General features: G+C 63.9%; 84 protein-coding genes, 4 tRNA genes, 9 rRNA genes and 1 pseudogene (1 of these 98 only partly in view). 40 read left to right on the forward strand and 58 right to left on the reverse strand.

Annotated elements, in window-relative coordinates; all coding sequences use genetic code 11:
* The first annotated feature begins 226 nt into the window (after nt 1-226).
* Entirely contained in the window at nt 227-436 is a 210-nt protein-coding gene (locus MasN3_RS24595) for a (2Fe-2S)-binding protein (RefSeq protein ID WP_281911012.1), read from the forward strand.
* A 222-nt stretch (nt 437-658) separates the two neighbouring features.
* Nucleotides 659-1,129 carry a bacterioferritin gene (bfr, locus tag MasN3_RS24600; RefSeq protein WP_027866505.1) on the forward strand — a complete coding sequence of 157 codons (471 nt, stop codon included), beginning with the start codon at nt 659-661 and terminating at the stop codon, nt 1,127-1,129.
* Nucleotides 1,130-1,337: 208 nt separating this feature from the next.
* Here the strand turns inward: bfr and MasN3_RS24605 are convergent, their stop codons facing one another.
* Nucleotides 1,338-2,270, reverse strand: coding sequence for a PfkB family carbohydrate kinase (locus MasN3_RS24605; protein ID WP_281911013.1), 933 nt, complete (start codon nt 2,268-2,270; stop codon nt 1,338-1,340).
* Entirely contained in the window at nt 2,267-2,881 is a 615-nt protein-coding gene (locus tag MasN3_RS24610; RefSeq protein ID WP_281911014.1) for a glutathione S-transferase C-terminal domain-containing protein, read from the reverse strand. Before MasN3_RS24610 ends, MasN3_RS24605 begins: the two co-directional genes overlap by 4 nt.
* Nucleotides 2,882-3,038: 157 nt before the next feature.
* Here MasN3_RS24610 and purB point away from each other — a divergent pair, with 157 nt between their 5' ends.
* Nucleotides 3,039-4,430 (forward strand): adenylosuccinate lyase, encoded by a 1,392-nt coding sequence (gene purB / locus MasN3_RS24615; protein WP_281911017.1) that lies wholly within the window; start codon nt 3,039-3,041, stop codon nt 4,428-4,430.
* A 57-nt stretch (nt 4,431-4,487) separates the two neighbouring features.
* Here the strand turns inward: purB and MasN3_RS24620 are convergent, their stop codons facing one another.
* A complete protein-coding gene (locus MasN3_RS24620) occupies nt 4,488-6,458 on the reverse strand; it encodes a TonB-dependent receptor plug domain-containing protein (protein WP_281911019.1) in 1,971 nt (656 codons plus the stop codon).
* 205 nt (nt 6,459-6,663) lie between these two features.
* Between MasN3_RS24620 and MasN3_RS24625 the strand changes: the two genes are divergently transcribed.
* The 3 genes from MasN3_RS24625 to MasN3_RS24635 are packed head-to-tail and all read left to right on the forward strand — an operon-like array spanning nt 6,664 to nt 8,375.
* Nucleotides 6,664-7,209, forward strand: coding sequence for a cytochrome b (locus tag MasN3_RS24625; RefSeq protein ID WP_281911021.1), 546 nt, complete (start codon nt 6,664-6,666; stop codon nt 7,207-7,209).
* Complete coding sequence (locus MasN3_RS24630) at nt 7,209-7,760, forward strand: YceI family protein (RefSeq protein ID WP_281911022.1); 552 nt, start codon at nt 7,209-7,211, stop codon at nt 7,758-7,760. The genes MasN3_RS24625 and MasN3_RS24630 overlap by 1 nt, the downstream gene beginning before the upstream one ends.
* 39 nt (nt 7,761-7,799) lie before the next feature.
* Nucleotides 7,800-8,375: a YceI family protein gene (locus tag MasN3_RS24635; RefSeq protein ID WP_209587091.1), complete on the forward strand. Its 576-nt coding sequence runs from the start codon at nt 7,800-7,802 to the stop codon at nt 8,373-8,375.
* A gap of 76 nt (nt 8,376-8,451) precedes the next feature.
* Here MasN3_RS24635 and MasN3_RS24640 read toward each other — a convergent pair whose 3' ends face one another.
* Nucleotides 8,452-9,960 (reverse strand): hypothetical protein, encoded by a 1,509-nt coding sequence (locus tag MasN3_RS24640; protein WP_281911024.1) that lies wholly within the window; start codon nt 9,958-9,960, stop codon nt 8,452-8,454.
* 281 nt (nt 9,961-10,241) lie between these two features.
* On the opposite strand from MasN3_RS24640, the gene MasN3_RS24645 reads away from it, so the two are divergent.
* The 4 genes from MasN3_RS24645 (at nt 10,242) to MasN3_RS24660 (ending at nt 15,433) form a co-directional block, all read left to right on the forward strand.
* A complete protein-coding gene (locus MasN3_RS24645; RefSeq protein ID WP_036212790.1) occupies nt 10,242-10,511 on the forward strand; it encodes a GlsB/YeaQ/YmgE family stress response membrane protein in 270 nt (89 codons plus the stop codon).
* 84 nt (nt 10,512-10,595) lie between these two features.
* Complete coding sequence (cls, locus tag MasN3_RS24650; RefSeq protein WP_281911028.1) at nt 10,596-11,882, forward strand: cardiolipin synthase; 1,287 nt, start codon at nt 10,596-10,598, stop codon at nt 11,880-11,882.
* Between the two features lie 130 nt (nt 11,883-12,012).
* Entirely contained in the window at nt 12,013-14,178 is a 2,166-nt protein-coding gene (locus MasN3_RS24655) for a S46 family peptidase (protein ID WP_281911030.1), read from the forward strand.
* Nucleotides 14,179-14,344: 166 nt separating this feature from the next.
* Nucleotides 14,345-15,433 carry an alpha/beta fold hydrolase gene (locus MasN3_RS24660; protein WP_281911031.1) on the forward strand — a complete coding sequence of 363 codons (1,089 nt, stop codon included), beginning with the start codon at nt 14,345-14,347 and terminating at the stop codon, nt 15,431-15,433.
* Here the strand turns inward: MasN3_RS24660 and MasN3_RS24665 are convergent.
* Both MasN3_RS24665 and MasN3_RS24670 read right to left on the reverse strand, forming a co-directional pair.
* Nucleotides 15,414-16,061, reverse strand: coding sequence for a CatA-like O-acetyltransferase (locus tag MasN3_RS24665; protein WP_281911033.1), 648 nt, complete (start codon nt 16,059-16,061; stop codon nt 15,414-15,416). The two genes, MasN3_RS24660 and MasN3_RS24665, sit on opposite strands and share 20 nt — an antisense overlap.
* A gap of 4 nt (nt 16,062-16,065) precedes the next feature.
* The gene (locus tag MasN3_RS24670; RefSeq protein ID WP_281911035.1) at nt 16,066-17,532 is read right to left on the reverse strand and encodes an APC family permease; all 1,467 of its coding nucleotides are present in this window, start codon (nt 17,530-17,532) and stop codon (nt 16,066-16,068) included.
* Between the two features lie 223 nt (nt 17,533-17,755).
* Between MasN3_RS24670 and hmpA the strand changes: the two genes are divergently transcribed.
* Entirely contained in the window at nt 17,756-18,943 is a 1,188-nt protein-coding gene (hmpA, locus tag MasN3_RS24675) for an NO-inducible flavohemoprotein (RefSeq protein WP_281911036.1), read from the forward strand.
* Nucleotides 18,944-19,038: 95 nt separating this feature from the next.
* Here the strand turns inward: hmpA and MasN3_RS24680 are convergent, their stop codons facing one another.
* The 10 genes from MasN3_RS24680 to MasN3_RS24725 all read right to left on the reverse strand — a co-directional run bounded on the left by MasN3_RS24680 (nt 19,039) and on the right by MasN3_RS24725 (nt 34,437).
* The gene (locus tag MasN3_RS24680) at nt 19,039-19,914 is read right to left on the reverse strand and encodes a head GIN domain-containing protein (RefSeq protein WP_281911038.1); all 876 of its coding nucleotides are present in this window, start codon (nt 19,912-19,914) and stop codon (nt 19,039-19,041) included.
* Nucleotides 19,915-20,055: 141 nt separating this feature from the next.
* Nucleotides 20,056-21,159 (reverse strand): NADH:flavin oxidoreductase/NADH oxidase, encoded by a 1,104-nt coding sequence (locus MasN3_RS24685; RefSeq protein WP_281911040.1) that lies wholly within the window; start codon nt 21,157-21,159, stop codon nt 20,056-20,058.
* Between the two features lie 109 nt (nt 21,160-21,268).
* Complete coding sequence (locus tag MasN3_RS24690) at nt 21,269-22,270, reverse strand: succinylglutamate desuccinylase (protein ID WP_281911042.1); 1,002 nt, start codon at nt 22,268-22,270, stop codon at nt 21,269-21,271.
* A 4-nt stretch (nt 22,271-22,274) separates the two neighbouring features.
* A complete protein-coding gene (locus MasN3_RS24695; protein WP_281911044.1) occupies nt 22,275-26,996 on the reverse strand; it encodes an NAD-glutamate dehydrogenase domain-containing protein in 4,722 nt (1,573 codons plus the stop codon).
* A 120-nt stretch (nt 26,997-27,116) separates the two neighbouring features.
* Nucleotides 27,117-28,460 (reverse strand): N-succinylarginine dihydrolase, encoded by a 1,344-nt coding sequence (gene astB / locus MasN3_RS24700; RefSeq protein ID WP_281911046.1) that lies wholly within the window; start codon nt 28,458-28,460, stop codon nt 27,117-27,119.
* 2 nt (nt 28,461-28,462) lie between these two features.
* A complete protein-coding gene (gene astD / locus MasN3_RS24705; RefSeq protein ID WP_281911047.1) occupies nt 28,463-29,944 on the reverse strand; it encodes a succinylglutamate-semialdehyde dehydrogenase in 1,482 nt (493 codons plus the stop codon).
* The gene (gene astA, locus MasN3_RS24710) at nt 29,937-30,971 is read right to left on the reverse strand and encodes an arginine N-succinyltransferase (protein ID WP_281911049.1); all 1,035 of its coding nucleotides are present in this window, start codon (nt 30,969-30,971) and stop codon (nt 29,937-29,939) included. The genes astD and astA overlap by 8 nt, the downstream gene beginning before the upstream one ends.
* 11 nt (nt 30,972-30,982) lie before the next feature.
* Nucleotides 30,983-32,023, reverse strand: a complete 1,041-nt coding sequence (locus tag MasN3_RS24715) for an arginine N-succinyltransferase (protein ID WP_281911051.1) — start codon at nt 32,021-32,023, stop codon at nt 30,983-30,985.
* Nucleotides 32,024-32,098: 75 nt separating this feature from the next.
* Nucleotides 32,099-33,340 carry an acetylornithine/succinyldiaminopimelate transaminase gene (locus tag MasN3_RS24720; protein ID WP_281911052.1) on the reverse strand — a complete coding sequence of 414 codons (1,242 nt, stop codon included), beginning with the start codon at nt 33,338-33,340 and terminating at the stop codon, nt 32,099-32,101.
* Nucleotides 33,341-33,498: 158 nt separating this feature from the next.
* The gene (locus MasN3_RS24725) at nt 33,499-34,437 is read right to left on the reverse strand and encodes a GlxA family transcriptional regulator (protein ID WP_281911054.1); all 939 of its coding nucleotides are present in this window, start codon (nt 34,435-34,437) and stop codon (nt 33,499-33,501) included.
* A gap of 197 nt (nt 34,438-34,634) precedes the next feature.
* Between MasN3_RS24725 and MasN3_RS24730 the strand changes: the two genes are divergently transcribed.
* From MasN3_RS24730 to MasN3_RS24745, 4 genes are all read left to right on the forward strand, one after another.
* Nucleotides 34,635-35,057 (forward strand): MarR family winged helix-turn-helix transcriptional regulator, encoded by a 423-nt coding sequence (locus MasN3_RS24730; RefSeq protein WP_281911057.1) that lies wholly within the window; start codon nt 34,635-34,637, stop codon nt 35,055-35,057.
* Nucleotides 35,054-35,335, forward strand: a complete 282-nt coding sequence (locus MasN3_RS24735) for a hypothetical protein (protein WP_281911060.1) — start codon at nt 35,054-35,056, stop codon at nt 35,333-35,335. The genes MasN3_RS24730 and MasN3_RS24735 overlap by 4 nt, the downstream gene beginning before the upstream one ends.
* Before the next feature lie 76 nt (nt 35,336-35,411).
* The gene (locus MasN3_RS24740; protein WP_281911062.1) at nt 35,412-36,257 is read left to right on the forward strand and encodes an HDOD domain-containing protein; all 846 of its coding nucleotides are present in this window, start codon (nt 35,412-35,414) and stop codon (nt 36,255-36,257) included.
* A gap of 417 nt (nt 36,258-36,674) precedes the next feature.
* Nucleotides 36,675-38,087 (forward strand): FAD-binding oxidoreductase, encoded by a 1,413-nt coding sequence (locus MasN3_RS24745; protein ID WP_281911064.1) that lies wholly within the window; start codon nt 36,675-36,677, stop codon nt 38,085-38,087.
* A gap of 212 nt (nt 38,088-38,299) precedes the next feature.
* On the opposite strand, the gene secF is transcribed toward MasN3_RS24745, so the two are convergent.
* The 5 genes from secF to queA form a co-directional block, all read right to left on the reverse strand.
* Nucleotides 38,300-39,322, reverse strand: a complete 1,023-nt coding sequence (gene secF, locus MasN3_RS24750; RefSeq protein WP_281911066.1) for a protein translocase subunit SecF — start codon at nt 39,320-39,322, stop codon at nt 38,300-38,302.
* Between the two features lie 3 nt (nt 39,323-39,325).
* A complete protein-coding gene (gene secD, locus MasN3_RS24755) occupies nt 39,326-41,224 on the reverse strand; it encodes a protein translocase subunit SecD (protein ID WP_281911068.1) in 1,899 nt (632 codons plus the stop codon).
* 67 nt (nt 41,225-41,291) lie between these two features.
* Complete coding sequence (yajC, locus tag MasN3_RS24760; protein WP_036213732.1) at nt 41,292-41,624, reverse strand: preprotein translocase subunit YajC; 333 nt, start codon at nt 41,622-41,624, stop codon at nt 41,292-41,294.
* Nucleotides 41,625-41,878: 254 nt separating this feature from the next.
* Nucleotides 41,879-43,018, reverse strand: coding sequence for a tRNA guanosine(34) transglycosylase Tgt (gene tgt / locus MasN3_RS24765; RefSeq protein WP_281911072.1), 1,140 nt, complete (start codon nt 43,016-43,018; stop codon nt 41,879-41,881).
* 9 nt (nt 43,019-43,027) lie between these two features.
* Nucleotides 43,028-44,050: a tRNA preQ1(34) S-adenosylmethionine ribosyltransferase-isomerase QueA gene (queA, locus tag MasN3_RS24770; RefSeq protein ID WP_281911073.1), complete on the reverse strand. Its 1,023-nt coding sequence runs from the start codon at nt 44,048-44,050 to the stop codon at nt 43,028-43,030.
* 117 nt (nt 44,051-44,167) lie between these two features.
* Between queA and recG the strand changes: the two genes are divergently transcribed.
* Nucleotides 44,168-46,231 carry an ATP-dependent DNA helicase RecG gene (recG, locus tag MasN3_RS24775; RefSeq protein ID WP_281911075.1) on the forward strand — a complete coding sequence of 688 codons (2,064 nt, stop codon included), beginning with the start codon at nt 44,168-44,170 and terminating at the stop codon, nt 46,229-46,231.
* An 85-nt stretch (nt 46,232-46,316) separates the two neighbouring features.
* Nucleotides 46,317-47,063, forward strand: a complete 747-nt coding sequence (locus MasN3_RS24780) for a tetratricopeptide repeat protein (protein ID WP_281911077.1) — start codon at nt 46,317-46,319, stop codon at nt 47,061-47,063.
* 1 nt (nt 47,064) lies between these two features.
* On the opposite strand, the gene MasN3_RS24785 is transcribed toward MasN3_RS24780, so the two are convergent.
* From MasN3_RS24785 to MasN3_RS24810, 6 genes are all read right to left on the reverse strand, one after another.
* Nucleotides 47,065-47,430, reverse strand: a complete 366-nt coding sequence (locus MasN3_RS24785) for a glyoxalase superfamily protein (RefSeq protein ID WP_281911080.1) — start codon at nt 47,428-47,430, stop codon at nt 47,065-47,067.
* Between the two features lies 1 nt (nt 47,431).
* Nucleotides 47,432-47,770 carry a hypothetical protein gene (locus tag MasN3_RS24790; protein WP_281911081.1) on the reverse strand — a complete coding sequence of 113 codons (339 nt, stop codon included), beginning with the start codon at nt 47,768-47,770 and terminating at the stop codon, nt 47,432-47,434.
* A gap of 66 nt (nt 47,771-47,836) precedes the next feature.
* Complete coding sequence (locus MasN3_RS24795) at nt 47,837-48,853, reverse strand: Gfo/Idh/MocA family protein (RefSeq protein WP_281911083.1); 1,017 nt, start codon at nt 48,851-48,853, stop codon at nt 47,837-47,839.
* Nucleotides 48,854-48,863: 10 nt separating this feature from the next.
* Nucleotides 48,864-49,667, reverse strand: coding sequence for a DUF3025 domain-containing protein (locus MasN3_RS24800; protein WP_281911084.1), 804 nt, complete (start codon nt 49,665-49,667; stop codon nt 48,864-48,866).
* A 6-nt stretch (nt 49,668-49,673) separates the two neighbouring features.
* Nucleotides 49,674-50,723, reverse strand: a complete 1,050-nt coding sequence (gene pyrC / locus MasN3_RS24805) for a dihydroorotase (protein WP_281911085.1) — start codon at nt 50,721-50,723, stop codon at nt 49,674-49,676.
* Between the two features lie 73 nt (nt 50,724-50,796).
* A complete protein-coding gene (locus MasN3_RS24810; protein WP_281911088.1) occupies nt 50,797-51,522 on the reverse strand; it encodes an amino acid ABC transporter ATP-binding protein in 726 nt (241 codons plus the stop codon).
* Nucleotides 51,523-51,700: 178 nt separating this feature from the next.
* On the opposite strand from MasN3_RS24810, the gene MasN3_RS24815 reads away from it, so the two are divergent.
* The 3 genes from MasN3_RS24815 (at nt 51,701) to MasN3_RS24825 (ending at nt 55,435) form a co-directional block, all read left to right on the forward strand.
* Nucleotides 51,701-52,963, forward strand: coding sequence for a dicarboxylate/amino acid:cation symporter (locus MasN3_RS24815; RefSeq protein WP_281911091.1), 1,263 nt, complete (start codon nt 51,701-51,703; stop codon nt 52,961-52,963).
* 82 nt (nt 52,964-53,045) lie between these two features.
* The gene (locus tag MasN3_RS24820) at nt 53,046-54,332 is read left to right on the forward strand and encodes a metal-dependent hydrolase family protein (protein ID WP_281911093.1); all 1,287 of its coding nucleotides are present in this window, start codon (nt 53,046-53,048) and stop codon (nt 54,330-54,332) included.
* A 23-nt stretch (nt 54,333-54,355) separates the two neighbouring features.
* Nucleotides 54,356-55,435: a type II asparaginase gene (locus MasN3_RS24825; RefSeq protein WP_281911094.1), complete on the forward strand. Its 1,080-nt coding sequence runs from the start codon at nt 54,356-54,358 to the stop codon at nt 55,433-55,435.
* 72 nt (nt 55,436-55,507) lie between these two features.
* On the opposite strand, the gene MasN3_RS24830 is transcribed toward MasN3_RS24825, so the two are convergent.
* A complete protein-coding gene (locus MasN3_RS24830) occupies nt 55,508-57,355 on the reverse strand; it encodes an ABCB family ABC transporter ATP-binding protein/permease (RefSeq protein WP_281911096.1) in 1,848 nt (615 codons plus the stop codon).
* Between the two features lie 62 nt (nt 57,356-57,417).
* Between MasN3_RS24830 and MasN3_RS24835 the strand changes: the two genes are divergently transcribed.
* Nucleotides 57,418-57,852, forward strand: coding sequence for an acyl-CoA thioesterase (locus MasN3_RS24835; protein ID WP_281911097.1), 435 nt, complete (start codon nt 57,418-57,420; stop codon nt 57,850-57,852).
* Nucleotides 57,852-59,432 (forward strand): annotated as a pseudogene (locus tag MasN3_RS24840) (alkaline phosphatase D family protein). Before MasN3_RS24835 ends, MasN3_RS24840 begins: the two are co-directional and overlap by 1 nt.
* 195 nt (nt 59,433-59,627) lie before the next feature.
* Here the strand turns inward: MasN3_RS24840 and MasN3_RS24845 are convergent.
* From MasN3_RS24845 to MasN3_RS24860, 4 genes are all read right to left on the reverse strand, one after another.
* Nucleotides 59,628-61,310 carry a long-chain-fatty-acid--CoA ligase gene (locus tag MasN3_RS24845; RefSeq protein ID WP_281911099.1) on the reverse strand — a complete coding sequence of 561 codons (1,683 nt, stop codon included), beginning with the start codon at nt 61,308-61,310 and terminating at the stop codon, nt 59,628-59,630.
* 119 nt (nt 61,311-61,429) lie between these two features.
* Nucleotides 61,430-63,115: a long-chain-fatty-acid--CoA ligase gene (locus MasN3_RS24850; RefSeq protein WP_281911100.1), complete on the reverse strand. Its 1,686-nt coding sequence runs from the start codon at nt 63,113-63,115 to the stop codon at nt 61,430-61,432.
* A gap of 151 nt (nt 63,116-63,266) precedes the next feature.
* Entirely contained in the window at nt 63,267-64,355 is a 1,089-nt protein-coding gene (locus MasN3_RS24855) for an aminopeptidase (RefSeq protein ID WP_281911102.1), read from the reverse strand.
* A gap of 25 nt (nt 64,356-64,380) precedes the next feature.
* On the reverse strand, nt 64,381-66,486 hold the full coding sequence (locus MasN3_RS24860) for a molybdopterin-containing oxidoreductase family protein (RefSeq protein WP_281911104.1): 2,106 nt from the start codon (nt 66,484-66,486) through the stop codon (nt 64,381-64,383).
* Nucleotides 66,487-66,634: 148 nt separating this feature from the next.
* On the opposite strand from MasN3_RS24860, the gene MasN3_RS24865 reads away from it, so the two are divergent.
* Nucleotides 66,635-67,828, forward strand: coding sequence for a M20 aminoacylase family protein (locus tag MasN3_RS24865; RefSeq protein ID WP_281911107.1), 1,194 nt, complete (start codon nt 66,635-66,637; stop codon nt 67,826-67,828).
* A 108-nt stretch (nt 67,829-67,936) separates the two neighbouring features.
* On the opposite strand, the gene MasN3_RS24870 is transcribed toward MasN3_RS24865, so the two are convergent.
* Both MasN3_RS24870 and MasN3_RS24875 read right to left on the reverse strand, forming a co-directional pair.
* On the reverse strand, nt 67,937-68,830 hold the full coding sequence (locus MasN3_RS24870) for an NAD(P)-dependent oxidoreductase (RefSeq protein WP_281911110.1): 894 nt from the start codon (nt 68,828-68,830) through the stop codon (nt 67,937-67,939).
* The gene (locus tag MasN3_RS24875) at nt 68,830-69,528 is read right to left on the reverse strand and encodes a suppressor of fused domain protein (protein ID WP_281911112.1); all 699 of its coding nucleotides are present in this window, start codon (nt 69,526-69,528) and stop codon (nt 68,830-68,832) included. Before MasN3_RS24875 ends, MasN3_RS24870 begins: the two co-directional genes overlap by 1 nt.
* A gap of 141 nt (nt 69,529-69,669) precedes the next feature.
* Between MasN3_RS24875 and MasN3_RS24880 the strand changes: the two genes are divergently transcribed.
* The gene (locus MasN3_RS24880) at nt 69,670-70,230 is read left to right on the forward strand and encodes an acyloxyacyl hydrolase (protein ID WP_281911114.1); all 561 of its coding nucleotides are present in this window, start codon (nt 69,670-69,672) and stop codon (nt 70,228-70,230) included.
* A gap of 88 nt (nt 70,231-70,318) precedes the next feature.
* Nucleotides 70,319-71,764, forward strand: coding sequence for a DHA2 family efflux MFS transporter permease subunit (locus tag MasN3_RS24885; protein ID WP_281911116.1), 1,446 nt, complete (start codon nt 70,319-70,321; stop codon nt 71,762-71,764).
* Nucleotides 71,765-71,768: 4 nt separating this feature from the next.
* Here the strand turns inward: MasN3_RS24885 and MasN3_RS24890 are convergent, their stop codons facing one another.
* The 8 genes from MasN3_RS24890 to MasN3_RS24925 all read right to left on the reverse strand — a co-directional run bounded on the left by MasN3_RS24890 (nt 71,769) and on the right by MasN3_RS24925 (nt 79,063).
* Complete coding sequence (locus MasN3_RS24890; protein WP_281911119.1) at nt 71,769-72,269, reverse strand: nuclear transport factor 2 family protein; 501 nt, start codon at nt 72,267-72,269, stop codon at nt 71,769-71,771.
* A gap of 83 nt (nt 72,270-72,352) precedes the next feature.
* The gene (locus MasN3_RS24895; protein WP_370662319.1) at nt 72,353-72,604 is read right to left on the reverse strand and encodes a hypothetical protein; all 252 of its coding nucleotides are present in this window, start codon (nt 72,602-72,604) and stop codon (nt 72,353-72,355) included.
* Nucleotides 72,605-72,759: 155 nt separating this feature from the next.
* Nucleotides 72,760-73,761, reverse strand: coding sequence for a pepsin/retropepsin-like aspartic protease family protein (locus MasN3_RS24900; RefSeq protein ID WP_281911124.1), 1,002 nt, complete (start codon nt 73,759-73,761; stop codon nt 72,760-72,762).
* A gap of 171 nt (nt 73,762-73,932) precedes the next feature.
* A 5S ribosomal RNA gene (rrf, locus tag MasN3_RS24905) occupies nt 73,933-74,045 on the reverse strand.
* Between the two features lie 137 nt (nt 74,046-74,182).
* Nucleotides 74,183-77,057: ribosomal RNA gene (locus tag MasN3_RS24910) — 23S ribosomal RNA — on the reverse strand.
* A gap of 223 nt (nt 77,058-77,280) precedes the next feature.
* Nucleotides 77,281-77,356, reverse strand: a tRNA-Ala gene (locus MasN3_RS24915).
* 16 nt (nt 77,357-77,372) lie between these two features.
* Nucleotides 77,373-77,449: transfer RNA gene (locus MasN3_RS24920), tRNA-Ile, on the reverse strand.
* A gap of 83 nt (nt 77,450-77,532) precedes the next feature.
* Nucleotides 77,533-79,063 (reverse strand): 16S ribosomal RNA (locus MasN3_RS24925).
* The 16S, 23S and 5S rRNA genes sit together here with 2 tRNA genes alongside, the layout of an rRNA operon.
* Before the next feature lie 599 nt (nt 79,064-79,662).
* On the opposite strand from MasN3_RS24925, the gene MasN3_RS24930 reads away from it, so the two are divergent.
* Nucleotides 79,663-81,732 carry a TonB-dependent receptor family protein gene (locus MasN3_RS24930; RefSeq protein ID WP_281911127.1) on the forward strand — a complete coding sequence of 690 codons (2,070 nt, stop codon included), beginning with the start codon at nt 79,663-79,665 and terminating at the stop codon, nt 81,730-81,732.
* Here MasN3_RS24930 and MasN3_RS24935 read toward each other — a convergent pair.
* The 3 genes from MasN3_RS24935 to MasN3_RS24945 form a co-directional block, all read right to left on the reverse strand.
* Entirely contained in the window at nt 81,729-83,222 is a 1,494-nt protein-coding gene (locus MasN3_RS24935) for a DUF3482 domain-containing protein (protein ID WP_281911129.1), read from the reverse strand. The genes MasN3_RS24930 and MasN3_RS24935 overlap by 4 nt on opposite strands.
* Nucleotides 83,219-84,712 (reverse strand): DUF2868 domain-containing protein, encoded by a 1,494-nt coding sequence (locus tag MasN3_RS24940; RefSeq protein ID WP_281911133.1) that lies wholly within the window; start codon nt 84,710-84,712, stop codon nt 83,219-83,221. Before MasN3_RS24940 ends, MasN3_RS24935 begins: the two co-directional genes overlap by 4 nt.
* Before the next feature lie 147 nt (nt 84,713-84,859).
* Nucleotides 84,860-85,303 (reverse strand): hypothetical protein, encoded by a 444-nt coding sequence (locus tag MasN3_RS24945; protein WP_281911135.1) that lies wholly within the window; start codon nt 85,301-85,303, stop codon nt 84,860-84,862.
* Nucleotides 85,304-85,481: 178 nt separating this feature from the next.
* On the opposite strand from MasN3_RS24945, the gene MasN3_RS24950 reads away from it, so the two are divergent.
* Nucleotides 85,482-86,687 (forward strand): M20/M25/M40 family metallo-hydrolase, encoded by a 1,206-nt coding sequence (locus tag MasN3_RS24950; protein ID WP_281911137.1) that lies wholly within the window; start codon nt 85,482-85,484, stop codon nt 86,685-86,687.
* Nucleotides 86,688-86,695: 8 nt separating this feature from the next.
* Here the strand turns inward: MasN3_RS24950 and aqpZ are convergent, their stop codons facing one another.
* From aqpZ to MasN3_RS24985, 7 genes are all read right to left on the reverse strand, one after another.
* A complete protein-coding gene (gene aqpZ / locus MasN3_RS24955; protein ID WP_281911139.1) occupies nt 86,696-87,445 on the reverse strand; it encodes an aquaporin Z in 750 nt (249 codons plus the stop codon).
* A 163-nt stretch (nt 87,446-87,608) separates the two neighbouring features.
* Nucleotides 87,609-87,721 (reverse strand): 5S ribosomal RNA (rrf, locus tag MasN3_RS24960).
* A gap of 137 nt (nt 87,722-87,858) precedes the next feature.
* Nucleotides 87,859-90,734, reverse strand: a 23S ribosomal RNA gene (locus MasN3_RS24965).
* Nucleotides 90,735-90,956: 222 nt separating this feature from the next.
* Nucleotides 90,957-91,032: transfer RNA gene (locus tag MasN3_RS24970), tRNA-Ala, on the reverse strand.
* A 3-nt stretch (nt 91,033-91,035) separates the two neighbouring features.
* Nucleotides 91,036-91,112: transfer RNA gene (locus tag MasN3_RS24975), tRNA-Ile, on the reverse strand.
* A gap of 82 nt (nt 91,113-91,194) precedes the next feature.
* Nucleotides 91,195-92,725, reverse strand: a 16S ribosomal RNA gene (locus MasN3_RS24980).
* A gap of 199 nt (nt 92,726-92,924) precedes the next feature.
* A complete protein-coding gene (locus tag MasN3_RS24985) occupies nt 92,925-93,152 on the reverse strand; it encodes a hypothetical protein (RefSeq protein WP_281911141.1) in 228 nt (75 codons plus the stop codon).
* Between the two features lie 130 nt (nt 93,153-93,282).
* Here MasN3_RS24985 and MasN3_RS24990 point away from each other — a divergent pair, with 130 nt between their 5' ends.
* The gene (locus MasN3_RS24990; RefSeq protein ID WP_281911143.1) at nt 93,283-93,708 is read left to right on the forward strand and encodes a DUF2061 domain-containing protein; all 426 of its coding nucleotides are present in this window, start codon (nt 93,283-93,285) and stop codon (nt 93,706-93,708) included.
* A gap of 36 nt (nt 93,709-93,744) precedes the next feature.
* On the opposite strand, the gene istB is transcribed toward MasN3_RS24990, so the two are convergent.
* The 6 genes from istB to MasN3_RS25020 form a co-directional block, all read right to left on the reverse strand.
* Complete coding sequence (gene istB / locus MasN3_RS24995; protein ID WP_281907820.1) at nt 93,745-94,530, reverse strand: IS21-like element helper ATPase IstB; 786 nt, start codon at nt 94,528-94,530, stop codon at nt 93,745-93,747.
* Nucleotides 94,527-95,606, reverse strand: a complete 1,080-nt coding sequence (istA, locus tag MasN3_RS25000) for an IS21 family transposase (protein WP_281907819.1) — start codon at nt 95,604-95,606, stop codon at nt 94,527-94,529. Before istA ends, istB begins: the two co-directional genes overlap by 4 nt.
* Nucleotides 95,607-96,053: 447 nt before the next feature.
* Nucleotides 96,054-96,166 (reverse strand): 5S ribosomal RNA (gene rrf / locus MasN3_RS25005).
* A 137-nt stretch (nt 96,167-96,303) separates the two neighbouring features.
* A 23S ribosomal RNA gene (locus tag MasN3_RS25010) occupies nt 96,304-99,179 on the reverse strand.
* A gap of 274 nt (nt 99,180-99,453) precedes the next feature.
* Nucleotides 99,454-100,984, reverse strand: a 16S ribosomal RNA gene (locus MasN3_RS25015).
* A 452-nt stretch (nt 100,985-101,436) separates the two neighbouring features.
* Nucleotides 101,437-103,815, reverse strand: a complete 2,379-nt coding sequence (locus MasN3_RS25020) for a penicillin acylase family protein (protein WP_281911146.1) — start codon at nt 103,813-103,815, stop codon at nt 101,437-101,439.
* Between the two features lie 328 nt (nt 103,816-104,143).
* Between MasN3_RS25020 and MasN3_RS25350 the strand changes: the two genes are divergently transcribed.
* The 12 genes from MasN3_RS25350 to MasN3_RS25085 all read left to right on the forward strand — a co-directional run.
* The gene (locus MasN3_RS25350; protein ID WP_370662320.1) at nt 104,144-105,319 is read left to right on the forward strand and encodes an OmpA family protein; all 1,176 of its coding nucleotides are present in this window, start codon (nt 104,144-104,146) and stop codon (nt 105,317-105,319) included.
* A gap of 104 nt (nt 105,320-105,423) precedes the next feature.
* The gene (locus MasN3_RS25035) at nt 105,424-106,908 is read left to right on the forward strand and encodes a B12-binding domain-containing radical SAM protein (RefSeq protein WP_281911148.1); all 1,485 of its coding nucleotides are present in this window, start codon (nt 105,424-105,426) and stop codon (nt 106,906-106,908) included.
* 56 nt (nt 106,909-106,964) lie between these two features.
* Entirely contained in the window at nt 106,965-108,113 is a 1,149-nt protein-coding gene (locus tag MasN3_RS25040) for an MlaE family ABC transporter permease (protein ID WP_370662321.1), read from the forward strand.
* The gene (locus MasN3_RS25045; protein WP_281911152.1) at nt 108,113-108,967 is read left to right on the forward strand and encodes an ABC transporter ATP-binding protein; all 855 of its coding nucleotides are present in this window, start codon (nt 108,113-108,115) and stop codon (nt 108,965-108,967) included. The genes MasN3_RS25040 and MasN3_RS25045 overlap by 1 nt, the downstream gene beginning before the upstream one ends.
* A 2-nt stretch (nt 108,968-108,969) precedes the next feature.
* Entirely contained in the window at nt 108,970-109,917 is a 948-nt protein-coding gene (locus MasN3_RS25050) for an MlaD family protein (RefSeq protein ID WP_281911154.1), read from the forward strand.
* A gap of 8 nt (nt 109,918-109,925) precedes the next feature.
* Nucleotides 109,926-110,564 carry an ABC-type transport auxiliary lipoprotein family protein gene (locus MasN3_RS25055; protein ID WP_307730392.1) on the forward strand — a complete coding sequence of 213 codons (639 nt, stop codon included), beginning with the start codon at nt 109,926-109,928 and terminating at the stop codon, nt 110,562-110,564.
* Complete coding sequence (locus MasN3_RS25060; RefSeq protein ID WP_281911159.1) at nt 110,561-111,742, forward strand: VanZ family protein; 1,182 nt, start codon at nt 110,561-110,563, stop codon at nt 111,740-111,742. The genes MasN3_RS25055 and MasN3_RS25060 overlap by 4 nt, the downstream gene beginning before the upstream one ends.
* A 48-nt stretch (nt 111,743-111,790) precedes the next feature.
* Nucleotides 111,791-112,123 (forward strand): (2Fe-2S) ferredoxin domain-containing protein, encoded by a 333-nt coding sequence (locus MasN3_RS25065; protein WP_027867055.1) that lies wholly within the window; start codon nt 111,791-111,793, stop codon nt 112,121-112,123.
* 25 nt (nt 112,124-112,148) lie between these two features.
* Nucleotides 112,149-112,781 carry an alpha/beta hydrolase gene (locus tag MasN3_RS25070; RefSeq protein WP_281911163.1) on the forward strand — a complete coding sequence of 211 codons (633 nt, stop codon included), beginning with the start codon at nt 112,149-112,151 and terminating at the stop codon, nt 112,779-112,781.
* Nucleotides 112,782-112,882: 101 nt separating this feature from the next.
* A complete protein-coding gene (locus MasN3_RS25075) occupies nt 112,883-114,028 on the forward strand; it encodes a D-alanyl-D-alanine carboxypeptidase family protein (RefSeq protein ID WP_027867057.1) in 1,146 nt (381 codons plus the stop codon).
* A 107-nt stretch (nt 114,029-114,135) separates the two neighbouring features.
* Nucleotides 114,136-115,062 (forward strand): aldo/keto reductase, encoded by a 927-nt coding sequence (locus MasN3_RS25080; RefSeq protein ID WP_281911164.1) that lies wholly within the window; start codon nt 114,136-114,138, stop codon nt 115,060-115,062.
* Nucleotides 115,063-115,079: 17 nt separating this feature from the next.
* Nucleotides 115,080-115,343, forward strand: partial view of a metal-sensitive transcriptional regulator gene (locus MasN3_RS25085; protein ID WP_027867059.1) — the 5' portion only. Its footprint extends 48 nt past the window's final position; 264 of the gene's 312 nt are visible here — the first part of the coding sequence; its start codon is at nt 115,080-115,082; its stop codon lies beyond the right edge, outside the window.

Raw genomic sequence — 115,343 nt, forward strand, 5'->3', positions numbered from 1 at the left:
TCCAGTAAGTGTAGCGCTGATGAGACAGATAGCTAGCATCATAAACCTAAATGCGAATTATTTCTATTTGCGGTTTGATCACAGTCTAAAAGAAAGACCACGTCAACACAAAATTCCTGTTGCAAACGACGCCGAGTTTACGGAGAATAGAACACGAATGAGATTGATTCTCATTTAAATGACAAGTGAATAATGTGGCTCGACCGAGTCTCAAGGAACCGAAACGATGATCGTCTGTGTCTGCAACAACATCTCCGACCGCGAAATCCGCCAGGCCGTCGACCTGGGGATCAGCTCGGTCGCCGAACTGCACAAGGAACTGGGCGTCGGCACCATGTGCGGCAAGTGCGTGAGCTATGCACGCGAAGTCCTGCACGAACATCTCGAGAGCAAAACCACGATCACCGAAGTGCGCCGCGTCCCGCAGGCGGCCTGAACAGCACCAACGTCTCTCTCCCTGCCCCGCCTGCGCGGGGCTTTTTTTCGCCCGCGCCGGGTGATTGAGAAGCGTTCGCACGGCGGAACGAGAACGCTTGTCATTCCCGCCGTTTTTTTCGATTTTCACTGCATTTTCCCGGGCTTTTTCAGCGTTTTCGGCCCAAAAGCGGGCGGCTTGTTTGTTATCATGGAGCCTATTCAACATCATCAAGGGCATCACATGAAAGGCGACCAGAACGTTCTTCGTCTGCTGAACGCGCAGCTGACCAACGAACTCACCGCGATCAACCAGTACTTCCTGCATGCGCGCATGTACCGCCACTGGGGCTTCGGCAAGCTGGCGAAGAAGGAGTACGACGAATCGATCGGCGAGATGAAGCACGCCGACAAGCTGATCGACCGCATCCTGATGCTCGACGGCCTGCCGAACCTGCAGGCGCTGCACAAGCTGCTCATCGGTGAATCGACCCAGGAAATGCTGGAATGCGACCTCAAGCTCGAGCGCGCGGCCCAGGTGACGGTCAAGGAAGGCATCGCGGCGGCGGAAGCGGCGGCCGACTACGTGACCCGCGACCTGTTCCTGATGATCCTCGAAGATACCGAGGAACACATCGAGTGGCTGGAAACGCAGCTGGACCTGATCGTCAAGGTCGGCATCCAGAACTACCTGCAGAGCCAGATCAGCGAATAAAAAACAAACCCCGCCTGCGCGGTAATACCGTTCAGTTAGCGTAAAAATGTAGGGTGGTCGGCTTCGCCGACCGCGCGTCCAAGTCACCAATGCACTGTGGCAGAGCAAAATGGAGTTGAACGCGTGGCCGGGAAACCCGGCCACCCTACGCTTAACTGAACGGCATTACCGCCTGCGCGGGGTTTTGTTTGTCAGGCCGGGCCGCGGTTCAGCGCCACTTCCTCATCCACCTGTCGTAGAAGCCCAGGTCGCGCGGCACCGCCCCCGGAATCGCGCAGATCGCCCCGGCGAACTCGTTGGCCCGCGCCAGGGAAACGTCGAGCGGCCAGCCGCGCATCTTCCCCAGCAGGAAAATCGCCGAGAAGGCATCCCCCGCCCCCACCGTGTCGATGACAAAAGGCGGCGCCGGGTTATCGCGGTGCATCAGCACCTGCCCGTCGGCGCCGAAGTACACCGAGCCGCGGTGTCCCAGCGTGACGATCAGTGCGTCGAGCGAGAACATCTGCAGCAGCGCCTGGCACGAGGCGTGCACCTCGTCGGCCGCCAGCGCCGGATCGTCCGGCTTGATCTGGAAATACCAGCCGAACATCGCCTGCAGCTCTTCCTCGTTGATCTTGGCGATGTTCGCCTCTTGCAGCGAGCGCGTGACGATGCGCTCTTCCACCTGGCCCTCGCGCAGGTTCAGGTCGAGGTAGCGCAGCGCCGGCGTGGCGCGCAGCAGCGCCATCAGGGTGGCGCGCGAGCGCTCGTGGCGCTGGGCCAGGGTGCCGAAATAGAAGATGCCCGGCTGCGCGTGTTCCAGCGCCGCCTCGGCCTGGCCGCGGTCGATGAAATCGTAGGCCTGGTTCGGCAGGATGGTGAAGCGGTGGCCGCCACGGGCGCCGCGCTCGACCAGGACGCGGCCGGTTTCCTCGATGGCGTCGCACTGCAGGCCGGCCTCGCTCATCGCGAAGCGCTCGAACTCGGCGCGCACCGCCTGGCCGGGCTTGTCCTGGCCAATGCGGGTAAGCATCAGCTGCGGCGCCATGAAGGCGGCCAGGTGGCGCGCCACATTGAAGGGCGCGCCGCCGACCACCTGCTCGGTGGTGAAGTCGTCGACCAGCGCTTCGCCGAAGACGACGGTGGTGGCCGGCGCGTTCACGCGACGACAGGCACGGTGTCGCGGAACGACGGACGCTCGGCGAGCTTGTCGGCCAGGCGCGCCAGGTTCGGGTAGTCGCCGCGCCAGTCGATGTCGGGGAAGCGGAACGCCAGCCAGCCCAGGGCGCAGCCGACGGCGACGTCGGCCAGCGTGTAGTGCGTGCCCATGCAGTAGCTCGCATCGCCCAGGCGGACCGACATTTCGCGCAGGCCGGCATGCACCTTGCCCATCTGGCGTTCGATCCACCTGGCGCTCTGCTGCTCCGGAGAGCGCTCGCGGCGCTCGAGGAAGACCAGGATCGCGGCATCGAGCACGCCGTCGGCCAGCGCTTCCCACACCTTGACTTCGGTGCGCTCGCGGCCATTCGGCGGCAGCAGCTTGCAGACCGGGGAGATGGTGTCGAGGTATTCGGCGATCACGCGCGAGTCGTACAGCGTGCTGCCGTCTTCCATCACCAGGCAGGGAATCTTGCCCAGCGGGTTGACCTGCTGGATGGTGGTCTCCGGGACCCACACGTTTTCTTGCACAAAGCTGACATCGAGCTTCTTGTCCGCCATCACGACGCGGACTTTACGCACATAGGGACTGGTGAAGGAACCGATGAGTTTCATACATGCCCGAATAAGAGGATTGGGTGCCAGTATAGCATCGCGATTTCGGCGCCTGTCTGTGCCAGACCGGCCTGTTTGCAGCCCGCCGCGACAGCCCGCGCAAGGCCGCGCGCGCCGCCCGGTGGTAAAATCCGCGTTTTTGCACGGACCGCCCGCCATGACCTCTACCGTCCCCTCCCCTGCCCAATCGGCTACCCTGTCGGCCCTGTCCCCGCTGGACGGCCGCTACGCGTCGAAAACCGACAAGCTGCGCCCGATCCTGTCCGAAGCCGGCTTCATGCACCACCGCGTGAAGGTGGAAATCGCCTGGCTGCAGGCGCTGTCGCAGGCAGGCTTCCCGGAGATCAAGCCGTTCTCGAGCGAAGCGAACGCTCACCTCGAGCGCATGGCGGCGAACTTCGGCGACCTCGAGGCGGCGCGCATCAAGGAGATCGAGGCGGTCACCAACCACGACGTCAAGGCGGTCGAGTACTGGCTCAAGGAGCAGGTGAAGGACGTGCCCGAGCTGGTGGCGGCGAGCGAATTCATCCACTTCGGCTGCACCTCGGAAGACATCAACAACACCTCGCACGGCATGATGCTCAAGGCCGCGCGCGATGGCGTGCTGCTGCCGGCCCTGCAGTCCATCATCGCCAAGCTGACCGAGATCGCGCACGCCAATGCATCCCTGCCGATGCTGTCGCGCACCCATGGCCAGACCGCCAGCCCGACCACCCTCGGCAAGGAATTCGCCAACGTGGTCGCGCGTCTGCAGCGCGCCGTCAAGCGTATCGCCGACGTCGAGATCCTCGGCAAGATGAACGGCGCGGTCGGCAACTATAACGCCCACCTGTCGGCCTACCCGGGCTTCGACTGGCCGGCGTTTTCCAAAGAAGTCATCGAGCAGCGCCTCGGCCTGGTCTTCAACCCCTACACCATCCAGATCGAGCCGCACGACTACATGGCCGAGATGTTCGACGCCATCGCGCGCGCCAACACCATCCTGCTCGACCTGAACCGCGACATCTGGACCTACGTCTCGCTCGGCTACTTCAAGCAGAAGCTGCGGGCCGGCGAGATCGGTTCGTCGACCATGCCGCACAAGGTCAACCCGATCGACTTCGAGAACTCGGAGGGCAACCTGGGCCTGGCCAACGCGGTGCTGCGCCACATGGCCGAGAAGCTGCCGGTCTCGCGCATGCAGCGCGACCTGACCGATTCGACCGTGCTGCGCAACATCGGCGTGGGCTTCGGCTACGCGCTGCTGGCCTATGACAGCTGCCTGCGCGGCCTGAACAAGCTGGAAGTGAATGCGGCCCGCCTGGAAGCCGACCTGGACGCGAGCTGGGAAGTGCTGGCCGAGCCGGTGCAGACCGTGATGCGCCGCTACGGCATCGAGAACCCGTACGAGCAGCTCAAGGAACTCACCCGCGGCAAGGGCATCACCCGCGAAGCGCTGCAGGAATTCATCGGCAAGCTGGCGATCCCGCAGGACGCCAAGGACCTGCTGCTGCAGATGACGCCGGCGAACTACACCGGCCTGGCGGCCGAGCTGGCGAAAGCCATCTGATCCACGCGGACGGGCGGCCGCGCCGCCCGTCCCATGCCGCGCATGTTCATGCGCGGTTCAATACTCCCACATCAGCTTCACCCCGAGCCGGCGCTCGATCTCGGCCCGGTACAAGATCGTCCCGTATTCCCCGTGCCCGCCGCTGAGGTTCTCGCCGGTCAGCGCCAGTTCCAGCCCCGGCCGGATGCGCCAGCCGAAGCGCGCGTCGAGCGCCGTGTAGGACGGCACGTCCGGGAAGGACTTGCCCGCCACCTTGCGCAGCGTGAACTCGACGTCGCGCCGGTCGTCGATGCCATAGATCGAGCGCAGCTGGAAGGTATGCGCCGGGTCGCGCTTGGCCACCAGGGTGGCGCTCTGGTCGCGGCTGCCCGGCTTCAGGCGCAGCTTCTGGTGCATGGCGGTCCAGCCGGCCGACAGGCGCCAGCGCTCGGCCGCCTGCCAGCTGCCCCAGGCCTCGACGCCGCTCGAGCGCCCTTCCATCAGGCTGTCGAAGGTGATGAAGCCGGCCGGGTTGGTCTCGGTGGTGCGCAGGTAGTCGTAATCGTGGTGGAACAGGGTCACCGAATAGGCGAGCGCCGGCACCGGGTTGCCGCGGTAGCCCAGTTCGAACACCCGGGCCACCTCGCCGCGCACCTGCGCCCCGCCGCGCAGCAGATAGGGCGGGCGGCCCGGCAGGAAGGCGTCGACATCGAGACGCGAAGGCGCGCGCACGGTACGCGAGGCCGCCGCCCATAGCGCATGCTGGGGCGACAGGCGCCACGACAGGCGCGCGCTCGGCAGCCATTCGGTCCCGGTGTATTCGTTGTACTCGAGGCGGCTGCCCAGGGTCAGGTACCAGTCCTGGCCCAGCGTGACCTCGTCCTGCGCGAACAGGCTGGCCCATTGCTGGGTCGTGCGCGCCGGCAGGAAGGCGACGGTGGCCGTGTTGTCGACGCGGTCGCGGCTGTGGCGGACATTCGCGCCCCAGACGACACGGTGGCGGCCGGCGGCGGCCAGGGTGTGCTGGAACTGCAGGTCGGTAGTATACAGACGTTCGCCGAACAGCGGCTCGGTGCGGCGCAGCGTGTGGTCGAAATACGCCTGCGCCATCAGGCTGGCGCCGTCGTCGAGCAGCCGCTCCCAGCGCACGCTCAGGTTGACGCCGTCCGAACGCACCCGCCCCAGGGTGGCGGGCACGCCGGGCGCGGCGATCTCGCCCGGCGCCGGCTGGTCGAAGCGTCCGCGGTAGGCATTGCCGATCAGGCTGAAGCGATCCGGACCGCGCTCCCAGTCGGCGCGCACGCCCACCAGGCTGCGACGGTAGGCGTCGTCGACCGGGGCGCCGCTGGCCAGTTCGCTGTCCTCGCGCCGGGTGGTCTTGCCGAACACGCGCCAGGCCACGCCATTGTCGAGCGTGCCGCCGTGGCGGTAGGAGACGGTGGCGCCGTCGGTCGCGGCCTGCAGCGCCGCCAGGCTGCCCTGGGTGTCGCCTGCGGAGCGGGTGGTGATGTTGATGACGCCGTTGACCGCGTTCAGGCCCCACAGCACCCCGCCCGGCCCGCTGACCACTTCGATGCGCTCGACGTCTTCGAGCAGAACTTCCTGGGCATCCCAGAACACGCCGGAAAACAGCGGCGTATACACCGAACGGCCGTCGATCAGCACCAGGAGCTTGTTCGAATAGCTGTTGCCGCTCTGGTTCATGCCGCGCGCACTGATCGAATAGCTGTAGCCGTTGATGCGCGCCACATGCAGGTTCGGGGCCAGGCGCAGCACTTCCGGCAGGGTGGCGGCGCCGGAGCGGCGGATGTCCTCGGCGGTAATGACAAACACGGCGGCGGCGGCATCCTGCAGGCGCTCGGGACGCTTGGACACCGACATCACCGGGATGTTGGCCAGCTCTTCGATCGACAGGTCGACCAGGTTGTCGGCGCGGCGGACAGGCTCTTCTTCCGCATGCGCACCGAGCGCGACCGCCAGGCCGAGGCAGACCGCGGCCACGCGTTTGAGCGGTCCCGGGGTGCAGGTCAGCGGTGAAAGGGCATTCATATTTTGCTCCCTGGCATTCAAACCGATTGCCAGTTATCTCTGATAAACAATGCGTCGGTCGAATTTTACATTCCGGACACTCCGGCTGTGCAGCTCTTGCAAACCGTGCTAGTGTACTTGGCGGAAAAATGCCCCTTTCAGCAGCATGCGATAAAGACTGGTATAGTTAGTTCTAACACGTACGACTTTCCGAAATGTAATCTTCATGCACCGCTATACCCTTCCGGCCATCGTCCTGCACTGGCTGCTTGCCCTCCTGATCATCGGGACCTTCACGCTCGGGCTGGTCATGACCGACATCCCGGGCATCACCCCGACCAAGCTGAAGTATTTCAACTGGCACAAATGGGCCGGCGTGACGGTGCTGCTGCTGGCCGCCCTGCGCCTGCTGTGGCGCCTGTTCCGCCATCCGCCGGCCTACGCCGACGCCATGCCGGCCTGGCAGCGCGGCGTTTCCCACGGCCTGCACTGGCTGCTGTACGTCCTGATGTTCGCGGTGCCCCTGTCCGGCTATTTCTACAGCCTGGCCACCGGCTATCCAATCGTCTGGTTCGGCGTGCTGGAACTGCCGGTGCTGATGGGGCCGGATCCGGCCCTGAAAGTCATCCTGAAGGATGTCCACTACTGGCTCAACATGCTGCTGGCGCTGCTCGTCGGCCTGCACGTGGCGGCCGCGTTCAAGCATCTGCTGGTCGACCGCGACGGCGTGATGGCGCGCATGCTGCCTTTTTCTATACGTAAGGAGTCTTGATGAAACCCATGAAAAGCCTGCTGCTGGCCTCGGTGCTGGCCAGCGCCGTCGCCATCGCCGCGCCCCTGAAAACCGATCCTGCGAAAAGCAGCGTGACGGCCACCTTCAAACAGATGGGCGTGCCGGTCGAGGCGAAGTTCAAGCAGTTCAGCGCGCAGATCGACTACGACGCCGCCAAGCCGGCCGCGTCGAAAGCCAGCGTCGATATCCAGACCGCCAGCCTCGACCTGGGCGACCCGGACTACAACAAGGAAGTCGCCAAGAAGGAATGGTTCAACACGGCCCAGTTCCCGAAGGCGAGCTTCGTGTCGACCGCGATCGCGCCGGCCGGCGCGGGCAAGCTGAACGTGAGCGGCAAGCTCACCATCAAGGGCCGCAGCGCCAACGTCAGCTTCCCGCTGAGCGTCAGGGCGGAAGGCGGCAAACAGGTATTCGAAGGGCAGCTGCCGATCAAGCGGCTGGCCTTCAACATCGGCGAAGGCGAGTGGAAGGACACGAGCATGGTCGCCGATGAAGTTGTCATCAAGTTCCGCGTCACAGCGGGCCAGTAATCACCCCATCAACACCTCACCAACCGCAAGGAATCGTTCATGAAAATCAAGCACCTGATCGCGGCCCTGGCCGCCTCGAGCACCCTCGGCGCCGGCATCGCCTTCGCGGCCGACACCTACAAGATCGAACCGAACCACACCTATCCGAGCTTCGAAGCCGACCACATGGGCATCTCGGTCTGGCGCGGCAAGTTCAACAAGACCGACGGCACCGTGACCCTGGACCGCGCAAAGAAAACCGGCACCCTCGACATCACCGTGTACATCGACAGCATCGACTTCGGCCACGACAAGATGAACGAGCACGCCAAGAAGCCGGACATCTTCGACGCCGCCCAATTCCCGACCGCGACCTTCAAGTCGAAGTCGATCAAGTTCACCGGCGACGTCCCGACCTCGGCCGAAGGCGAGCTGACCCTGCACGGCGTGACCAAGCCGCTGACCCTGACCATCAACAAGTTCAAGTGCATCGATCACCCGATGCTCAAGCGCGAAGTGTGCGGCGCCGACGTGACCGGCAGCTTCCAGCGCAGCGACTTCGGCATCAACTTCGGCCTGCCAAAGTTCTCGCCGGAAGTGAAGCTGGCGATCCAGGTGGAAGCGGTCAAGCAGTAATCGCCTTACCCAAAGGAAAAAGCCTCGGTGCCGAAGGGCACCGAGGCTTTTTGTATGCCGATTGCGCCGTCAGCGATCAGCGGCCGTCGCGGTCGGCGTCACCCGGGATGGCGCGCTCGACCTTGTGCCATGCGGCGCGCGAAGCGTGCTTGGCCTGCTCCCAGCTCAGGCGCGAGTTGCCCTTGGTGCGTTCCCATTCGGTCGACAGCTCGTTCTCGTGCATGTCGTAGCCGCCCGGGTAGCGGCCTGCCGAGTTGTAGCCCAGCGCATAGGCCGGTGCGTAGTCGTCGTAGGTGTAGCCCGGGGTGTAGTACGGCTGGGTCTGGTAAGCATTGCGCCAGTGGGCGTCTTCCGCCTGCGGGTTGACCATCTTGGCCACGCCCTTGCCGGCCATGCCGCCGACGGCCGCGCCGATGCCGGCGCCGGCCACCGCGCCCACCGGGCCGCCGACCGCACCGCCCAGCACCGCACCGCCAACCGCAGCGCCGCCCGCAGCGCCGACGCCGGTGCCCAGGTGATGGTCATGCAGTTCGTCGCCCGCTTTCGGGTTGACGACTTCGCCGGTGCCCTTGCCTGCCGCGCCGCCGGCCAGGCCGCCGATCACGGCGCCCGCTGCGGCGCCGACCGGGCCGGCCACCGACCCTGCCACCGCACCGGCCGCAGCGCCGCCGGCGCCGCCGACACCCTGCGCCAGGTTATGGTCGTGCAGTTCGTCGCCCGCTTTCGGGTTCACCACTTCGCCCGCGCCCTTGCCGGCTGCGCCGCCGGCCAGGCCGCCGACCACCGCACCGGCAGCCATGCCGATCGGGCCGCCGGCCGCGCCGGCCATCGCGCCCACGGCCGCGCCGCTGCTGGCGCCGACGCCCTTGGCCAGGTAGTGTTCGGACAGGTCGTCGCCCGCTTTCGGGTTGACGACTTCGCCCACGCCCTTGCCGGCGATGCCGCCGGTGACCGCGCCGATGGCGGCGCCCGCCACGGTGCCGACCGGGCCGGCCGCCGAACCGATGGCGGCGCCTGCCGCCGCGCCACCCAGGGCGCCGACGCCGGTGCCGATGATGTGGGTGCCGCCGCTGTCGGTCCAGGATTGCTGGATGTGGCGCGCGTCTTCGTCCGAGCGGGCGTTCACGCCCATCACGATGCCGCCGCGCTTGATGCCTTCTTCGTAGTGGACGGCACGGTCTTCAGGGATGCCCGCGCCGATCAGCGCGCCGATCAGGCCACCGGTGATGCCGCCGGCGCCGGCGCCGGCCAGGGCCGCTGCCAGCGGGCCGGCGACGACCACGCCCAGGCCCGGCAGCACCAGGGTGGTGCCGACGGCGGCGATGCCGGCCAGGACGGCGCCGATGGTGCCGCCAATGCCGGCGCCGATGCCGGCGCCTTCGGCAGCCTTGCTGCCCAGTTCAGTATCGGTGTCGCCGAAGTGGGTCTTGCGCGCTTCGTCCGACATCATCAGGTTGACGTCGTCTTTGGTGTAACCGCGGGTCGAGATCGAGGAATAAGCACGTTCTGCGCTGGCACGGTCGGGGAACAGGCCAGTGACCATGCGGGAATTCTGGTTGGTGTTATTCGAATCGTAGTTGCTCATGGCGAATCCTTTCAGAAGGTTCAGGTGCTGGGTCCTGCAAACAAATCGATCTTGCAAGTGTTGAAACCTTATTCCCGGGACAAGAGCGCTTCTGTTCGCTGACGCACCCTAGCGCTTCTTTTCGCTCAACAGTTCGCGTCGCCAGAACAGGCATGCAGATTCGCCGTCTAACGTTCGTTGCCGCACCGACCTGAAGGGGACTGGTCTCTAGACTTTTCTCCATGGCCACGGCAATTCAAGGGCCTGGGGGTATGTTTTCTTACACTTGAAGGAGGTACACCATGTTATTCATCATTTGGATCGTTGTCGGTGGCATTCTGGGCTGGCTGGCCAGCATGGTCATGAAAACCGACGCAGAACAAGGCATGATTCTCAACGTCGTGGTTGGTATCGTCGGCGCCTTCCTGGGCGGCTGGCTGCTGTCGCCGCTGTTCGGCACCGGCACCATCAACTCCGATGACTTCAGCGTCTCGTCGCTGCTGGTTTCGTTCCTGGGTGCTGTCATCCTGCTGGCGATCGTGAACCTGCTGCGTCGCGGCCGTGTTCGCTAATCAGCGATCGGGTAGCCCTACCTAAAAAAACCAACGCTTCATGCGTTGGTTTTTTTACGCCCACCGTTCCACCGGTCTTTCCATATGACCCTACTATCACCCAAACGATTCTGGACCATCCTCGTCACGGCCGCGCTCACGCTGGTCGGCGGCATACTCGCGCTCAATTTCATGCCGAGCGAAACGCAGATCGAGACCCGCCTGACCCGCCAGTACGACACCAACGACCCGCAGTTCCGCCGCTCGCTCGGGGTCCTGCTCGGCCCACCCATCCTCGAAGGGAATAAAGTCGAGGTCCTGCTCAATGGCGACCAGATCTTCCCGGCCATGCTGGACGCGATCCGCGCGGCCGAAAAAACCATCACCTTCGAAACCTATATCTACTGGTCGGGCTCGATCGGCAAGGAATTCACCGATGCCCTGATCGAGCGCGCCCGCGCCGGCGTGAAAGTCCACGTGATGCTGGATTTCATGGGCAGCCTGAAGCTCGACCTGGCGCAGATCGACGCCATGAAACAGGCGGGCGTACAGGTACAGCGCTACCACAAGCCGGTGTGGTGGAAGCTGGCGCGCCTGAACAACCGTACCCACCGGAAACTGTTGGTCATCGACGGCAAGGTCGGCTTCACCGGCGGGGTCGGGATCGCCGACCAGTGGCGCGGCAATGCCCAGGATAAGGACCACTGGCGCGACACCCATTTCCGCATTGAAGGACCGGTGGTCGGCCAGGTGCAGGCCGTGTTCAACGACAACTGGACCAAGGCCACCGGCACCGTGCTCGACGGCCCCGATTACTTCCCGGCCCTGCCGCAGGCCGGCGACATGCCGGCCCAGATGTTTTCCAGTTCGCCGACCGGCGGCGCCGAGTCGATGCACCTGATGTACCTGATGGCGATCACCTCGGCGCGCAAGACCATCGACCTGTCGGCCGCCTATTTCGTGCCCGACGAGCTCACCATCCGCACCCTGATCGAGGCGGCAAAACGCGGCGTGCGCGTGCGCATCCTGATGCCGGGCGAGATCATCGATTCGGACCTGGTCAAGGCGGCCTCGCGCGAGCGCTGGGGCGAGTTGCTGGCCGCGGGCGTGAAACTGGCCGAATACCAGCCCACCATGTACCACGTGAAGGCGCTGATCGTTGACAATCTGCTGGTGTCGGTCGGCTCGACCAACTTCGACAACCGCTCGTTCAGCATCAACGATGAAGCCAACCTCAACGTTCTGCACGAAGGCTTCGCACGCGAGCAGACCGCCATCTTCGAGGACGACTGGCGACACGCCAGCCCGGTGACCAAGGCGGAACACCGCGAACGGCCATGGTGGCAGCGCCTGAGCACCGGCTTCGCCTCGCTGTTCAGCGCCCAGTTGTAGGACAAGTCTCTAACGAAAAACGATGCGTTTGTCTGTACGAAATACTGGTTGACGACGTGTATGGTGATTACGGATACTCTTGGATGCTCCGCGGAGCCCAAGAGTTCCCACTTCCTATACATAGACGCGAATGAAAAAGACCCTCCTCTCGCTGGCCATCCTGACCAGCTTCGCCGCACATGCGGACGAAGGCATGTGGATGCCGCAGCAGCTGCCACAAGTAGCCAAGCAACTGAAAGCCGCCGGCCTCAAGCTGGATCCGTCCACCCTGACCAAGCTGACCGAGTTCCCGATGGGCGCGATCGTGAGCCTGGGCGGCTGCTCGGCCTCGTTCGTCTCGCCGCAGGGCCTGGTCGTCACCAACCACCACTGCGTGTACAACAGCATCGCGGTCAACTCGACCCCGGAACGCGACCTGCTGGCCAACGGCTTCCTGGCCAAGACCCTGGGCGAAGAGCTGCCGGCCGCGCCGGGCAGCCGCGTCTACGTGACCGAGGAAGTGGCGAACGTCACCAACCAGATCATCACCCCGGAAGTCGCCAAGCTGAACGGCAAGGCACGCATCGACGCCATCGAACAGAACCAGAAGAAGCTGGTGGCTGAGTGCGAAAAGGAAGCCGGTTACCGCTGCACCGTGGCCAGCTACTACGGCGGCCTGGAGTTCTACCGCCTGAAGCAGCTGGAAATCCGTGACGTGCGCCTGGTGCACGCACCGCCGGCCGGCGTCGGCAAGTTCGGCGGCGACACCGACAACTGGATGTGGCCGCGCCACACCGGCGACTACGGCTTCTACCGCGCCTACGTGAGCAAGGACGGCAAGGCCGCCGAGTTCTCGCAGGACAACGTGCCGTACAAGCCGAAGCACGTGCTGAAGATCGCCGATCCGAGCGCCAGCGCCAAGGAAGGCGACTTCGTGATGGTGCTGGGCTACCCGGGCCGCACCAACCGCCACCGCCTGCCGTCGGAAGTCGAGTCGACTTTCACCTGGAACTACCCGGCGTTTGTTGCGGCATCCGGCGAGACCCTGGCGATCATCGAGCGCGAGACCAAGAACGACCCGGCCGCCAAGCTCAAGTACGCAGGCCAGATCGCCGGCGTCAACAACTACTACAAGAACCGCAAGGGCATGCTGACCTCGTACGCGAACAGCGACTTCCTGCAGCGTAAGACGGCCGAGCACAACGCCCTGAAGGCCTGGGTCAACGCCAACCCGGCGCGCAAGGCGCAGTACGCCGCCGACATCGAGCAGGCCGAGAAGCTGATCGCCGAGCGCGACGCCAACGCCAAGAAGGGCTTCTACCTGTCCTACGCCCAGCCGAAGTTCCTGTCCTCGGCACGTTCGCTGTACCGCCTGGCCAACGAGCGCACCAAGCCCGACGCCGAGCGCAAGACCGGCTTCCAGGAACGCGACCTGGCACGCTGGAATTCGGTCATCGCCGGCCAGGACCGCACCTACGACGAAAAGGTCGACAAGGCGCTGGTGCTGAACTTCCTGAGCAAGTACAACGCCCAGCCGGCCGCCGAGCACGACGCCGCCTTCGACGCCGCCCTCGGCATCAAGCCGGGCATGAGCGACGCCGAGCTGAAGGCCGCGCTGGACCGCATCTACGCCGGCTCCAAGCTGGCCAACAAGGAAGAGCGCAGCGCATGGCTGAAGAAGTCGCCGGCCGAGTTCCAGGCCTCGAACGACAGCTTCATCAAGGCCGCCGTCGCGATGTACGACGCGTCGATGCGCGATGAAGCCAAGGAAGAGGAAATGGCGGGCAAGATCCAGCAAGCCTACGCCAACTACATGCGGGCCAAGATCGCCTACATGAACAGCAAGGGCCAGGCCGTCTATCCGGACGCCAACGGCACCCTGCGCGTCACCTTCGGCAAGGTGATGGGCCGTGACGTCGGCGCCGACGGCACCGGTTCCTGGACCGCGTTCACGACCCCGAAAGGCATCGTGGCCAAGCACACCGGCGAAGGCGAGTTCAACGCGCCGGCAGCCCAACTGGCGGCGATCCAGTCCAAGGACTTCGGCAAGTACGCCGATCCGAAGCTGAAGACCGTGCCGGTCAACTTCCTGGCGACGCTGGACATCACCGGCGGCAACTCGGGTTCGGCCGCGCTGAACTCGAAGGGCGAGCTGATCGGCCTGGCTTTCGACGGCACCCTGGATTCGATCATCTCGGACTGGGACTTCAACAAGGCCATGACCCGCTCGATCCAGGTCGACAGCCGCTACATGCTGTGGAACATGAAGCATGTGGACAAGGCCGACAACCTGTTGAAGGAAATGGGCGTGCAATAAGCTTGCCGGCGTCCCCCTTGGGGCGCCATGCATGAGGAAGCCACGCGGCCCGCAAGGCCGCGTGGCTTTTTTCGTTTCAGGCCACCGTTCGTGCAGTTCGTCGCACATCGGGCGCAGGGGGGCGGATCTGACGCTATGCTTCCTTCATCCAAGTGAAAGGACCGACATGACCACGCCCCGGCTACTCTGCGGCGCGCTGCTGGCGCTGGCCTGCTCTGGCGCAGCGGCGCAGGAAACGCCCAATCCCTACGCGAAGGCGCGTGCCATCGTCGAGGACCTGAACCGCATCAGCGCCCCGTCCGGCGTGCAGGAATCCTACAAGGTCCGCATCGGCGGCGTCGACCAGTGGCTCAGCGTGCGCGGCCAGGACCGCGCCAACCCGATGATCCTGTTCGTGCACGGCGGCCCCGCCTCCCCCATCACGCCGACCATGTGGCAATTCCAGCGCCCGGTCGAGGAATACTTCACGGTGGTGAACTGGGACCAGCGCGGCGCCGGCAAGAGCTATGCCGAAGCCGATCCGGAAAAGGTCGGCGCAACGATCCGCATCGAGCGCTACGTCGATGACGCCATCGAAGTGGCCGAGCACCTGAAGGCGACATACGGCAAGCGCAAGCTCATCCTGATGGGGCACAGCTGGGGCACCATCGTCGGCATGCGGGCGGCCCTCAAGCGCCCCGACCTGTTTCACGCCTATGTCGGCATCGGGCAGGTGCTGAACGTGCGCGAGAACGAGCGTATCAGCTTCGACTACGCCTACGAACGCGCCAGGCGCGAGAACAATGCCGAAGCGGTCAAGGAAATGGCATCGATCGCGCCCTACCCCGGCGACCGGCCGATCACGCGCGAACGCATCGTCATCGCGCGCAAGTGGCCGCAGCACTACGGCGGCCTGTCCGCGTTCCGCAGCGAATCCGGCTACTTCTTCCGCGGCCCCCTGCTCTCGCCCGAATACACCCCGAGCCAGGTGAAGGACATCGACAAGGGCAGCCTGCTGACCCTGGGCCGCGTGCTGCCCGAATTCCTCGAGGTCGATTTCTCGAACCTGAAGCGCTTCCCGATCCCGGTCGTGATGTTCCTGGGCCGCCACGACTACACCACACCGGCCGCGCCGACCGTCGCCTGGATGAAAGCGGTGAACGCGCCCTACAAGCGCATCGTCTGGTTCGAGCGCTCGGCACACATGGTGCCTTGGGAAGAACCGGGCAAGCTTCTCGTCAGCCTGCTGGAGGTCGTCAAGCCCCTGGTGAAATGATCGCGTCCAGCTCGGCCGCGATCTGCCGGGCCAGCTGGTGGATGTGGAAGCCGTCGACGAAGCCATGGTGGGCCTGCACCGAGAACGGCAGCTCGAGGCGGCCGCCCGGCGCGGCGCGGAACTTGCCCCAGACTAGCGAAGGGATGTCCGGATGCGCCAGCGAGGCGCTGGGGTGCTGGATGGAGGTGAAGGCCAGCCAGGGAATGCAGGTGATGAACACCTGCTCCTTTGCTTCGCGCGGGCCGAGGCTGCGGTAGGCGCCGTTCAGCTCCGTCATCGCCGCGGCCTGTTCGCGCGCCGCGATGCCGCGCGCGACGAATTCGCGCAGGTCGTCGCTCCAGTCGAACAGGGCGAAATTCAGGTCCTGGTGCTGGTTGAGCACGGTGAAGGACGGCCGCAGGCGATCGATCCGGAACACCTCGCCGTCCAGCAGGCGGTAGCGGAAGTTGTCCACCTTGAGCACCGCGCGCAGCACCGCGCACAGCAGCACGTGGAACGGCGCCAGGCCCGCTTCCCGGCACCAGGGCCGGAAGTCCGGCAGCTCGAGCGGAAAGCAGAGGTTGACCGCGGCGCTGTCCATCGCGTCGAACAGCGCGAAGCGGTCGCGCCGCCGTTCGAACGCCTCCATGTCCCTAGCGCTTGTTCAGGCGGCTGTGGCGCACGCTGTACAGGAAGTAGGTGGCCACCGCGACGCCCATCCAGATGAAGAACACGCGGAAGGTGGCCGGCGACAGGTCCTTCATGATGTACAGGCAGGCGCACACCGACAGGCCCGGGATCACATAGGGGCCGAAAGGCACGCGGAAGTGGCCCGGCTCGCCGGGGCCCTGCTTGGCGCGGATCACCGGCACCGCGATCGACACCACGATGAAGGCGGTCAGGGTGCCCATGCTCACCATGTCCCACAGGAAGGTGGCGTCGACCAGGCCGGCCACCGCGCCCACCACCAGGCAGACGATGATGGTGTTGCTGACCGGCGCCTGGGTGCGCTTGTTCACCTTCTGGAAAGTCTTCGGAATCAGGCCGTCGCGGCTGATGGCGTACAGGATGCGGGTCTGGCCATAGATCGTCACCAGGGTCACCGAGAACACCGACACCACGGCGCCCGCCGACAGCACCAGCGCCGGCCAGGCCTGGCCGGTGACGTTCTGCAGGATCACCGACAGGCCGGCTTCCTGGCCCGCGAACATGCGGGCAGGCTGGGCGCCCGTCGCGGCTACCGCCACCAGCAGGTAGAAGACGGTCACGATCAGGAGCGCGGACAGGATCCCGATCGGCACGTTGCGGCGCGGGTTGTTCACTTCCTCGCCGGCGGTGGCGATGGTGTCCAGGCCGATGAAGGAGAAGAACACGGTGCCGGCGGCGGCGGTCACGCCGGCCATGCCCACGTAGCCGCTGTCGGGGTCGGGGCTGAAGAAGGGCGTGAAGTTGGCCGAATCGAAGCCGGTAAAGGCGATCACGACGAAGAAGATCAGGATGGCCAGCTTGACCAGCACCATGATGGCGTTGGTGGTCGCCGATTCCCTGGTGCCGCGGATCAGGAGGATGCAGCACATCGCCACCAGGATCACCGGCGGCAGGTTGAAGTTGCCGGGGCTGAAGTGGACGTTGTGGTGGTCGGACACGAACATCGGCGAGCGCAGGTGCGACGGAATCTCCCATCCGAAGGCATTCGACAGGAAGTTGCTCAGGTAGTCCGACCAGCCGATCGCCACCGCGCTTCCCGCCAGGCCGTATTCGAGCAGCAGGCAGGCCGCCACGATGAAGGCGGCGAACTCGCCCACGGTCGCATAGGCGAAGGAATACGAGGAACCGGCGGCGGGCACGCGGCCGGCCAGTTCGGCATAGCACAGCGCGGTCAGGCCGGCGGTGACGGCGGCCAGCAGGAAGGACAGGATCACGGCCGGCCCCGCCTTCGGCACCGCCTCGACCATCGTGAAGAAGATGCCGGTGCCGACGGTGGCGCCGACGCCGATCATGGTCAGCGGGAACAGGCCGAGTGAACGCTGGAGGCCGCCGCTGCCGCTGCCGCTGTCTTCGTCATGGTGTCGTTCAGCTGTTTTGGTGCGGATCAGCTTTTGGCCAAGGGTCAGATTCACTGCGTGTCCTTTGTGTGGAAGCTTTGGGCGCTTCGGTCGAGCGCGCTCTAAAACCTGCGATTATAGGGGCAGATGTGTTCTCTCAATAAAATAGTTTTCGCAAAGATGCATTTACTCAGCATCTTTTGCTAGAATGCTCCCGTCCGCACCGATTCGCCATCGTGTCCGGACCATTTTTTGGCCATAAACATGCATGCCTAATACATCATTAGAGGAAATCACCATGATCTCGAGCGCTTCCCGTCCGTACATCGACGCTTCCGTCCCCGTCCTGCGCGAGCACGGCCTGGCGATCACCACCACCTTCTACCGCAACATGTTCGCGGCCCACCCCGAGCTGAAGAACCTGTTCAACATGGGCAACCAGGCCAGCGGCGCGCAGCAGCAATCGCTGGCGTCGGCGGTGTTCGCGTATGCCGCCAACATCGGCAATGCCGCGGCGCTCGGCCCGGTGGTGAGCCGCATCGTGCACAAGCACGCCGCGGTGGGCATCCGTGCCGACCACTACCCGATCGTCGGCCACCACCTGCTCGGCGCCATCAAGACCGTGCTGGGCGACGCCGCCACCGAGCCGCTGCTCAAGGCCTGGGAAGAAGCGTACACCTCGCTGGCGCGCCTCCTGATCGATGCGGAAGCGAAGATGTACGAGGAAGCCGGCGTGCAGCCCGGCGAGACGCGCGCGATGCGCGTGACGGAAGTGGTGCGCGAGAGCGACAACGTGGTATCGATCCGCTTCGTGCCGCTGGACGGCGGCGCCCTGCCGCCCTTCCGGGCCGGCCAGTACCTGAGCGTGGCGGTCGATTTCAGCGACGGCCACCGCCAGCTGCGCCAGTACAGCCTGTCGGACGCGCCCGGCAAGGACAGCCTGCGCATCTCGGTCAAGCGCGAGGAAGGCGGCGTGCATCCGGCCGGCGAAGTGTCGACCTGGCTGCACGACAACGTGAACGTGGGCGACCTGCTGCACGTGATCCATCCGTTCGGCGACTTCCTGCCGGATACCGAATCGAACGAGCCCGTGGTGCTGCTCTCGGCCGGCGTCGGCATCACGCCGATGATCGCGGCGCTGAACCGCATCGCGCAGGTGAACCCGGAGCGCCGCGTGATCTTCGCCCACGCCGCCCGCAACGCCGCGCACCATGCGCACCAGCGCGACATCGCCGCGGCAAAAGCGCGCATGCCGCACCTGCACGTGGTGACTTTCTATGAAGAGGAAGAGGCGAGCGGCGCCCTCAAGGGCCGGATGGAGCTGGCGCGCCTGCCCTCGTGGCCGCGTGGCGAGACCGACGTCTACCTGTGCGGCCCGCTGCCCTTCATGCAGGCGCAGTGGAACGCCCTGCTGGCGGCCGGCGCCCCGGCCAGCCGCCTGCACCGCGAGGTGTTCGGGCCGGACCTGCTCGATAATCTGCTGTAACGCGTAGGGTGGTCGGCTTCGCCGACCGCGCGTTCAGCCATCGCATGCATGACCGCAGCGCATCCGGGAGCTGGACGCGCGGCATTGGGTGAACGTCAATCCAGCAGATGCACGTTACGCCCGGTAATGCTCCGCTGCGCCGGGTGGCCATACACCCGGATCCCGCCCGAGCCGCCGCCGTGCGCCACCAGCGACTGCTTCACGGTGGCGCGAATCCCGCCCGAACCGTCGGCCGCCAGGTCGGCGTCCTGCGTCGACAGCGCGGCCAGGTCCACGCTGCCCGAGCCGGCCACGCGGGCATTCAGCGAACGCACCGCGCCGCCGGCCTGCAGCACCCCCGAACCGGCCACGCTGGCGCGCAGGTAGTCGCCGCGGATCTCGCCGATGTTCATGCGGCCCGAACCCGCCAGGCTGAGGTCGGCGCTGGCGCTCTTCAGCGCACCCGCATCGAGGACGCCCGAGCCGCTCACGCGCGCATGCAGGCTGTCGACCCGGCCGGACAGGCGTACCTGCCCGGAACCGCTCTTGCGCACCTCCAGCGGCGCGCCGTCCAGGTCGCGCACGACGACCTGGCCGGAGCCGGCGGCGCGCACCTCGGTCAGGCGCGGCGTGGTGTAGACGATGCGCACCGGGGTCTTGCTGCGCAGCTGGCGCTCGCTGGCGATCTTCAAGGTATTGCCCTGCGCCTCGGTGCGGATGTAGGGCAGCAGGTTGCCGTCGGCTTCGACCAGCAGCGAGGGCGCCTGGCCCGGGCGCACCTGCACCTCGACCTGCATCGACCCGCTGACGTCCAGCACGCCGTGCGCCGCCACCTGGCGCTGGTCGCGCGCGGCGACGCCGTCGCCCTCGACCGCGCTGTCGCTGAACACCGTGCGCATGCGCACGTCGCCGTCGTTCGGCGACACGATGATGGCGCAGCCGCTCAGGGCAGCGACGGCGGCGGCAATGGTGGCAAGGGCGATGAGACGCATGACGAAAATCCTCCGTGATTGTTAACTGGTGCGACTTTAACAATCACTTCGCCCTCCCGCCCGCCCCGTGCGACAGGCTGCAGGAAACGATAGCTGAACTGCGGCTGGCCGAGCTGCGGCTGCACGCCGCCGGCGGACGCTTCAGCGGTTGCGGAACAAGTCCTTGTATTCGCGCGGCTGCGAACGCCAGTACTGGGGCGGCGCGAACACCTGCTCGCCCAGCTCGGCCGCCGCGTGCCAGGGCCAGCGCGGGTCGTACAGCATGGCGCGCGCCAGGCCGATGAGGTCGGCCTGGCCCTGCTGCAGGATGCTTTCCGCATGCTGCGCCTCCGTAATCAATCCGACGCCGATGGTCGGCATGCCGGTCTCCTCCTTGATGCGCTGCGCGAAGCCGACCTGGTAGCCGGGTCCAAGCGGGATCTCTTGCCGCGGCGACAAGCCGCCGGTCGAGACGTGGATGAAGTCGCAGCCGCGTTCTTTCAGCTCGGCGGCAAAACGCAGGCTCTGCTCGATCTCCCAGCCGCCCTCGACCCAGTCGGTGGCCGAGATGCGCACGCCCACCGCCATCTCCCGCGGCACCGCGGCGCGCACGGCCTCGAAGACCTCGAGCGGGAAGCGCATGCGGTTTTCCAGCGAACCGCCGTAGGCGTCCGCGCGCAGGTTCGACAGCGGCGACAGGAACTGGTGCATCAGATAGCCGTGGGCCGCATGCAGCTCGATGCCGTCCAGCCCCAGCGCAGCGGCGCGGCGCGCGCCGGCGACAAAGCCGTCTTTGACCCGCGCCAGGCCGTCCGCATCGAGCGCAAGCGGCGGCGCCTCGCCTTCCGCGTGCGGGACAGCCGATGGGGCCAGGGTCTGCCAGCCGCGCGGCTGGCTCGGTGCGACCTGGGCGCCGCCTTCCCATGGCACCCTGGTCGAGGCCTTGCGCCCGGCGTGGGCCAACTGGATGGCGATCTTGATGGGGGAGTATCGGCGCAGCGCACGGATCACCGGCGCCAGCGCCTCCTGGTGGGCGTCGGACCACAGGCCCAGGTCATCCGCGGAGATGCGGCCCTCGGGCGTCACCGCCGTCGCTTCGATGATCAGGAGGCCGGCGCCGGACAGCGCCAGATTGCCGAGGTGGATGGTGTGCCAGTCGGTCGGCAGGCCGTCGACGCTTGAGTACTGGCACATCGGGGCGATCGCGATGCGGTTGGGGAGTTGCAGGGGGCCCAGGGTGACTGGGGAGAAAAGCATGCTGCTCATGAAGCCTCCGCTCGGGGCAAAGGCTTCAGTCTAGCTTGGCGGCGGGTTTGATGCTGCGAGCTTGCCTGGAAAAAAAAAGGGGAAGCACCGCTTCCCCTTGTTCGTCTGCTCAGCCGATACGCGTGACCATCAGCCCGGCACGCAGGCCGACCCGCACGTCCGGGTTCGGAAACACGACCAGTTCCTCGTCGTGCTCCACCCGGTACACGGTGTCGCCATCGGTGGCGATGACGTCGCCCTTCTTCATCGGCGTGAAGTTCCAGGTCTCGCGCCCCACCGACATGGTGAAGGCATCGGACAGCTTGATCACCTGGCGCGCCGTCGCGAACACGTGCGGCGCCGCCTTGGCTTCAAAAGCCGGCCGGCCGCGCAGCAGGCGGTCCAGCGCCTGGGACGCATCGGCGAACTGCGACAGGTCGTTCTGCCCCAGCGTCCCGACCCGCCCCAGCTCCACGGTGCTGCCCGCGGCGCCATGGTGCTCGCTTGAATAGTAGCTGTAGGTGCCCACCGACTTCGGGTTCATGATGACGGCGCCGATCGCCGCCTGTCCCAGCCAGTCGATGAGCGCCTTGCGTGGCTCCTCACGAATGATCTCGGGCACAATCGCGAACATCGGATAGTGCGAAGGCCGGATCGCCGTGTGCAGGTCGAGGTGCCAGCGCTGCGCACCCGCCCCTTCGAAGAAAGCGCGGGTGGCGTCGATCAGCGCATCGGCGCGCGCCGCTTCCGCGGTCCCGGCCAGCGTCCCGCGATCCGCACGGAACATGCGGTTCAGGTCGGCGTCGATGAAACGCTTGCCCTGGGCGATGGCATCGATGTTCCCGACGCACAGCATCAGGTCCACCGCCAGCTCGCGCGGGGTGCGCGACAGGGCTTCGATCAGCCAGGCCACCATCTCGATCGGCCCGGTCTCGTCGCCATGCACGCCCACCGACACCAGCACGCTCGCGCGTGCCGGGTCGGGCGCCGCCGCTTTCACCGTCAGGATGCCGGGCGCCGGCAGCGCAACCGCGAAGCCGGCGCTCGAGAAGCGCTGCGCGACCGAAGCGAAATCCGCTTCGGCCAGTGCGCGCACCGCTTCCGGCAGCGCGGAACCCAGGTTCGCGCTCATCCGCTTACGCAGCCAGGCGGTCCGGGCTCGAACCTTCCGACAGCGCCCAGACGTCCAGCATGGCCTGCTCGAGCTCGACCGGCTGTGCGAAGCCGGTCAGGCCGCGCGCCTCGGTGACTTCCTTGACGGCCGCCAGCGGATCGCCGCCGGCGCCGGCACGCTCGATCACCTGCAGCAGCAGGCGCTGCTGGGTGCGGCGCAGGGCCTGCATCGCGTAGTTGCGCAGCTGTTCCTGGGCCTTGCTCTGGGCCGGCAGTTTCAGGCCGCGCTCGAGCATGTCGATGCCGGCCTGCTGGCGCAGCGCCATGCCGACCTGCAGGAACTGGGCCAGGCTCATGCCGCCCGGACGCTGCACCGACACCGCCGCGAACAGGAAGGTGGCCAGCGACTCGATGGTCTCGACCGTCTTCCACGCCGCGGTGAACGGCGCCGGCAGGCCGCTGTGGCCGTCGGCTTCGGAACGGGCCGGGCTCAAGACGCGGAGCTGGTCGGCCTGGCCGAACAGGGTCGACAGCTCGGCCATGCCGTCGGCGCCGGCCGGCAGCGAGAGCACGCCTTCGATCACGGCGCGCATCAGCGCACGGGTGCGCATGTCGACCGCCATCGAGACGTCACGCGGCACTTTCAGCGCATCGGCGTCGAGCGCGTCGAACACCGACGCCAGGTGCAGCGCCGACCAGGCGCGCGCCCAGGCCTTCACCACTTCGGTCTCGTCGACGCGGTGCTCGGCCGCCAGGTCGCGCAGCATCAGCGGACCGCAACGGTTCACCGCCTCGTTGGCCAGCACGGTCGCCAGGATGGCGTTGGCCAGCGGGTGGTTCAGCGGGTTGCGGGTGGCGACCATTTGCGCCGGGAAGTATGGGCGCAGCAGCGACTCGGCCCACGATTCCTCGACCAGCGGCAGCGCCAGCAGGGTGCGCTTGAAGCGGTTCTTCACGTTGGCGATGACCACCGCCAGCTCCGGCGTGGCCAGGCCCAGGCCCAGCGCCTTGCGGCGGGCCAGCTCGGCGTCGGTCGGCAGCTGTTCCAGTTCGCGGTTGACGGCGCCTTCCGCTTCCAGGTTGGTGATCAATGCGGCGTAGCCGTCCACCACGGAGGCGGTGGCCTGGGCCTGGGCTTCGCGGGTCAGCAGGTGGGTCTGCTGCTTGTTGTCGCGCAGGACCAGCTGTTCCACCGCGCCGGTCATCTCGTTCAGGATGCGGTTGCGGTCCTCTTCCGGCAGTTCGCCGGCCTTGACTTCGGTGTCCAGCCAGATCTTGATGTTCACTTCGTGGTCCGAGCAGTCCACGCCCGCCGAGTTGTCGATCGCATCGGTGAAGATGCGGCCGCCGTTCAGGGCGAACTCGATACGGCCGGCCTGGGTCGCGCCCAGGTTGCCGCCCTCGCCCACCACCTTGCAGCGCATTTCGCCGCCGTTGACGCGGATGCGGTCGTTGGCGCGGTCCTTCACCTGGGCATGGGTCTCGTTCGAGGACTTGATGTAGGTGCCGATGCCGCCGTTGTAGAACAGGTCCACCGGCGCCAGCAGGATGCGGTGCATCAGTTCTTCAGGCGAGAGCGAGGTTTCCTTGATGTCGAGGACGGCACGCACTTCCGGGCTCAGCTCGATCGCGCGCGCGGTGCGCGGGAACACGCCGCCGCCCTGCGAGATCAGGCTCTTGTCGTAATCTTCCCACGACGAGCGCGGCAGCGCGAACATGCGCTGGCGCTCCTTGAACGAGACTTCCGGATCCGGGTTCGGGTCCAGGAAGATGTGGCGGTGATCAAAAGCCGCCACCAGCTTGAGCTGGCGCGACAGCAGCACGCCGTTGCCGAACACGTCGCCCGACATGTCGCCCACGCCGACCATGGTGACCGGGGTGGTGTTCATGTCGTGGCCCAGTTCGAAGAAGTGGCGCTTGACCGCTTCGAATGCGCCCTTGGCGGTAATGCCCATCTTCTTGTGGTCGTAGCCGTTCGAACCGCCCGAAGCGAAGGCGTCGCCCAGCCAGAAGCCGCGCTTGACGGCGATGCTGTTGGCGATGTCCGAGAAGGTCGCGGTGCCCTTGTCGGCGGCCACCACCAGGTACGGGTCGTCCTGGTCATGGCGCACGGTGTTTTCCGGCGGGACGATTTCGCCGCGCACGCGGTTGTCGGTCACTTCCAGCAGGCTGGAGATGAACTCGCGGTAGCAGGCTTCGCCCTCGGCGGCCACCACTTCACGCGGGGCGCCCTGCGGCATCTGCTTGCACACGAAGCCGCCCTTCGAGCCGGCCGGCACGATGACGGCGTTCTTGACCATCTGCGCCTTCACCAGGCCCAGCACTTCGGTGCGGTAGTCTTCCATGCGGTCCGACCAGCGCAGGCCGCCGCGGGCGACCGGGCCGCCGCGCAGGTGCACGCCTTCGAAGCGGCGCGAGAATACGTAGATCTCGCGGTACGGACGCGGTTCCGGCGCCAGCGCCAGGCTGCTGGTGTCGACCTTGAAGATCATCTTCTCGCCGGCGTTCTGGAAGTAGTTGGTGCGCATGGTGGCCAGGGCCAGGTCGACCAGGGCCGCCATGATTTCCTCGGTGTCGGCGTGGTTCACGGTCGACAGGCCGGCCTTCAGCGCGGCCAGCTTGGCGGTGCCGGCGGCGTGCTCGGCCTCGTCCAGCCTCGGATCGAAGCGCATCAGGAAGCCGGTGACGAATTCCTTCACCAGGGCCGGCTGGGTGCGCAGGGTTTCGGCCATGTAGCGCACCGAGAACTTCGAGCCCAGCTGGCGCCAGTAGCTGATGTAGGCGCGCACCAGCTGCACTTCGCGCAGCGACAGGCCGCCTTCGATGGTCAGGCCGTTCATGCGGCCGTCTTCGGCGTCGTTGTTGAACAGCGCGGTGAACAGCTCCTCGGCCACCGGGATGATGCCCGGCTTGACCAGCTTGGCGCCGCTTTCGTCGTCCACGGCCAGCGCGGTGACGTTGTGCACGGCGCCGTCGGCGGTCTTGAAGGTCCAGGTCTGCTCGCGGTCGACCGCGATGCCGGCGTTCTGCAGGGCCGGCAGGATGCGCGACAGCGAAGGCACGACCTCGCCCGAGTACAGGCGGATCGAGGCGTCGATGCCGTTGGCGGCGTCGCCCGGCTCCACGCGCACGGCGACGCGCTGGTTCTGGCCATCGCCGCGGCCGTTCTTCAGCAGGGCCTGCAGGTCGCGGAACGCGGTTTCCGGCGCGGTGTTGGTGACGAAGCTGACCGGCAGGTTGGCGCCGAGCTTGCGCAGGCTGCTGCGCAGGCCAGCGTCGTCGATGGTGTTGGTGGCGGCGGCGAAGCGGTCATGCCAGCCGTCCAGCACTGCCAGCAGCGGCTGCTGGATGTCGGTTTCGAGGTCGAGCGGATAGCGGGCGGCATGCGCGATCAGGTAGACGCGTGCCAGCGGACCGTCGGCGACCAGGGTCTGGACGCGCACGTCGCGGGCGCCGGAGCTGTCCTTCAGGGCCGAGGCCAGGCTGGCGGCGACCGCGGCGCTGTAGCGCTCGCGCGGCAGGTAGACCAGCACGTTCAGGTGGCGCGCATACACGTCGCGGCGCGCGAAGACCTTCGGGCGCGGCTGCTTGTACATCGACACGACCGAGGAGCACACCTGGGCCAGCCATTCCGGGTCGGCTTCCAGCGCTTCGGTGCGCGGCAGCGACTCGAGGATCTCGACGAACTTCTCGGCGCGGAAGCCTTCCTGGCGCACGCCGGCGATCGACAGCACCTTGGCGACGCGGCCGCGCGCGAACGGCAGGCGCGCCAGCGGGGTCGAGGTAGCGGCGCGGGTGAACAGGCCCACAAAACAATGCTCGCCCAGGATCTTGCCTTGCGCGTCGGTATTGCGCACGCCGATGAAGTCGAGCGGCTGGTCGCGATGCAGGGTGCCCTCGACGTCGGCCTTGACGATCGACAGGGTGTCGGCGCGGCGCGACAGGGTTTCGAAGTCGCCCGGGATGTTGGCCAGGCAGGTGCCGTAGACCGGGTGGGCGGTGTCGGCCAGCACGCCGACGCGGCTCGGGATGTCGCGCTCGAGTTCGCGCGCGCCTTCCTTCACCGCGTAGTAGGCGTAGCCGAAGGGCTCGAAGCCTTCGTTCTTGGCCCATTCGAGGAAGGCGGCCACTTCCTGGCCTTCGGCGCTGCCGGCCTGCGCGGCGGCCGCGGCCACCGCGGTCATGCGGTCGGCCATCTTGACGGCGTCGCGCTGCACGGTGGCGGCGTCGCTGGCCACCATGCGGATGCGCGCGGTCAGGGAATCCAGTTCGGAGAATTCGAGCTCGTCGCTCATCAGGATCAGCACGATCGATTCGAGCGGCGCGCCGGCTTCGCCGACGGCGCTCGCCAGGCCATTCGCGTCACGGCGCACCGGCAGCACGGCGTTCATCACGCCGCTGGCGGTCTGGCGCTCCTTGCGCAAGGCCATGACGAAGGAATCGACCAGGTAAGGCATGTCGTCGTTCAGGATCAGCAGGGCGGTCGCCATGCCGCCACGGCCGTCGGAGTAGCGCATCGTGGCGATCTGGCAGCCAGGGCCGCTGCGCTGGGCCAGCTGCGAGAATCCTTCCCACAGCACCGGGGCCAGGCTTTCGGGCGCGGTGCCGGCCAGGTCTTCGTCGTCCAGCGATCCGAGCCAGGCGCTGATGAGCGCCCCTACCTGCGCATTGGCGCCGGCGGCGGACTGGTTTGCGTTGACCAGGTTGAGCGTCTGGCTGCGCAAATCTTGAGGCATGTCTTTCATGTTACTTCTCCAAAGTTTGTATGCCGGGGTGCGTTCTTGCTTGTGGCTTCACGCTACCCTGGCTTTATATGGACAGGGGTGTCCCGTCCGAATCCGTTATTAGAACATGGCCACCGGGGCTTACGACAGCTCGTACAGGCCCGGCAGGCCGAGAATGCGTTCCAGTTCCTCGAGCGCGGTGCTGCATTCGATCGCCAGCTGCGGGTCGGCCAGGTCCTTCGGCTCGACCCGGTCGCGGTAGTGCTTCTCGACCCAGGACGTGAGCAGGCCATACAGCGTCTCGGTCATGATGACGCCGCCGTGCATGGCTTGCGCCTCGTCCTCGGTGAGGGCCACGCGCAGGCGCAGGCAGGCCGGTCCGCCGCCGTTGCGCATGCTCTGGCGCAGGTCGAATTCGAGCAGCTCGTCGATCGGGCCGCCGCCGGCAACCATGGCATCCAGATAACGCGCGACCGCGTCGTTCTCGCGGCATTCGTGCGGCACCACCAGGGCCATGCGGCCATCCTGTTTGGTGAGCAGCTGGCTGTTGAACAGGTAGCTGGCCACCGCATCGGCCACCGGCACCTGGGCGCTTGCCACGCGCACCGGCACCAGCTCGGTGTCGACGCTGCCCAGGGCGCCGCGCAGCGCGTCCAGGGTGGCGGCTTCGTCGAAGAAGGCCTGCTCGTGGTAGAACAGCACGTTGCCGTTGCCGACCGCGATCACGTCGTTGTGGAACACGCCCTGGTCGATCACGTCCGGGTTCTGCGAGGCGAACACGGTGCGCGCCGGATCCAGGCCGTGCAGTCGCGCCACCGCCTGCGAGGCTTCCAGGGTCTGGCGTGCAGGGTATTTCTTGGGCGCCGGAGCGGCAGGGTCGAATTCGGCACGGCCGTAGACGAAGAACTCCACTCCGGCCGCGCCATGTGCGGCAGCGAAACGCGTATGGTTGGCGGCGCCTTCGTCGCCAAAGGCAGGGACGGCGGGGAGCGCGTCGTGCACCACGAAGCGGCTCGAATCCCCAAAAATGGCGCGCAGGGTGCGCGTCGCCTGCAGGTACTCTTCCGAGCGGTGCAGCTTGTTGTTCAGGTTGGCCGGGGTGAAATGCACGCGGCCGTCCAGCGTGTCGGCGGAAGGGCTGACGGTGGCGGCGTTGGCGGTCCACATCGGCGCGGCCGAGTAGGCGCAGGCCAGGATCACCGGTGCCTCACGCCAGGCGCGCGCCAGCACGTCGGCGTCGGTGCCGGAAAAGCCGATGCGGCGCAGCAGGCGGAAGTTCGGGCGCGCCTGCGGCGGCATCACCGCCTGGGCGAAGCCGCGCGCGGCCAGCTCGCGCATCTTGGCCAGGCCCTGCAGGGCGGCCTGGCGCGGGTTCGAGCTGCTCCTCACATTGCTGAACGAGGCCACGTTGCCGAACGAGAGGCCGGCGTAGTTGTGGGACGGGCCGACCAGGCCGTCGAAGTTGTATTCGCGAGCGCTGCGCATGATCAGAAAACCAGTCCCGGCGACAGCTTGGCCGGCATCTCGAGTTCCGCCGTCTCGATCGAGGCGACCGGGTAGGCGCAGTAATCGGCGGCATAGTAGGCGCTCGGGCGGTGGTTGCCCGACTTGCCGACGCCGCCGAACGGGGCCGAGCTGGCCGCGCCGGTGGTCGGGCGGTTCCAGTTGACGATGCCGGCACGGGCGCGCACCGAGAAGCGCTTCCACAATGCTTCCGATGGGGACAACAGGGCCGCGGCCAGGCCGTATTCGGTGGCGTTGGCCACGCGCAGGGCCTCGTCGAAATCCTTCACGCGGATCACCTGCAGCAGCGGACCGAACCACTCTTCGTCCGGGATCCCTTGCGCATCGGTGGTGTCGACGATGCCGGCGGTGACGAAACCGGCGTTCGGGTCGGGCTGCTTCATCTGCAGCAGCACCCTGCCGCCTTTCGCGGCCATATCGGCCTGCGCCTCGACCAGGCGGGCAGCGACGGCGCTTGACACCACCGGGCCCATGAAGGGCTGCGGATCGGCGTTGGACGGCCCCACCTGCAGGGTCGAGGCGACTTTTACCAAACGGTCAAGAAACGCCTGGGCTTGCGGGGTGTCCTGGATGACCAGGCGGCGCGCGCAGGTGCAGCGCTGGCCGGCCGAGATGAAGGCCGACATCACGGCGTGGTGCACGGCGGCGTCGAGCAGCTTCGGATCTTCCGGGATGTCCCACACCACCAGCGGATTGTTGCCGCCCATTTCCAGCGCCAGCATCTTGCCCGGCTTGCCGCCGAAGGCCTTGTGCAGGGCGGTGCCGGTCTGGCTGCTGCCGGTGAACAGGATGCCGTCGATGTCCGCATGCTGGCCGAGCGCCACGCCGGTGTCGCGCCCGCCGTTGACCAGGTTCAGCACGCCCTTGGGCAGGCCGGCCTGCTCCCACAGCTGCACGGTTTTCACCGCCGTGCGCGGTGCGTATTCGCTCGGCTTGAACACCACGGTGTTCCCGGCGATCAGGGCCGGCACGATGTGGCCGTTCGGCAGGTGGCCCGGGAAGTTGTACGGGCCAAAGACCGCGAACACGCCGTGCGGGCGGTGGCGCAGCACGGCATTGCCGTCCGCGACTTTCGAGGCCGTTTCGCCGGTGCGCGCGCCGTAGGACTGGACCGAGATGTCGATCTTGTTGGCCATGGTGGTCACTTCGGTGCGCGCTTCCCACAGCGGCTTGCCCACTTCCTCGGCGATGATCGCGGCCAGTTCTTCCGCATGCTCCTTGAGCAGGTCGCGGAAGCGCGTGCAGACGGCGATGCGCGCGTCGAGCGGGGTGAGCGCCCAGGCTTCAAAGGCATTGCGCGCGGCCGTGGCGGCGCGCGCCACGTCTTCTTCCGTAGAAGCATTGCTGCTCCAGGTCTGGCGCCCGGTCGACGGGTCGATCGTGGCCAGCTCCGGGCCGCTGCCGGCGATCCATGCGCCGTCGATGTAATTCGAGAGATTAGGCATTCGCGTTCTTCCTTGTGTTGAGGGGCAGCGTGCGTACTTCTTCGCCGGCCTGCACGTGCAGCTGCGACATCTCCTGCGCCGACAGCGCGATGCGGGCGGCGCCCGCCACGCCGCGGGTCAGGATCATGCGGAAATCGGTGAGCTTGGTGTTCGACACCAGCAGGTGTTCGGTCTCTTCTTCATGGACGCCTTCGACCGCCTCCGCCAGCACGCTGTCGCGCACCGCGCGCAGCTCGGACACGCGGCCCTGCAGCACCGGGCCGGCGTCGAAGATGTCGACGTAGCCTTCGTAGTGCATGCCCTCGTTCTCCAGCAGCTTCCTGGCCGGCTGGGTCGAGGTATGGACCTTGCCGATGACGTCGCGCGCCGATTCCGGCAGGTAGTCCACGTAGAGCGGCTGGCGCGGCATCAGCTCGGCGATGAAGGACTTCTTGCCGAGCGCGGTGAGGCCGTCGACGTGATCGAAGTCCATCTTGAAGAAGTGGCGGCCCAGGCCCTCGTAGAAGGGCGAGACGCCGTTCTCGTCCTGGTAGCCGCGCATCTCGGCGATGATCTTCTCGGTGAACAGCTGCTGGAACTGGGCGATGAACAGGAAGCGGCTTTTCGACAGCCACTTGCCGTTGAAGCCGGCGCGGTACTGCGGCAGCAGGAACAGCGAGCACAGCTCGGAGGAGCCGGTCAGGTCGTTCGACAGGTACAGGGTCTCCATCCGCGTGAACACGTTCAGTTCGCGGCTGCAGTGCACCAGAGTGCCGATGCGGTAGTTATAGAAAGGCTCGGTGAGGCCGACCGCACCCTTGATTGCGCACACGCCGGCAATGCGGCCGTCCTCGGTGTGCTCGAGCACGAACATGTAGTCGCGCTTTTCGGGCGGGATGCTTTCGTTGAACGAGGCCACCGCGGTTTCGACGCGGTCGCCCAGCATCTTGCGGTCGGGTTTCAGCGTGGTCATGCCGCTGCCGGCCTGGCGCGCCATCTCGATCAGGGCGTCCAGGTCGTCGGTTTTCACTGCACGGATTACGAGCATCAATTCCCCTCTCAGATGCGCACGCAGGTGACGCTGTCGCCGGGCGACACGCCGAGCGCCTGCTGGGCGTCGCGCGACAGGCAGACCACCTGGCTGGATTCGGCCGGCGGGCAGGCGGTGATGACGGCGCGGAAGTTCGCTTCGCTGCTGGCCACCGCGTAGGTCACCAGTTCGTCGTGCCCGTTGGCGGCGCCGGCCGCGCGGCCGGCGCTCTCGACCTGGCGCACCTGCGAGGCGCAGAAGGAACGCAGCGCGTTCCGGTGGGCCTGCAGGATCGGGCCGCCGTCGAAAATGTCGATGTACTCGTCGGCCTCGAAGCCTTCCTGGGTGAGCAGCTGGAAGGCCAGCTGGCCGCTCGGGTGGATCTGGCCCAGCGCGGCCTGGGCGTCGCCCGGCAGCAGCGGTACGTAGACCGGGTAGTGCGGCATCAGCTCGACGATCAGGGTGCGGTTCCGGGCGCCGTCGATGACGCGTTCGGCCTCGAGGAAGTCCATCTTGAAGAACTTGCGGCCCAGCGCGTTCCAGAACGGCGACTGGCCGTCGCCGTCGGTGACGCCGGCCAGCGGCACGAAGAAGCGGTCGCCGAAGCGGTGCGGCGCCAGCACGGCGTACAGCAGGCGCGCGCGCGACAGCAGCGCGGCCTCGAGGCCGGCGCCGTCGCGGTTGCGGATATAGAAGCCCGACAGGTGCGAGTAGGCCGTCAGTTCCGAGCACAGGGTCAGCGCATGCACGCTGTGGCTGATGTTCAGGTCGCGCGAGACCTGCTGGATGACGTCGTTGCGGAACGCGAAATAAGTGCCGTTCGAGCCGGCCGAGGCGTGGATCGACGCGGTGCCGACCACGTCGCGCGTGCGCAGGTCTTCCAGCACGAACTGGTAGGACTCTTCGCTCGGGATGTCGACATGGGCGGCGAACGAGGCGATGGAGCGCTCGACCGCCGCGACGATGGCTTCGCGCGTGCGCGGCAGCGTGTGCACGCCGGGGATCGTGACCCCAGCCATGGCCTCGAGGGCCCCGATATCCGCGCGTTCAACCGGTCGGACTACAAACATGCGAACTCCTGGAAGAGATCAAACAGCGAAGCCGGCGTACCCCGAAAAGCACGCCGGCCGGATGCCTGCGGTGGATCAGCCTGCGATAAATGCCTCGACCGCTTCGCGCATGATGCGGTCGGCTTCCGCGATCTGCTCGTCCGACACCACCAGGGCCGGGGCCAGGCGCACCACGTCCGGACCGGCGATCAGGAGCATCAGGCCCATTTTTTCGCAGATCTTGGTGTAGTCCTTGGAGCGGCCCTTGTAGTCGCCGGCCATCGGCAGGCCGATCAGGAGGCCCAGGCCGCGCGGCTTGCCGAACACCTGCGGGTACTCGCCGGCCAGCTTCTCGAGGTTGGCGAAGATCTTGCCGCTGGCTTCCTTCACGCGCGCCAGGAAGCTCGGGGTGTTGATGGTCTCGACGACCTTCAGGCCGACGGTGCCTGCCAGCGGGTTGCCGCCGTAGGTGGTGCCGTGCGAACCGACGTTGAGGTGCATGCCGATTTCCTCGGTGGTCAGCATGGCGCCGATCGGGTAGCCGTTGCCCAGGGCCTTGGCCGAGGTCAGGATGTCCGGCGTCACGCCGGTGTCCATGTAGGCATAGAAGGCGCCAGTGCGGCCGACGCCCGACTGCACTTCGTCGAACACCAGCAGCGCGCCGGTCTGGTCGCACAGCTCGCGCAGGGCCTTCAGGTAGGCATGGTCGCCCGGGATCACGCCGCCCTCGCCCTGGATCGGCTCGACGATCACGGCGGCCACGTCATCGGTAATGGCGGCGCGTGCGGCCTCGATGTCGTTGTACGGGATGTGGCTCAGTTCCGGCGGCAGCGGCTCGAAGCCTTCGGTGTACTTCGGCTGGCCGCCCACCGAGACGGTGAACAGGGTGCGGCCGTGGAAGGACGACAGGCAGGACACGATGCGCGACTTGTGCGGGCCGAACTTGGTGTGCGCATATTTACGCGCCAGCTTCAGGGCCGCTTCGTTGGCTTCGGCGCCCGAGTTGCAGAAGAAGGCGCGGTCGGCGAAGGTGGCTTCGGTCAGGGCGCGGCCCAGGCGCAGCACCGGCTCGTTGGTGTAGCCGTTACCCAGGTGCCACAGGGTGTTGACCTGTTCGGTCACGGCCGCGACCAGCTCCGGGTTGCAGTGGCCCAGGCTCGAGACCGCGATGCCCGAGGTGAAGTCCAGGTAACGCTTGCCTTCCTGGTCCCACACATCCAGCCCCTTCGCGCGCACCGGCACCATGGCGGCCGGGGCGTAGGTCGGGACGAGGACTTCGTCGAAGGTCTGCCGGGTGACAGGCCGCGTGGTGACACCGGAGTCAAGGTTTGCGTTCATGGCTGCTTCCTCATGGATGATCGTTGTACGCGGGCCCATTGCCGCGCAGGTTCAAGCCATTATAGAAAGCCGCCCCGACAAGTTCTTGCAGAAGTGCGACAGGGATTTTCGTTTTTGGTCGGGAAAGATTAAGTAATTACCAACATCCTCTTGAGCGCTCATTGTGCCAGCTTGCGCTGGCGCTCCTCGCGTGGAGTATTCCCGAACAAGGCCCCGAAGGCCGTCGAGAAATGCGAGCCGGACGAGAAGCCGCACATCAGCCCCACCTGCACGATCGAGTAGTTCGTCTCGAGCAAGAGTTTGCGCGCCCGCTGCAGGCGCAGCTCCAGGTAGTAGCGCGAAGGCAGGCTGCCGAGATATTGCTTGAACAGGCGCTCCAGCTGGCGTCGCGAGATGCCGGCCAGCTGCGCGATCTCGTCGGTGGACAGGGGCTCTTCGATATTGGCTTCCATCAAGGCCACCGCCTCGGTCAGCTTCGGCTGCAGGGTGCCGAAGCGCGCCTGCAGGGCCACCCGCTGGCGCTCGTCCTTGCCGCGCACCCGGTCCACGCACAGGATTTCCTTCACCTGGGCCTGCAGGCCCGCGCCGAACAGCATCTCGACCAGGGTGAGGGCGAAGTCGATGCTGGCCGCGCCGCCGCAGCAGGTCAGGCGGTTGCGGTCGAACTCGTACAGGTTGGGGGTGAACAGGGCCTGCTCGGCCAGCGCATTGGTGTCGGGATACAGCGCCCAGGGCAAGGCGGTGCGCACGCCGTGCAGGGCGCCGGCGTCGGCCAGCCACAGCACGCCGGCCCCCACCCCGCCCCAGAACGGCGCCGCGCGGCAGCGGTCGACCAGGGCGCGGCAGTTGGCCGGCCTCAGGGCGGCTTCGGCCTCGTCGGCCACCAGCAGCACCAGGTGCCAGTGGCGCTGCGAGTCGCTGAACTTGTCGGGACTGCGCACGTCGACATGCAGCAGTTCGGGGCCCAGCAGCTTGGCGGCCAGGCGCAGCGGCTGGACCAGGCCCGACCAGGTCAGCATGTCCGGCTCGCCAGCGTTCACGAGCAGCACGCGCAGCGGACGTTCCTGTGCCAGGGTGGACAGGTCAGCAGGCTGCATCGGAACGGATGGACAGTGTCATCAAGAAGGACGGGACGGTACGCAATCGGGCCTAATGATACCGGAGATACCTGAGCGGCGAGCAAGTGCCATGGTCCGGCCCATTCGATGCCATTCCGGAAAAACATCGGCGGCCAGCTATAATCCTGCCTATGGGGGAACGATATTTAAAGAGCGTCCGGCTGCTGGCCGAGTGCATGCAGAGCTTCGAGCGTTTTTCCGGCGAATCGGTGCGCCAGCACGGGTTGACGCACGCGCAGTTCGATATCATTGCCACGCTGGGCAACACGGCCGGCATGAGCTACAAGGAACTCGGCGAGCGCACCCTGATCACCAAGGGCACCCTCACCGGCGTGATCGAGCGGCTGGAGCAGAAAGGCCTGGTGCTGCGCGAACGCAGCAGCGACGACAAGCGCTCCTTCTTCGTGCGCCTCACGCCTGCCGGCGAGGACGTCTTCCGCGACGTCTTCCCCAGGGTGATCGCGCACGGCAAGCAGCTGTTTTCGAACTATGGCGACGCCGACTTCGATGCCCTGGAAAACGTCCTGCGCAAGCTGCGCGAGCAGATTGCCGCCGGCAGTCTTCCTCCTCAACCACCACAAGCAAAGGAATTGCCTTGAAAACATCCCTGATCGAAGGCAAGAAGCCTGCCCATTTCGACAAGCACATCATCGGTAACATCCTGCTGGATGTCGCGCCCCTCGACGAAGTCCGGCAGGAAGCGATGCTGATCGGCGTGCGCAACGAAGCCGGCGAGATCTACCGCCTCATCGGCGCGACCAAGCTCAACAGCTTCATGAACGCGAGCGAAGAGCTGCTGGATCTCGGCCTGGTCGACGAGCTGGAAGACCGTGAAGAACAGAAGGAAGGCTGCGACGCCATCTTCAGCGAACCTTGATGCAAATCAAACACTAGAATAATTCCTCAGGGAAAGTTTTTCGGGCTGGACAGGGCGTTGGGGGTATAATTTTTTGATGGACCGACTCTCCGCCCTCAAGAGCATCGCCGCCCAGGCCAGCCGCGGCGAACTCAGCTTTCCTACGAACGTCGATGCGACCCTCAAGCTGCAGCGCGCGCTGAACGAGCCCGACTGCCACACCGAGATGGCGGCGCGCCTGGTGCAGGCCGAGCCCCTGCTCGCGGCGCGCACCGTGGCCATCGCCAATTCGGTGGCCTACAACCGCGCCGGCCATGACGTCACCAATGTCCGCGCAGCCGTGCAGCGCGTGGGTTTTCGCACCCTGGGCGCCCTGGCCGCCTCGGTCATCGTGCGCCAGCTGGCCAGTGAAATCATCGACCCCGGCCTGCGCGCCAAGGCCGACGCCCTGTGGATCCACTCGGCCCACGTGGCCGCGCTGGCGCAGGTGATCGCGCGCCGCGTCTCCTTCGTCGATCCGGAAACCGCGCTGTTCGCCGGCATCGTGCATGAGGTGGGCGGCTTCTACCTGCTCTCGCGCGCCGGCGACTTCCCCGGCCTGCTCGACGACGCCAGCGGCGACAGCGCCGCGGAATGGATCGAGCATGGCGAAGTGGCGATCGGCCGCGGCGTGCTGCTCAAGCTCGGCGTGCCGGTGCCCGTCATGGGCGCCATCGAAGCGCTGTGGAACGGCATGCGCGCCCTGCCGCCGGAAACCCTGGGCGACACCCTGCTGCTGGCCAAGGACCTGGCCCCCTTCCCTTCGCCGCTGCACACGCGTCCGGGCGCGACCACGCTCGATTCGGCCGCCACCATCGATTTCACCATCGGCGAGGGCACCCTGGCCCAGGTGCTAGCCGAATCGGCCGGCGAAGTGAAGAGCCTGACCGCGGCCCTGCTCTGATTTTTTACCACTTGGTAAAAAAAATGCCCGCTCGTGGGAGCGGGCAAAGTCCAAAACTAGGGATGTCCTGAAAGAGACGCCTTCACTATAAGCCGCGCATGGGGCCGCTTCCGTACGCTGGTTCACACAGGCCGTCACACTGCCGACGCCGCGCGGCGCGGTAAAAAAAACCCGCTCCGGTTGGGGAGCGGGTGAAGTCCAAAACTAGGGATGTCCTGAAAGAGACGCTTCCACTGTAGGGCTGCGCGCCGATCCGCTCCGTGCGCTGATTCACTTACGCGTGCAGATTGTCGGCATGCCGGCACGATACCCGCGGTATTGCGCCATGCTACCGGCACATCGGCTGCTTGCCGGGCGGGCGGCGATGCCGGATGCTCCGGGTTCGCCACTTCCGGCCCAATCTTTGCACGAGAGTCCATGCATCCACCACGCCGCCGCTTCCTCGCCCAGGCCATGGCCGGGGCCGGCCTGCTGGCCCTGTCGCCGTCCCACGCCCTGGCCGCCTCGGGCATCGCCATTCCCAACATCACCGGGCTGTACCCGGTGGAAGTCGCCCGCGTGGCCGCGCCGCGCAGCACCGAGGAGGTCGCGCAGGCCGTACGCGCCTGGCCCGGCAAGATCGCGGTCGGCGGCGGTCGCTACAGCATGGGCGGCCAGGTCGCCATTACCGGCGGACTGCACCTCGACATGCGCGGCATGACCCGGCTGGTCCGGCTCGATGCGGGCGCCAGGGTGGCCCGGGTCCAGGCCGGAATGCGTTGGCGCGACCTGCAGGATGCCCTCGACCCGCTGGGCCTGGCCGTGCACACGATGCAGAGCTTTTCTAATTTCACGGTGGGCGGCGCCGTCTCGGTGAATGCCCACGGGCGCTACGTCGGCAACGGTCCGGTGGTGAACTCGGTGCGCGCCCTGCAGCTGGTGCTGGCGGACGGCTCGGTCGTGGAAGCGACGCGCAGCCTCAACGCCGCTTTGTTCCGCGCCGCCGTCGGCGGCTACGGCGCAGTAGGCGTCATCACCGAGGTCGAGCTCGATCTGGCGCAGAACACGCGCATCGAGCGCAGCGTGGAAACGGTGGGACTCGACGATTATCCCGCCTGGTTCCAGCGCATGACGGATGCCGGCGGCTGCATCTTCCACAACGCCGACCTGCTGCCGCCGCTGTTCGATGCGCCGGTCGCGGTGTCCTGGCGCAGGACGGGCAAGGCGCTGACCGAAACGGCCAGGCTGGTCGCGCGCGGCCAATCCTACGGACTCGAGCAGAATGCCTTGTTCGCCATGACCGAGCTGCCGCGTGGCGACTTGATCCGCAGCAAACTGATCCACCCGCTGCTGCTGGCCCGCCCCTGCGTGAAGTGGCGCAACCATGAAGCCAGCCTCGACGTGGCGGAGCTGGAACCGCGCACGCGCCTGGTCTCGACTTACGTGCTGCAGGAATACTTCATCCCGGTGCGGCACTTCGCCGCCTATGCGCGCGCCATGGCGGCGACCATCCGCCAGCACGATGCCCTGGTGCTGAACGTGTCGGTGCGCCATTCGCCGGCAGACAGCACATCCTTGCTGCCCTGGGCGAAGGAGGAGGTGTTTTCCTTCGTGGTGTACTACAAACAGCGTACCCATGCCGCCTCCCGGCGCCGGGTGGCGGAATGGACGCGCGCGACGATCGACACCGCGCTTGCCTTCGGCGGGCGCTACTACCTGCCCTACCAGCTGCATGCCACCCGCGCCCAGTTCGACCGCGCTTATCCCGAGGCCGATGCTCTGCGCGCGATCAAACGCAGCGTCGACCCGGACGGCCGCTTCAGCAACGAACTGTGGGCCAGGTATCTATAGACGCAAAAAAAAACCCGCTCCGGTTGGGGAGCGGGTGAAGTCCAAAACTAGGGATGTCCTGAAAGAGACAAGTCCACTATAGGGATGGGCATTCTACGGCTCTGTGCGTTACCACACATAAACTGCCAAATTGTCACACTGCTTTGATCTGGATGTAAAAAATGCCGCCACGGCAGGGCCGGGGCGGCATTTTTGTCGGCTTTTGGAGATACTCAGACGACGGCGCCGTCGGTCTCGTCCTTTTCCTTGACCGGCTTGATCAGGTCTTCGCGCTTCACGCCCAGCCACATGGCCAGCGCCGCGGCGACGAACACCGAGGAATAGATGCCGAAGCAGATGCCGATGGTCAGCGCCATGGCGAAATAGTGCAGGGCGTGGCCGCCGAACAGCAGCATCGACAGCACCATGATCTGGGTCGAACCGTGGGTGATGATGGTACGCGAGATGGTACTGGTGATCGCGTGGTCGATCACTTCCGGCACGCTCATCTTGCGCTGCTTGCGGAACATTTCACGGATTCGGTCGAAGATCACCACCGATTCGTTGACCGAATAGCCCAGCACCGCCAGGATCGCCGCCAGCACCGTCAGCGAGAATTCCCACTGGAAGAAGGCGAAGAAGCCCAGGATGATGACCACATCGTGCAGGTTGGCGATGATCGCCGAGACCGCGAACTTCCATTCGAAGCGCACCGACAGGTAGATGATCACGCCGATCACCACCATCAGCAGGGCGTTCAGGCCGTTCTGCGCCAGTTCTTCGCCGACCGCCGGGCCGACGAATTCCACACGCTGCAGGCTGACCAGTTCCTTGTTGTCCGCCGTCACGCAGGCAGTACGGCTGACCGTTTCGCCCTTGTCGGTCGTGACCTGGGTGACGGTCGGCTTGCCCTGCTCCGACGAGCAGACCGCGTTGAAGACGCGGTTCGAGGTGCCGGCCTGGTCCTGGCCTTCGACGATCGGCAGGCGCAGCAGGACGCTCTGGGCGGTGCCGAAGCTGGTCACCTCGGGCGCTTCATAGCCGATGCCGCGCAGCGTGGTGCGGATCTTTTCCTGGTCCGCGGCATGCGGGTAGTGCAGCTCCATCACGGTGCCGCCGGTGAACTCGACCGACCAGTGCAGGCCCTTGGTCGCCAGGAAGAACACCGCCGCCAGGAAGGTCACCACCGAGATCACATTGAGGATCACGGCGTGGCGCATGAACGGGATGTCCCGTTTGATCTTGAAAAATTCCATGATTTAGTCCTGCGCTCCCTGAGTCGCGTTTTGCTTGTTAGGCGTAAAACCTTCTTTCCAGACCGTGCCGATCGAGATGTGGGTCAGTTTCTTCTTGCGGCCATACCAGAGGTTGATCAGGCCACGGGACAGGAACACGGCCGAGAACATCGAGGTCAGGATGCCCAGGCAGTGCACCACGGCGAAGCCGCGCACCGGACCCGAACCGAAGATCAGCAGCGCCAGGCCGACGATCAGGGCGGTGACGTTGGAGTCGAAAATCGTGTCCCAGGCGTGCTTGTAGCCGGCATTGATCGCCACCTGCGGCGTGGCGCCCGCGCGCAGCTCCTCGCGGATGCGCTCGTTGACCAGCACGTTGGAGTCGATCGCCATGCCGAGCGTGAGCGCGATTGCGGCGATACCCGGCAGGGTCAGGGTGACCTGCAGCATCGACAGCAGGGCCAGCAGGAGCAGCACGTTGGCCGCCAGCGCGATCGCGCTGACCGTACCCACCAGGTGATAGTAGATGATCATGAAGGCGGCAATCGCCACGAAGCCCCACAGCGTCGAGTGCAGGCCGCGCTCGATGTTCTCGGCGCCCAGCTGCGGGCCGATCACGCGTTCCTCGATGAATTCCATCGGCGCCGACAGCGCGCCCGAGCGCAGCAGCAGCGCCAGCTCGTTGGCGTCCTCGATGCTGCCGATGCCGGTGATCTGGAAGGTCGAGCCCAGTTCCTGGTTGATGACCGGTGCGGTCGGCACGCTGTACTGGCCTTTTTCCTTCAGCAGGACCGCCAGGCGCTTGCCGACGTTTTCACGGGTGGCCAGGCGCATGCGGCGGCCACCGTCGCCGTTCAGGTCGATCGAGACGGCCGGCTGCTGGTTCTGGTCGAAGCTGGCGACCGCGCTCGAGATGTAGTCGCCGGTCAGGATGACGTCCTTGGACACCACCACCGGGGCGCCGCGGCCTTCGGTGAACAGTTCCGAGTTCAGCGGAATCGCGGCGGTCAGCTCGGTGCCCGGGGTCACGGTCGAGTCGACCATGCGCAGTTCCAGGGTGGCGGTGCGGCCGATGATGTCCTTGGCGCGCGCCACGTCCTGCACGCCCGGCAGCTGGACGATGATGCGGTCGGCGCCCTGCTGCTGGATCAGCGGCTCGGTGGTGCCCAGTTCGTTGATACGCTTGGACAGGGTGGAAATGTTCTGCTTGACGCCGTCTTCCACGGTGCGGCGCACCGCTTCCGGCTTGAGCGAGACGACCAGTTTCAGCTCGGTGCCGTCGGCGGCATCGGCGAAGACCAGGTCCTGGGATTGCTTGGCCAGCGCGGCGCGGGCTTCGGCGCGCACGCCGGTCTCGCGGAAGCGCACTTCGATGGTGTTGCCGACGCGCTCGATGCCGGCGTGGCGGATGTTGGCGTCGCGCAGCTGGCTGCGGACGCTGGCCTGCAGGCCCTTCACCTTGGTGTCGAGCACGGCCTTGCTGTCGATCTGCAGCAGGAAATGCACGCCGCCGCGCAGGTCCAGGCCCAGGTTCATGGGCTTGGCGCCGATGGCTTCCATCCAGGCCGGGGTGTTCTTCGCCAGGTTGACGGTGACGATGTAGTCGGGGTTGTCCTTGTCGCGGTTCAGGTCGCGTTCGAGCGCCAGCTTGGCCTTGAACTGGGCATCGGTGCTGGCAAAGCGCGCGCGTACCGCGGTGCTGTTGCCGCTGCCTTCCAGGGCAATGGCTGTGGCTGGAACACCATTGCGCTTGAGCGCGTCTTCGACCAGGCCGACGGTGGCGCTGGTGATGTTGACCGTCGTTTTACCGGTGGTGACCTGCAGTGCAGGCGATTCGCCGAAGTAGTTCGGCGCCGTGTACAGCGCACCCAGCAGGAGCGCGACGGCGATCAATAGATATTTCCAGACGGGATAGCGATTCATAGTGTTCCAGCGTTCAATGTTGGGCACGAGGCGGCCCCGCAGGGCCGCTGGTGGTACTTGACTGGCCTTACAGTGCCTTCAGGGTGCCTTTCGGCAGCAGCGTCACCACTGCGTTCTTCTGGACCACGATTTCGGTGCCGGTCGCGATTTCCAGGGTCACGGTGGTATCGGCCACCTTGACCACACGGCCCAGGATGCCGCCCGCGGTCGCCACTTCGTCGCCCTTGGTCAGTGCGTCCATCATCGCTTTCAGCTCGCGCTGGCGCTTCTGCTGCGGACGGATCATGAGGAAATACATGACCACGAACATCAGGATCAGCGGCAGGAAAGTGGTCAGGCTACCCATCAGGCCAGGATCGGCTGCAGCCGTCGTTTGCGCGTACGCGTTGGAAATGAACACAAGGACTCCGATTGTGAGGATTAAAAAATAAGCGGTATATTCTAGCACCGGCGCTGGGGCCGGGGACAATCTGAGGGTATGTAGGCTTGCAATTCCTAAATTGCAAGATGTTGATGAAAAATTCATTACTCGTAGGGTGGACGGCTTTGCCGTCCGCGCGTCCAACTTTGTGATGAGCAGCCACAGGGCATGCAGGATTTGAACGCGCGGTCGGCAGAGCCGACCACCCTACAAACTCAGCAGTAAGCGCCCGCTTACACGCCGCGCGAGCGGTCAGCCCGGAACTGGATCCGGAACTCGTTGAACTTGTCCGCATCGATCGCATCGCGCATCTCCTGCATGATCTTCAGATAGAAGTGCAGGTTGTGGATCGTGTTCAGGCGCGCACCCAGGATCTCGTTCGAGCGGTGCAAGTGGTGCAGGTAGGCGCGCGAGAAGTTCTTGCAGCAATAGCAGTCGCAGCTCTCGTCCAGCGGCGCCGCGTCGTCCTTGTAGCGCGCGTTCTTGATCTTGACGTCGCCGAAGCGCGTGAACAGCCAGCCGTTGCGGGCGTTGCGGGTCGGCATCACGCAGTCGAACATGTCGACGCCGTTGGCCACGCCCTCGACCAGGTCTTCCGGGGTGCCCACGCCCATCAGGTAGTGCGGCTTGTTCTCCGGCAGGCGCGGGCCGACGTGGGCCAGGATGCGCTGCATGTCTTCCTTCGGCTCGCCCACCGACAGGCCGCCGATCGCCAGGCCCGGGAAATGAATATCTTCCAGACCCGCCAGCGACTCGTCGCGCAGGTGCTCGTACATGCCGCCCTGGACGATGCCGAACAGCGCGTTCGGATTCTCGCCGCGCTTGAACTCGTTCATCGAGCGCTGGGCCCAGCGCAGCGACATGCGCATCGACTTGGCCGCTTCCTCGGCGGTGGCCGGGCGGCCGTCGATCTCGTAGGGGGTGCATTCGTCGAACTGCATCACGATGTCCGAGTTCAGCGAGCGCTGGATCTGCATCGACACTTCGGGCGACAGGAACTGGCGCGAGCCATCGATCGGCGAGGCGAACTTGACGCCCTCTTCCGTGATCTTGCGCATCGCGCCCAGCGAGAACACCTGGAAGCCGCCCGAATCGGTCAGGATCGGGCCGTCCCAGCCCATGAACTTGTGCAGGCCGCCGAACTTGTCGAGCACCGCCGTGCCCGGGCGCAGCCACAGGTGGAAGGTGTTACCCAGGATGATCTGCGAGCCCACTTCCTTCAGCTCGACCGGCGACATCGCCTTGACCGAGCCGTAGGTCCCGACCGGCATGAAGATCGGGGTTTCGATGGTGCCGTGGTTGAGCTTGAGGCGGCCGCGGCGCGCGTGCGACAGGCCGCTGGTGTCTTTTTTCAGTAAGGTAAATTCGAGCATCGGTATCTATTAGCGTGAGCGCGTCGTGAGCAGCATGGCGTCGCCATAGCTGAAGAAGCGGTATTCGTTGGCGATCGCATGGGCATAGGCCTTGCGGATCTCGTGGTAGCCGGCAAAGGCCGACACCAGCATCATCAGGGTCGACTTGGGCAGGTGGAAGTTGGTGATCAGGCGGGTCACCGTCTTGAAGGTGTAGCCCGGCGTGATGAACAGCGCCGTGTCGTCGCTGCCCGCCTTGAGCTCGCCCGACTGCGAGGCCGATTCCAGCGCCCGCAGGGAGGTGGTGCCGACCGCCACCACGTCGCGCCCCGCCGCCTTGGCGGCGCGCACCGCCTCCACCGTCTCTTCCGGGATCGTGTACCACTCGGAGTGCATCTGGTGCGCCGACAGGTCCTCGACCCGCACCGGCTGGAAGGTGCCGGCGCCCACGTGCAGGGTCACGTAGGCGAGCTTGACGCCTTTCGCGGCCAGGCGGTCCAGCAAAGGCTGGTCGAAATGCAGGCCGGCGGTGGGCGCCGCCACCGCGCCGGGCTCCTTCGAATACACGGTCTGGTAGCGCTGTTCGTCAAATTCGTCGGCATTGTGCTCGATGTAGGGCGGCAGCGGCAGGCGGCCGTGGGCCTCGATCAGCTCGAACACGTCGCCTTCGAAGTGCAGCGTGAAGAACTCGCCGGCGCGTTCGCCGACCGTCACGTCGAAAGCGTCGGCCAGGCGGATGCGGTTGCCCGGCTTGGGCGACTTCGATGCGCGCACCTGCGCCAGCACCGTACGCTTGTCCTGCACCCGCTCGACCAGCACTTCCACCTGGCCGCCGGTTTCCTTGACGCCGAAGAAGCGCGCTTTCAATACGCGCGTATTGTTCATCACCAGGAGGTCGCCCGGCTGGAGCTGGTCGACGATGTCGGCGAAATGGCGGTCCGTGACCTGGTCGCCATCGAGCTGCAGCAGGCGCGAGGCGCTCCGGTCGGGCAGCGGATGCTGCGCGATCCGCTCTGGCGGCAGGTCGAAATCGAAATCGGAAAGCGAGTACATTGTTGTCAATTCTGGGAAAATGGATGCTGACAGCCTTACAATAGAGGCTGCAATGCGTGCGGCGAACCCTCTATTTTACGCCAGCAAACGCCGGGGTGCCCGTAAAATTGCCGCAATATGCCCGCTTCCAAGACCACATCCGCCCCCAAAACCCTTGAATCCAAGCTTGCCCGGCTGGGTCTGCGCACCGACATGGACCTGGTGCTGCACCTGCCGATGCGCTACGAGGACGAAACCAAGGTCGTTTCCATCCGTGAAGCGAGCATGCGCGGCCTGCAGACCTGGCAGGTCGAAGGGGTCGTCGTCAAGAACGAAATCAGCTACAAGCCGCGGCGCCAGCTGCTGGTGCAGATTGCCGACGACACGGGCGAGCTGCAGCTGCGCTTCATGAATTTCTACGGCAGCCAGGTCAAGCAATTGTCCGAAGGCGTGAGGGTGCGCGCCCGGGGCGAGCTGAAGCACGGCTTCTTCGGCGCCGAGATGGTCCACCCCACCTATAAGGTGATCAACGAAGGCGCGCCGCTGCCTACCTCGCTCACGCCGGTGTATCCGGCCGGCGAAGGCCTGTCGCAGACGGTGCTGCGGCGCGCGATCAACGACGCCATGAAGCGGGTGGACTGGCGCGACACTTTACCCAACGCTTTTCTGTCCCGCCTGCAGCTGTGGGACTTCGAGCCCTCGGTGCGCCTGCTGCACTACCCGCCGGTGGACGTGGACGAATACGCGCTGACCGAGCGTTCGCACCCGGCCTGGACCCGCATGAAGTTCGACGAGCTGCTGGCGCAGCAGCTGTCCCTGAAACGGGCGCAGCGCGCCCGGCGCGAGAAAGGCGCGCCGCAACTGCGCGCGGTCGGCGCGCTGTCCGAGTCCTTCCTGGCCGCCCTGCCCTTCCAGCTCACCGGCGCGCAGCAGCGGGTAGTCAAAGAGATCGGCGCCGACCTGCGCGAAGGCTATCCGATGCAGCGCCTGCTGCAGGGCGACGTCGGCAGCGGCAAGACCGTGGTGTCGGCGCTCGCCGCGGCGCAGGCGATCGACAGCGGCTACCAGGCGGCGCTGATGGCGCCAACGGAAATCCTGGCCGAGCAGCACTTCCGCAAGATCGCGGCCTGGATGGAGCCGCTCGGCGTGAAGGTGGCCTGGCTGACCGGCAGCCTGAAGAAGAAGGAAAAGGATGCGGCCAAGGAGCTGATCGAATCGGGCGAGGCCAAGCTGGTGATCGGCACCCACGCCCTGATCCAGGACACGGTGCAGTTCGCGCGCCTGGGCCTCGTCATCGTCGACGAGCAGCACCGCTTCGGCGTCGGCCAGCGCCTCACCCTGCGCAACAAGGGCAGCGACGGCCTGGTGCCGCACCAGCTCATGATGTCGGCCACGCCGATCCCGCGCACCCTGGCCATGACCTATTATGCCGACCTCGAAGTCTCGGTGATCGACGAGCTGCCCCCGGGGCGCAGCCCCATCGTCACCCGCGCCATCGACCAGAACCGGCGCATTGAAGTGATCGAGCGCGTGCACGCCGCGGCCCAGGAGGGCCGCCAGGTGTACTGGGTCTGCCCGCTGATCGAGGAATCCGAGGTGCTGCAGCTGCAGACCGCCACCGAGACCTACGAGACCCTGGCCGAAGCCCTGCCCGACTTGCAGGTGGGCCTGGTGCACGGGCGCCTCAAGCCGGCGGAAAAACAGGTGATCATGGACGCCTTCATCGCGGGCGAGATCCACGTGCTGGTGGCGACCACCGTGATCGAGGTCGGCGTCGACGTGCCGAACGCCTCGCTGATGGTGATCGAGCACGCCGAGCGCTTCGGCCTGTCGCAGCTGCACCAGCTGCGCGGCCGCGTGGGCCGGGGCTCGGCCGCGAGCGTGTGCTTACTCCTGTATCAGAGCCCGCTGGGCCAGGTGGCCAAGCAGCGCCTGATGACGATGCGCGAGACCACCGACGGCTTCGAGATCGCGCGGCGCGACCTGGAGATTCGCGGCCCCGGCGAATTCCTGGGTGCGCGCCAGTCGGGCGAGGCCATGCTGCGCTTCGCCGACCTGGAGACCGACCAGTGGATCGTGGAAAAGGCGCGCGACGTGGCGCAGTACCTGCTGGACAATGGCGAGCGGCCCGAATACATGGCGGTCATCGATGCCCACCTGACGCGCTGGCTGGGCGGGCGCGAGGAATTCCTCAAGGTGTAGGGAAGCACAAACCGTGACAATCCGATAGACATCGGGCCATCGAACCGGGCTATCGTGGCGGCTTGCCCACCACACCTGTACGGCCATGCCCCTCCTCGGACTCGGACTTCACCTGATCGTCGCCATCTTCTTCGCCGTCCACGCCGTGCGCACCGGGCGGCAGTTGTACTGGCTGCTGATCCTGTTCTCCTTCCCCCTGCTCGGCAGCCTCGTCTATTTCGCGGCGATCTTCCTGCCCCACTCGCGCCTCGAGCGCCAGGCCAGGATGGCCGGGCATGCGCTGCACAAGAAGCTCGACCCGGGGCGCGAAGTGCGCGAGGCGCGGCAAGCCTTCGACCTGACGCCGACCGCGCACAACCAGATGCGCCTGGCCGGCGCGCTGCTGGAGAACGGACAGAGCGCGGAAGCGGTGGCGCAATTCGACGCCTGCCTGCAGGGGCCGTTTGCCAACGACGCCGAAGTGATCCTGGGCGCCGCGCGTGCAAAAGCGGCGCATGGCCAGCCGGAGGCGGCGATCGGGCTGCTGGCGCCGCTGCAGGCGAAGCAGCCGGGCTACCGGCCGGAAGAAACCGGGCTGGTGCTGGGCCGCGCCTACGCCGCTACGGGAAGGCAGGCAGAAGCCGGCGCCCAGTTCGCGGCGCTTGCGGAGCGCTTCGGCAGTATCGAGGCGCGGGTGGAACTGGCGCTGTGGGCGCTCGCCAATCATGATGAGGCGGTGGCGCAGCGCGAATTGAAGGAGATCGAGCATGCGCGCCGGCACATGAACAAGTACACGCGCGACCTGCACCGGGAGCTGTTCCGGCGCTTGGATGCCGCCGTGGGTAGCCGCTGATTCAGGTACTGATCGCGTTGGTAAAGGTCAGCCGGTTCCCAAACGGGTCCTTTACCGACATGTCGCGCGCGCCCCAGGGCGTGTCGGCGATGTCCGGGCGGGCATAGCCATACTGCCTGGCCGCCAGCTCCGCCTGGTAGGCATCGATGTCGCCGACCTCGATGCGCATTGCCGCCCCAGGACAGCAATCGCCGTGGTGTTCGCTCAGGTGGAGGACGCAGCCGTCGCGCGCGACCTGCAGGTAGAGCGGCAGGCCGGGCTCGAAGCGGTGCTCCCAGTCGACCTTGAACCCCAGGAAGCCGACGTAGAATGCGCGGGCTTTCGTTTCGTCGAAGATGCGCAGGATGGGCGTGACTGCGCGCAGCATCTCAGTCGGCCCTGGTCAGCTCGACGCCGTCGACCGTCATCTTCCACTTGCCGTCCTCGCGGTGCGGCGGCTTGCTGACCACAAAGGTGGTGCGCACGAAAGCAACCCCGGCTTCGAAGTTGTTCCCCTTGAAGCCCTTCAGGTCGACGCTGAGGTTGACCTGGTCGTTCGGCCGGCCGCGCGTGTATTCGACCTTGCCTTGCTTCGACAGCGACAGCTGCATGTCCTTGCCCTGCCAGTCACCGACATAGTCCATCTTGTCCGCCGGGACCGGGTCGGCCCAGGCGGCGCTACTGGCAAACAGGCCGGCGGCCAGGACGAGGGATGGAAGGATACGCATGGGGAACTCCGCTGGAATGGTCATCGATACCGCTCCAGTATTCGCGCAGTGCTCCCGCTTGTCAATTCAGGCCGCATGCGCAGGCCGCAGGCTCCTGCGGTCGCTCTCGTAGGCCAGGCCGACCTGGCGCCGGATCTCGTCCATCACGCCCATCAGCGCCAGCGTCTCTTCCAGCTTCATGCCGGGGCTCTCGAGCAAGCCTGCCTTGAAGCAGCGCTGCGCCTCGATCACTTCGTGCACGTAGCCATTGCCGAGATAGGGCGTGTCGACCGTGCGGGTGCTGCCGTCCTCGAGGCTGACGGTGACGCTTGTCGCGCGGTGGAACATGGTGTTCATGCGCACGTGGCCGCGCGAGCCCGACACCGTCAGCTCGCAGGGCGTGCGCGCCTGGAAGGAACAGCTGCACACCGACAAGCCGCCGCCTTCGTGCCGGAGGGTGAAGCCGGTCTGCACGTCGACGCCGGTTTCTCCGAGCGCGGCCTGGGCCTTGATCTCGGCGACCGGACCGAGCAGCGCGGTGGCGATCGACAGCGGGTAGATGCCCAGGTCGAGCAGCGCGCCGCCGCCGAGTTCGGGATTGTAGACGCGATGCTCGGGGCCGGCATTTGGCGTGATGCCGAAGTCCGCCACCACCTGGCGCACCGTGCCGATCTCGCCGGAGGCGATGATGCGCCGCACTTCGTCGAAGGCCGGCAGGTAGCGCGTCCACATGGCTTCCATCAGGAACAGGCGGCGCGAGCGCGCCAGCGTGACCACCTGCTCGGCTTCGCGCAGGTTCATCGCGAACGGTTTTTCGACCAGCACGCCCTTGCCTGCGCGCAGCGCCATCAGGGCGTTGTCGGCATGCTGGGGATGCGGGGTGGCGACATAGACCAGGTCGATGCCGGCGGCGTCAAGCAGCTCCTGGTAGCTGCCATAGGCCGCGGCGCTGCCGGCGAATTCCTGGGCGAAGGCCCGGGCCTTGTCGAGGCTGCGCGACGCGACCGCCGCCAGCACGGCGTCCGGCACGTCCTTGAGCGCATTGGCGAAGGCGCGCGCGATCTTGCCCGTGCCGAGGATGCCCCAGCGTACTGCGTTTGCCATCGTATTCCTTTCAGGTGGTCTGCCGTTTTGGCCGGAAGACCGTCGTATCGAGATAAAAGTCACGGTCCTGGCCGGGCCACCAGCCCGGCACGCCAAGCACCGGCAGCGGCGTGAAGCCGGCCGTCGTCAAGCCTGCGCGCGCCAGTTCGTCCGCCACATGGGCGTCGAGCCAGGCACGCTGCTCGCCAGGAGCCAGCGCCAGCACATCATCGCCGGCGAAGATGACACGCGTATGTGCGGTGATCGCCTTGCGCGGCGCCACCAGCTTTTCCATCAGCGCGTGGCCGAACAGCCAGATCCGCACGTCGCTGTCGAAGACGGCGCGCTTGTCATGGAGGGCGGACAGCCAGCCGTGGGCCCGCAGTTCGTCCACCAGCGCCCGTCCGCTACTCCCCTCGCGCACCACCAGCAGCGCGGCGTTCTCGTCGAAAATGGTGGCGGCATCGCGCGCCGGACCGCGCGACTTGCCGATGCCGGCCTGGGCGATCTGGGTGGCCTGCAGGGCATTGAGCTGGCGCTTGATGAGCGGGAAGGTCTGCCACACCAGGCCGTTGAAGAAGTCGTGCAGGTTGTCGCGGGTCGGAACCTGGCCGGTGGCGCCAATGAATTCCTCGTAGGCCGTCCCCTCCGGCAGCGCCGACTGCGGCACGAAGCGCAGCGGCAGGCCCGCGCCGTTGCGCAGACCGAGCGCGGTCGCGTTGCGGTTGAAGGCGTCGATGAAGTCATCGCCGTCCAGGCCCAGCCGCGCAACTTCCAGCCAGGCCGGCCGCACCGCGTCATACCACGGGCGCGGCCAGTCGATCTGCGACAGCATGCAGGCTTACACCATCTTCCAGGAGATGGTCTCGCCGGCGTTGAGCGGCACCAGCGCGTGTTCGCCGAAGGGCACGGTTTCGGGCAGGGTCCAGGACTCGCGCTTGAGCGTGATCGTCCCTTCGTTGACCGGCAGGCCGTAGAAGGCCGGACCGTTCAGGCTGGCGAAGGCTTCGAGCTTGTCGAGCGCGCCGGCCTGGGCGAAGGCTTCGGTATACATCTCCATCGCGTGCAGCGCGGTGTAGCAGCCGGCGCAGCCGCAGGCGGCGTACTTGGTGTGCACCGCGTGCGGCGCCGAGTCGGTGCCGAGGAAGAAGCGCTCGTCGCCGCTGGTGGCGGCCGTGACCAGCGCCAGGCGGTGTTCCTCGCGCTTGAGCACCGGCAGGCAGTAGTAGTGCGGACGGATGCCGCCGCGGAAGATCTCGTTGCGGTTGTACAGCAGGTGGTGGGCGGTGATGGTCGCCGCGATCGGGCCTTCGGCCTCGGCCACGTACTGGGCCGCTTCCTTGGTGGTGATGTGCTCGAACACCACCTTCAGGACCGGCATGGCGCTGCGCAGCGGGCGCATGACGCGCTCGATGAACACGGCTTCGCGGTCGAACAGGTCGATGTCGTTGTCGGTCACTTCGCCGTGCACCAGCAGCGGCATGCCGACTTCCTGCATCACTTCCAGCGTCTTGTAGCACTTCGTCAGGTCGGTCACGCCGGCATCCGAATTGGTGGTGGCGCCGGCCGGATACAGCTTGACCGCGTGGACGAAGCCGGAATCCTGGGCGCGGCGGATCTCGTCCGGATCGGTATTGTCGGTCAGGTACAGCGTCATCAGCGGCTCGAAAGAAACGCCTTCGGGCAGCGCCGCCAGGATGCGGTCGCGGTAGGCGGCAGCCATGGCGGTGGTGGTGACCGGCGGCTTCAGGTTCGGCATCACGATCGCACGCGCGAACTGGCGCGCGCTGTGCGGCAGCACGCTGCTCAGTGCCGCGCCGTCGCGCAGGTGCAGGTGCCAGTCGTCGGGGCGGGTGATGGTGATGGTGTCGGGGGTATCGATCGGGGACATGGCGGCTCTCGGATTGCGGATGCCGACATTCTAACCGCAGCGCGCCCTTGCAGCGCGCCGGGTGCGACGTTGACTAATGAATAATACGGGCCAAAAACTCGCGCGCCCGCTCGGACTTCGGCGCGCCGAAGAAGTCTTCGGCCGGGCTGTCCTCGACGATGCTGCCGTGGTCCATGAAGACGATCCGGTCCGCCACCTTGCGCGCGAAGCCCATCTCGTGGGTGACCACCATCATGGTCATGCCGTCCTGGGCCAGCCCCACCATCACGTCGAGCACCTCGCCGATCATTTCCGGGTCGAGGGCGGAGGTCGGCTCGTCGAACAGCATCGCCACCGGGTCCATCGCCAGCGCGCGCGCAATCGCCACGCGCTGCTGCTGGCCGCCCGAGAGCTGGCCCGGGAACTTGTCCTTGTGCGCCAGCAGGCCGACGCGGTCGAGGTATCTCAGGCCGCGCGCCAAGGCCTCTTCCTTGCTGCGGCCCAGCACCTTGACCTGGGCAAGTGTCAGATTCTCGCGTACCGACAGGTGCGGAAACAGCTCGAAGTTCTGGAACACCATGCCGATGCGCGCGCGCAGTTGCGACAGCTTCGTCCTGGGGTCGCCCACGGAAATGCCGTCCACCCGCACGATCCCCTCCTGGAAGGGTTCCAGCCCGTTGACGGTCTTGATCAGAGTGGATTTGCCGGAGCCGGAGGGTCCGCACACCACCACCACGTCGCCGCGTTCCACCCGGGTACTGCATGCGCGCAGCACCTGGAAGTTGCCGTACCACTTGCTGACGTTCTCGATTTCGATCATCTGTTGTACTCGTGTATGCGTGCTTGACAGCATTTCTAGCCACAAGGATACTTCGGAACTTGCCTTACCTACCAGAACGAATCGTCGTTCTCCTACGATAAAAATACCCAACAATTCGCCTTGCGACAGTGCCATCCCTGCCGCGGGTTATGCACAGGTCCACGAGACAGGAAGCATTATGGATAAAAAGAACCGCCTGACAACCTACATCCTGGTGGGCCTCGCGCTCGGGATCGTCGTCGGCTACGTGGCCAACACCAGCTTCGAGAACCCGGCCGGCTTTGCGGAGACGATGTCGCTGATCACGACCATGTTCCTTCGCCTGATCAAGATGATCATCGCGCCGCTGGTGTTCTCGACCCTGGTGGTCGGCATCGCCAAGATGGGCGACGCCAAGGAAGTGGGCCGTATCGGCGTCAAGGCACTGGGCTGGTTCTTCATCGCCTCGGTGATCTCGCTGTCGCTGGGCCTGATCCTGGTAAACCTGTTCCGTCCGGGTGACGCGATGGCCCTGTCGGGCGCCGTGCCGCCGGTAGGCGCCTCGTCGGGCATCACCACCACCGGCCTGACCATGAAGGACTTCATCACCCACCTGATCCCGACCTCGATCTTCGACGGCATGGCCCGCAACGAGATCCTGCAGATCGTCGTGTTCTCGGTATTCTTCGGCACCGCGGCCGCCGCCGTCGGCGCGCGCGCCACCCCGCTGATCGACGCGGTGGACGGCATCGCCCACATCATGCTCAAGCTCACCGGCTACGTCATGAACTTCGCGCCGATCGCCGTGTTCGCGGCGGTGGCCGGCGTGATCGCCAAGAGCGGCCTGGGCGTGCTGTCGACCTACGGCATCTTCATGGCCGAGTTCTACCTCGGCATCATCCTGCTGTGGGTGGTCCTGATCGCGATCGGCGGGATCTTCCTCGGCCGCCGCGTGCTGCGCCTGATCTCCGAGCTGAAGGAACCGACCATCCTGGCCTACACCTGCGCCTCGTCGGAAGCGGCTTTCCCGAAGACCCTGGAAGGCCTGGAGCGCTTCGGCGTCAAGAACCGCCTGGCCGCCTTCGTGCTGCCGATCGGTTACTCGTTCAACCTCGACGGCTCGATGATGTACTGCACCTTCGCGGCCGTGTTCATCGCCCAGGCCTACGGCATCGAGCTGGACCTGGCGACGCAGATGACCATGATGCTGGTCCTGATGCTGACCTCAAAGGGCATGGCCGGCGTGCCGCGCGCCTCGCTGGTCGTCATCGCCGCCACCCTGGCCCAGTTCAACATCCCGGAAGCCGGCCTGCTGCTCCTGCTGGGCATCGACCACTTCCTGGACATGGCCCGTTCGGCCACCAACGTGATCGGCAACGGCATCGCCACCGCCGTGGTCGCGAAGTGGGAAGGCGACCTGGCCGAACCGAACAAGGATCCGGCGGTTTCGCCGCTGCGCTGATCATCGGGACGAGATTCACCACGAAAGGCCTTCCAGCAATGGAGGGCCTTTTTCACATAACGACAATGAGGAGCGAGACATCATGAAACAGCTGTATATGGCAGGCCTGCTGCTGGGCGCGTTCGGCAGTGCCCACGCCGCCACCCAGACCATCGATTGCGGCCGCCTGCTCGACGTCAAGAGCGGCACCTGGCGCGAGCGCGTCAGCATCGTGGTCGAGGACGGCGTCGTGAAATCCGTCAGCCCAATGACCCAGGCCGCGGGGAACCTCGACCTGTCGCGCCATAGCTGCCTGCCGGGCCTGATCGACATGCACGTGCACCTGACCAGCGAGACCGCGCCGGCGGTCGACGCCTACCGCGACCGCCTGACCGCCGACCCGCAGGACATGGCCTTCCGTTCCGTCAAATACGCCCAGCGCACCCTGATGGCCGGCTTCACCACGGTGCGCGACCTCGGCGCGGCCGACGGCCTGAACGTCTCGCTCAAGCGCGCCATCGCCGCCGGCGAGATCCCCGGGCCGCGCATGTTCACCGCCGGCAAATCGATCGCCACCACCGGCGGCCATGCCGATCCGACCAACAACCTGTCCCACTTCCTGAGCGAGAAAATCGGCGCCCCCGGCCCCGAGAAGGGCGTGATCGACAGCCCGGAAGAAGGCCGCCAGGCCGTACGCCAGCGCTACAAGGAAGGCGCGGACCTGATCAAGATCACCGCCACCGGCGGCGTGCTGAGCCAGGCCGCCAACGGCCAGAACTCGCAGTACACCGAGGACGAGCTGAAGGCCATCGTCAGCACCGCCAAGGACTATGGCTTCCGCGTCGCGGCCCACGCCCATGGCGCCGAGGGCATGAAGCGCGCGTTGCGCGCCGGCGTCGACTCGATCGAGCACGGCACCCTGATGGACGACGAGACCGTCGCCCTGTTCAAGAAGACCGGCCACTGGTACGTGCCGACCATCTCGGCCGGCCGCTACGTGGCGGACAAGGCCAGGATTCCGGACTACTATTCGGCCCTGGTGCGCCCGAAGGCCGCCGCCATCGGCCCGCCGCTGCAGGCCACCTTTGCCCGCGCCCACAAGGCCGGCGTGAAGATCGCCTTCGGCACCGATGCCGGCGTGTTCCCGCACGGCGAGAACGCCAAGGAATTCGGCTACATGGTCGAGGCGGGAATGAGCCCTAGCGAGGCCATCCGTTCGGCGACCCTGCACGCCGCCGAACTGCTCGACCAGGGCAATCGCCTGGGCAAGGTCGAACCGGGCTTTGCTGCGGACATCATCGCCGTCGACGGCGATCCGCTGCGCGACGTGAAAGTGCTCGAGCAGGTCAAGTTCGTCATGAAGGACGGCGTCGTCTACAAGAAGCCGTAACCAGTTTATCGAAGGAGAAGTCCATGCTGTTCCAGAAATCCAGCCGCGCCTGCGCGGCGCTGTTCGCCTTCCTGTTCCTGCTCGCCTCGGCGGCGCAGGCGCAGGCAACCAAGCTGCCCAACGTGACCATCCTCGCCACCGGCGGCACCATCGCCGGCACCGGCGCCAGCAGCACCACCACGGTCGGCTATACCGCCGCCACCGTGGGCGTGCAGGCGCTGATCCAGGCGGTCCCGGAAATTACCAGGGTGGCGAACGTCACCGGCGAGCAGGTGTTCCAGATCGCCAGCGAAAACATGGGTAACGAGCACTGGCTGATCCTGGCCAAGCGCGTCAACACCCTGCTGGCGCAGCCGAACGTGGACGGTATCGTCGTCACGCACGGCACCGACACGCTGGAAGAGACGGCCTACTTCCTGAACCTGGTCGTCAAGAGCAGCAAGCCGGTGGTGGTGGTGGGGTCGATGCGCCCGTCCACCGCGCTGTCGGCGGACGGCCCGATCAACCTGTACAACGCGGTCAACCTGGCCGGCTCGCCGAGCGCAGTGGGCAAGGGCGTGCTGGTGGCGATGAACGACCAGATCCACGCGGCGCGCGACGTCACCAAGGCCAACACCACCACCGCCGACACCTTCCGTGCGGCCGAACTGGGCATGATCGGCTACATCCAGGGCGGCAAGCCTTTCTTCTACCGTGAGGTGACGCGCAAGCACACGGCTGACACCGAATTCGACGTGTCGAAGCTGGATGCGCTGCCGCAGGTGGACGTGGCCTATGCGTATGCCAACGTGGGCGACATGGCGGTGAAGGCGCTGGTGGCCGCCGGCGCCAAGGGCCTGGTGCATGCGGGCGTGGGCAATGGCAGCCTGCCGGCGAAAACCAAGCCGGCCCTGGTCGCGGCGCGTGAAAAGGGTGTGGTGATCGTACGTTCGTCGCGCGTCGGCCAGGGCATCGTGGCGCGCAATGGCGAGGCCAACGACGACCAGCTCGACTTCGTGGTGGCGGATACGCTGAGCCCGCAGAAGGCGCGTATTCTCTTGATGCTGGCGCTGACCAGGACCAGCAATACGAAGGAGATTCAGCGGATGTTCTACACCTACTGAGCCGGCACTGTTTGAACGCGCGGTCGGCGAAGCCGACCACGCGTTCAACTACACCTTGAATATTCGCTTCAACTACTTCGCAATCTCCAGCGGCGGCGACGCCAGCTCCTCATCCGGCCGCGCCAGCTGCCGTTCCCACATCTGCGCATACAGGCCGCGCGCCGCCAGCAAGGAGCCGTGCGTGCCGCGCTCCACGATCTTCCCGTGATCGAGCACGATGATCTGCTGCGCATCGGCGATGGTCGACAGCCGGTGCGCGATCACCAGGGTGGTGCGGTCCTTCGCAATGTCCTTCAGTTGCGCCTGGATCGCCTGCTCCGACTTCGAATCCAGCGCCGAGGTCGCCTCATCGAAAATCAGGATCGCCGGGTTCTTCAGCAGGGTACGCGCGATCGCCACGCGCTGCTTCTCGCCGCCCGACAGCTTCAGGCCGCGCTCGCCCACCATGGTCTGGTAGCCATCCGGCAGGCTCTCGATGAAGTCGTGGATCGAGGCCGCGCGCGCCGCCGCCACGATGTCTCCATGCGAGGCGCCCGGCCGGCCATAGGCGATGTTGTATTCGATGCTGTCGTTGAACAGCACCGTATCCTGGGGCACGATGCCGATCGATGCGCGCAGCGATTGCTGGGTGATGTTGCGCAGGTCCTGACCGTCGATGCGGATCGCCCCGCCGTTCACATCGTAGAAACGGAACAGCAGGCGCGACAGGGTCGACTTGCCCGAGCCGCTGTGCCCCACCACCGCGGTCGTGGTCCCGGCTGGAATCGTGAAATCGACGTCGAACAGGATCTGGCGTTTGGCTTCGTAGCTGAACTCGACGTGCGAAAACTCGACCTGGGCGCCGCGTGTCACGAGGGGCTGGGCGCCCGGGCTGTCGGCCACTTCGCGGTTCTGGTCGAGCAGCGAGAACAGGCGCTCCATGTCGGCCAGACTCTGCTTGATCTCGCGGTAGATCACGCCCAGGAAGTTCAGCGGAATATACAACTGGATCATGAAGGAATTCACCAGCACCAGGTCGCCCAGCGTCATGGTGCCGGCGATCACGCCTTCGGTGGCGCGCCACAGGATCAGGGTGACGGCGGTGGCGATGATCAGGGACTGGCCCGTGTTCAGGAAAGACAGCGAAGTCTGCGAACGCACCGCGGCGTTCTCGAAGCTCTGCAGGCCCTGGTCGTAGCGTTTGGCCTCGTATTCCTCGTTGCCGAAGTACTTCACCGTTTCGTAGTTGAGCAGCGAATCGATGGCCTTGGTGTTGGCCTTGGAGTCGAGCTCGTTCATGGTGCGGCGGAAGTGCGTGCGCCACTCGGTCACGATCACCGTGAAGGCGATGTAGCTCACCAGGGCCACGCCGGTGATGACGGTGAACCAGATGTCGTAGTTCAGCACCAGGTAGCCAAGCACCAGGGTGATCTCCACCAGCGTCGGCAGCACGTTGAACAGCGAGTACGAGATGAGCGAATTCACGCCGCGCGTGCCGCGCTCGATGTCGCGCGTCATGCCGCCGGTCTGGCGGTTCAGGTGAAAGCGCAGCGACAGCGCATGCAGGTGGCGGAACACCTTCAGCGCGATGGTGCGCACCGCGCGCTGGGTCACGCGCGCGAACAGGAATTCGCGCAGTTCGGTGAACAGCGTGGTGGACAGGCGCAGCAGGCCATAGGCGACCAGCGCGCCGAGCGGCAGCACCAGCAACGCATGCGGGTCTTTCGGGTCGACGGCGAGCTGGTCGATCAGCTGCTTGAGCACCAGCGGCACGCCGACGTTGGCGAGTTTTGCGCCGACCAGCGCGGCGAGCGCGGCCAGCACGCGCCATTTGTAGACCCACAGATAGGGGAACAGGGTGCGCAGGGTGGCCCAGTCATTGCGGGGCACGCCCTTGGAATCGGGCGGCAGGGGTACGGTAGAGGCTGGAGTGCGTCGCATGGCAGGGCTGGGGGATTTATGGTTCAATTCGGGACGATTGTAGCTTTTACCGAGAAATCAAGATGACCACGCCACAAAATGCCGCCCCACGTACCCGCCTGCCCGAAGGCAAGATGCCCGAACTGCGCGTGATGCCCGCGCCGTCCGACGCCAACGTCTACGGGGACGTGTTCGGCGGCTGGATCATGGCCCAGGTCGACGTCGCCGGCTCGCTGCCGGCCACCCGCCGCGCGAACGGACGCGTGGCCACCATCGCCGTGAACTCCTTCCTGTTCAAGCAGCCGGTGTTCGTGGGCGACCTGCTGTCCTTCTATGCCGAGATCGTCAAGGTCGGCAATACCTCGATCACCGTCTGCGTCGAAGTCTATGCCGAGCGCAACCGCCTGCAGGCGGATGTCGTGAAAGTCACCGAGGCCCAGCTGACCTATGTCGCCACCGGCCCGGACCGCAAACCGCGCCAGCTGCCGCCGCTCGATTCGCTGATCAGTCACGAGTGATGGCATCCGGGCGCCGGCTGTTCCTGCTCGACGCCACGCGGCTTTCCGCTGCGCTGTCCGCCGCCAGCCTGGGCGCCTGCGCCTCGTCCGCGAAAACGCCCTACCCGTTCAGCCTGGGCGTGGCCTCGGGCGCGCCCCTGCCCGATTCGGTCATCCTGTGGACGCGCGTGTTGAGCGAGCCGCTCAAGGCGGAGTCCACGCCGCCGCTCGCCATGACGCTGCGCTGGGAAGTCGCGCACGACGAGGCTTTTCGCAGCATCGCCGCGCAAGGCACGGCGGTTGCTGCGCCGGAACTCGCACACAGCGTGCACGTCGACATACAAGGCCTGGCGCCGGGGCGCTGGTACTGGTACCGCTTCATGCTGGGCGACGCCGTCAGCCCGGTCGGCCGCACCCGCACCGCGCCGGCGCGCGATGAGATGCCCGGCCAGCTCAGGCTGGCGGTGGCATCCTGCCAGCACTGGGAGTTCGGCAGCTATGCGGCGCACCGACACATCGCGGCAAACAGTCCCGACCTGGTCGCCTTCCTGGGCGACTACATCTACGAGTGGGGGCCCTACCAGCTGCGCCATCCGGCACGCGCGGTGCGCAGCGACGAGTCGTTCACGCTGGCGGACTACCGCAAACGCTATGCGCAATATAAAAGCGATCCGGACCTGCAGGCCGCGCATGCGGCGGCGCCCTGGATCGTGACCTGAGACGACCACGAGGTGGCCAACGACTACGCCGGCCTGCGCGACGAGCGCCTGGCCCAGGATTTCGCCGCCCGCCGCGCCGCGGCCTACCAGGCCTTCTATGAACACATGCCGCTGCGCCTGCCCGCCGTGCGGCGCGACGGCTTTGCGCAGGTCGAGCTGTTCCAGCGTGTCGACTGGGGCCGGCTGGCGCGCTTCCACGTGCTCGACGACCGCCAGTACCGTTCACCGCAGGCCTGCACCAAGTCGGATACCCGCGGCGGCTCGAACGCCGTGTTCGCGCGCGCCTGCGAGGCCCTGCGCGATCCGCGCCGCACGATGCTGGGCGCGCAGCAGGAAGCCTGGCTGGAGCAAGGCCTGGCCAGCTCGCGTGCAAGGTGGAACATCCTGGCGCAGCAGACCCTGATGGCGCAGTCGAGCAGCGTGCCCGTCGTGAAGCCGGAAGACGGCCGCTTCTGGACCGATGGCTGGGACGGCTACCCGGCGGCGCGCCGGCGCCTGCTGGACACCATCGTCAGGCAGGGCGCCCACAATCCGCTGATGCTGGGCGGCGACGTGCACACCTTTTATACGACCGCGCTGCGGCCGGATTTCTCCAGGCCGGTGTCGAAGCAGAACGCGGTGGTGGCGACGGAATTCGTGGGCACCTCGGTGACTTCCAGCTCACGCCCGCAGGAGCGCACGCTGGCGCAGATAGAGAACAACCCGCACATCCTGTACGGGCGCAGCGACAAGCGCGGCTACATGCTGCTGGAGATCACGCCGAAGCAGACGCTGACCCGCTTCATGGGACTGGACGACGTCCGGAATGCAAAATCGGCCATCGCGGAACTGGCTGCGTTCCGCGTGGCCGACGGGGTGGCGGGCGCCGAGCGGACAAGCTAGGATCAGGGCGTAGGGTGGGCGGCTCCACCCGGCAATATGATCGCCTGCAGCACAGACGCCGCCCACGCGTTCAAACAGAATTCGAACAGCCGCCTCGCCTGCGCATGCGTGAGTTAAACGCGTGGGCGGCGTCGACGATAACGGCATGCTGACCGAGGGGTGGAGCCGCCCACCCTACGGTCTTGTCGAGAGGGCTCAGGCCGAGGTCTTCTCGTCGCGCAGCTCGCGCCGCAGGATCTTGCCCACGTTGGTCTTCGGCAGCGTCTCGCGGAACTCCACGTACTTGGGCCGCTTGTAGCCCGTGAACTGCTCCTTGCAGAAGGCCATGACCTGCTCGCTGGTGAGCGCGGCATCCTTCTTGACGATGTACAGCTTGACCGCCTCGCCCGAATTCTTGTCCGGCACGCCCACGCAGGCCACTTCCAGCACGCCCGGCATCGCCGCGACCACGCCTTCGATCTCGTTCGGATACACGTTGAAGCCCGAGACCAGGATCATGTCCTTCTTGCGGTCGACGATGCGGGTATAGCCCTTCTCGTCCATGATGCCGATGTCGCCAGTCTTGAAGAAGCCGTCCGGGGTCATGACCTTGGCGGTTTCGTCGTCGCGCTGCCAGTAGCCGGCCATCACCTGCGGGCCGCGCACCGCGATTTCGCCGGCGGTGCCGAACGGGACCTCGTTGCCGGCTTCGTCCAGGATGCGGATCTCGGTCGAAGGCAGCGGCAGGCCGATGGTGCCGGTAAAGTCGGTGATGTCGCAGCGGTTCGCGGTGACCACCGGCGAGGTCTCGGACAGGCCGTAGCCCTCGACGATCGGGATGCCGGTAATCGAGAGCCACTTGTCGGCCACGGCCTTTTGCACCGCCATGCCGCCGCCCGGGCACACCAGGAGGCCCGAGAAGTCGAGCTTGGCGAATTCCGGGTTGTTCACCAGGCCGTTGTAGAGCGTGTTCACGGCCGGGAAGATATTGATGCGGTAGCCGCCCAGCTCCTTGATGAAGCCCGGGATATCGCGCGGATTCGGAATGAGGAGGTTCATGCCGCCCACGCGCAGGCCCAGCAGCGCGCACACGGTCAGCGCATAGATGTGGTACAGCGGCAGCGCGCACACGAACTGCGGTTGCTCGCCGGCCTTCATCTTGCCCAGGGTCGGGGCGAACCAGGCTTCGTTCTGCAGCACGTTGGCGATCACGTGCTTGTGCAGCAGCACCGCGCCTTTCGAGACGCCGGTGGTGCCGCCGGTGTACTGCAGGAAGGCGATGTCGTCATGGCCGATGCTGACCGGACGCAGGGTCGCGCCCTGGGCCTGCGCCAGCATGCGCTTGAAGCCGATCGAGCCCGGCAGCGACCAGGCCGGCACCATCTTCTTGACCTTGCGGACCACCAGGTTGACCAGCGTGCCCTTCAGGCCGCCCAGCAGGTCGCCCATGCTGGCCACGACGATGTGCTTGACCTGGGTGTGCTGGACCACCTGTTCCAGCGTGTGCGCGAAGTTCTCCAGCACCACGATGGCCTCGGCGCCCGAGTCGGTCAGCTGGTGCTGCAGCTCGCGCGGGGTGTAGAGCGGATTGACGTTGACGATCACGTAGCCGGCGCGCAGCACGGCGGCCATCGCGACCGGGTACTGCAGCACGTTCGGCAGCATGATGGCCACGCGCGCGCCCGGCTTCAGGCCGCGGCCCTGCAGCCAGGCCGCCATGCGGCCGGACAGGCGGTCCAGTTCTGCGAAGCTCAGGGTCTTGCCCATGCACGCATAGGCCTTGCGGTCGGCGTACTTGCGGAACGCCTCCTCCAGCAGATGCGTCAGGGAGCGGTACTGCGTGGGGTCGATCTCCGCAGGTACGCCGCCCTCGTACGACTTGAGCCAAAACTTGTCCATCCGTGCCTCACCTTCTGTATCTGATGCTATGTCCATTAAAACGCGAAGCCGCCCGTAGCGTGGCAGCTTCGGGGCGGCTTCCGCGGGGCCGGCATGCTGCGCCGGCCGTCATGCTGCCGTCAGGCGGTTTCCGCCTGCTTCTTCTCGTCCCGCAGTGCGCGGCGCAGGATCTTGCCGACGTTGGTCTTCGGCAGCTCGTCGCGGAACTCGATGTACTTCGGTTTCTTGTAGCCGGTGAACTGCTGCTTGCAGTAGTCCATCAGCTGCTCGGCGCTCAGGTTCGGGTCCTTGCGCACCACAAACACCTTCACCGCTTCGCCGGAATGCTCGTCCGGCACGCCGATCACGGCGCATTCCAGCACGCCCGGGTGGCCGGCGATCACGCCTTCCAGCTCGTTCGGGTAGACGTTGAAGCCCGAGACCAGGATCATGTCCTTCTTGCGGTCGACGATCTTCACGTAGCCGTCCGCGTCCATGATGCCGACGTCGCCCGACTTGAAGAAGCCGTCCGGCGTCATGACCTTGGCCGTCTCGTCCGGGCGGTTCCAGTAGCCCGCCATCACCTGCGGGCCGCGGATGGCGATCTCGCCGATCTGGCCGATGCCCATCGGCTTGCCCTCGTCGTCCAGGATCGCGATGTCGGTGGACGGGATCGGCAGGCCGATGGTGCCGGTGAATTCCTTCACGTCGGCGCGGTTGCAGGTGGCCACCGGCGCGGTCTCCGACAGGCCGTAGCCTTCGATGATCGCGGTGCCCGTGACCTGCTTCCACTTGTCGTTGACGGCCTTCTGCACCGCCATGCCGCCGCCGTTCGACACCTTCAGGCCCGAGAAGTCCACGGTGCCGATGTCCGGGTGGTTCACCAGCGCGTTGTACAAGGTGTTCACGGCCGGCAGCATGTTGATCTTGTACTTGCCCAGCTCCTTGATGAAGCCCGGGATGTCGCGCGGGTTCACGATCAGGATGTTCAGCGCGCCGGTGCGCATGCCCCACATCGCGCAGGCCGTCAGCGCGAAGATGTGGTACAGCGGCAGCGCGCAGACGATCACGGTCTGCTCGCTCGACTGCCCCATCGCCGGCGCCGACCAGGCTTCGGTCTGCAGCACGTTGGCGATCACGTTGCGGTGCGTGAGCGTCGCGCCTTTCGACACGCCGGTGGTGCCGCCGGTGTACTGCAGGAAGGCGATGTCCGAGGACTTCAGCTCGACCTTCGAGAACGGCATCCTGGCGCCCTGCGACAGCGCTTCCTTGAAGCGCACCATGTTCGGCAACGAGTACTCCGGCACCATCTTCTTGATGTTGCGGACCACGAAGTTGACCAGCATGCCCTTGGCGCCGCCCAGCATCTCGCCCATGCTCGCCACCACCACGTGCTTGAGCGGGGTCTTGCCCATCACCTGCTGCACCGTGTTCGCGAAGTTCTCGAGCACGATGATCGCCTCGCTGCCCGAGTCCTTGATCTGGTGCTCGAGCTCGCGCGGCGTGTACAGTGGATTCACGTTGACCACGGTATAGCCGGCGCGCAGCACGGCGGCGATCGCGATCGGGTACTGCAGCACGTTCGGCATCATGATCGCCACCCGCGCACCAGGTTCCATGCCGCGGCTCTGCAGCCAGCCGGCCAGCTTCTTCGAGTAGGCATCCAGCTCGCCGTAGGTCAGGAACTTATCCATGCACACGTAGGCGTTGCGGTCGGCGTACTTGCTGAAGGACTCCTCCAGCATGTGCACCAGCGACGCATACTGGTCAGGGTTGATCTCGCTTGGTACGTTCGGGGGGTACGACTTCAGCCAAATTTTGTCCATCGGATGCCTTTTGTCTCGAATAGTTATCGTGGTGGTCCGAGCGTGCGCAGTCCAGCATTGCGCCTTTGCTATCGCCTTTTGTGATGCTATCGGGCAGCGCCAATGCGCGCAAGTTCTTTTAAGTCGATTGGAACGGGTCCTCTATATGCGTTTATTTCCCCGTACTGGCGACCTCGCCCATGGTGCGCTGCACCACGAGCGGCGCCGTCGGGGCCGGCGCCGCCAGCCTGGCCAGCACCCGGTGGCGCTCGGCCTTGTCGAGCTTGGCGATCTGCCGGACCGACTTGTAGAAAGCGGTCCAGCTGCGCTCCTTGCGCAGCAGCGCGCGGAAGGCCGGGACGAAGTCGTTGTAGGTGGCGATCGAGGCCAGGTGGGCGTTCGACAGCGGCTCGGCGAAGAAGCGGTCGTAGCCCGCGTAACCGCCCCAGTTCGCCTTCAGCACCTGGTAGTCGTCCTTCAGCGCCATGAACAGCCTGGCCTTGGTGGCGCGCTTCTCGTCGCGGCTCATGTCGCTCGCATAGGTCTTCTCCAGCTCGCCGCGATAGCGCACCAGCAGCGCCATGAAATCCTTCTTGCGCATCGTGTAGCGCTCGAAGGACTCCATCATGGCCTGGTTGCCGAAGCGCTCCAGCCAGCCCTCGACGCCGGCCTGCTCCACCGCGCTGGCGAAGGATTCGTTGAACTTCGAGTCGCCCGGCACGTACACCACCTGGTGCGCCAGCTCGTGGAAGATCAGGCGCGCCAGCTCGGCGTCCGGATAGTGGATGAAGGTCGAGATCAAGGGGTCGCTGAACCACCCCAGGGTCGAATAGGCGCTGACCCCGCCCACTTCCACGTCGTGGCCCTGGCTGCGCAGCTGTTTCGCGTAGGCCTGGGCTTCCTGCTTGCTGTAGTAGCCGCGGTAGTTCACGCAGCCGGCCACCGGGAAGCACCACTGCATGGGTTTGAGCGACAGCTCGGGCGTGGCGACCACGTTCCACAGTACGTAGGGGCGCTTGATGTTGGTGAAGTTGGTGTAGCTGCCGTTGTCCGGCAGCTTCATCTCCTGGATCGCATAGCGGCGGATCTGGCGTGCGCTTTCCAGGCGATGGCGCAGCTTGCTGTTGGTGGAGGGATCGGCCAGCCAGGCATCGATCGGACGGGAGTCCGTCAGCAGTTCGAGCTGGCCTTGCGCGGCCTGGGTGTAGTAGGAGAGGGATGTACAGCTTGACAACATCAGGGCCGCGGCGGTGGCGGCCATGAATGGCTTGAAAGCCCGGGAAAATCTAGTGGTGGAGTTCATCTCGCGTTGACGGCGCGGCCTTTTCGACCTGCACCAGGGTGTCGTAGAAAGTGGGCGCCCTGCCCATGTCGGTCAGTCGCTGGCTGGTCACTTCATTGGCGTTCTTGCCGTCGCTGGCGAGTTTCTTCCACCAGATCGACAAGCCCACCACCAGTCCTTCGCGCGCCTTGTCGGTGACGCGTGCACGGGCGTTGAACGAGCCGCGATCGTTGAAGATACGCGCCATGTCACCGTGGGCGATGCCGCGTCGTGCGGCGTCGTTCGGGTGGATGTCGAGGTGCGGCTCGCCCTCGGTTGCGCGTAGGCTCTGTACATTGACAAAGGTCGAGTTGAGGAAGTTCCTTGCCGGAGGCGAGATCATCGCCAGCGGGTACTTCCGTGCCAGTTCCGGGTTGGAAGCGGCCGATTCATACGGCGGGATATAGGCCGGGACCGGGTCGAGCCCGTCGCGCGCCATGCTGCTTGAATAGAATTCGCACTTGCCCGAAGGGGTCGGGAAGCCCCCTTCCGCGAACGGCGCCTCGGGCATATTCAGTTTCTGCCAGCCCTTGCGCTTGAGCGCGTCCCAGTCGAAGTGCACCGCGCGCTCGTGGCGCTTGTCGAAGGCCTGGGCGGCCAGCTCGTCGTCGCTCTCCCGGAAGCAGGGGTCGTCGAAGCCCATGCGCGCGGCCAGCAGGCGGAAGAACTCGGTGTTCGGCTTCGCTTCGCCGACCGGTGCGATGGCAGCGTTATTCGCCATCATGTACAGGTGGCCGTAGGCCAGGTGCGCATCGACGTGCTCGAGCTGGGTGGTGGCCGGCAGCAGGATGTCGGCATAGTCGGCGCTGTCGGTCTGGAAGTGTTCCAGCACCACGGTGAACAGGTCTTCGCGCTCGAAGCCCTTCTGTACCTTGGCGGAATCGGGAGCGATGGCCAGCGGATTGGCGTTGTAGACGATGACGGCCTCGATCTTCGGGCCGAACTCGGGCGAGGCCTCCTTGAGCAGGTCGTCGCCGATGGTGGTCATGTTGATGGTACGCGCCATCCGCCCCCCCAGCAGGTCGGGGCGCTGCAGGAAGGGGCGGTTGGCCGGGAAGGAACCCGAGGTCGACAGCTGCACCCCACCGGCCCGGTGGCGCCAGGCGCCGACCAGCGCCGGCAGGCAGGCGATATTGCGCACCGCCATGCCGCCGCCGCGCACGCGCTGCAGGCCGTAGTTCATGCGGATCGCGGCGCCCTCGCCGCTACGGGCGGTCTGGCCGTACAGGCGCGCCAGTTCGATCACCTCGCCGGCCGTGATGCCGCAGGTCTCGGCGGTGCGCTCCGGCGTCCATTCCAGCGCGCGCTGTTTCAGTTCTTCGTAGCCCAGCGTGTACTTGCCCACGTAGTCGTGGTCGATCAGATCTTCGGTGATGAGCACGTGCATCATGCCCAGCGCCAGCGCGGCGTCCGTCCCGGGAAGCAGGGCTATGTGCTGGTGACATTTCTCGGCCGTCAGCGAGCGGTAGGGATCGATCGCAATCAGTGTCGCACCGCGGCGCTTGGCTTCCTGCACGCGCATCCACAGGTGCAGGTTGGAGGCGATCGGGTTGCCGCCCCAGATCAGGATCAGCTTGGCATCCTGGAAATGCTCGATGTCGGTGCCGATCGAGCCGCCGATGGTGTACTTGTAGCCGGTGGCGCCGGCGGTGGCGCAGATGGTGCGGTCCAGCTGCGAGGCCCCGAGCTTGTTGAAGAAGCGTAAGGACATCGAGTCGCCCTGCACCAGTCCCATGGTGCCGGCATAGCTGTACGGAAGAATGGCTTGCGGGTCGCGCGCTGCGATCGCCCCAAGGCGCGCGGCGATCTCGTCGATCGCCTCGGCCCAGGTGATGCGCGCGAATTTTCCTTCGCCCTTGCGGCCGACGCGGCGCATCGGATACAGCACGCGGTCCGGGTGGTAGGTGCGCTCCACGTAGCGCGACACCTTGGTACACAGCACGCCGGCGGTGGTCGGGTGCTCCGGATCGCCTTTTACCTCGGTCGCCACGCCATTGTCGACGGTGACGAGGATGGCGCAGGTATCGGGGCAATCGTGGGGGCAGGCGGCGCGGACTTGTGTAACTGGCATGGAGTGGGGGCGAGGGAAAATACTTCGTGAAACCAATACTTTATACGATCTTGGGGAGGTCCGTCCCCTCCTCTTTCATTGCCTGTTTGAGGCAGGCTACAATGGTTCAAGACATGCAATGCAAGCATGACAAAACATGGAGGGACTGATGAAACTTGTGGAACCAATCCTGGCCTGCCTGCCGGAACTTCAGGACATCCGGCGCGACCTGCACGCGCACCCGGAGCTGTGCTACGAAGAGCAGCGCACCGCCGACGTGGTGGCGGCCAAGCTGACGGAATGGGGCATCCCGATCGTGCGCGGCCTGGGCGTGACCGGCGTGGTGGGTGCGATCAAGAACGGCACGTCGCACCGCGCGATCGGCCTGCGCGCCGACATGGATGCGCTGCCCATGCAAGAGATCAATGGCTTCGCCCACGCTTCGCGCCATCCAGGCAAGATGCACGCCTGCGGCCACGACGGCCACACCGCCATGCTGCTCGGCGCCGCCCAGCACCTGGCGCGGCACCGCAACTTCGACGGCACCGTCTACCTGATCTTCCAGCCGGCCGAGGAAGGCGGCGGCGGCGCGCGCCGCATGATGGACGAGGGTCTGTTCGCGCAGTTCCCGATGGAGGCGGTGTACGGCATGCACAACTGGCCGGGCATCCCGGAGGGGCACTTCGGCGTGGTGTCCGGGCCGATGATGGCCTCCAGTAACGAGTTCCGCGTGACCGTGCGCGGCAAGGGCGCCCATGCGGCACAGCCACACCGCGGCATCGACCCGGTGATGGTGGCGGTGCAGATCGCCCAGGCCTGGCAGACCATCGTATCGCGCGAAAAGAACCCGCTGGAATCGGCGGTGCTGTCGATCACCCAGATCCATGCCGGCAGCGCCACCAACGTGATTCCCGACGAAGCGGAACTGGTGGGCACCGTGCGCACCTTCTCCTATGAGGTACTGGATCTGATCCAGCGCCGCATGGAAGAGATCGCGACCGGTGTCGCCGCCGCCTTCAATGCCTCGGTCGACTTCGGCTTCAAGCGCAATTACCCGCCGCTGATCAATCATCCGGAGCAGACCGCCTTCGCGGTCGAGGCGATGCGCGCGGTGGTGGGGGCGGAGCGCGTCGATACGCAGGTCGAACCGACCATGGGGGCGGAAGACTTTGCCTTCATGCTGCAGGAAAAGCCGGGGTGCTATGTGTTCCTCGGCAATGGGGACGGGGCGCACCGCGCCGGCGGGCATGGGCTGGGGCCGTGCCAGCTGCATAACACCAGTTATGACTTCAATGACAATTTGCTGCCGATCGGGGCGAGTTATTGGGTACGCTTGGTTGAAATGAGCCTACCGAAGGCCTGATTCTCGTAGGGTGTGCGGCTCCGCCGCACACGCGTTCAAATCACGGTGCTGCTGCCTGCGCGGCTGTTCTATTGCTGGTTGAACGCGCGGACGGCATAGCCGTCCACCCTACGGAAGCTGGTCCTCTGCATTCCCCAGCCGGAGCCCTGGATTCATCTGCTCCAGCGCCAGCAAGGCCGCCGCATGATCCGCCGTCGGCAAGGCTTCCTCGATCGTCGCGTAGCGCCGCGTCACCAGTTCCGTCACCGGCAGCGTCAAGCCCGCCGCTTCCGCCGCCGCCAAGGCATTGCGCAAATCCTTGAGCTGGCTTTTGACCTGCCCGCCCGGCACGAAATTCCGCTCCAGCATGCGCTGCCCGTGCACCTCGAGGATCCGGCTGCCGGCAAAGCCGCCGCGGATCGCCTCGCGCACCGCGGCCGGATCGGCGCCGGCCGCTTGCGCCAGCAGCAGCGCCTCGGCCACCACGTTAAGCGTGGCGCCGACGATCAGCTGGTTGCACAGCTTGGCCACCTGCCCGCTGCCTACCGGGCCGACGCGCCGGGGCTTGCCCATCGCCTCGAAAATGTTGACCACCTGGTCAACATCCGTCGGGTCGCCGCCGGCCATGATGGCAAGCAGCCCCGCCTCGGCGCCGCCGACGCCGCCCGACACCGGCGCATCGATGAAACGGCAGCCCCGCCCCGCCAGGCGCGCATGGAAGGCGAGCGCCTCGTCATGGCGGGTCGAGCTCATGTCGATCCATAGCGTATCCGGCGCCAGCGCCGGCAAGGCGGCGTCCATCACCGCGCCCACCACCGGCCCGGCTTCGAGCATGGAAATGACCACCTGCGCAGTGCGCACCGCGTCGGCCAGGTCCGCCACCGGCTCCGCGCCGCTGCCGCGCAGCGCCTCGGCCTTGGCGACAGTCCGGTTCCAGGCGCGCACCGGGTAGCCGGCCCGGGCCAGGCGCTCCGCCATCGGCCTTCCCATCAGGCCGATCCCGAGGAAGGCAATGGTCCTCATCAGAACAGTCCGAGGAACTTCTTGACGGTGTTCTTGCGTCCCGGGACGACCAGATCGGTCACGCCCTTCTCGTTGAAGCCGTCCAGCAGCGCCGGGAAGCCCTTGCGCTTGACCAGGTCCATTTCCGCCTGGTAGAGCGGCACCACGCAGTGGAAATAGATGTCCTTGCCGTCGCGCTCGAGCGCGGCGAAGGCCTCCGGCGCCGATGCCGGCGGCAGCAGGATGGCGCCGGTGAACTCGACGCCCTTGGCATAGGGCTTGGCCGGTGCGCCGTTCGGCACCGTGTGGCCGAGGCCGAGCCAGGTCGCGTGCTGGTGCGGATAGTGCGCCAGGTGGCGCAGCAGGGCCACCGGCCAGTACCAGCGCTCGTCCCGCACCGAAGCTTCGTCCAGCTTCCAGTCACCAGGCAAGGCCATCATCAGTTCGCCGAAGGGCGGCGCACCTTCCGGCACGGTCATCGGGCGGCTGCTCATGCCCGACGTCACCAGGCGCAGGAAGGGAGTGCGCTCGTTGGCGGGCACCACATGGATGTCGACCTGCACCGGGTCGGCGATGGTATCGTGGAAAACGGTATCGATTCGGCCAAGGTGGGCGGCAATGTGTTCCGCTACCGGGTCATGCGGCAAGACGGTGGGCGCCACCTGCTGCTGGGTCGGCGCGGCAAGCGGGTACAAGGGAGTGCTGGTCGGTTCGGTCATGCGACAGTAGAAAAAGATGTGCGTTCTGCGAGGCGTCTATCATACCTGCGCGGCAGCGCAAGGTGGCGGACAACGCCGATTTGTTCTCGCTAGTACAATAGTGTGTTGCACAATATTTCATCGCTGCCAAGAAAGAAGAACATGCCTACTGTAAAGAACATTGCCGGCATTGCCGCCACCATCGCGCTGGCCCTCGGCGCCCAGGCCGCGCACGCCCAGGCCCTCGGCGGCTGGGCCGACTCGGCATCGCTCGAGTTCGGCACCAATCCCCAGCAGCGCATGCTGCGCGTCGCCGTCCAGAACGACTGGGACCAGCGCTGGTTCGCCCGCAACGGCTACCACCTGTCCGGCTACTGGGAAACCAACCTGGCCCTGTGGCGCCTGCGCGCCTACCAGAACGTGCCGGGCCGGACCAAGAACATCGCCGTGGTCGGCTTCACCCCGGTGCTGCGCTACCAGAGCGACAGCAAGCTCGGCCTGTATGGAGAGGTCGGCATCGGCGTGAACCTGTTCTCCACGCTGTACAAGAACGAGGACAAGGAACTGTCCACCGCCTTCCAGTTCGGCGACCACATCGGCGTGGGTTACACCACCGCCAAATGGGACTTCGGCCTGCGCTACCAGCATTACTCGAACGCCAGCATCAAGAGCCCGAACGGGGGCGCGAACTGGATCGTGGCCAAGGCCGCCTACAAGTTCTGAACGTGGCAGGCGGACGGGGTCCGCTTGCGATTTATGACACAATCGGGCCGGGGCGGGCCGCCCGGCCTGCCGGTATCACGAGGCCCGCTTGACTGATCCCAGCACCATCAAACGCTACCTGCCGTGGCTGGTCGCGACTGCCCTGTTCATGGAGCAGCTCGACGCCACCTTCGTCAATACCGCCATCCCCAGCATCGCGGCCAGCCTGCAGGTGACGCCGCTGAGCCTGAAGTCGGTGGTCACCAGCTACATCCTCGGCCTGGCCGTCGGCATCCCGCTCAGCGGCTGGATGGCGGACCGCTTCGGCACCCGGCGCGTGTTCTTCATCGCCATCTCCATCTTCACCATCGCCTCGGTCCTGTGCGGCCTGTCCGTGAACGCCCACATGATGACGGCCGCCCGCCTGCTGCAGGGCCTGGGCGGGGCGATGATGATGCCGGTCGGCCGCCTGGCCATCGTGCGCACCTTCCCCAAGAGCGAGCTGCTGGCGGCGATGAACTTCGTGATCATCCCGGCCCTGATCGGACCGCTGCAGGGACCGACGGTCGGCGGGCTGATCGTATACTGGACCTCCTGGCGCGTGATCTTCTTCATCAACGTGCCGGTGGGCCTGGCGGCGCTCTACCTGGTCTGGAAACACATGCCCGACTACCGCGGCCAGGAGAAACGGCCGCTCGACGTCATCGGCCTGGTCCTGTTCAGCAGCGGCACCGCGATCCTGTCCTGGCTGCTGGAAGTCTTCGGCGAGCACACCCTCGACGCCGTCACGGCCGCCCTGCTGCTGGCCCTGTCCCTCGGCCTGCTCGGCACCTACGCCTGGCATGCGCTGCGCATCAAGCATCCGCTGCTGCGGCTGACCCTGTTCAAGGTGCGCACCTTCCGCATTTCGGTGGCGGGGGGCTTCCTCACCCGGCTGGGCGTGGGCGCCCTGCCCTTCCTGCTGCCGCTGCTGTACCAGCTCGGGCTGGGCCTGCCGGCCTGGCAATCCGGTTTGCTGATGATGCCGTCCGCGGCGGCCGCGATGGGCATGAAGATGTTCGCGCCGCGCCTGCTGGCGCGCTTCGGCTACCGCCAGGTGCTGACCGTGAACACGGTGTGCATCGGCCTGACGATCGCGATGTTCACCCTGGTCGGCCCGGGCACGCCTTTCTATGTCATCGTCGCCATCAGCCTGGCGCAGGGCTTCTTCAATTCGCTGCAGTTCTCGAGCATGAACACGCTGGCCTATGCCGACATCGAGCCGCAGGACACCAGCATGGCGAGCACGATGTCGAGCTCCTTCCAGCAATTGTCGATGAGCTTCGGCCTGGCCGCCGGTTCGATCGTGACCGCCTGGTTCCTGGGGCCGGTGGCGCAGGACAACCGGGAACAGGTGGCGCAGGCCCTGCACCACGGATTCGCAACGCTCGCGGTCCTGACGCTGCTGTCGTCAATCGTGTTCTGGCGCCTGCGCCGCGACGACGGCGACAGCATCAGCCGCGGCCAGGCCAAGGCCAAGGAAGCGGAGCCGGTCGAAGCCGGCCAGGGGACCTAGGCATTCAGGAGAGGCAGGCGCCGCCCGATGGCGCCTGGTAGGGCACCGGCGCGCCCGGCTTCTCGACGTGGTAGTACAGCGAGACGATCTTCCAGCCGCCCTCATCGCGGTAGAGCTGGATGCTGTTGACGCCGACGTAATCGGCTTTGGCGGAGCTGGGGTCGCGCCGGGTTTCGACGATGCTGTACACGGTGGCGAAGCGGTCGTATTCCTTCACCTCGCGCACGACTTCGCACTCGTGGAATCCGTGCGGCCGCACCCGGCGCTGGTCGGCGATGAAGTCAGCCGCCGTCATCGACCGGAAGCGCGGCTCGCCGTCGCGATAGACGCCGCCGGCGACGATCGCATCGTCGCGGAACAGGCGCTGCAGCCGGTCCGCGTCCGCCGCCACGCCCGGAGCGTGACTCGAGGCTTGCCACAGCGCCGCGACCACGGCCTCGGGGCCCGCCGAGGCGGAAGCGATCAGCGGCAGGCAGGCGAGGATGGCAGGGAGCAGGCGGCGCATGGACGGGTTCTCGTAAAAGCGATTCCCGCAGTATAACGTTTACGGACAGCAAAAAGCCCGCAGGGAGCGGGCTTGGGAGGGAGTCAGCGGCGCCAGTGGCCGCGGCCGCGGCCGCGGTCATATCCGCGGTTGTCGCGCCAGCCGTGACCGCGATAGTAGCCGCGGCGCGGCGCATCGTAATAGCCGAGGCCCAGGTTCAATTCGACCGGGGGGCCGACGTAGGGGGAGTAGCCTCCGCCATAGTATGGATCGTAGCCGGCATAGGGCGGCCCGTACACCGCACATCCACCGAGTCCGGCGGCCAGCAGGAGTCCGGCCGCGCATCGTTTCAACACCCTGTTGCTTCGAGTAGTCATCTGAGCCCCCTAACGGTGAACCTGAGTTCAGTGTAGGTGTGGGCAGGGTAGATTCACATCAAAGTTACGTTTGCTAACCTCGTTTCTCGGCAGCATGCAAAGCTGCGAGCCGGGCCGGCCCGGCAGGATGCACCTCAGTTCAGCGGTTGCGGAATCACTTGTACGGAACCGCGTTTTCGGGTCTGCGGCACGGTGATCGGAGAAAAATAGATGCGTTTCTGCTCCATGGCGACATAGACGCGATGGCGATGCAGGAAGTCCGCCCCCAGTACCAGTGCTTCCCCTTCATGGCTCAAGTCCATCAGGCGCAGATCCAGGTCCTTGACCTCGAGTGAACCGATTGACATCAGGGGAACCGGGACCTTCCATACGGGCTTGTCGGCGGCATGTCCGGGCAACGGCGCCTCGCGTGTCGCGCCAGGCGAGTCCGGCGTCAATCCGAGCCTGGCCGCCGCGGCTTTCGGCACATAGGAATGGGGCGTCGCGGTGGACAGCAAGGCATGGATGGGCTGTCCACCGATCGTCGCGATGAAGGCGACGCGTGCGTCGCGCTGCCATGGGTGCCACAGGGCGAGGACCGACGCTGCCTGCGGATCCCAATAGGCCAGGTGCGCGCCGATGCAGCCGCTCGGATTGAAGGACTTCAGGTAACCGGCATCGAGGGCGATTTCGAGGTCGTTCTGAAGCAGCATGCCGGCGCCGACACGGACTCCGTAGGTATCGTCCATGAAGTTCTCGACCTTGTAGGTGCCGCCTTTGCCCTTGACTGGTCCGATCGAGAAATCCTTGATGTTCGCATGCGAAAAGTCCACGTAAAGGTCAATCGTCTTCGGATTGCGCATATCTTCGGCGTCCAGCTTGCTGGTCGTATGACGTACTTCAATACCGAGACGCTCCAGGATTTTTTTGTTGAACACCAGGGACTCCCCGGCGCCTGTGCTCAGCATGGCAGGAACGACGCTGCCATTGATCGTGGCTTCGCCGACCGGGCGCAAGTCATCCGCGAAGCTGAGGGGGATATGTGCTTGCTCCCGCATCTCGCAGCCTGCCGGCAGGGAATTCGCCCATGCCGCATGCGACATCAAAAGGCCGGCATAAAGTATGGCAATGGAAAGAATCGGACGCTGGAGGGTCATCGTCTTGTCCTGACTGGTTTGCGTGAAATGCAGTATAGGGCCTCGGATGAACACGAAACCGGCTTGGCGAAAATTACCCTTTTGAGATACAGACGTCGAATGAAGGCGATGTCGGCCGCACAAAGCAAAAAACCCCACCAAGGTCACCTGGTGGGGTTTTTCATATAAATAGCCTGACGATAACCTACTTTCACACTGGTTGCAGCACTATCATCGGCGCAAAGTCGTTTCACGGTCCTGTTCGGGATGGGAAGGGGTGGGACCGACTTGCTATGGTCATCAGGCTTTGACTTGTCGTGAGATTTGACCACATGGTCAAACTTCACCAATCCGGAAGAAGCAAGTTCTTGTTGTTCTTGGGGTAGCAGTATCAACAAACTGCAGCTGTATTCTTGACTTGTCTATAGCCTACCAAGGTTATAGGGACAAGCCGTACGGGCAATTAGTACTGGTTAGCTTAATGCATTACTGCACTTCCACACCCAGCCTATCAACGTCCTGGTCTCGAACGACCCTTCAAGGAGCTCAAGGCTCCGGGAAATCTCATCTTAAGGCAAGTTTCCCGCTTAGATGCTTTCAGCGGTTATCTCTTCCGAACTTAGCTACCCGGCAATGCCACTGGCGTGACAACCGGTACACCAGAGGTTCGTCCACTCCGGTCCTCTCGTACTAGGAGCAGCCCCCTTCAAATTTCCAACGCCCACGGCAGATAGGGACCAAACTGTCTCACGACGTTTTAAACCCAGCTCACGTACCACTTTAAATGGCGAACAGCCATACCCTTGGGACCGGCTACAGCCCCAGGATGTGATGAGCCGACATCGAGGTGCCAAACTCCCCCGTCGATATGAACTCTTGGGAGGAATCAGCCTGTTATCCCCAGAGTACCTTTTATCCGTTGAGCGATGGCCCTTCCATACAGAACCACCGGATCACTATGTCCTACTTTCGTACCTGCTCGACTTGTCGGTCTCGCAGTTAAGCACGCTTATGCCATTGCACTATTAGCACGATGTCCGACCGTACCTAGCGTACCTTCGAACTCCTCCGTTACACTTTAGGAGGAGACCGCCCCAGTCAAACTGCCTACCATGCACTGTCCCCGATCCGGATAACGGACCAAGGTTAGAACCTCAAACAAACCAGGGTGGTATTTCAAGGATGGCTCCACGGGAACTGGCGTCCCCGCTTCAAAGCCTCCCACCTATCCTACACAGATTGGTTCAAAGTCCAATGCAAAGCTACAGTAAAGGTTCATGGGGTCTTTCCGTCTAGCCGCGGGTAGATTGCATCATCACAAACATTTCAACTTCGCTGAGTCTCGGGAGGAGACAGTGTGGCCATCGTTACGCCATTCGTGCAGGTCGGAACTTACCCGACAAGGAATTTCGCTACCTTAGGACCGTTATAGTTACGGCCGCCGTTTACTGGGACTTCAATCAAGAGCTTGCACCCCATCATTTAATCTTCCAGCACCGGGCAGGCGTCACACCCTATACGTCCACTTTCGTGTTTGCAGAGTGCTGTGTTTTTATTAAACAGTCGCAGCCACCAGTTTATTGCAACCCTTTCACCCTTCCACAGTAAAGTGGTCAAGCTACCGGGGCGTACCTTATCCCGAAGTTACGGTACCAATTTGCCGAGTTCCTTCTCCCGAGTTCTCTCAAGCGCCTTAGAATACTCATCTCGCCCACCTGTGTCGGTTTGCGGTACGGTCTCGTATGACTGAAGCTTAGAGGCTTTTCTTGGAACCACTTCCGATTGCTTCGCACCACATGGGTGCCCGTCCCAGTCCCTTGAATCCTGCGCCCGGATTTGCCTAAGCGCCTTCTATGAACCAGAAACCAGCTATTCCAACAGCTGGACAACCTTCCGCGATCCGTCCCCCCATCGCATCATACGACGGTGCAGGAATATTAACCTGCTTCCCATCAGCTACGCATCTCTGCCTCGCCTTAGGGGCCGACTCACCCTGCTCCGATGAACGTTGAACAGGAAACCTTGGGCTTACGGCGTGCGGGCTTTTCACCCGCATTATCGCTACTCATGTCAGCATTCGCACTTCTGATACCTCCAGCATCCTTCACAAGACACCTTCGCAGGCTTACAGAACGCTCTCCTACCATATGTCAAAGACATATCCGCAGCTTCGGTGACTGGCTTAGCCCCGTTACATCTTCCGCGCAGGACGACTCGATCAGTGAGCTATTACGCTTTCTTTAAATGGTGGCTGCTTCTAAGCCAACATCCTGACTGTTTTAGCCTTCCCACTTCGTTTTCCACTTAGCCAATCTTTGGGACCTTAGCTGGCGGTCTGGGTTGTTTCCCTCTTGACGCCGGACGTTAGCACCCGACGTCTGTCTCCCAAGCTCGCACTCATCGGTATTCGGAGTTTGCAATGGTTTGGTAAGTCGCAATGACCCCCTAGCCATAACAGTGCTCTACCCCCGATGGTGATACTTGAGGCACTACCTAAATAGTTTTCGGAGAGAACCAGCTATTTCCAGGTTTGTTTAGCCTTTCACCCCTACCCACAGCTCATCCCCTAATTTTTCAACATTAGTGGGTTCGGACCTCCAGGGCGTGTTACCGCACCTTCATCCTGGCCATGGGTAGATCACCTGGTTTCGGGTCTACACCCAGCGACTGTCGCCCTGTTCGGACTCGATTTCTCTACGGCTCCCCTATTCGGTTAACCTCGCCACTGAATGTAAGTCGCTGACCCATTATACAAAAGGTACGCCGTCACCCCATCAAGAGGCTCCGACTGTTTGTATGCACACGGTTTCAGGATCTATTTCACTCCCCTCCCGGGGTTCTTTTCGCCTTTCCCTCACGGTACTGGTTCACTATCGGTCGATTACGAGTATTTAGCCTTGGAGGATGGTCCCCCCATGTTCAGACAGGATTTCTCGTGTCCCGCCCTACTTGTCGTACGCTTAGTACCACCGTCTGAATTTCGTGTACGGGGCTATCACCCGCTATGGCCAACATTTCCAGGTTGTTCCACTATTCAGTCGACTATCACGTACAGGCTCTTCCCATTTCGCTCGCCACTACTTTGGGAATCTCGGTTGATTTCTTTTCCTGCAGCTACTTAGATGTTTCAGTTCGCCGCGTTCGCTTTGCATACCTATGTATTCAGTATGCAATGACCCAAAGGGCCGGGTTTCCCCGTTCGGAAATCTGCGGATCAAAGTGTGTTTGCTCACTCCCCGCAGCTTATCGCAAGCTACTACGTCCTTCATCGCCTGTAATCGCCAAGGCATCCACCATGTGCACTTATTCGCTTGTCCCTATAACGTTGGCCCCTGCTGACAACAGGGATCGTCATAGAAATCAAGAGTACAGCTCGTTGCATGTTTGTTGATACTTGATTACTACCCTAAGTGTATGCTTTCGCATACGCTTAAAAAAACTTTACTTCTTCCAGATTGTTAAAGAACGAAAAACAGTGATCTCGAAAAGACCAAACCTAAGCATCTTCTTGCTTACGTTTGTACTTTCAGAACCAGGTAATGGTGGAGGATGACGGGATCGAACCGACGACCCCCTGCTTGCAAAGCAGGTGCTCTCCCAGCTGAGCTAATCCCCCGTTACTTGCGATAACTTGGTAGGGCTGGTTGGACTCGAACCAACGACCCCCGCGTTATCAACACGGTGCTCTAACCAGCTGAGCTACAGCCCCGACATACACTGTTGTTCTCTTTACTAACAGCCGATAAGCGTAGGCGCTTGATGATGAGACCTTAGTCTCTGGTGCTACTCTAGAAAGGAGGTGATCCAGCCGCACCTTCCGATACGGCTACCTTGTTACGACTTCACCCCAGTCACGAATCCTACCGTGGTAAGCGCCCTCCTTGCGGTTAAGCTACCTACTTCTGGTAAAACCCGCTCCCATGGTGTGACGGGCGGTGTGTACAAGACCCGGGAACGTATTCACCGCGGCATGCTGATCCGCGATTACTAGCGATTCCAACTTCACGTAGTCGAGTTGCAGACTACGATCCGGACTACGATACACTTTCTGGGATTAGCTCCCCCTCGCGGGTTGGCGGCCCTCTGTATGTACCATTGTATGACGTGTGAAGCCCTACCCATAAGGGCCATGAGGACTTGACGTCATCCCCACCTTCCTCCGGTTTGTCACCGGCAGTCTCATTAGAGTGCTCTTGCGTAGCAACTAATGACAAGGGTTGCGCTCGTTGCGGGACTTAACCCAACATCTCACGACACGAGCTGACGACAGCCATGCAGCACCTGTGTGAAGGTTCCCTTTCGGGCACTCCCAAATCTCTTCAGGATTCCTTCCATGTCAAGGGTAGGTAAGGTTTTTCGCGTTGCATCGAATTAATCCACATCATCCACCGCTTGTGCGGGTCCCCGTCAATTCCTTTGAGTTTTAATCTTGCGACCGTACTCCCCAGGCGGTCTACTTCACGCGTTAGCTGCGTTACCAAGTTAATTAAAACCCGACAACTAGTAGACATCGTTTAGGGCGTGGACTACCAGGGTATCTAATCCTGTTTGCTCCCCACGCTTTCGTGCATGAGCGTCAATCTTGACCCAGGGGGCTGCCTTCGCCATCGGTGTTCCTCCACATCTCTACGCATTTCACTGCTACACGTGGAATTCTACCCCCCTCTGCCAGATTCAAGCCTTGCAGTCTCCAACGCAATTCCCAGGTTGAGCCCGGGGCTTTCACGTCAGACTTACAAAACCGCCTGCGCACGCTTTACGCCCAGTAATTCCGATTAACGCTTGCACCCTACGTATTACCGCGGCTGCTGGCACGTAGTTAGCCGGTGCTTATTCTTCAGGTACCGTCATTAGCCGAGGATATTAGCCTCAGCCGTTTCTTCCCTGACAAAAGAGCTTTACAACCCGAAGGCCTTCTTCACTCACGCGGCATTGCTGGATCAGGCTTGCGCCCATTGTCCAAAATTCCCCACTGCTGCCTCCCGTAGGAGTCTGGACCGTGTCTCAGTTCCAGTGTGGCTGGTCGTCCTCTCAGACCAGCTACTGATCGTCGCCTTGGTAGGCCTTTACCCCACCAACTAGCTAATCAGACATCGGCCGCTCCAAAAGCATGAGGTCTTGCGATCCCCCACTTTCTTCCGTAGAACGTATGCGGTATTAGCGCAACTTTCGCTGCGTTATCCCCCACTTCTGGGTACGTTCCGATGTATTACTCACCCGTTCGCCACTCGCCACCAGACCGAAGCCCGTGCTGCCGTTCGACTTGCATGTGTAAAGCATGCCGCCAGCGTTCAATCTGAGCCAGGATCAAACTCTTCAGTTCAATCTCTGTTTGTCGAAACCGGTATTGCTACCGGTTTCGAAATCGATCCACTGGATCGATTTCGCTCACTCAAAATACTGACCGTTACTCATTGCTGAGCAACGTATTTCTTTTTTGTGAACATTTGATAATTTAAGTAATCACTGACCGAAGTCAGCGGCACCTTCATCAAACGCCCACACTTATCGACTGTTGATTGTTAAAGAACCTTGTTCTGTACTACCTTGCTGCACCTTGCGAAGCGTTGTGTTCGTCAGCAGCAGAGAAGTGAGATTATGCAGTGTTTCGCTTAACTCGTCAACCCCTCGTTAGCTTCGTCGCAGATTTCTCTGTGGAAATTGCTAACGTAACCACTTGATTCCGTTAACCTTTTCTGTTCGCGCTTTGCAGCGCTCCTGAAGCGGAGGCGCACTATAGCAAACGCTGACCGAGTCCGCAAGCCCTGTGCCCCGATGTTGGCGGGTGCGGTGCGTGTCGGTTCTGACAATGCCGGGTATATTGCGTGCCAAACCAGCATTCCGCTCGCACGGGTGCCACGAGCAATTGGAGAGCAGATGAAGCACCGTATATTTCGCCGGACCGCCATTGCCGCGGCATGCATGTCGGCCCCTCTCTGCGCGATCGCCCAGGAGGCGCGCGCCCCTATCAATGTCGTGGTGGTCAGCGCCACCCGCTCGGCGCACACGAGTTTCGACCTGCCGGCCGCGATCGACATCGTCGACGCATCCCAGCTGCGCGACACCCAGCCGCGCGTCAACGCTTCCGAAGCGCTGGCCGCGGTGCCGGGCCTGGTCGCCCGTGATCGCCAGAACTATGCGCAGGACCTGCAGATCTCTTCGCGCGGTTTCGGCGCCCGCTCGGCCTTCGGCGTGCGCGGCGTGCGCCTGGTGGCCGACGGCATCCCGGCCACCATGCCCGACGGCCAGGGCCAGGCCGCGACCTTCAACCTCGACATCGCCGAGCGCATCGAAGTGCTGCGCGGCCCCTTCTCCGCCCTGTACGGCAACCACTCGGGCGGCGTGGTCCAGCTGTTCACGCGCGATCCCAAGGGCGCGCCCTCGATCGAAAGCAGCTTTTCCGCCGGCAGCGACGGCCTGCGCAAGCTCGACGTGAACGCGCAGGGCAGCAGCGGCAAGCTCGGCTACTTGCTGGACGCCTCGCGCTTCGAGACCGACGGCTACCGTGCCCACAGCGCCGCCACCCGCGACCAGGCCTACGCCAAGCTGGTGGTCGAGCCGTCCGCCACCAGCCGGCTGGTCCTCACCGCGAGCGGCCTGCGCCAGGACGATACCCAGGATCCGCTGGGCGTCACCTGGGCCACTTACCAGCGCGACCCGCGCGCCGGCGAGATCGACACGACCGACACCCAGTCGCCGCAGCGTACCCTGGCCGATCGTTACGACACCCGCAAGAGCATCGACCACCAGCAGTTCGGCCTCACCTGGGAACAGCGTTTCGGCTCCGACCGCCTGCTGCTGACCGCTTATGGCGGCAACCGCCGCGTGATCCAGTACCAATCGTTCTCGCGAGGCTTCCAGGCGCCGCCCACGCACTCCGGCGGCGTGATCGATTTCGACCGCGACTTCCACGGCATCGACGCCAACTGGCGCGCGGTGCGCGAACTGGCCGGCGGCACGCTGCGCGCCACCGTCGGCCTGGAGGTGGCGCGCTCGGTCGATGATCGCCAGGGTTTCGAGAACTTCGTCGGCAATACCTTCGGCGTGAAGGGCAACTTGCGGCGCGACGAACGCAATGAAGTCAGCAGCGTCGACCCTTATGCCCAGCTGGAATGGGAGCGCGGGCCATGGGTGCTGACGGGCGGCGTGCGCCGCAGCCGCATCAGCTTTGACGTCACCGACCGCTTCCTCGCCAATGGCAACGACAGCGGCAGCGTCGACTATCGCCACACCTCGCCGCTGGTGGGCGTGCTGTACAAGGTCTCGCCCTCGCTGAACGTGTATGCCAGCGCCGCGCGCGGCTTCGAAACCCCGACCCTGAACGAACTGTTCTACTCGGGCAGCGGCGCCGGCTTCAACTTCCGTCTCGGCCCCGCCATCGGCAAGCACCTGGAAGCCGGCGTCAAGGCCATGCTGATGCCCGGGGTGCGCATGAATGCGGCCGTGTTCCAGGTCCGCACCGAGGGCGAACTGGTGGTCGACAGCTCCTCGGGCGGCCGCACCAGCTACCGCAATGCCAGCGCCACCCTGCGCCAGGGCGGCGAACTGTCGCTCGATGCGGAACTCGGCGGCGGCTGGAACGCGCGCCTTGCGCTCACGGCGCTGCGCGCCACCTACGAGGAAGGCTTCGGCGCCGTGCCCGAGGGCAGCCGGCTGCCGGGCATCCCCAAGACCAGCCTGTACGGCGAGTTTGGCTGGAAGGAGCAGTCCGGCCGCTTCGGCGCCGCCGTGGAGACGATCGCCAACAGCCGCGTCTATGCGGAAGACACGAATACCGCCACGCCGGCGCCGGGCTATGCCATCGTCAATGCGCGGGTGCAGGCCAGCCAGCAGCTGGGCCGATGGCGGTTCAAGCAGTACGCGCGCCTGAACAACCTGTTCGACCGCAATTACGTCGGCTCGGTCATCGTGGGCGACACCAACCGCCGCTATTACGAAGCCGCGCCCGGACGCAACTGGATCATGGGCGTCAGCGCCCAGTACCAGTTCTAGGCTTTTGCGATCGCGGTGTGCGCGGGCAGCGCCACACCGGGATAGAGCTTCGCCAGCACGGCGTCGGCGGCGGGCACCAGCACGGCTTCCACCAGCGCCACCGCCGCCGCCTCGTCCGGCGCGGCGCGTACCGACTTCCACAAGTCCGGATGCGCGGCCATGCGCTCGCCCAGGGCCCGCTCGACTTCCTCCTGCCAGAAGGCCGGCGCTTCGCCTTCGACCCAGTTGCCGCGCCCGCGGCCGAAGTGGGCCACCGCCAGGTAGCGCAGCACGGCGCTGACCAGGAGCGACTGCAGGAAGGGATCGGCGAACTGCACGCCCGGCTTGTCGCGGTCCATGCGCTGGTTGAAGCCCCAGGCAGCGCCGGCCATCGTCAGCCCGCCGACGATCGCCCCCAGCAGCGCACCCGCTCCCATGGTCAGGCCGCCCGCCATCATGTCGGCCGACAGCCCCGTCGCCGCGCCCGACACGACCGCGCCGAGCAGGCCGGCCTGGGCCTTGTCCACCGGCGCGTGCACCGCGAAGTTATCGCGCACGCGCGCGTTGATGGCGAGCGCCTGGCCCGGATCGATCCGGTGCAGGGCAAGCATGCGCGCCGTCGCGCCGTTGATGCGGGCATTCAAGCGTTCGACCAGCGCCGCCATCGCCAGCTCCTGCCGCCGCTGTTCGTCCTTGCCGATGCCGACCGCCTTGAGCGCGCTGCGCAGCATGCCGCGGCCCTCCTGCGCGATCGGTTCGGCATCGCGTGCGGCCGCCGCCAGCTGCTCGGCCGAGACGCGCAGCGCGCCCAGGTAGCGTTGGCGGTTGGCGGCGGACCAGGCCTGGAGCAGGCGCGCATAGCCGGGCCGCTTGTCGTCGGCGATCAGGCGCCCGATCGCTTCGTAGAACACGTGCTCGTGCACCCAGCAGCGCGCGAAGGCGTCCAGCGGCAGCACTTCCTTCACCACCGGGAATTGGGCCAGGTGCTGGCGCCAGCGCTGCTGTTCGCCGGATTCCTCGGCGCCAGGACGCGGCGGCCCCATCTGGTTGAGCAGCACCGCGACCGGCTTGCCGAGCCACTCGAGGATCTTCATCTCGGACGGCAGGTAGCCGGCATCCTGGGGAGATTCCGACGAGTTGACCAGGTAGAGGATGACGTCGGCTTCCTCCTTGGCCGCGCGCAGCGCCTGCTGGCTGAGCCAGAACGGGCGGTCGCGGTAGCGGTCGAACACCTCGCGCAGGAACCAGCCGATCGGGTTGCCCGCCATCGACAGGCGCTTCAGGAGGCGCACCGAATCGCCGAAGCCCGGCGTGTCCCACAACACCAGGGTGTCGCCGGCCGCGCTGGTCTGCAGCGGGTGGGCCTCGGCGAACTGGGTCACGTGGGCGGCGTCGCGCACCTCGCCCACGTCCATGCCGACCAGGGTGCGGGCCAGCGTCGTCTTGCCGTTGTTGGTGTGCGAGACGAGCGCGAACTGGATCTTGACCGGTTCCGGGTTCAGCGCGTTCATCGCAGCTCCGGCAGTGACAGGCCGGCGCCCAGCTCGAGCGGATGCTTCTCGGGCTGGAGCAGGTTCACGAAGGTGGCCGAGGTGCCGTGGAAGCTGCAGAACTGGCGCCACAGCGCGGTGCGCTCGGCCACGCGCGCGGCATTGCCCTGCTGCTCGCCGATACGCTCCACCAGCGGCGATTCGTCTACCAGGACGGCGACGCCGCGCTTCACGCGCCGGCTCAGGTAGTCGAGGAAGGCGCCGTGGTTCTCCTTCTCGGGGGTGGCGGCCAGGCTGAACAGGACGGCGGTGACGGTCACGCCCGCTTCGTCGAGCGTCGTATCGTGCAGGGCCTCCTTCGGATCGATGCCATAGGCGGCCGTGGGACGCAGCTGGACGCGCGCCTGCGCCCCGAGCGCGCTCGCGGCGATCGCCCACAGGCCGCGGTCGCGCGCTTCGTCGAGCGTGTAGCTGTAGGGGAGCACGCGCAGCAGTGCCGGGGCGCCGGCGCCGATGCTGTCCGCCAGCTTGCGGTAATAGGGCTGGTCGAGGTCGAGCGGGAAGCGGCGCGCCAGCCGGCGGGCGCGCCAGGCCGCGAAGCCGGCCAGCAGCAGGCGCGGCAGCACGACCAGCAGCAGCAAGGTTGCGCCATACAGGTGGACCCAGCGCTCGCCGCTCGCGGCATTCACCATCCGTCCGAAGCGCAGCAGCTCGATCTCGGCCAGCGAGAAGCCTTGCAGGAAGTGGAAAACGCTCATCGCCGGCATGAACAGCCAGGACAGCAGGGCGTGGACCTCGCGGCTGTCGAGGAAGGTGCTCTCCCAGCCGACCACATATTGGTTCAGCAGGCCGCGCGCGTACAGCGACGCGATCGCGCCGAGCGCGAAGAAGGCGGCGGCCAGGTGGACCGTCCGGCTCAGGCGCGCACGGGTCAGCGGCGCGCTGAGCGCCGCCCATTCGCCCATGAAGACGGCGATGCCTTCGGCCAGCGGCGCCGGCAGCTTGCGCGGCACGGCGGCCTTGCCCACGCTCAGGCGGCGCAGCAGATTCGGACTCGCCCATCCATGGCGTCTGCCGGGCGCCATTGCCCCCATCAGGGCCCAGACCAGCATGCACAGATAGACCAGCAGGTTCCAGCCGATGATCAGGAGAAAGGGAGCCGAGAGCAGGTCGACGCGGTGCGGGTCGGCGATGCGGTCGATGACTGCGCCCGAGACGAAGGCCAGGAAAGGCAGGGCCAGCCAGACACCGCCCAGGCCTAGGCGGCGCTTGGCGAATGCGCCGAAGGCAGGCGTGCGTTCGCCCAGGCGTTTCAGGATCTGCTCGGAGCGCTGCTGCAGGAAATGCTGCTGGGTGACGGCGCTCTTGCTGTCGGCCGCCTGCCAGGCGGCGAGTTCCTTCGCGCTGCGGCTTGCGTACTTACGGTCATCGTCGCTCAGCACCGTGTGATCGACGTCGGCGGACTCGATGGCGCGTACCAGTACGACATTGCGTGCGACCTGTTCGTTCATGCTTCTCCTGTCATGGTTGAAATGGCAAGGCTACAGGTGCATTGTGCCGCAGTTTGGGACCGGGCATCACCCCCGCGCTCCTTGCAGGGGAAGCGAGGCGTAAAAAAACCCGGGAAACCCGGGCTGGCAATGTCCTTGCGCCGGCGTTCAGCTGCCGGGATTCTTCTTGTTCGGCTTGCTGCTGAAGTCCGAAGCGGGCTGGTCGGGCCGGCGCTGCAGCCCTTCGCTGCCGCCCATGCCAGAGTCCGATTGCTGGGAGCCGGCATGCTGGTATTGCTCGATGCCCCCTGCGCCGGATTGCTGGGCTTCACCCAGTCGATCCTGTTCGGCCTGCGCCTGCATGCGCTGGCCGCGCTGGCGAGCGCTCCAGCCCTGGTGGACCGAGCCGGCGCCGCCGCGCTGGCCGCGGCCGCCCGTGTCCGACTGCTGCGAACCGGTGTTGGCCATCGGGAAAGGCGATTCGGGTCCGCCGCGCATCACGGCGCCGGGCGCACGCGTCTGCATGCTCCCTTCCGCAACCGTCAGGCCTTTCGGCTTGTGGATACCGCGCGAACGATTGTCGCCACCCAGGCTTTTTTCCTTCGATTTCATGATTCCTCCTTCGCTTCGCTGAACCGATGGACCGATCATGCGCGCCCGGACAGCAGGGCTGTATAGGAGAAGACTCCGAGCCAGCGTAGGAATCACCGTACAGTTACCTTGAAGTGCGGCAAAAGCTAGCTGGAACAGGCTGCTAGCATTTTCGCTTGCCATGCCAAGGGGAAATGCGATGAAGTCCGGCCTGCCCAAGCTCTGCCTGCTGTTCGCCCTGTGCCTCAGCCTCGCGGCAAGCGCCGGCTCATCGGTGAAACGCCGGGTATGGATCACCATGGGCGACGCGGCTTATCGACAGGTCAAGACGATCGCTCCCGATGCGGTCGCGATCGACAGCCGCCAGCTGCCTGCGGAAAAGGTGCATGCCATCGTGATCGATGAAGGCAGGCTGGCAGCGATTTCCGGCCTGATCCACCAACGCCTGGGACAGTGCGGCGGCTACATGTTCCACGGCAGCCAAGCGGAGGCCCGTGCGGCGCTCGAGCGGCGCCGCACCCTCGCACCGCTACCCACGTACCGGATCGGTCAGCGCGAACTGGTCGAGCCCATGCTGGCGGGGATGCAGGAGAAGCAGATCGAGGCGAGCATCCTGAGCCTGAGCGGTTTTACCAACCGCTATTTCCGGAGCCAGTCGGGTGTCGAGGCGTCGAACTGGCTGCTGTCGGCCTGGCGCGAGCTCGCTGCCGGCCGCGCGGACATCTCGGTGATGCAGATCAATCACCCGGGCTACCCGCAGCCGTCCGTCAGCCTGACCATCGCAGGATCGGACCTGGCGGAAGAAACCGTCGTGGTCGGGGCGCACCTGGATTCGATCGTCGGCTTCGGGATGAGTGAGACGACACGCGCGCCGGGTGCGGACGACGATGCTTCCGGCGTCGCGAGCATGACCGAGGCGCTGCGCGCGCTGATCCTGAGCGGCTACCGTCCGCGCCGCACGATCCAGCTCATCGCCTACGCGGCGGAAGAAGCAGGACTGCGCGGCTCGCAAGACATTGCGCGCCAGTTCAGGCAGGCGGGCAGGAAGGTGGCCGGCGTGCTGCAGCTCGACATGACGAATTACAAGGGGGCGGCGAACGACATCTACCTGATCACCGATTACACGAACAGCCAGCAGAACGCCTTTCTCGCGCAGCTGATCGGCAGCTACCTGCCCGGACTCACGGTCGGCTACGACAAATGCGGTTATGGCTGTTCGGACCACGCGAGCTGGGATGCGCAAGGCTATCCGGCGTCGATGCCTTTCGAGTCGTCGCTGGCGCGTGACAACCCGCACATCCACACGTCAAGGGACACACTGGCCAACTCGGGCAGCCAGACTGCCCACGCGCTGAAATTCGCGCGCCTGGCGGCGGCCTATATGGTGGAACTTTCCGCCAATTAGCTGGCCAGTCAGGTATGGGGAACCAGCCCGCTCTCCGGTCCCGGTTGTCCGCTCACGACGGGTTCGCTCAGGTCGCGCTGCAGGACGGTGCGGTACAGCACACCGGCAAGGACGCCGCCGAGCAGCGGCGCAAGCCAGAACAGCCACAATTGCGCGACTGCCCAGCCACCGACGAACAAGGCCGGGCCGGTACTGCGCGCGGGATTGACCGAGGTGTTGGTGACCGGAATACTGACCAGGTGTACCAAGGCAAGCGCAAGACCGATCGCGATGCCGGCGAATCCTACCGGCGCACTTGCATGGGTTGCGCCCAGGACCACGAGCACGAACATGAAGCTCATCACGAGCTCGCATACCAGCGCGGCCCCGAGCGAATGGTTTCCTGGTGAGTGACTGCCGTAGCCATTGGCCGCAAACCCTGCCTGGACGTCAAATCCCGCCTTGCCGCTCGCGATGAGGTAGAGGACGGCGGCGGCGGCCACCGCGCCCGCGACCTGGCTGACCATATAGGGGGCGAGATAGCGCGCCGGGAAGCGGCCGCCCGCCCACAGGCCAAGGGACACGGCTGGGTTGAAGTGAGCTCCGGAGATCGGGCCGAGTGCGTAGGCGCCGGTCAGGACAGTCAGGCCGAACGCGAGCGAAACGCCGACGAGGCCGATGCCCACCTCCGGAAATGTGGCGGCCAGGACTGCGCTGCCGCAGCCACCCAGGACCAGCCAGAATGTGCCGATGAACTCCGCAAGAAGTTTGCTGAACATGATGTCCTCCGCGATTCGCCCGAACGCCATGAGTGCATTCTAGATGCGGTCAAAACTGACCACGAAGGAAGGATTCTGGACTTTGATGTATCGCAAACGTCCTGCGACTCAGAAAAGCAAAAAACCCCACCAGGGTCACCTGGTGGGGTTTTTCATATAACTAGCCTGACGATAACCTACTTTCACACTGGTTGCAGCACTATCATCGGCGCAAAGTCGTTTCACGGTCCTGTTCGGGATGGGAAGGGGTGGGACCGACTTTCTATGGTCATCAGGCTTTGACTTGTCGTGAGATTTGACCACATGGTCAAACTTCACCAATCCGGAAGAAGCAAGTTCTTGTTGTTCTTGGGGTAGCAGTATCAACAAACTGCAGCTGTATTCTTGACTTGTCTATAGCCTACCAAGGTTATAGGGACAAGCCGTACGGGCAATTAGTACTGGTTAGCTTAATGCATTACTGCACTTCCACACCCAGCCTATCAACGTCCTGGTCTCGAACGACCCTTCAAGGAGCTCAAGGCTCCGGGAAATCTCATCTTAAGGCAAGTTTCCCGCTTAGATGCTTTCAGCGGTTATCTCTTCCGAACTTAGCTACCCGGCAATGCCACTGGCGTGACAACCGGTACACCAGAGGTTCGTCCACTCCGGTCCTCTCGTACTAGGAGCAGCCCCCTTCAAATTTCCAACGCCCACGGCAGATAGGGACCAAACTGTCTCACGACGTTTTAAACCCAGCTCACGTACCACTTTAAATGGCGAACAGCCATACCCTTGGGACCGGCTACAGCCCCAGGATGTGATGAGCCGACATCGAGGTGCCAAACTCCCCCGTCGATATGAACTCTTGGGAGGAATCAGCCTGTTATCCCCAGAGTACCTTTTATCCGTTGAGCGATGGCCCTTCCATACAGAACCACCGGATCACTATGTCCTACTTTCGTACCTGCTCGACTTGTCGGTCTCGCAGTTAAGCACGCTTATGCCATTGCACTATTAGCACGATGTCCGACCGTACCTAGCGTACCTTCGAACTCCTCCGTTACACTTTAGGAGGAGACCGCCCCAGTCAAACTGCCTACCATGCACTGTCCCCGATCCGGATAACGGACCAAGGTTAGAACCTCAAACAAACCAGGGTGGTATTTCAAGGATGGCTCCACGGGAACTGGCGTCCCCGCTTCAAAGCCTCCCACCTATCCTACACAGATTGGTTCAAAGTCCAATGCAAAGCTACAGTAAAGGTTCATGGGGTCTTTCCGTCTAGCCGCGGGTAGATTGCATCATCACAAACATTTCAACTTCGCTGAGTCTCGGGAGGAGACAGTGTGGCCATCGTTACGCCATTCGTGCAGGTCGGAACTTACCCGACAAGGAATTTCGCTACCTTAGGACCGTTATAGTTACGGCCGCCGTTTACTGGGACTTCAATCAAGAGCTTGCACCCCATCATTTAATCTTCCAGCACCGGGCAGGCGTCACACCCTATACGTCCACTTTCGTGTTTGCAGAGTGCTGTGTTTTTATTAAACAGTCGCAGCCACCAGTTTATTGCAACCCTTTCACCCTTCTGCAGTAAAGCAGTCAAGCTACCGGGGCGTACCTTATCCCGAAGTTACGGTACCAATTTGCCGAGTTCCTTCTCCCGAGTTCTCTCAAGCGCCTTAGAATACTCATCTCGCCCACCTGTGTCGGTTTGCGGTACGGTCTCGTATGACTGAAGCTTAGAGGCTTTTCTTGGAACCACTTCCGATTGCTTCGCACCACATGGGTGCCCGTCCCAGTCCCTTGAATCCTGCGCCCGGATTTGCCTAAGCGCCTTCTATGAACCAGAAACCAGCTATTCCAACAGCTGGACAACCTTCCGCGATCCGTCCCCCCATCGCATCATACGACGGTGCAGGAATATTAACCTGCTTCCCATCAGCTACGCATCTCTGCCTCGCCTTAGGGGCCGACTCACCCTGCTCCGATGAACGTTGAACAGGAAACCTTGGGCTTACGGCGTGCGGGCTTTTCACCCGCATTATCGCTACTCATGTCAGCATTCGCACTTCTGATACCTCCAGCATCCTTCACAAGACACCTTCGCAGGCTTACAGAACGCTCTCCTACCATATCTATTGCTAGATATCCGCAGCTTCGGTGACTGGCTTAGCCCCGTTACATCTTCCGCGCAGGACGACTCGATCAGTGAGCTATTACGCTTTCTTTAAATGGTGGCTGCTTCTAAGCCAACATCCTGACTGTTTTAGCCTTCCCACTTCGTTTTCCACTTAGCCAATCTTTGGGACCTTAGCTGGCGGTCTGGGTTGTTTCCCTCTTGACGCCGGACGTTAGCACCCGACGTCTGTCTCCCAAGCTCGCACTCATCGGTATTCGGAGTTTGCAATGGTTTGGTAAGTCGCAATGACCCCCTAGCCATAACAGTGCTCTACCCCCGATGGTGATACTTGAGGCACTACCTAAATAGTTTTCGGAGAGAACCAGCTATTTCCAGGTTTGTTTAGCCTTTCACCCCTACCCACAGCTCATCCCCTAATTTTTCAACATTAGTGGGTTCGGACCTCCAGGGCGTGTTACCGCACCTTCATCCTGGCCATGGGTAGATCACCTGGTTTCGGGTCTACACCCAGCGACTGTCGCCCTGTTCGGACTCGATTTCTCTACGGCTCCCCTATTCGGTTAACCTCGCCACTGAATGTAAGTCGCTGACCCATTATACAAAAGGTACGCCGTCACCCCATCAAGAGGCTCCGACTGTTTGTATGCACACGGTTTCAGGATCTATTTCACTCCCCTCCCGGGGTTCTTTTCGCCTTTCCCTCACGGTACTGGTTCACTATCGGTCGATTACGAGTATTTAGCCTTGGAGGATGGTCCCCCCATGTTCAGACAGGATTTCTCGTGTCCCGCCCTACTTGTCGTACGCTTAGTACCACCGTCTGAATTTCGTGTACGGGGCTATCACCCGCTATGGCCAACATTTCCAGGTTGTTCCACTATTCAGTCGACTATCACGTACAGGCTCTTCCCATTTCGCTCGCCACTACTTTGGGAATCTCGGTTGATTTCTTTTCCTGCAGCTACTTAGATGTTTCAGTTCGCCGCGTTCGCTTTGCATACCTATGTATTCAGTATGCAATGACCCAAAGGGCCGGGTTTCCCCATTCGGAAATCTGCGGATCAAAGTGTGTTTGCTCACTCCCCGCAGCTTATCGCAAGCTACTACGTCCTTCATCGCCTGTAATCGCCAAGGCATCCACCATGTGCACTTATTCGCTTGTCCCTATAACGTTGGCCCCTGCTGACAACAGGGATCGTCATAGAAATCAAGAGTACAGCTTGTTGCATGTTTGTTGATACTTGATTACTACCCTAAGTGTGCTCGCTCATCGTTTCCGATTCGCTTACACGCTTAAAAAAACTTTACTTCTTCCAGATTGTTAAAGAACGAGAACTACACTTACCTAAAGCGCGGGCTTTACATAAATGCAGTCGAACAGGTAAATGGTGGAGGATGACGGGATCGAACCGACGACCCCCTGCTTGCAAAGCAGGTGCTCTCCCAGCTGAGCTAATCCCCCTTGTGGTGGGTCTGGTTGGATTCGAACCAACGACCCCCGCGTTATCAACACGGTGCTCTAACCGACTGAGCTACAGACCCAAACTGTTCTCGTTACTTAATTCCAACAGCCGATAAGCGTAGGCGCTTGATGATGAGACCTTAGTCTCTGGTGCTACTCTAGAAAGGAGGTGATCCAGCCGCACCTTCCGATACGGCTACCTTGTTACGACTTCACCCCAGTCACGAATCCTACCGTGGTAAGCGCCCTCCTTGCGGTTAAGCTACCTACTTCTGGTAAAACCCGCTCCCATGGTGTGACGGGCGGTGTGTACAAGACCCGGGAACGTATTCACCGCGGCATGCTGATCCGCGATTACTAGCGATTCCAACTTCACGTAGTCGAGTTGCAGACTACGATCCGGACTACGATACACTTTCTGGGATTAGCTCCCCCTCGCGGGTTGGCGGCCCTCTGTATGTACCATTGTATGACGTGTGAAGCCCTACCCATAAGGGCCATGAGGACTTGACGTCATCCCCACCTTCCTCCGGTTTGTCACCGGCAGTCTCATTAGAGTGCTCTTGCGTAGCAACTAATGACAAGGGTTGCGCTCGTTGCGGGACTTAACCCAACATCTCACGACACGAGCTGACGACAGCCATGCAGCACCTGTGTGAAGGTTCCCTTTCGGGCACTCCCAAATCTCTTCAGGATTCCTTCCATGTCAAGGGTAGGTAAGGTTTTTCGCGTTGCATCGAATTAATCCACATCATCCACCGCTTGTGCGGGTCCCCGTCAATTCCTTTGAGTTTTAATCTTGCGACCGTACTCCCCAGGCGGTCTACTTCACGCGTTAGCTGCGTTACCAAGTTAATTAAAACCCGACAACTAGTAGACATCGTTTAGGGCGTGGACTACCAGGGTATCTAATCCTGTTTGCTCCCCACGCTTTCGTGCATGAGCGTCAATCTTGACCCAGGGGGCTGCCTTCGCCATCGGTGTTCCTCCACATCTCTACGCATTTCACTGCTACACGTGGAATTCTACCCCCCTCTGCCAGATTCAAGCCTTGCAGTCTCCAACGCAATTCCCAGGTTGAGCCCGGGGCTTTCACGTCAGACTTACAAAACCGCCTGCGCACGCTTTACGCCCAGTAATTCCGATTAACGCTTGCACCCTACGTATTACCGCGGCTGCTGGCACGTAGTTAGCCGGTGCTTATTCTTCAGGTACCGTCATTAGCCGAAGGTATTAGCTTCAGCCGTTTCTTCCCTGACAAAAGAGCTTTACAACCCGAAGGCCTTCTTCACTCACGCGGCATTGCTGGATCAGGCTTGCGCCCATTGTCCAAAATTCCCCACTGCTGCCTCCCGTAGGAGTCTGGACCGTGTCTCAGTTCCAGTGTGGCTGGTCGTCCTCTCAGACCAGCTACTGATCGTCGCCTTGGTAGGCCTTTACCCCACCAACTAGCTAATCAGACATCGGCCGCTCCAAAAGCATGAGGTCTTGCGATCCCCCACTTTCTTCCGTAGAACGTATGCGGTATTAGCGCAACTTTCGCTGCGTTATCCCCCACTTCTGGGTACGTTCCGATGTATTACTCACCCGTTCGCCACTCGCCACCAGACCGAAGTCCGTGCTGCCGTTCGACTTGCATGTGTAAAGCATGCCGCCAGCGTTCAATCTGAGCCAGGATCAAACTCTTCAGTTCAATCTCTGTTTGTCGAAACCGGCATTGCTACCGGTTTCGAAATCGATCCACTGGATCGATTTCGCTCACTCAAAATACTGACGAAACCTTCTTGCGAAGATTTACGTTTATTTCTTGTGAACATTTGATAATTTAAGTAATCACTGACCGAAGTCAGCGGCACCTTCATCAAACGCCCACACTTATCGACTGTTGATTGTTAAAGAACGGGGACGCCTAGTCCGTTTTCTGTACTACCTTGCTGCACCTTGCGAAGCGTTGTGTTCGTCAGCAGCAGAGAAGCGAGATTATGCGGTGTTCTGCGTTTATCGTCAAGCCCCTCTTTTTTCTCTTTCGCTGTCGCTGCTTTGAAAGCTGCGATGTGCGTCGAAGAAATGAGACTATAACAAATGCCTGTATGCGGCGCAAGTGGGTGGAAGGCGAACATGCCACATCCCGTTACCACGCCTCATAGTCTCTATCTATCGATAACTTCAATTAAATTTTCTTTTAGCTATGAATGCGAATCGCTATCATTTGCAAGACAGTAGTGTTAACGAAGCATAGGAAGAGCAAGCATGGTCATCGCCGCCAAGAAAACCAGCCAGGTCATCGCCCACATGGCGATTGCCTTCTTCATTGCCTATGCGGTCACGGGTTCGGTCGTCTTCGGCGGAGTGGCGATCCTCATCGAACCTATCATCAATGTCTCGCTGCTCCCGCTGCACGAGAAGGCGTGGGCTGCCATGCGTGCCGGCGCCCTGAACGAGCGCGAACGCTACCTGCGCATCGCTGCCGAAAAGCTGAGCCAGACCCTCCTGCATATGGGCGTAGCCTTCACGGTGATGTATTTTGCTACCGGCTCGCTCGCCTTTGGCGGCATGGCCGCCGTACTCGAACCGGTCTGCAACGTGTTGCTGCTGCCGGTCCACGACCGCTTCTGGAACAAGCTGTGTCAACGGCGATTGAAAACTGATACAGATATCGTCGTGCCAGCGATTTAAAACTGATACACCGCCGTCGCCGAACACGGTCCGTGTTCAGCCCATTTCTGCAACATCATTCCCCCTCATCATCCCGGCCTGTCGCTGGTGCTTCAGCCGGTAGCTTTCGCCGGCAATCGGCACGATGTGCGCATGGTGCAGTAGCCTATCGAGCAGGGCCGCGGTCAGCGTCGTATCCTGCGCAAAGGTCGTGTCCCATTGCCCAAACGGCAGGTTGCTGGTCACGATCAGGCTGCTGCGTTCGTACAGGGCCGCGATCACTTGGAAGAACAGGTTCGCCTGCTCCCGGTTCATCGGCAAGTAGCCGATCTCGTCGATGATCAAGAGCCGGTATGCTTTGATCGCGCGATGCATCACCGCTTTCAAATTGTTCTGGGTATGCGCCGTCGTCAACGCCAGCATCAGGTCGGCCGCCGTGGTGAAGCGCGTCTTGATGCCGGCCTGGGTGGCCTTGTAACCGAGTGCCATCGCCAGGTGCGTCTTGCCCACGCCGCTGGGGCCGACCAGCACCACGTTCTCATGTCGCTCAACGAAGCCCAGGCCAGCCAGCTCCTCGACCTGACTGCGTTTCACGCCTTTGGCGAAGTCATAGTTAAACTCGTCCAGCGTCTTCACCGCTGGGAATCCTGCCAGTCGGGTCATCGTGCTTTGCTTGCGCACGTTGCGCCCGGCGACTTCCTCCCTCAGCAGGCCCTCCAGGAAGTCGCTGTAGGCCATTTCCTGCTTCGCTGCCTTCTGCGTTGCAGCGCCGTAGCCCTGGGCCACGAACGGCAGGTTCAGGCTCTCGCACAACGCCGCGATACGCTCGTGCTGCAGGTTCATGCCGCCACTCCTTCCGTTACCCGTACCAGCAGCGCGTCATACACCTGCAACGGATGCTGTACTGGAGATGGCTGGGCGATCCGCTCCACCACTGCCGCCGGCCGCGGCACCGTAGGTGCTGCGGCGGTCGGTTGCGGCCTGGCTGCCGCGATGTCCGCACGCCACGGTGCCGGCAGCGCTTGCAGATGCTCCACTTCCCGCTTCAATGCTTCAGCTGGTGGCTCGCCAGTCGTACCGTGGATGCGCGCATTGGCCACCTCGCGCAGCCAGTGGGCCACTTCCACATTGGCCGTTACGACGTCGAGCTTCTGGCCGCTTTGCGCCAGCCGGCTCGCCAGCGGCACATAGAACGAGCGGCGCAGGTAGCCATTGAAGCGTTCGACTTTTCCCTTGGTCTTGGCCCGGTACGGCTGGCACAGCTTGATCACGAAACCGCTATGCCTGGCAAAGTCCAGGAAGCCGGCGTGGAAGCGGTGCTCGCCTTCGCCGTACGCATCGCGCTCCAGCACCACTGTTTTCATGTTGTCGTACAGGACCCGCCGCGTCACGCCCCCAAACGCCGCAAAAGCGCGCTCATGGCAGGCGATCAGGGTTTCCACCTTCATGTTGCTGACGAACTCCACGTAGCTGGCCCGGCTAAAACCGAGCGTCGCGCAGAACGCATGTAACGGCGCGCTGCCTTTGCGGAATTCAACCCAGTCCACCTGCAGCTGCTCGCCCATCGCCGTCTCGAAGCGCACCACCGGGTCGGCCGGAGGCGCCGGGCGCAAGGTGCGCACGAAGGCGCGCAACTGGCTCATGCCGCCCTCGTAGCCGCGCGCGGCGATCTCGCGGTACAGCACGGTGGCCGGTATCACGTCGGGCTGAGCAGCTTGCTGCCGATCCTTCAGGTACTGCTCGAATTGCGCCAGCTTCGTCTTGCGCTTCACTTTGCGTTCGTACTTCGGCACAGCCTCCAGGGCCAGATGCCGGCGCACCGTGTTCACTGCGCAGCCTACCTCGGCGGCGATCTGCCGAAGGCTTAACCCATGCTTCTTCAGGAGTTGGATTTCCACGTACACCTCTTTGGATTTCAAGGCCGCTCCGCAAAGCGGCCATCTTCTCAAAATGGTGTATCAGTTTTCAATCGCTGCCTGTATCAGTTTACAACCGCTGCTGACAAGCTGGAGCTACGCATGAACGGCGGCGCCCACGCTGCCTGACATGACATACGGAGAACGCGACTGACCGTTCAGTTTCCAGTCGCTGGAACGCAAGCTTGTCTTGGAAGAAGCCGAGCGCGCCAGGGCCGAGGATGCGCTACGCCAGGTCAACACGATGGAGGCGGTCGCCCAGCTGGTCAGCGACGTGGTGGGCGCGAGTTCAACAATGTCGGGTGAAATCACTTGCTCTGCATGCCGTAGCGGCTCGAGGAAATCACGCAGCTGGTGCAGTAGTTGCTGGACGACTGAAAAAATTCAAGTCTGAAAATACAAAGCAAAAAACCCCACCAGGATCACCTGGTGGGGTTTTTCATATAACTAGCCTGACGATAACCTACTTTCACACTGGTTGCAGCACTATCATCGGCGCAAAGTCGTTTCACGGTCCTGTTCGGGATGGGAAGGGGTGGGACCGACTTGCTATGGTCATCAGGCTTTGACTTGTCGTGAAATTTGACCACATGGTCAAACTTCACCAATCCGGAAGAAGTAAGTTCTTGTTGTTCTTGGGGTAGCAGTATCAACAAACTGCAGCTGTATTCTTGACTCGTCTATAACCTACCAAGGTTATAGGGACAAGCCGTACGGGCAATTAGTACTGGTTAGCTTAATGCATTACTGCACTTCCACACCCAGCCTATCAACGTCCTGGTCTCGAACGACCCTTCAAGGAGCTCAAGGCTCCGGGAAATCTCATCTTAAGGCAAGTTTCCCGCTTAGATGCTTTCAGCGGTTATCTCTTCCGAACTTAGCTACCCGGCAATGCCACTGGCGTGACAACCGGTACACCAGAGGTTCGTCCACTCCGGTCCTCTCGTACTAGGAGCAGCCCCCTTCAAATTTCCAACGCCCACGGCAGATAGGGACCAAACTGTCTCACGACGTTTTAAACCCAGCTCACGTACCACTTTAAATGGCGAACAGCCATACCCTTGGGACCGGCTACAGCCCCAGGATGTGATGAGCCGACATCGAGGTGCCAAACTCCCCCGTCGATATGAACTCTTGGGAGGAATCAGCCTGTTATCCCCAGAGTACCTTTTATCCGTTGAGCGATGGCCCTTCCATACAGAACCACCGGATCACTATGTCCTACTTTCGTACCTGCTCGACTTGTCGGTCTCGCAGTTAAGCACGCTTATGCCATTGCACTATTAGCACGATGTCCGACCGTACCTAGCGTACCTTCGAACTCCTCCGTTACACTTTAGGAGGAGACCGCCCCAGTCAAACTGCCTACCATGCACTGTCCCCGATCCGGATAACGGACCAAGGTTAGAACCTCAAACAAACCAGGGTGGTATTTCAAGGATGGCTCCACGGGAACTGGCGTCCCCGCTTCAAAGCCTCCCACCTATCCTACACAGATTGGTTCAAAGTCCAATGCAAAGCTACAGTAAAGGTTCATGGGGTCTTTCCGTCTAGCCGCGGGTAGATTGCATCATCACAAACATTTCAACTTCGCTGAGTCTCGGGAGGAGACAGTGTGGCCATCGTTACGCCATTCGTGCAGGTCGGAACTTACCCGACAAGGAATTTCGCTACCTTAGGACCGTTATAGTTACGGCCGCCGTTTACTGGGACTTCAATCAAGAGCTTGCACCCCATCATTTAATCTTCCAGCACCGGGCAGGCGTCACACCCTATACGTCCACTTTCGTGTTTGCAGAGTGCTGTGTTTTTATTAAACAGTCGCAGCCACCAGTTTATTGCAACCCTTTCACCCTTCTGCAGTAAAGCAGTCAAGCTACCGGGGCGTACCTTATCCCGAAGTTACGGTACCAATTTGCCGAGTTCCTTCTCCCGAGTTCTCTCAAGCGCCTTAGAATACTCATCTCGCCCACCTGTGTCGGTTTGCGGTACGGTCTCGTATGACTGAAGCTTAGAGGCTTTTCTTGGAACCACTTCCGATTGCTTCGCACCACATGGGTGCCCGTCCCAGTCCCTTGAATCCTGCGCCCGGATTTGCCTAAGCGCCTTCTATGAACCAGAAACCAGCTATTCCAACAGCTGGACAACCTTCCGCGATCCGTCCCCCCATCGCATCATACGACGGTGCAGGAATATTAACCTGCTTCCCATCAGCTACGCATCTCTGCCTCGCCTTAGGGGCCGACTCACCCTGCTCCGATGAACGTTGAACAGGAAACCTTGGGCTTACGGCGTGCGGGCTTTTCACCCGCATTATCGCTACTCATGTCAGCATTCGCACTTCTGATACCTCCAGCATCCTTCACAAGACACCTTCGCAGGCTTACAGAACGCTCTCCTACCATATCTATTGCTAGATATCCGCAGCTTCGGTGACTGGCTTAGCCCCGTTACATCTTCCGCGCAGGACGACTCGATCAGTGAGCTATTACGCTTTCTTTAAATGGTGGCTGCTTCTAAGCCAACATCCTGACTGTTTTAGCCTTCCCACTTCGTTTTCCACTTAGCCAATCTTTGGGACCTTAGCTGGCGGTCTGGGTTGTTTCCCTCTTGACGCCGGACGTTAGCACCCGACGTCTGTCTCCCAAGCTCGCACTCATCGGTATTCGGAGTTTGCAATGGTTTGGTAAGTCGCAATGACCCCCTAGCCATAACAGTGCTCTACCCCCGATGGTGATACTTGAGGCACTACCTAAATAGTTTTCGGAGAGAACCAGCTATTTCCAGGTTTGTTTAGCCTTTCACCCCTACCCACAGCTCATCCCCTAATTTTTCAACATTAGTGGGTTCGGACCTCCAGGGCGTGTTACCGCACCTTCATCCTGGCCATGGGTAGATCACCTGGTTTCGGGTCTACACCCAGCGACTGTCGCCCTGTTCGGACTCGATTTCTCTACGGCTCCCCTATTCGGTTAACCTCGCCACTGAATGTAAGTCGCTGACCCATTATACAAAAGGTACGCCGTCACCCCATAAAGAGGCTCCGACTGTTTGTATGCACACGGTTTCAGGATCTATTTCACTCCCCTCCCGGGGTTCTTTTCGCCTTTCCCTCACGGTACTGGTTCACTATCGGTCGATTACGAGTATTTAGCCTTGGAGGATGGTCCCCCCATGTTCAGACAGGATTTCTCGTGTCCCGCCCTACTTGTCGTACGCTTAGTACCACCGTCTGAATTTCGTGTACGGGGCTATCACCCGCTATGGCCAACATTTCCAGGTTGTTCCACTATTCAATCGACTATCACGTACAGGCTCTTCCCATTTCGCTCGCCACTACTTTGGGAATCTCGGTTGATTTCTTTTCCTGCAGCTACTTAGATGTTTCAGTTCGCCGCGTTCGCTTTGCATACCTATGTATTCAGTATGCAATGACCCAAAGGGCCGGGTTTCCCCATTCGGAAATCTGCGGATCAAAGTGTGTTTGCTCACTCCCCGCAGCTTATCGCAAGCTACTACGTCCTTCATCGCCTGTAATCGCCAAGGCATCCACCATGTGCACTTATTCGCTTGTCCCTATAACGTTGGCCCCTCATGAGTTAAGGGATCGTCATAGAAATCAAGAGTACAGCTCATTGCATGTTTGTTGATACTTGATTACTACCCTAAGTGTGCTCGCTCATCGTTTCCGATTCGCTTACACGCTTAAAAAAACTTTACTTCTTCCAGATTGTTAAAGAACGAGAACTACACTTATCGAAGACCAGGGCCTTGAATAAGCACAGTCCAGTCAACAGCCGATAAGTGTGAACGTTTGATGCTGAAGCTTTCGCTTCCGGTGCTACTCTAGAAAGGAGGTGATCCAGCCGCACCTTCCGATACGGCTACCTTGTTACGACTTCACCCCAGTCACGAATCCTACCGTGGTAAGCGCCCTCCTTGCGGTTAAGCTACCTACTTCTGGTAAAACCCGCTCCCATGGTGTGACGGGCGGTGTGTACAAGACCCGGGAACGTATTCACCGCGGCATGCTGATCCGCGATTACTAGCGATTCCAACTTCACGTAGTCGAGTTGCAGACTACGATCCGGACTACGATACACTTTCTGGGATTAGCTCCCCCTCGCGGGTTGGCGGCCCTCTGTATGTACCATTGTATGACGTGTGAAGCCCTACCCATAAGGGCCATGAGGACTTGACGTCATCCCCACCTTCCTCCGGTTTGTCACCGGCAGTCTCATTAGAGTGCTCTTGCGTAGCAACTAATGACAAGGGTTGCGCTCGTTGCGGGACTTAACCCAACATCTCACGACACGAGCTGACGACAGCCATGCAGCACCTGTGTGAAGGTTCCCTTTCGGGCACTCCCAAATCTCTTCAGGATTCCTTCCATGTCAAGGGTAGGTAAGGTTTTTCGCGTTGCATCGAATTAATCCACATCATCCACCGCTTGTGCGGGTCCCCGTCAATTCCTTTGAGTTTTAATCTTGCGACCGTACTCCCCAGGCGGTCTACTTCACGCGTTAGCTGCGTTACCAAGTTAATTAAAACCCGACAACTAGTAGACATCGTTTAGGGCGTGGACTACCAGGGTATCTAATCCTGTTTGCTCCCCACGCTTTCGTGCATGAGCGTCAATCTTGACCCAGGGGGCTGCCTTCGCCATCGGTGTTCCTCCACATCTCTACGCATTTCACTGCTACACGTGGAATTCTACCCCCCTCTGCCAGATTCAAGCCTTGCAGTCTCCAACGCAATTCCCAGGTTGAGCCCGGGGCTTTCACGTCAGACTTACAAAACCGCCTGCGCACGCTTTACGCCCAGTAATTCCGATTAACGCTTGCACCCTACGTATTACCGCGGCTGCTGGCACGTAGTTAGCCGGTGCTTATTCTTCAGGTACCGTCATTAGCCGAAGGTATTAGCTTCAGCCGTTTCTTCCCTGACAAAAGAGCTTTACAACCCGAAGGCCTTCTTCACTCACGCGGCATTGCTGGATCAGGCTTGCGCCCATTGTCCAAAATTCCCCACTGCTGCCTCCCGTAGGAGTCTGGACCGTGTCTCAGTTCCAGTGTGGCTGGTCGTCCTCTCAGACCAGCTACTGATCGTCGCCTTGGTAGGCCTTTACCCCACCAACTAGCTAATCAGACATCGGCCGCTCCAAAAGCATGAGGTCTTGCGATCCCCCACTTTCTTCCGTAGAACGTATGCGGTATTAGCGCAACTTTCGCTGCGTTATCCCCCACTTCTGGGTACGTTCCGATGTATTACTCACCCGTTCGCCACTCGCCACCAGACCGAAGCCCGTGCTGCCGTTCGACTTGCATGTGTAAAGCATGCCGCCAGCGTTCAATCTGAGCCAGGATCAAACTCTTCAGTTCAATCTCTGTTTGTCGAAACCGGTATTGCTACCGGTTTCGAAATCGATCCACTGGATCGATTTCGCTCACTCAAAATACTGACGAAACCTTCTTGCGAAGATTTACGTTTATTTCTTGTGAACATTTGATAATTTAAGTAATCACTGACCGAAGTCAGCGGCACCTTCATCAAACGCCCACACTTATCGACTGTTGATTGTTAAAGAACCGTTGCCCTGTTCTGCTATCGCTACGAAGCGTTGTGTTCGTCAGCAGCAGAGAAGCGAGATTATGCGGTGTTTTGCGTTTATCGTCAAGCCCCTCTTTTTCCTTCGCTGCCGTTCGTTTTGCGAACCGATGCAGCGCTGGAAGGCACGAATCATAGCAAAGGCGGCCAAGGTGGCGCAAGGGGCCGCGTGAGTTTTTGAGACATTTCAGCCCACCTGAAGCCGACAATATTTGCACGCTCCTCCTTATTCGCGCAGGCTCATCGTCGCGTAATTCGGATCGGCCCTGATTTTTTCCTGCGTAAACGGCAGCACCGGCCACTCCTTGCGCGAGTACACCTGGGTCTGGTCGGCATACCAGGGCGACTTGGGATCGGTCGACTGCCCATAGGTCAGCACCCCCTGCGCCACGGGGCCCTGCTCGTCGAAGCCGACGGTCTGGATATAGCTTTGTCCCCAGTGGGCGCCGACATAGCCGTTGGCGGTCAGGCCGGTGCGCATCGTCAGGGAGCTGTACGTCCCCTCCTGGTTGCCGTTGCCGCCGTGCAGTGCGATCCGTACGCCATTGCGCGGCTCGACCTGGACGTCCCCGAGCCGAGCATCGAGCGCGATGCCGAGCGACTGCAGCTTGACGGCGGCGTCGCGCAGCGCTGCCAGCATGGCCGGCATCGCCGCCGGCGCCACGCCATTGGGCGTATTCACTGGGTCGGCAGGATTGAAGGGATTCGCCCACTTGTTCGGAATGCTTGACGCCGCGCTCCAGAATTCGCGGAACAGCACCGCGCCGCGGCTGTCGACATTGGCGCGGCGGTCCCAGGCCTGCAGCACGTTGCAGGCCTGGCGCGACAATTCATTACTCAAGGCCGCGCACTCGGTCAGCAGTTCGGGCAGCACCAGCTCGGCGGCATACACGCGGTTCGAGAAGGCCAGCGCCTGCATGTCGGCAAGGGTCAGCTTGCTGCGCTGCGCCAGCAGGTCTTCCATCTGGCGAAAGCCGATGCGGGTGCGCAGGCTCTGCTCGACGCCGGTGCGTCCATACAGCGGCGAGAAGCCCAGCGGCGCCGGGCCGGTGAGCAGCGCTTTCGGGTTGGTCAGCCAGTAGCTGTCGTTCGAGTTGCCGACGTAATCGGTGCGCAGCATCCATGGCGCCGTCGCCGGCGCATAGATGCCGGGCGGCGCGCCCGCATCCTGTCCCCAGGCGCAACTGCTGCGCGAACCGTCGAACAGCAGCGCTGCCTGCAGCAGCAGGCAACCGTTCACGAACTTGTCGGCATTCATGTGCGGCACCACGCTGGCGTCCGCATACAGCGCATTGCCTTCGCGGTCGGCCGCAACCGTGTTCACCCAGGGCAGGCCGACCACCTTCTCGAGCGAGTCCTTCAGCGCGCGCACGCTGCCGGCCGTGCCGATGCCCAGCCACTGCTCGAGCATGCGGGTGTTGTAGCGGTTCGGGTCGGCCAGGACATAGGCGGCACCAGCGGTCCAGGTCATGCCTGCGGCCGTCCGATTGATGACGGCGCCCTGGTGGCTGAAATAGAAGGTCTTGCTGCGCCGGCCCACCAGCCCGTCCGGCAGCAGTGCGTCGACGGTGACCGTCTTCGACGTCATCTTGCGGCGCTCGCCATCATATAAGTAGGTGGTGCCGGTCGGATCGGTGGGGTCGAGCGCCAGCCGGAAGGTGGTGAAATGGTAGGCGAAGGTGACGGTATGGCTCCAGGCGACATCCTTGTTGAAGCCGATGACGACCGCCGGCACGCCGCCGATGATCACGCCCATCGCATCGTAGCGGCCGGGCACGGTCAGGTGGGCCTGGTAGAAGCGGTCGGCGGTGGTCCAGGGATAGTGCGGATTCCCGAGCAGCAGGCCGCGCCCGTTGGCCGACAGGTCCTTGCCGACCGCCAGGGCGTTGCTGCCGAATCCCTGGCGGTTGAGTTGATCGAGCTGGGCCACCAGGGTGGCCGCATCGATACGGCGCGGCGCCGCTTTCGCCAGGCTGACCGTGGCCCCCGGAACGCGGCCCGCGGCGACGAAGTCCCGGGCGAAGGCCTGGCCGGACGCGTGCAGCGCCTTCTCCGCCACCACCAGGTACATGTCGTCGAGCGTGATCGGACGCACCCACTTGGCGTCCGAGCAGGCCGCGGGCAGCTTGCCGGCATAGTCCTTCAGGTAGCGGTTGTAGCCTTCGACGAAGCCTTCGAGCAGCTGGCGCGGCTCCGGCGTGCCGGCGGCGTAATTGGTGCGCAGTTGTTCGATGTCGAGGTAGCCCTTGAAGAAGAAGTCGCTCTCTTCATTGTTCAGGTCCATGAAGCCGCTGCCGCCGCCGTACTCGTCGCCGGTGCGCTGGCGCGGCCGGGCCTCGGCGCCGAAGAACAGCGAACGCTCGCCGCGCACGGTCAGCACCGAGTCGGCGAACATGCAGACGTTGTCCTGGGCATAGGCATAAGCCAGCCCGTAGGCCAGGCTGCGGTAATCCTCGGCGCGCACATGCGGGATGCCGTGGGTGGTGCGCGCAACCTCGACCTGGATGCGCGCGGCGGTCTGCACCGGCGGCGGCACAGCCGGGTCGTCGTCCTTGTCGCGGCTGCAGGCGCCCAGCGCCAGCGCGGTGGCGAGCGCCACTGCCATCAGTTGGATGCGAGGAAAGGCAGGGCTTGACATGGAGAACTTTCTGCGGCCAGCGGCCCGCGGCAGAGAATGTTAAAATCGCACAGAACTCTAAACAATCTTTAACGCCATGCCTACTGGCGAAAGTGATGGGTTCACACAGAGCGGGTAGCGCATGGCGCACGTTAGAAACAATGTGTTGTTATTTCGTGAATGTTTCTTCTTATGCGAGATAGCGAACAGTGCGCAAGATGCCAAAAGGTAATACTTCGCCCTGTAACTCCCCGAGAGCCGAGGCCTTCGAGGCCCTGGTAACAGACTAATGTTTTAATTGACGAAAAGCAGAACAATGAAAGCATCCAACAAACTCGCCGCACTGATCGCACTGGCCTGCGCAACCATGGTGAACGCCCACGCGGCACCGCAAGAGGCAGCTTCCCAGCAGTCCGCGCAAGCTGATTCGGCCTACGTGAATCCGGATTGGGCCAACAGCGCCTGGTACGCAGGCGTGGGCGCTGGACGCTCGCGCGCCGACATCGACCAGAGCGCGCTGCAGCGCACCCTGAACTCGAACGGCTCGACCCTGAGCAGCTTCAACACTGACGACCGCGACGTCACCTGGAAGCTGTTCGTCGGTAAGCAGCTGAACCGCTACTTCGCCATCGAAGCCGGCTACTTCGAGCTGGAGAATTTCAGCTTCGAATCCTGGACCAACCGTGGCAACCTGAACGGTGAGACCAAGTTCCGCGGCGTGAACCTCGACCTGGTCGGCCGCCTGCCGCTGACCGAGCGCCTGACCTTCCTGGCGCGCGGCGGTGTCCAGTACACCCGTGCCAAGACCCACTTCAACGGCAGCCGCCTGGATGCCGTGACCGTCGCCAACCCGCCGAACGAAGGCCGCCGCCACGGCAAGTACGGCGTGGGCCTGGAATACGCGCTGAGCGAAACCATGGCACTGCGCGGCGAAGTGGAGCGCTACCGCGTGACCGACGCGGTGCAGAACCGCGGCGACATCGACACCGCCACCGTGAGCCTGGTCTGGAAGTTCGGCCGCCCGGCCCCGGTCGCCTACGTCGCACCGGCACCGGTCGCCGCACCTGAGCCGGCGCCAGCACCGGCACCGGTGGTCGCACCGGCACCGGCACCGGAACCGGTCCCGACCTCGGAAAAGGTCTCGATCGCGGCTGAAGCCCTGTTCGACTTCGACAAGGCAATCGTCAAGCCGGAAGGCAAGGCGGCACTGGACGAGTTCATGGCGAAGCTGGAAGGCCTGAACACCGAAGTCATGATCGCCGTCGGCCACACCGACTCGGTCGGCACCGACGCCTACAACGAGAAGCTGTCGCTGCGCCGCGCCGAAGCCGTCAAGGCCTACATGGTCTCGAAAGGCCTGGATCCGGCCCGCCTGTACACCGAAGGCAAGGGCGAGACCCAGCCGGTCGCCGACAACAGCACCGCCGAAGGCCGCGCCAAGAACCGCCGCGTGACCATCGAAGTGGTCGGTACCCGCACCGTCACCAAGTAATCCCGCCCGACCCCAGGAAAGCGCCCGGTGCAAGCCGTGGCGCTTTTCTTTTTTGTGGCGGGCACGCCGCAAGCCCGGCGCCCGCATTCGGTACAATGCGCGGGATGACCATCCTGCTTTCCACGCTCAACGCGCGCTACACCCACGCTTCCCTCGGACTGCGTTACCTGCTGGCCAACATGGGGCCGCTGCAGGAGAGAACCCGCATCCACGAATTCGTCATCGGCGCCAAGACCAGCGACCTGGCCGAACGCATCCTGGCGCACCAGCCGCGCATCCTCGGGCTGGGCGTCTACATCTGGAACGTCGAAGAGACCACCCGCCTGGTGGCGCTGCTCAAGCGCGTCGCGCCGCAGCTCATCATCGTGCTGGGCGGCCCGGAAGTCTCGCACGAGACTGGCGAGCAGCCGATCGTGCGGCTGGCCGACTACGTCGTCACCGGCTGGGGCGACGTCACCTTTCCCAAGCTGTGCGCCGACATCCTGAACGGCCCCAAGCCCCTGATGAAGGTGCATGCCGGCGTGCAGCCGCCGATGGCGGAGATCGCCCTGCCCTATTCCTTGTATAGCGACGAGGACATCGCCCACCGCACCCTGTACGTGGAAGCCTCGCGCGGCTGTCCGTTCAAGTGCGAGTTCTGCCTGTCTTCGCTGGACAAGACCGCCTGGCCCTTCCCCCTGGACGCCTTTTTGGCCGAGATGGAGTCGCTGCATGCACGCGGCGCGCGCCTGTTCAAGTTCGTCGACCGCACCTTCAACCTGAACGTCAAGACCAGCCTGCGCATCATGCAGTTCTTCCTCGACAAGCTGGAAGCGAATCCGGAGGATCCGGTCTACGCCCACTTCGAGCTGGTCCCCGACCACCTGCCCGAAGCCCTGAAGGAGACGATCGCCAGGTTCCCGCCCGGCGCGTTGCAGTTCGAGATCGGCATCCAGAGCTTCAACCCCGAGGTGCAGGCGCTGGTGAGCCGGCGCCAGGACAATGCCAGGGCCGCCGACAACATCCGCTGGCTGACCGAACGCTCGCAGACCCACCTGCACGTGGACCTGATCGCCGGCCTGCCCGGCGAGGACGTGGCCAGCTTCGCGCGCGGATTTGACCAGTTGGTCAAACTTGGCGCCCAGGAGATCCAGTTCGGCATCCTCAAGCGCCTGCGCGGCACCCCGATCATCCGCCATACCGAGCCGTTCGGCATGGTCTACGATCCCTACCCGCCCTATACCGTGCTGGCCACCGACCGGATCGACTTCCCGACCATGCAGGGCCTGGTGCGCTTCGCCCGCTACTGGGACCTGGTGGCCAACTCGGGCCGCTTCGCCAACACCACCCGCGTGCTGCTGGGCGACGCCCCGTTCGACAACTTCATGGCCTTTTCAAGCTGGATCTACACCAGGACCGATGCGACCCACCGGATCGCGCTCGAGAAGCTGGCCAAGCTGGTGCAGGAGTGGCTGCAGCTGCGCGGCATGACGCGCGAGGAAGCGGCCGCCCTGCTGGCGCTGGACTATGCGGGCAAGCTCGATACGGCGCCGGCGCACAAGCCGGCTACGGCAGTTCCCGAACGCCAGGCACGCCACCTGGCGGCATAGCGCACTATGTTAGGAAGCGTGTAGCAGCGATAACGATTCTCTTTTACACTGGCGCAATGCAGATTGAAAATGCGCCAATATTAACCATCCAGCATCCAGACCAGGCCTCGGGCGCCAAGGCGGACCAATCTGTCATGGCGAGCGGCGTCTGGCAGGTACATACGCTGTCGCGCAAAGGCGTGCTCAAGGCGATTACCCGCACCCTGGGCACGCTCCAAAAAAACAGGCAGACCCTCGCCTGGGACCTCTCCGGCATCGAGCGCCTCGACCACGTCGGCGCCCAGATGTTCTGGAACGCCTGGGGCAAGCAGCGTCCCGCCAGCCTCAAGCTCGACCCGCAGCACGAAGAGCTGTTCGGCCGCATCGAGAAGGCCAGCGACATCAAGCTGCCGCGTCATAAGCTCAGCCCGCTGCACTGGCTGATCGTGCTGGGCGGCGGCATGCTGTCCTTCTTCGAACACCTGCGCGCCTTCGTGGGCCTGATCGGCCAGCTGATCCTGGACCTGGGCCGCTTCATGCGCCGCCCGCAGGCCGGCCCCTGGCGCGAGATCTCGGCCAATATCTACCATTCCGGCTTCCAGGCGCTCGGCATCACGGCGATGGTCGGCTTCCTGATCGGGGTCGTGCTGTCCTTCCTGTCCTCGCAGCAGCTGCGCATGTTCGGCGGCGACATCTACATCGTCGACATCCTCGGCATGGCCGTGATCCGCGAACTGGGCCCGCTGCTGGCGGCGATCCTGGTGGCGGGCCGCTCCGGCTCCTCAATCACCGCCCAGCTGGGCGTGATGCGCGTGACCGAGGAACTCGACGCCATGCTGGTGATGGGCATCTCGCACGGCCAGCGCCTGATCATGCCCAAGGTGATCGCGCTCGCCATCTCGATGCCGCTGCTGGTGGTCTGGACCGACGCCATGGCCCTGATCGGCGGCATGGTCTCGGCCAAGATCGAGCTTGGCCTGTCGTTCCGCTACTTCATCCAGAAGCTGCCGGATGCGGTGCCGATAGCGAACTATACGATCGGCCTGCTCAAGGGCGCCACCTTCGGCATGCTGATCGCGCTGGTGTCCTGCCACTTCGGCCTGCGCATCAAGCCGAACACCGAGAGCCTGGGCCGCGGCACCACCACCGCGGTGGTCACGGCGATCACCGTGGTCATCCTGGCGGACGCGGTGTTCGCCATCATCTTCAACGACGTGGGGTTCTGATGGCGGACTTGAAAGAACGCGCGCCGCAGCGCCTGAACAAGCGCCCCGACGAAGACGTCGGGCCGCCGGTGGTCGAGATCCGCAACCTGTGGAAGCGCTTCGGGCGCACCGTGGTGCACCAGGACCTGAACCTCGACATCTATGCGGGCGAAATCCTCAGCATCGTCGGCGGTTCCGGCACCGGCAAGACCGTGCTGCTGCGCCAGATGCTGGGCCTGGAGCGCCCCTCGGACGGCTGCGTGAAGGTGTTCGGCGAGGACATCAGCCAGGCCAAACCGGAACAGCTGCAGCACATGCGCAACCACTGGGGCATGCTGTTCCAGCAGGGCGCGCTATATTCGGCCCTGAGCGTGTTCGACAACATCGCCTTCCCGATGCGCGAGCTGCGCTCGCTGCCCGAGGACGTGATCCGCGACGCGGTGCTGCTCAAGATGGACATGGTCGGCCTCGGTCCCGAGCACGCCAACAAGATGCCGTCCGACCTGTCGGGCGGGATGGTCAAGCGCGCGGCCCTGGCGCGCGCCCTCGCGCTGGAGCCGCGCCTGCTGTTCCTGGACGAACCGACGGCGGGCCTCGACCCGGACCTGTCGGACGCCTTCGTGTCACTGATCCAAACCCTGCACAGCGAACTGAAGCTCACCGTGGTGATGGTCACGCACGACCTCGACACGCTGTTCGCGCTGTCGTCGCGCATCGCGGTGCTGGCCGAGAAGCACGTGCTGGCGGTCGGGCCGGCCTGCGACGTGCTGCGGGTCCAGCATCCCTTTATCAAACACTTTTTCCTGGGCCCGCGCGGCCAGCGGGCGCTGGAAGTGCTCGAAGAGCGCCAGGCCCAGAACGATTCGGAGGACTGAATATGGAAAACAGGTCGTATGCCCTGATGACAGGTGTCTTCACGATCGCCCTCGTGATTGCGGCCGTGCTGGCCGGGCTGTGGCTCAACCGCGACCGCACCGAGCTGGTGCCCTACGAGATCGTCACCACGCAGTCGATTCCGGGCCTGAACCCGGAAGCCACGGTGCGCTACCGCGGCCTGGAAGTGGGCCGCGTCGACCAGATCGTGTTCGACCCGCGGGTCACCGGCCAGATCCTGATCAAGCTCTCGGTCGACAAGAATTCGCCAATCACCACCACCACCTTCGCCTCGCTCGGCTACCAGGGCGTGACCGGCATCGCCTTCATCCAGCTCGACGACGACCGCACCGGCTCGCCGCGCCTGGCGGTGCGCGAAGACCAGCCGGCCCGCATCCCGCTGCGCCCGGGCCTGCTCGACATCCTGGAAAAGCGCGGCTTGGCCATCCTCGAAAAGACCGAGCAGATCACCGACAGCCTGGCCAAGATGGTCACCGACGAGAACCGGCAAACCATCGTCGGCGCGTTCGACAGCATCGGCAAGGCCGCCGACGCCTATGCCGCCATCCCGCGCAAGCTCGAGCCGACCATCGACCGCCTGCCGGCGCTGGCGGCAAAAATGGACCGCAGCCTGAACGCCTTCGACGCGACCGCCGCCAGCGTCCAGGCCACCGCCGACAACTACGGCCAGCTGGCCACGCGCCTGCAGGCGCCGGACGGCCCGCTCGAGCGCCTGAACGGCGCGGTCGGCTCGCTGCAGTCCGCCACCAGCGAACTCGAACTCGAAACCCTGCCGCACGTCGTCCAGATGACCGACGAGGCGCGCGGCGCGCTGCGCGCCGTGAAGCGCACCGCCACCTCGCTGTCCGACCGCCCGCAAAGCATCCTGTTCGGCGCCCCGGGCCCGCAGCCGGGTCCGGGCGAACCGGGCTTCGTGCCACCGACCAAATGAGGACCACCGTGACCGCTTATTCGCTTCGTTCTCCGATCCGCTCCCTGCTTGCCCTGGCCGCCTCGAGCCTCTTGCTCGCGGGCTGCGCCAGCAACAAGACCCAGGAAACCATGACCTACGACTTCGGTCCCGTGGCGCCCCTGCAGGCGACGGCGCCGGCCTCCGCGGCTGCCAACGTCCCCGCGCTGGTCGTGATGGACTTCACCGGCCCCTCGGCCCTCGAGAACGAGCGCATGTTCTACCGCCTGGTCTACGCCGACGCCCTGCAGGCCCGTACCTATGCGCACAGCCGCTGGGCCAACGAACCATTGCAGATGCTCACCCAGCGCGTCAAGGCGCGCCTGGCGCAGTCCGGCATGAAAGTCCTGTCGGCCACCGACGCCTCCACCGGCGTGCCGCTGCTGCGCGTGGAAGTCGACGACTTCGTCCACGCGTTTTCCGGGGTGAACCAGAGCGAAGGCCAGATCACCCTGCGCGCCTCGCTGTTCAGCGACCACCGCCTGCTCGACCAGCGCAGCTTCAGCCGCACCACGCCGGCCCCGAGCGCCGACGCCCCGGGCGGCGCGCGCGCCCTCGCGGCCAGCACCGACGCCGTAGCAAGCGACATCCTGGCCTGGCTGGCGACGGTCGACACCCGGAAACGATGACTGAATCCACCGTCGCCGTCGAGCAGCGCGAACGTCCGCGCGAAGGCCGTGGCTCGCCGATCGCGCGCGCGGCGCTGCTGGCCTACCTGCTGCTGATCGTCTACGCCAGCTGGTACCCGTTCGCGGGCTGGCGCAACAGCGGCGTGCCAGTGTTCACCTTCCTCAATACGGTCATGCCGCGCTACTGGACCGGCTTCGACGTCGGCGTCAACATCGTCGGCTACATGCCGCTCGGCGTGCTGCTGGTGCTGTCGGTCTACCCGCGCGTGCGCGGCGTCTGGGCGGTGCTGCTGGCGGCGCTCGCCGGCTGCCTGGTGACGCTCACGATGGAGACGGTGCAGAACTTCCTGCCCAGCCGCGTGCCGTCCAACCTCGACCTGATCACCAATGCCGGCGGCTGCCTGGCCGGCGCGCTGCTTGGCGCCTGGTGGGCGCCCGGCCTGCTCGACCGCAGCCGCCTGTTCCAGCTGCGGCGCCGCTGGTTCGCGCCCTACGCCAGCCAGGGGCTGGTGCTGGTGGCCCTGTGGCCGCTGGCGCAGATCTACCCGCAAAGCTACCTGTTCGGCCACGGCCAGGTGCTGCCCATCGTATCGGAATGGCTGTCGCGCTGGTTCGATACCGACATCGACCTGGTCAACATGCTGCGCCCGGGCGAAGCCATGACGGTGGAGCAGTACTGGCTGTCGGAGACCATCATCACGGCCTGCGGCATGACCGGCGCCGTGCTGACGCTCATGTGCCTGGTGCGCCGCAGCGCGCCGCGCTTCCTGCTGATGGTGCTGTTCCTGGCCTCGGCCCTCCTGGTGAAGGCGCTGGCGAGCTCGCTGCTGTTCCGGCCCGACAACGCGTTCGTCTGGGTGACGCCGGGGGCGGAAGGCGGCTTCATCATCGGCATCATCATGCTTACCGGCCTGGTGTTCGCGCCGCAGGTGGCGCAGCGCCGGCTGGCGGTGGTGACGCTGGTGCTGAGCCTCGTCGTGGTCAATACGGTGCCGGTCAACCCCTACTTCGTCTCCACGCTGCAGGGCTGGGTGCAGGGGAAGTTCCTGAACTTTAACGGCGCGGCCCAGTTCCTGTCCCTGATGTGGCCCTTCCTGGCGCTGTGGTTCCTGCTGCTGCCCTCGCACCAGCTCAACCGTCCGGAGCCGCGTCTCGGCGCGGCGGACGGAGGGGCGTGAGCATTTGCCGTATCATGGCGGCTGGCGACCATCTATGACGAGAGCGACATGAGCGACACCAACGACGCACCCTTCTACAAGCACCACGTCTTCTTCTGCATGAACGAGCGCGATGGCAAGGATGCCCGCCAGAGCTGCGGCAAGTGCGGCGCCGAGAAAGCGCAGAAGCACGCCAAGAAGCGCATCAAGGAACTCGGCCTGAACGGCCAGGGCAAGGTGCGCGTCAACCAGTCCGGCTGCCTCGACCGCTGCGAGGAAGGCCCGGTGCTCGTGGTCTACCCGGAAGGCACCTGGTACACCTACGTGGACAACGCGGACATCGACGACATCATCGACACCCACCTGGTGGGCGGCAAGGTCGTCGAACGCCTGAAAATCTGATCACCCCTGCAAGCGCTTTGGATTAATGAACAAGTATTCGCACAAGTTTACCCTCGACGGCCACGCCGGCAAGATGCAATGCATCCTCGACCTGCCGGAAGGCCAGCCGCGCGGCGTCGCCCTGGTGGCGCACCCGCACCCGCTGTACGGCGGCACCATGGAAAACAAGGTGGCCCAGACGCTGGCGCGCACCTTCGTCACCCTCGGCTACGCCACCGCGCGCTTCAACTTCCGCGGCGTGGGCGAGTCGGAGGGCGTGCACGACGACGGCCGCGGCGAGGTGGACGACATGGACGTCATGTACAAGCACATGACCGAACAGTACCCGGGCCTGCCGGTGGCCCTGTCCGGTTTCTCCTTCGGCACCTTCGTGCAGGCCCAGTTCCAGCAGCGCCTGACGCTTGAAGGCCGCGCGGCCGAGCGCCTGGTGCTGGTCGGCACCGCCGCCGGCAAGTGGCCGATGCCGCCGGTTCCGGCGGACACCATCCTGATCCACGGCGAACTTGACGACACGATCACGCTGCAGGAAGTATTCGACTGGGCGCGTCCGCTCGACATCCCGGTGACCGTGATCCCCGGCGCCGATCACTTTTTCCACCGCAAGCTTGGCCACATTAAAAATCTTGTCGTTGAAATGTGGCGCCAACGTGACATTTGACGCTGTCGCTGTGCAATAATTAGTCCCTTCTTTCGAGGCAATACTCTCGGGTCTTGCCTCGCGCACTTCTGCATTAGCATTTTTTTACAGCGAACACTCCCATGAAAAAACTGTTAGCGGCCGTGGCCGCCAGCCTGCTGATGGCCTCGGCCAGCGCACAGACCGTGCCTGCGCCGACCGTCGCAGCCAAATCGTGGCTGCTGCTCGACGCGACGAGTGGCCAGGTCATCGCAGCGCAAGACCCCGACGCCCGCATCGAGCCGGCTTCCCTCACCAAGGTCATGACGGCCTACGTGACCTTCGCCGCGCTGCGCGACAAGCGCCTGACCCTGGATACGATGGTGAACGTCTCGGTCCGCGCCTGGAAAGTGGACCCCAGCAGCTCGAAGATGTTCATCGACCCGAAGGTCCCGGTGTCGGTCAACGACCTGCTGCACGGCCTGATGATCCAGTCGGGTAACGACGCCGCGGTGGCCCTGGCCGAAGCCGTGGCCGGCGATGAAGGCACCTTCGTCTCCCTGATGAACCGCGAAGCCGAGCGCCTGGGCATGAAGAACACGCGCTGGGGCAACCCGCACGGCCTGCCGGACGCGAACAACTACTCGACCGCGCGCGACCTGTCGATCATGGCGGCCAGCGTGATCCGCGACTTCCCCGAGTTTTACAAGATCGACTCGATCAAGCAGTTCACCTACAACAAGATCACCCAGCAGAACCGCAACCGCCTGCTGTGGCTGGACCCGACCGTGGACGGCATGAAAACCGGCCACACCGACTCCTCGGGCTACAGCATGATCGCCTCGGCGCGCCGCCCGAACGGCAACGCCGGCCAGCGCCGCCTGATCTCGGTGGTGCTGGGCACCGCCTCGGATTCGGTGCGCACCCAGGAAAGCCAGAAGCTGCTGAACTGGGGCTTCCAGAACTTCGACACCGTCAAGCTGTACTCGAAGGGCCAAGCAGTGTCGACCGTGCCGGTATGGAAAGGTTCGGAATCGAACGTGAAGCTCGGCTTCACCCGCGACGTCCTGGTGACCGTGCCGAAGGGCGTGGCCGGCAAGATGAAACCGGTCCTGGAGCGCAAGGACCCGCTGGTCGCCCCGCTGGCGCGCAATTCGCAGGTCGGCACCCTCAAGATGATGGTCGACGGCAAGCCGCTGATCGCGCTGCCGGTGGTGGCGCTGGACGAGGTGCAGGAAGCCAGCATCTTCGGCCGCGCCTGGGACTCGCTGCGCCTGTGGATGCAGTGATCCGCGCCTGAGCCGATCCGAACAGCCCGTCCGTGCGCAAGCCGGGCGGGCTTTTTGTTGTGCCGCACCGCTATAATCGTGCCATCCTGTTCACACGAAAGCGCACGATGACCCACCCGCTGCCCGCCGACCTGCACTGCCCGCGCATCGCCACCCGTGAGGGCGGGCTCGCACTGTCCCGCATCGTGGCCGGCATGTGGCGCATGAACGACTGGGGCATGTCGGTCCAGCAGCGCGTGGCCTTCATCGAGCAGTGCATCGAACTGGGCGTGACCTCCTTCGACCACGCCGACATCTACGGCGACTATGGTGTCGAAAGCACGTTCGGCGAAGCCCTGCGCGCCCAGCCGTCGCTGCGCGACCGCATCGAACTGGTGAGCAAGTGCGGCATCAAGCTGGTTTCCGAACAACGCCCGCAGCACGGCATCCAGCACTACGACACCACGGCAAGCCACATCATCGCTTCCGCCGAAGAATCGCTGCGCCGGCTGGGCACGAGCCACCTCGACCTGCTGCTGATCCACCGTCCCGACCCGCTGATGGACTTCGACGAGGTCGCCGAGGCCTTCACCCGCCTGCAGCAGGCCGGCAAGGTGCGCCACGTGGGCGTGTCTAACTTCACGCGCCACCAGTTCGAGTGCCTGAACCGCCGCGTGCCGCTGGCCACCAACCAGGTCGAGTTCTCGCCGATGTGCGTCGCGCCGATGTTCGACGAGACCTTCGACGGCCTGCAGGACCTGGGCATCGCGCCGATGGTCTGGTCGCCGCTGGGCGGCGGGCGCCTGTTCACGTCAAACGATGCGCGCGCGCTTGAAGCCCGCTCGGTCATCCAGGAAATCGCCGAGCGCATGGAAAAGCCGTTCGCCAGCGTGCTGTTCGCCTGGATCATGCAGCTGCCGAGCCGCCCGATCCCGCTGACCGGCACCGGGCGCCTCGAGGCGATCCGCGAAGCGGTGGCGGGTACCGCCTTCCGGCTCGAACGCGGCGACTGGTTCCGCATCCTGCGCGCGGCGCGCGGGCACGAAGTGGCATAGGCCGAAGGCAGGCGACGATGGCCGAGAGTCCGCTGAAAATCGTGGAGGGCAGCGCCCTCACCGCGCAGCAGAAGAAGGACCTGCTGAACCGGCTGGCGCGCATCGAGGGCCAGCTGCGCGGCGTGCAGAAGCTGATCGCGCTGGCCGCGGAGCCGTCGGACGTGGACGCCGTGGCCCAGCAGATGGCGGCGGCGCGCAAGGCGCTCGACCGCTCCTTCGTGCAGCTGCTGGCGGGGTCGATCCAGACCCAGGCCGGCAATGCGGCCGACCTCGACGAAGCG

This window comes from Massilia varians (assembly GCF_027923905.1).
Taxonomy (GTDB): Bacteria; Pseudomonadota; Gammaproteobacteria; order Burkholderiales; family Burkholderiaceae_D; genus Telluria; species Telluria varians_B.

Excerpts from the sequence above, each read along its gene's own strand:
- MasN3_RS25070 (WP_281911163.1), top strand. The coding sequence starts at position 112,149 with ATGAACAAGTATTCGCACAAGTTTACCCTCGACGGCCACGCCGGCAAG.
- MasN3_RS25080 (WP_281911164.1), top strand. The coding sequence starts at position 114,136 with ATGACCCACCCGCTGCCCGCCGACCTGCACTGCCCGCGCATCGCCACC.
- MasN3_RS24830 (WP_281911096.1), bottom strand. The coding sequence starts at position 57,355 with ATGCGACGCACTCCAGCCTCTACCGTACCCCTGCCGCCCGATTCCAAG.
- MasN3_RS24745 (WP_281911064.1), top strand. The coding sequence starts at position 36,675 with ATGCATCCACCACGCCGCCGCTTCCTCGCCCAGGCCATGGCCGGGGCC.
- MasN3_RS24890 (WP_281911119.1), bottom strand. The coding sequence starts at position 72,269 with ATGCGCCGCCTGCTCCCTGCCATCCTCGCCTGCCTGCCGCTGATCGCT.
- MasN3_RS24785 (WP_281911080.1), bottom strand. The coding sequence starts at position 47,430 with ATGCTGCGCGCAGTCACGCCCATCCTGCGCATCTTCGACGAAACGAAA.
- tgt (WP_281911072.1), bottom strand. The coding sequence starts at position 43,018 with ATGCTCGAATTTACCTTACTGAAAAAAGACACCAGCGGCCTGTCGCAC.
- queA (WP_281911073.1), bottom strand. The coding sequence starts at position 44,050 with ATGTACTCGCTTTCCGATTTCGATTTCGACCTGCCGCCAGAGCGGATC.
- MasN3_RS24645 (WP_036212790.1), top strand. The coding sequence starts at position 10,242 with ATGTTATTCATCATTTGGATCGTTGTCGGTGGCATTCTGGGCTGGCTG.
- astB (WP_281911046.1), bottom strand. The coding sequence starts at position 28,460 with ATGCGCAGCGCTCGCGAATACAACTTCGACGGCCTGGTCGGCCCGTCC.
- MasN3_RS24725 (WP_281911054.1), bottom strand. The coding sequence starts at position 34,437 with ATGCAGCCTGCTGACCTGTCCACCCTGGCACAGGAACGTCCGCTGCGC.
- MasN3_RS24870 (WP_281911110.1), bottom strand. The coding sequence starts at position 68,830 with ATGAGGACCATTGCCTTCCTCGGGATCGGCCTGATGGGAAGGCCGATG.
- astA (WP_281911049.1), bottom strand. The coding sequence starts at position 30,971 with ATGCTCGTAATCCGTGCAGTGAAAACCGACGACCTGGACGCCCTGATC.
- MasN3_RS24695 (WP_281911044.1), bottom strand. The coding sequence starts at position 26,996 with ATGAAAGACATGCCTCAAGATTTGCGCAGCCAGACGCTCAACCTGGTC.
- MasN3_RS24815 (WP_281911091.1), top strand. The coding sequence starts at position 51,701 with ATGGATAAAAAGAACCGCCTGACAACCTACATCCTGGTGGGCCTCGCG.
- MasN3_RS24880 (WP_281911114.1), top strand. The coding sequence starts at position 69,670 with ATGCCTACTGTAAAGAACATTGCCGGCATTGCCGCCACCATCGCGCTG.
- MasN3_RS24950 (WP_281911137.1), top strand. The coding sequence starts at position 85,482 with ATGAAGTCCGGCCTGCCCAAGCTCTGCCTGCTGTTCGCCCTGTGCCTC.
- MasN3_RS25350 (WP_370662320.1), top strand. The coding sequence starts at position 104,144 with ATGAAAGCATCCAACAAACTCGCCGCACTGATCGCACTGGCCTGCGCA.
- MasN3_RS25060 (WP_281911159.1), top strand. The coding sequence starts at position 110,561 with ATGACTGAATCCACCGTCGCCGTCGAGCAGCGCGAACGTCCGCGCGAA.
- MasN3_RS24850 (WP_281911100.1), bottom strand. The coding sequence starts at position 63,115 with ATGGACAAAATTTGGCTGAAGTCGTACCCCCCGAACGTACCAAGCGAG.
- MasN3_RS24660 (WP_281911031.1), top strand. The coding sequence starts at position 14,345 with ATGACCACGCCCCGGCTACTCTGCGGCGCGCTGCTGGCGCTGGCCTGC.
- MasN3_RS24780 (WP_281911077.1), top strand. The coding sequence starts at position 46,317 with ATGCCCCTCCTCGGACTCGGACTTCACCTGATCGTCGCCATCTTCTTC.
- MasN3_RS24610 (WP_281911014.1), bottom strand. The coding sequence starts at position 2,881 with ATGAAACTCATCGGTTCCTTCACCAGTCCCTATGTGCGTAAAGTCCGC.
- MasN3_RS24730 (WP_281911057.1), top strand. The coding sequence starts at position 34,635 with ATGCAGAGCTTCGAGCGTTTTTCCGGCGAATCGGTGCGCCAGCACGGG.
- MasN3_RS24595 (WP_281911012.1), top strand. The coding sequence starts at position 227 with ATGATCGTCTGTGTCTGCAACAACATCTCCGACCGCGAAATCCGCCAG.
- MasN3_RS25075 (WP_027867057.1), top strand. The coding sequence starts at position 112,883 with ATGAAAAAACTGTTAGCGGCCGTGGCCGCCAGCCTGCTGATGGCCTCG.
- MasN3_RS24820 (WP_281911093.1), top strand. The coding sequence starts at position 53,046 with ATGAAACAGCTGTATATGGCAGGCCTGCTGCTGGGCGCGTTCGGCAGT.
- MasN3_RS24945 (WP_281911135.1), bottom strand. The coding sequence starts at position 85,303 with ATGAAATCGAAGGAAAAAAGCCTGGGTGGCGACAATCGTTCGCGCGGT.
- MasN3_RS24875 (WP_281911112.1), bottom strand. The coding sequence starts at position 69,528 with ATGACCGAACCGACCAGCACTCCCTTGTACCCGCTTGCCGCGCCGACC.
- MasN3_RS24845 (WP_281911099.1), bottom strand. The coding sequence starts at position 61,310 with ATGGACAAGTTTTGGCTCAAGTCGTACGAGGGCGGCGTACCTGCGGAG.
- MasN3_RS24665 (WP_281911033.1), bottom strand. The coding sequence starts at position 16,061 with ATGGAGGCGTTCGAACGGCGGCGCGACCGCTTCGCGCTGTTCGACGCG.
- istB (WP_281907820.1), bottom strand. The coding sequence starts at position 94,530 with ATGAACCTGCAGCACGAGCGTATCGCGGCGTTGTGCGAGAGCCTGAAC.
- MasN3_RS25020 (WP_281911146.1), bottom strand. The coding sequence starts at position 103,815 with ATGGCAGTGGCGCTCGCCACCGCGCTGGCGCTGGGCGCCTGCAGCCGC.
- MasN3_RS24795 (WP_281911083.1), bottom strand. The coding sequence starts at position 48,853 with ATGGCAAACGCAGTACGCTGGGGCATCCTCGGCACGGGCAAGATCGCG.
- MasN3_RS24825 (WP_281911094.1), top strand. The coding sequence starts at position 54,356 with ATGCTGTTCCAGAAATCCAGCCGCGCCTGCGCGGCGCTGTTCGCCTTC.
- MasN3_RS24620 (WP_281911019.1), bottom strand. The coding sequence starts at position 6,458 with ATGAATGCCCTTTCACCGCTGACCTGCACCCCGGGACCGCTCAAACGC.
- MasN3_RS24865 (WP_281911107.1), top strand. The coding sequence starts at position 66,635 with ATGAAACTTGTGGAACCAATCCTGGCCTGCCTGCCGGAACTTCAGGAC.
- astD (WP_281911047.1), bottom strand. The coding sequence starts at position 29,944 with ATGCCTAATCTCTCGAATTACATCGACGGCGCATGGATCGCCGGCAGC.
- MasN3_RS24985 (WP_281911141.1), bottom strand. The coding sequence starts at position 93,152 with ATGTTCGCCTTCCACCCACTTGCGCCGCATACAGGCATTTGTTATAGT.
- MasN3_RS24655 (WP_281911030.1), top strand. The coding sequence starts at position 12,013 with ATGAAAAAGACCCTCCTCTCGCTGGCCATCCTGACCAGCTTCGCCGCA.
- MasN3_RS25050 (WP_281911154.1), top strand. The coding sequence starts at position 108,970 with ATGGAAAACAGGTCGTATGCCCTGATGACAGGTGTCTTCACGATCGCC.
- MasN3_RS24990 (WP_281911143.1), top strand. The coding sequence starts at position 93,283 with ATGGTCATCGCCGCCAAGAAAACCAGCCAGGTCATCGCCCACATGGCG.
- MasN3_RS25045 (WP_281911152.1), top strand. The coding sequence starts at position 108,113 with ATGGCGGACTTGAAAGAACGCGCGCCGCAGCGCCTGAACAAGCGCCCC.
- purB (WP_281911017.1), top strand. The coding sequence starts at position 3,039 with ATGACCTCTACCGTCCCCTCCCCTGCCCAATCGGCTACCCTGTCGGCC.
- MasN3_RS24900 (WP_281911124.1), bottom strand. The coding sequence starts at position 73,761 with ATGACCCTCCAGCGTCCGATTCTTTCCATTGCCATACTTTATGCCGGC.
- MasN3_RS25065 (WP_027867055.1), top strand. The coding sequence starts at position 111,791 with ATGAGCGACACCAACGACGCACCCTTCTACAAGCACCACGTCTTCTTC.
- MasN3_RS24685 (WP_281911040.1), bottom strand. The coding sequence starts at position 21,159 with ATGAGCAGCATGCTTTTCTCCCCAGTCACCCTGGGCCCCCTGCAACTC.
- MasN3_RS24835 (WP_281911097.1), top strand. The coding sequence starts at position 57,418 with ATGACCACGCCACAAAATGCCGCCCCACGTACCCGCCTGCCCGAAGGC.
- MasN3_RS24860 (WP_281911104.1), bottom strand. The coding sequence starts at position 66,486 with ATGCCAGTTACACAAGTCCGCGCCGCCTGCCCCCACGATTGCCCCGAT.
- secF (WP_281911066.1), bottom strand. The coding sequence starts at position 39,322 with ATGGAATTTTTCAAGATCAAACGGGACATCCCGTTCATGCGCCACGCC.
- cls (WP_281911028.1), top strand. The coding sequence starts at position 10,596 with ATGACCCTACTATCACCCAAACGATTCTGGACCATCCTCGTCACGGCC.
- MasN3_RS25035 (WP_281911148.1), top strand. The coding sequence starts at position 105,424 with ATGACCATCCTGCTTTCCACGCTCAACGCGCGCTACACCCACGCTTCC.
- MasN3_RS24680 (WP_281911038.1), bottom strand. The coding sequence starts at position 19,914 with ATGCGTCTCATCGCCCTTGCCACCATTGCCGCCGCCGTCGCTGCCCTG.
- aqpZ (WP_281911139.1), bottom strand. The coding sequence starts at position 87,445 with ATGTTCAGCAAACTTCTTGCGGAGTTCATCGGCACATTCTGGCTGGTC.
- MasN3_RS25040 (WP_370662321.1), top strand. The coding sequence starts at position 106,965 with ATGCAGATTGAAAATGCGCCAATATTAACCATCCAGCATCCAGACCAG.
- MasN3_RS24790 (WP_281911081.1), bottom strand. The coding sequence starts at position 47,770 with ATGCGTATCCTTCCATCCCTCGTCCTGGCCGCCGGCCTGTTTGCCAGT.
- hmpA (WP_281911036.1), top strand. The coding sequence starts at position 17,756 with ATGATCTCGAGCGCTTCCCGTCCGTACATCGACGCTTCCGTCCCCGTC.
- MasN3_RS24740 (WP_281911062.1), top strand. The coding sequence starts at position 35,412 with ATGGACCGACTCTCCGCCCTCAAGAGCATCGCCGCCCAGGCCAGCCGC.
- MasN3_RS24635 (WP_209587091.1), top strand. The coding sequence starts at position 7,800 with ATGAAAATCAAGCACCTGATCGCGGCCCTGGCCGCCTCGAGCACCCTC.
- recG (WP_281911075.1), top strand. The coding sequence starts at position 44,168 with ATGCCCGCTTCCAAGACCACATCCGCCCCCAAAACCCTTGAATCCAAG.
- MasN3_RS24625 (WP_281911021.1), top strand. The coding sequence starts at position 6,664 with ATGCACCGCTATACCCTTCCGGCCATCGTCCTGCACTGGCTGCTTGCC.
- MasN3_RS24940 (WP_281911133.1), bottom strand. The coding sequence starts at position 84,712 with ATGAACGAACAGGTCGCACGCAATGTCGTACTGGTACGCGCCATCGAG.
- pyrC (WP_281911085.1), bottom strand. The coding sequence starts at position 50,723 with ATGTCCCCGATCGATACCCCCGACACCATCACCATCACCCGCCCCGAC.
- MasN3_RS24630 (WP_281911022.1), top strand. The coding sequence starts at position 7,209 with ATGAAACCCATGAAAAGCCTGCTGCTGGCCTCGGTGCTGGCCAGCGCC.
- MasN3_RS24930 (WP_281911127.1), top strand. The coding sequence starts at position 79,663 with ATGTCGGCCCCTCTCTGCGCGATCGCCCAGGAGGCGCGCGCCCCTATC.
- MasN3_RS24690 (WP_281911042.1), bottom strand. The coding sequence starts at position 22,270 with ATGAGCGCGAACCTGGGTTCCGCGCTGCCGGAAGCGGTGCGCGCACTG.
- MasN3_RS24715 (WP_281911051.1), bottom strand. The coding sequence starts at position 32,023 with ATGTTTGTAGTCCGACCGGTTGAACGCGCGGATATCGGGGCCCTCGAG.
- MasN3_RS24810 (WP_281911088.1), bottom strand. The coding sequence starts at position 51,522 with ATGATCGAAATCGAGAACGTCAGCAAGTGGTACGGCAACTTCCAGGTG.
- bfr (WP_027866505.1), top strand. The coding sequence starts at position 659 with ATGAAAGGCGACCAGAACGTTCTTCGTCTGCTGAACGCGCAGCTGACC.
- MasN3_RS24855 (WP_281911102.1), bottom strand. The coding sequence starts at position 64,355 with ATGGCCGCCACCGCCGCGGCCCTGATGTTGTCAAGCTGTACATCCCTC.
- MasN3_RS24935 (WP_281911129.1), bottom strand. The coding sequence starts at position 83,222 with ATGAACGCGCTGAACCCGGAACCGGTCAAGATCCAGTTCGCGCTCGTC.
- secD (WP_281911068.1), bottom strand. The coding sequence starts at position 41,224 with ATGAATCGCTATCCCGTCTGGAAATATCTATTGATCGCCGTCGCGCTC.
- MasN3_RS24800 (WP_281911084.1), bottom strand. The coding sequence starts at position 49,667 with ATGCTGTCGCAGATCGACTGGCCGCGCCCGTGGTATGACGCGGTGCGG.
- MasN3_RS24640 (WP_281911024.1), bottom strand. The coding sequence starts at position 9,960 with ATGAGCAACTACGATTCGAATAACACCAACCAGAATTCCCGCATGGTC.
- MasN3_RS24720 (WP_281911052.1), bottom strand. The coding sequence starts at position 33,340 with ATGAACGCAAACCTTGACTCCGGTGTCACCACGCGGCCTGTCACCCGG.